Here is a 114643-nt window from a genome sequence, read left to right on the forward strand (position 1 = left end):
TTAATAAATGTTCACAGGTATTTAGGTGCAAATACATTATTGTTACCATTAACCAATTTAGATGACAGAGTGAAAAATTTTTCTCTGGAAGAAAAGAAGTATTTGGAGAAATATAAAAGAGAAATAGTAGATCCGTTTCAAGACTTTCTACTTAATCAATAACAAGACACTTATCTTCAGCTTTATTTACACACACTCTCTTATTTTTTCCTATCAGTCAAATACACTACTAGCAGACAAGATGCCCACAGTACAGTCATAAAAAAACCTTCTCCCTTATGAACCTTTCTTTCCCTTCTTCCTTCTTTCTTCCTCCTTCCTCATTAAGAACGCTGGAACCGTAAAGCATCAATTGATTGAGCAGTTAAAAATACTCCCAAAACAAGATAACTCAACAACATAATTATGCTGCTAGTATCCACAAGTCCCTGAATAATATTAGTGTAATGTGTCAGCATTGATAAATGTCTTAATGCCTCTGCTAAAGGACCACTAACATTATTTGCTACAACATCAATTACCCACAAAAATAATACTAAAGCAAAGGTAAGAATGGCAGACAAAATTGTACTATCTGTTAAAGAAGAAATAAACATTCCTAATGATAATACTGCTCCAGCTAGTAATATTAAACCACCATGTCCTAACAAAAGTAAAACTGGCGAAATAGGTGGTTCAGCAGCACCAATAGCAATAGCTTCTAACCCTAACAATGGCAATACCATAGAAATATAAAATGTTAATACAGCTAATAATTTTCCTGTTGCTACTGCCCAGTTAGTTATAGGTGAAGTTGCTAATAATTCTAAAGTGCCTCGTTTTCTTTCTTCTGCATATAAACTCATGGATAACATCGGCAGTAAAAACAAAGAAAGAGAACCCATAATACCCAAATAAGCCTTCAAAAATTCGTAGGGCGCATCGACTGGCGGTTCAGTAATTCCTAATTGGTCTCTAGTCGCAATTTGTTGAATAATTCCATCAGGTCCTAATAAAATAGCAACTAAAAAATATCCTGCCAATAACCAAAATATTCCTGTAATTGCATAAGCTAATGGTGATGCAAAATATCCTTGTAACTCTTTTCTGTAGATTGCCAAAATATTGCTAATTACTACTAGCATTACTTAATTTCCTTTTGATTTTTTTGTGGTCTGGAAGTGATATCAAATCCGGTTGAATACTTATTATATAGTTGAGAGTAGGGGAGTAGGGGAGTGGGGGAGTGGGGGAGATTAAATAGACATCTCCAATAATAAAAAATCCAATCAATTATCCCAGAGAAATTATCAATTATTTCCCTGTATGGATCTTGCATGCAACGTCCCTACTCTTTTGGAGGAGAGGTCTAATAAGATTGAATGAGCGTAAATTGGCAGTAACTTTTAATTCCCTCTCAATTTTTCAATTGCTTTTACCTCCTCCTTATGCTTACCGAAAAATTGTGGTGGAAAGCCTCCTCTTTTAAGAGGATAAAAAGAAAAAATTTTCCTTCGACTCAATCCTCTTCTTTTCAAGGATAGGTAATAATTAATAATTGTTCAACGATCACCTCAATTTTTCTTTTCTTCTTGAGCATCTTTTTCTGTCACATCTTGCCAAGGATCGGGAAGAGGATTTTGATTTTTATGAAGTTCAATATTTCGGTCATTATTCACTTTATCTATGACAGAATTTGCCGATGCTTCAATCGATGAATTTTTAGGAATATCACCTGTAGTTAACCCTAAGAAAACATCTTCTAAACTAGCACGAGTTCGGCGCAACTCGCATAAACTCAAACCATTTTTAACTATAGTATTAGCAATTTCTTTTCCTGGTTCCATATCTGGTTGAGATTTTATTTGTATTCTGAAGCGACTTTCATTATCTGACTTAACTTTTTCTAGAGATTGAACCCCCGGAACTTCAGCTAATAACTTTAATCCTGTTTCCATTGCCCGATCTTCTCCCTCAATTTCTACTTCATATCCCCACCCACTTGCTGATTTATTACTCATTTCTTCAGGACTACCTGTAGCAACAATTTCACCATAATTAATAATCGTCACTCGATTACAAGTCATACTAACTTCCGGCAAAATATGAGTAGACAAAATAATTGTATGGTCATTAGCAAGACTCTTAATCAAATTTCTCACTTCAATAATTTGTCTAGGGTCAAGACCAACAGTAGGTTCATCTAATATAATTACTTGCGGGTCATGTACCAAAGCTTGAGCAATACCAACCCTTTGTTTATAACCCTTAGAAAGTTTTCTAATTAATATTTTCCGCTTATCTAATAACCCACATCTCTTCATTGCCACCTTAACTTTAGAAGAGCGATCGCCCGCAGGAACACGTTTAATTCTTGTCACAAAAAATAAAAAACTTTCCACAGTCATTTCTGGATACAAAGGCGGAATTTCTGGTAGATAACCAATCAATTGTCGTACTGCCATAGAATCTTCATGGACATCATAACCAGCAATTTTAGCCGTGCCACTCGTAGCAGGCAAATATCCAGCTAATATCCGCATTGTTGTAGTTTTACCTGCACCATTCGGACCTAAAAATCCCAATATTTCTCCTTGTTGTACAGCAAAGGATACCTCCTTAATTGCTGAGGTTGAACCATAAATTTTGCTTAACTTCTCAACTTCAATCATTATGACCTTAAATAAGCGATTAAGTCTAAACTTTTAATGATAAACTATTAATAGGTAGATTACCTCAAATCTTGGGTAAAAATATAGCTTTGCTAACTGACTATAAATCCGATAAAATCATCATTTACTATTTTATACCAGTGAGTTTATTCTAAATTTTTCAAGACAAAACTAGCTATCAATATTGTTTGTCTTAACTTTAAAAAGCATTCCGATACGAAAAATACCGATCGCTAGTTAATAAAAAATTAGTTTAACTTTAACTTTAGGTGAAAATATCATGTTAAAAATTAAAACCATACTAGCCATATTAGCAGTAGCCACATTCCTACTACCCAGCAATCAACTATCAGTTAAGGCCAACCCAACTTCCTCAGAAAATTCTACCCCAACAGAACAGACAAAAGACACCGAACAAGCAAAAAATATATACGAACAGGCCAAACAAGAACTACCTGATGACCTTTACACACTGTATCGAATCGTTGACCGTATTGCTAGAGCAAATGGACTAGACGAAAAACCTTGGCGAATCATCATATTTCCCAAATATGAAATCAATGCCTTTGCTACAGAAGTTAATCTTATTGCGATGTACAACGGCATCCTAGACCAACTTGTAGGAGATGCCTCTGCCATAGCTTGCGTAGTTGCCCACGAAATGGCACATCATACTGAAAGGCACATAGCTTTAGCCCCAGTAGAAAAACTTGCTTTGATCGAAAAAATTGAACAAGAGGCTCAACAAGAAGTTTTAGCAGAAAAACAGGATGCTCAAGCAGAGGCAACTGGTATGTCTATCGGAGGTACTGCAGCTAGAGTATTTGGAGGCAGAGCAGGGAGAGTTGGTGGTGCTGTTTTGGGCAATGCTAGTCGTCAACGCACTAAAGCAAGCCAAGAAAAAATAAATGAAATTGTTGCTCAGAAAAAAGAAGAATTAGAACAAACTTTGGCTGAAGAAGGCCGTAAAAGAGAATTGGAAGCTGACGAAAAGGGATATTTGTATTCAGCAAAGGCAGGTTTTGAACCAGAAGGTTGTTTAAGAGCAATGAATGTTTTGCTGCAAACTCCAAGCGCTGAATTTGATACTACTCATCCCGCTGTACCTAAACGTATTGAAGCTCTAAAAGATTTAATGGTCAAATCTCCAGCAACATCTCTAGTAGAAGAGGCTAAAGCCCTTATTTCTCAAACTGAACCTTTGAGTTATGATTTTTCTAAAGATGGAGCATCTTTGAGAGTTAATTCTAGCCGTGGTGGTTCCTCTGGAGATGATATAGAACGTTTATTTGATTATTAGACATCTGGTAAAAATCAAAAAGAAAATCAATTCTTATCCATAAATTATCAATTATTTCCCTCCTGGGAGGGGTTCGGGGTTGGTTCCCTGTTGCCAGATAAGCTGTTGCCTGTTGCCTCTTTTCTGGAGATGTTTATTGACATCCTCTCTGGTCTAAAGACGCGGAGATTCCTACCGAACCTTAGTTCTTCGGCGAGTTTACGTTTTGCTAGCGCAAAGCTCCGCTAATACAGGGTGCTGCTTCCTTGGCGGTAGTCTGATGCTTCCCTCCACGTCTGTTTTGAGTCTCCGCAATTTGCAGCTCCTCCTCCGGAGGCATGTCCAAGGAGCGACTAATATATTTATTGCTGCATTTTCATCCTGGTCGTGTTTAGCTCCACAACCCAGACACTCCCATTCTCCTACTTTCAGGTCTAATTTCCCACCAGGAAAACGGCAACATGAACACACTTGGGTAGTCGCCTCCCAACAACTAATTACTCTTAGCTCACGACTGTACTTTTCTGCTTTTCCTTCTAACTAATCAGGTACGAAATTGTCTCCAGCCTAAATCACTTATGGCTCTGGACAATTTCCGGTCTCTTGGTGCGCGTTCCCTCTCTTGGTCGGCGTTCCTATGGCGAGGAGACCGTTCCCTACAATCCCGGAACGGGAACGCCGGGTTCCGACCGCTTGCGACTGGTGTCGTCGCGGGGTAGCACCGCTTCTTAATCATACCAGAAACGTTTCCTTCGGAATGCTTCGCAAACAAATCTTCCAGAATAATTGTTTGGTTTTCACGAATTATTTCAGTGGATAATTTATGTAGAAAATCGGTTCTAGTGTCTTTTAATTTGGCATGTTTGCGTAGCATGACCTAGGAAAATTTAGCCACCCTAAGTCTGGCTTTTTCGTATCTTTTAGATCCTTGAGTTTTCTTAGATAATGATTTACTGAATTTCCTATATTTTTTAATTCGTTTTTTTAATAGAGTTGTTGGGAAATAACAATTGAACAATGCTCAAAACCTTATAGAATAAGCTTTTCATGATTCTAGAACTGAAAAACGCTATAAACTTTGACCAATAACGGTTTTAGCCATTTTTTTAGCTTAATTCCCAACAACTCTAATGGTTTTGGCGCATCTACTTTTTCACCATTACTGAATGTGGCAAAAGTTTTGATTCCTAAATCTATGTCTACTGAATTTCTAAATTTTAGTAGTATTTGCGGTGGAATTTCTACGACAAAACTCAGAAAATATCTGTTAGCTGCATCTTTGATGACTGTTACTGATGATGGTTATCCTGGTAAAGGTCTTGACCAGACTACTTTGAAAAACCCTATTTTCGCTAAGTATACTTTGTCTTCATGTACTTGAAAACCTCTTAAGGTAAACCTAGCAGTTTGTCTTGACCTTCGCTTTTTGAATTTGGGAGGTTTAATCGCTTTACCTTTTCTTTTACCTAGGGACATTGCATGCAAGGTCCGTACACTAAAAAAGTTTTGGTAAGCCTGGTTTAAATCATTTAATCATTGTTGTAATGGGACTACAGAAACTTCTGACAACCATTCTCTATTTTCTGTTTTTTTTGCTTGAGTAATAAAGAGTTTTTGTAGTTCAGAGTTACTTGGTTTTTTCTCACCTAAAATATACTTTTCCTGATAGCAAGCTAGGCTATCGTTCCAGATTGTGCGGACACAACCAAATAGCTTTGCTAATCGGTGTTTTTGTCCAACTGTTGAATCAATTCGATATTTGTACCTGGCTTTAATTATTATCGTTTTCAACTAACAATGATATAGCATATTTGTGGGTATCAAATCAAATCAAAAGTCCCCCTAGAAGGGGAAGGCGTAACTACCCAGTTTTTCGGTGAAACTCGATCAGATTGTGTTTATAATAATACTTTAACGATTGCTTAAGGATTAAAAAGATACTGATGACTGCAATTCAATTTATTCAAGGTGTTGATGAAGAGGCTATACCAGAAGTACGTCTAACCCGTTCTCGTAGCGGTAATCAAGGAACAGCTACATTTATTTTTGAGAATCCTAAGGCTTTAGGCCAAGATGTTACTGAAGATATTACAGGAATGTATATGATTGATGAAGAAGGCCAAATTACCAGTCGCGAAGTTAAGGCCAAATTTATCAATGGTGAGCCGAAAGGGCTAGAGGGACTTTATGTGATGAAATCTAAAGAAGATTGGGACCGTTTTATGCGGTTCATGGAGCGTTATGCTAAAGATCATGGTTTAGAATTTAATCAGGCTTGATTTGTTCCCCAGACCAGTAAGTAACTTTTGAGTCTGGGGCTAACTGCTAAAAGTGAAGTGCCCATAAAGATATCTCTGAAAAAGGTGGTCTTATACCAATTTGATAAATGTTTGCTACAAATCGCTTGGTCATTTATTAGTTAGGTAGGACTCAGGTAGGGTAGCAGTCGAATTGGCAACGTACAAGAGTCAGAATTAATAGCTTTGATATCGTTATGTAAATCCTATATTATTTTTTAGTCCGTGTTGTCAATATTTGTTAAGACTGCCAAGGATTTAAAAGCAGTGAACCATAGGACTCATTAAATCCAAAGTGGAATTTTAAGGGTGTACCCATGACAAGGGACGTTTAGGAGAGGAGCCGTGATGAGGTGAAAGTCTCACGTCCGGTTCTGAAGACAAGCAGACTCTATAAAGGGCAACTGGAAATGGGTTTGTTTAGTTTAACTATTTGCCTAGTGCTATAATTAATCTTCATTCTGTGAAGCTCCAAAAAAACGAAAAGAATTTCCCCTTGTATCCTCAAAAAAATCATGGTACTATGTAATCATTAGTAGTTGCTCGCACCTACGCATGACTTTTTATTCAACCAATACACAACAATATTAACAGGAGTCGAAGGAAAAGGCGCAGACATATCAAAAGCTTAAAACTCAGACAACGCAAGATTTTTCCATCTTGCTTCCTCCCTCTTCCTTCTTAAAATCTAGGCCACTTTAACCCCTAGAAACATCAACAATTACTTAACTTCCTCATTAACAGGAAAACGGTCTATCAACTGCATCGCCCGATAAGCATTCCGTCGCAAAACATCAGATAAATGAGGCACATGAGGAATCTGAGAAAGAAAATCCAGAGTCCGACGTAAAATCCGGACAACATCACCCTCATCCAGACTCGTATTTTCCACCAACACCTGCCATTCCACCTCCAGTGCCCACTGTTCAACCAAACTAATCAAATCCCTCTCTAACCAAACAGGTAAACTTACCCGATACCGACGCTGCACCTGAAATAACTGATGTCGTAAACTACGCAAACCACCTAAAGCATCCTCTACCTCCATAGACAAATCATAACGCGACCAACTATCAGGTCTGCTAATCTCAGTCACCAGAGCAGCACAAGCAGCAGCCAAATGATGAGGGTCTAGTGAGTCAAGAACACCAGACATCAACGCCAAACCAAGCCACAATTCATTGTCACCTCGGATCGCTGCACAAGCTTGACCAATTTCCGTAGGCACTACCTCATGCAGACAACCAAAATACTGCAAAATTTCAATGAGATTGAGAAACTCCTGCCAGTGGCGTGCCAATTTATCTTCTAACTCAGTTTGGCGATCGCCTATTTCCATCTCCAATATTCCCATTCGTCGCCAACCCTTCAACAAAATACGAGGACTTCCCCATTCCTTCAGCGGATGTTCCTGAATCTTTACTTCCACGGTTGCTACTTTCTGCATTTGTACCAAAACTTCTGGAGCATCTATTGGTGGAGGTACCTCTGGAATTTGTTCAGATAAACTCAGATAAATTTCATCTCCTTTGCGACATTGCCCCAACCTAAAATCTATCTCAGAAGGCAACTCAATTTGTTCTACTGCCACTAAGCGGGGTACATCTGGGTGTAAACCGACAACATCCATTGCTGCTACAACATACCATCGATTATCCTTACCCAAGCACACATAGTAAGAAGACTGACCAGAACCAGGAATTTTAGCTACTAAAGCAGCGGCAATAGGTTTAGCGTCAGACCTCTTCGCAGTAGGAACGTGCTTTCCTTTTAAACTCATAATAGTTCCCGATAGAGCAAAAGACAAAGACAAAGACATCTCCTTAATGCGATTTTCATCCGCTTGCCTTTGCAAAATTTTCAGCAGTCGTTTTTCTTCTTTTACTCTTTCTCGTATCTTCTCATAATCTCTCAGCAACTGCTCTAAATTTACCAAATCATTCTGTTCATAAATCCCTAATTTATTTTGCAAAGAAGTTAACTCTGCCTGCTTTTGCTCAATCTCTATGCGTTCTGCTTCCAGGGAAAGACTAGATAAATATTGACCAAAACTACGTTCGACTAACTCCTTTGCCTCCTCCAAAGTATGAGTTTGCAGCAAATTCAGCACCATGCCATAACTAGGAGTAAACTGACTAACTAGGGGGTCAGCTCCTGAAGTTGCTAAATAAGATGCCTCCTTCGCACCCTCAAACCTAGTCTGGACAGTTAAAACGTAACCTTGAACATCCATCCCCCGTCGTCCAGCTCTACCTGCCATTTGCAGAAATTCTGATGGTTTTAGCAGTCTGTGACCTTCATCCGTACGTTTGGAGAGGCTAGAGATTACAGTAGTACGAGCTGGCATATTAATTCCAGCAGCTAAGGTTTCAGTGGCAAATACTACTTTGATTAAACCTAGCTGAAATAATTCCTCGACTAATCCTTTCCACACTGGTAACATTCCAGCATGGTGGGATGCTATACCTTTGCTTAGGGGTTCGAGTTTTTTAGAGTGAGTTAGGTCTGGGTTAGTATTGAGGAATTTTTGAATTAAATTTTGCAGTTGAATTGTTTCTGTTTCGTCCAGCAAAGTAAGATTGCTGACTTGTGCTATTTCTGCCACTGCGCGATCGCAACCTCGACGGCTAAATATGAAGTAGATAGCTGGTAACATATCCCGCTCTTTGAGTTGAGATAAAACTGCTGGCAATATTGGTTCTAATTGTTTTTCTCTTCTATCTCTACCTATATTATGTCGATTTTTAGGCTTGAGCAAGGGATTTACTCTTTTTTGGTTATTGCTCAGTAGAGGAAATAGACCTTTGCTGTTAGAAAAATTAAATTGGAGAGGTACTGGCCGAAAATCAGAGTAAATCAGTTCAGTTGGCCCATGTACTTTATTGATCCAATCTGTAAGCTGGTCGCTGTTGGCTACTGTAGCGGAGAGAGCTAATAGTTGAATTTCTGATGGACAATAAATTATTAATTCTTCCCATACTGTGCCTCGTTGGCGATCGTTCATGTAGTGGCATTCGTCCAAGACTACGGCTTCTACTTTTTCTAGAGATGTGCCTATTTCTCCTATGGGGGTGCCATAGAGCATATTGCGGAAGACTTCTGTAGTCATTACTAGGACTGATGCTTCCCTGTTAACGGAGGTATCTCCGGTGACTAACCCTACTTTGTCTGCTCCAAATTTGTCCCGGAAGTCCCGCAATTTTTGGTTTGACAGAGCTTTGAGGGGTGTGGTATAGAATACTCGTCGTCCGCGACTTAGGGCACGGTAGATGGCGTATTCTCCAATTAGAGTTTTGCCTGAGCCGGTAGGGGTACAAACAACTACGGATTTTCCAGCGTTTACGGCGACGATCGCCTCTTTCTGGAAGTTGTCTAGTTCAAATGGAAATAAGGTCTTCAGATCCAGCTCTCGGCTGTTCTGGGTTGAGTATGACACTAATGTTTATTTTCTTGACTTTATACAGGTTTTGTGATATTGCCTATTCTGTTTTTTTAATTAACGAGTAAATATTGACACTCTCACCGTTAAATCAAAGATTATAATGGGAGATTCTTGTTTCAGACTCTTAACTAGGTAACAAATCAAACAAGCTGAGTTGCACCCCCGCCAGACCGTCTCCACAAGCTTTTTTGTTAACGGTATGCCCTACCGCTATTAATCCTCTTTTTCTAATTACTTTTGCAGCAGCTACATCCCGATTCACTTGATAACCACAACTGCTACTATTATGTTTTCTATCAGACAGTTTCTTTTTCTGTATATGCCCACATAACGGACATTCTTGAGAGGTATAATTCTTGTCAACTTTGTAATAGTACTTACCTCCTTTCCAGCAAACATAAGGCAATATTTCGTTGATAAACTGACCAATTCCAGAATCCAAGGATTGTTTTCTAACAATACCTTGAGACCAAGATTTAAAATTCATATCTTCAACAAAAATATTGTCTGTAAAATCGCAAAGTTGATGAGCTAGTTTGAAATGCCAATCACGTCTAGTATTAGCTATTTTTTCATGTAGTCTAGCTATTTTATTCTGGAGTTTTAACCAGTTATTTGAACCTCTTATTTTCTTCTTAAGTCTTCTTTGCAGCAATTTCAGCTCGCGCAGTGAACTCAATAAAAATTTAGGATATTTGATTAAATTTCCAGTGGAAGTAGCTACAAAAGATTCTATTCCTGCATCAATGCCTAATGACCTTTCACCTACTGGATTATCTGGGACTGATTCTGATGAAGTAAAGGTAATCATCAGATAATAACCACTAGCTTTTTTGACTATCCTGGCTTGTTTAACCACCATTTCTTCCGGGTATGGCCTACTCTGCTTTAATTTAATCCAACCCAATTGAGGTAACTTGAATCTACCGCAACCCAGACAATTTTTCAGCATGGCAGGAAAGACAAAGCTTCTCATCCTTTTCTTAAATCTTGGAAAGCCTTTGCCTAAACTTTTCATCTCAGAAAATGCCCTGTCTAATTGTTTTAAAGTTTGTTGTAAAACCTGAGCATTTGCTGATTTTAATCTAGGATTAGTTTTCTTAGCTATTGTTAAGTTTTTTGCTTGATGATTGTAATTAGGATAAGGGGCATCAGCAGGAATAATATACTCAGAAATAATTGAACAACTACTAATTGATGATTTTCTCGAATTTAACCAGTCTTTTCGTTTTCTTAAGGCATAGTTATATACACTTTTACAGACATCAAGAATGTGATTAATTTCTGCCTCTTGATGCTGAGTTGGTTTCAGCTTGTACTGGTAAGTTAAAGTAATCAACTTTGTTATTCAACTTCTAAGTAAATACTATTTAATTATAACACAAAATATGCACAGCCTTGACAACTACTAGAAAATTAAGCAAATTAGAAGAAAATTGGGAAACTAGCCTGAAAATTGGCTCTAGAAAATCCACAAAAATTACTGAATTTTTGACTTAAAAAAAGTAGCATGACAATAGGAACTAAAACTCCAAAAATAGTAGTAGTTGGTGCTGGTTGGGCTGGTTTAGGAGCCACTCACCACCTAGCCAAAAATGGCTATGACGTTACACTCCTAGAAGCTGGCCCTTATCCCGGTGGTTTAGTCGCTGGTTGGAAAACTCCCGGAGGCCGTTCTGTAGAAGTGGGCATACATGGTTTTTGGTATCCTTACCATAACATATTTTCTCTTGTCAAGAAGCTAAACCTCGATCCATTCACTCCCTGGACTCGTTCAGCTCAATATTCTCCTGCTGGGTTAGAGGTAGAATCACCTATTTTTCAAGACTTACCACCTTTTCCAACACCTCTTGGTACTTTTATTTATACTCAATTTAAACGATTACCTTTGAGCGATCGCCTTTCTGCTCTGCCACTGCTTTATTCTGTGATAGATTTTGATAATTCGGATGAAGCTTGGCGAAGATACGACGCAGTAACAGCGAGAGAATTATTCAAACAATATGGCGTGACAAAAAGATTATATGATGATGCTTTTAATGCCATGTTATTAGTTGGTTTATTTGCTCCAGGAGAACAATGTTCGGCTGCTGCTGCATTGGGAATGTTATATTATTTTATCCTAGCTCACCAACCAGATTTTGATGTTGTTTGGTGTCGGGGTACTGTAGGAGAAATGATATTTAAACCTTGGGTAGAAAATATCGAAAATCTAGGTGGAAAAGTTCTGACAAAACGGCGAGTTACTGACTTAATTGTTGATGATAATGGCAAAGCAACAAAGGTTGTTTGTGAAGACCAAATATTTGAAGCAGATGCGGTTATTTTTGCTGTTGGTATTAGTGGGATGAAAAAGATTATGGCAGGTAGTGAAGCTCTGCAAAGTCGTCAAGAATTTAGGAATATTAATAATTTAGGTGGAGTTGATGTATTGGGAACCAGATTATGGTTCGACCGAAAAATTTCAATTCCTCGTGCTTCTAATGCTTGCTTTGGATTTGATACAACTACAGGTTGGACGTTTTTTGATTTGAATGCTTTACACGACGAATTTCGCCATGAACCAGGAACAGTTGTAGAGGTAGATTTTTATCATGCTAATCAATTTTTACCTTTGAGCGATGGGGAAATTATTAAAATGGTACAGACATATTTAGCAACTTGTATTCCAGAATTTATAGAGGCAGAAATTATCGACCAAAGTGTGGTTAGAGTTAGAGAAGCAGTCACTCACTTCTTTCCTGGAAGTTATCAATATTTACTTCCTGCTAAAACAAGTTTTGACAATATATTTATGAGTGGAGATTGGATTGCTAACCGTCACGGTTCATGGTCTCAGGAAAAAGCTTATGTAACAGGTTTAGAAGCAGCTAACTTAGTAGTAGATAAGTTTAAATTAGGACAGAAAGCTAATATTATTCCCGTGGAAAAAGATGAAGAGCATATTCAATTTGCCAGGACGATAAATAAGTCGTTCAGAGAGATAGGAAAATCAATATTTCCTAATATTTGGTTGTAATATAGCAATCACCATGCTGGTGAGGTACAAAACTCTAGGCAACAGGCAACAGGCAACAGGCAACAGTCAACAGGCAATAGGCAATAGGCAATAGGCAACAGGCAACAGGCAATAGTGAAGTAAAGACAAGAGTGTACCTCATGCTTACTGAGAAACGCTATATAGCGCTTTTCACCCCTATGAGGTACATCAACGATCCCCCTAGATCCGCGTTAAAAAGGGGGACTTCCGGTCTCCCCCCTTGTCAAGGCAGGGTCAATTTATTGACAAACTTTATTGTCACGCTTAGAAAAATTGATAGGGAGATGGGGAGTGTGGGGACCCACCCCTAACCCCTCCCTGGAGGGGAATTTGGGGAGATGGGGAGATGGGGAGATTCTTATATAGCAATGTGCGCTGGCATATTTACACATTATTTTTTGTACACCTTTTCGCTTACTGCACTTTGAGCTGGACATTGTAAATACCTGAGCGCTCATTGCTATATTTGCACAATTAAATGTATTTCATATCCATATAAATATTCTCTGAGCACAATGAATTAGCCCTGCCCTTGTCAACGGGCAGGGTCAATTTATTGTCACGCTTAGAAAAATTGATAGGGAGATGGGGAGTGTGGGGACTGTGGGGAAATTTGTATATTTGCACAATTAAATGTATTTCATATTACAGCACTTTTTAGGATAATGAGGTATAGCTTCAAAGATTTATCTTTTTTTCCCTACTCCCTACTCCCTAAAGTCCTAAAATTTTGTACCTCATCAACTCCAAAACTGCTTTAATATTCTCTGACGACAAAGAATTAGCCCTGCCATCAACGGGGGTGGTGAAAATTGTCTGGGGTTTGTAGACATGGAGTGGCCGGTTGTTGACTATCCATAAGCAATTAGACCTTCAGCATAGCTGCCTTCTTCAAAGCAGTCGAAGGAAAGGAGACCGACAGAGCAAAAGCTGAAAACTCAGACAAAGCAATATTTTTCCCTCTTCCCTCTTCCTTCTTCTCTCTTCCCTCTTCCCTTCCCTCTTATATCATGTTCGGACGGGTCAGTTATAAATAAAACAGGATTACGCATTTTAATGGAAAAACACTATATATACCATAGTGCTATAGTTTTTATCTACTATATGTAGTGCCTTTGCGTAAGCCCTGTAAAATTTAAGGACTGACAGTACCGACAGTACCAAAGAAATACTGAAATTATCAATACTATTGTGCAATATTTCATAAGCATTCCTCCTTTCTTCTCTCCTGACTCCTGAGGACTGACTCCTGAGGACTCACAACAGTTATTTATAAGTAGGGCTTGCTGATTAAATATCAAAGCATTTACAGATAAAGGTTGTAGCCTTTTTAGGGTCGAATTGCAGTGCGCCTGTTTCAGTCTAAAACACTCAAAAAGTTAGTATTTTAGGCTCATAGTGGGGCAGAAAAATCCCAAATTGACAAAACTTAGCTCCTACCTCCTCGCTCCCGATCCATTTCTCCTGTCTTCCCCTCCTGGGAGGGGGAGGGGCGAGGGGTGGGTTGTCTCCAGTATAGCTGTCTCCTACCCTCACCCATAAGACTTTTTCAGCAAACCCTAAGTATTCAACCGTTAGCGTAGCTCCCCCGGAGGGGGAACATGATATTACTTCTTCTGTCTTCCCTCTTCCCTCTTCTTTCTTCCTTCTTCCCTCTGCTATAGGACTTACGCACTGACCATAGATATAGTTCTTTGTGGGTTACGCTACCGCTAACACACCCTACCAATAGCGTTCATGCGTAAATCCTGAATTATTTCTCCCCGTTCCCTGTTCCCTGTTCCCAGATCCGGTGTTCCCTCTTTTGGAGGAGATGTCACTATATTGAGAAAGGTAAACCACAGAAAAAATCAAGAATGACCTCAACCCTAGTCCAACCAACCCTCGAATCTCTCAACGCCCCTACTATCCACCAACTACCAAATGGACTTACTATCATTGCCGAATACCTACCAGTTGAAGCAGTTAATCTCAATATTTGGCTAAACGTTGGTTCTGCAGTTGAATCCGAACCAATCAATGGTATGGCCCATTTTCTTGAGCATATAATTTTCAAAGGCACTCCCAAACTCCGTGGTGGTGAATTTGAACGCTTAGTAGAACAACAAGGTGCTGTAATGAATGCCGCCACTAGTCAAGACTACACCCATTTTTACATTACCACTGCTCCTAAAGACTTTGCCAAATTAGCACCTTTGCAGTGGGAAGTACTCCTAAATGCCAGCATTGCAGATGACCCTTTTGAAAGAGAGCGGTCTGTTGTACTAGAAGAAATTCGGCGCTCAGATGATAACCTTAACCGTCGTTGTTACCGAAAAGCGATTGAAACCGCCTTTGAAAAATTACCTTATCGTCGTCCGGTATTAGGTCCTGCTGAAGTTGTTTCTCAACTGCAACCCCAACAAATGCGCGACTTTCATCAGACTTGGTATCAACCTGGTTCTATGACTGCCACTGTAGTCGGAAATTTACCAGTAGAAGAATTAATTGATATAGTCGCCAGTTCATTTACCGAAGCACAAAACAGCAAAAATATTCCAGAAATACCTCCACTACCACCCACAAATAATTTAACCCCAGAGCAACCTTTTACAAAAATAGTTCGCCATGAAGTAGTTGATGAAGCTCTTCAACAAGCAAGGTTAATGATGCTTTGGCGAGTACCTGGGTTAACTCAATTACATGAAACTTATACCTTGGATGTGTTGGCAACTATTTTGAGTCGAGGGAAAACATCTCGCCTGGTGCGTGACTTACGAGAAGAGCGAGGTTTAGTTTATTCTATTGGTGTGAGTAATATGAGTCATCGTCATCAAGGAGTTTTCTATATATCTGCTAGGTTGCCAGAAGAAAATTTAGCCGAAGTAGAAGCAGCGATCGCTCACCACATACATACTATTCAACAAGAGTCGGTGACAGAAACAGAAATTCAACGTATTCGGACATTGGTTGCCAATAGGTTTGTTTTTGCCAATGAGACACCGAGCGATCGAGCTAATTTATATGGTTACTATCACTCAATAGTGGGAGAGTTAGCACCTGCGCTCAGTTATCCTCAACATATTCAGGCACTCGACTCGTCTGATATTCAACAGGCGGCATCAAAATATTTGTCTGTTGATGCTTATGGAGTAATAGCGTTTCGACCTAAGTAAGTGTAAAAAGTTAGGTAGTTAGGTAGGGTGCGTTAGGCAGTAATCATATTTGTGGTGAATTACTCTCTGGAAAATTTCTGCCGTAACGCACCAAGCAATCAAAATTGGCAGTAATCATATTTGTGGTGAATCACTCTCTGGAAAATTTCTGCCGTAACGCACCAAGCAATCAAAATTGGCAGTAATCATATTTGTGGTGAATCACTCTCTGGAAAATTTCTGCCGTAACGCACCGAGCAATCAAAAATGGCAGTAATCATATTTGTGGTGAATCACTCTCTGGAAAATTTCTGCCGTAATATCATATCCGGATAATTAGTGATCAGAAAACTCTCTCCTTCAACTCCAGTTCTTCTTCTTCCTTCTTCTTTCTTCCCTCCTGACTCCTGACTTCCCCTCCACGATCGGGGGAGGGGCGAGGGGTGGGTTGACTCCTGAGGACTCCGTAGTTATCATTTTCTTTGTGGGTTTAATACCCCACCGTCTACACGGTGTTCAAAATTACTTGGGGTGAGAATCCCCATGTAATTTTCCTCCTGTCTCCTGTCTCCTGTCTCCTGTCTCCTTCTTCAATTATTTATCACTGTTCAACCGGACATGATATAACGCACCAAGCAATCAAAATTGGCAGTAATCATATTTGTGTTGAATCACTCTCTGGAAAATTTCTGCCGTAACGCACCAAGCAATCAAAAGTAGTCGTCTGTTAAGATTCAATTGTTGGTCAGTGGGAGCATCTTGATCCCGTGCATGAAGGTCTAGTTGCCTGATATCAGCAAGAATCTCAGATTTTTAATCAGACTTTTATCTTAGGACTCCAAAACTTCCCGGATACACTATCCAATCTAGCTTCATCAAAACTTCATAATCCCTCTTGGCATAGCTAGACACTTCAAACCCCTATCTCATAATTAATTCCACTGATTTTAACCACTAAAAATACCATCGTCATTTTTGAAGATTTTGTAAAGTATAGTCACAAGGAGTTGCGGAAATTTCATGGGGGGGGGTAGACTAACCTTTAAGTCAATAAAAATAAGTTTTACAAGGGAATTAATTATGTTTAAACATTTTTCAATCGCTGCTGTTGGCGCTGCTATCACTACTTTTACTGCTGTTTCTGCAGCTAGTGCTGCTACTTTTGGGTTTTCTTTCAGTAATGAAAATGGTATAGTCAATGGTACTGTTGAAGGTACTATTGAATTAATTGAATCACCTGTTCGCGATGATCGTTTTTTAGCTACTTCAGTTATAGTTACCTCTAGTCCTGACTTAGGATATAATCTTCCCCTAAATATTTTTACAGATATAAACCAACCTACTGCAAATATTTTTGCTGTTGTTGGGGGGGAAATTAATGCCTTAGCCTTTTTCTCTACCAATGGGACTGAAGGGTTATTTCTTCGGCTTCTTCCTGTTATTACAGAAACTGGGTCAGAGTTTATTGGATTTGCTGGTTTAACCTCAGTAGGTACTCCTAATCTGTTTTTTGGAGTTGTAGATTTAGATGGTTCGACCCTTACCTTTACCTCTCTTTCTACAACTATCCCTGAAACTGTCCCTGAACCGGGTACAATTTTAGGATTATTAACCGTTGGTTCATTAGGTGCATTAACTCGCAAACGCGAAGCATAAACCTAAGTGCTTCAGGTGCAACTTCTCACTCTATAAAACCTAATTTAATCAGGACTTACACACTACAACGTATTTTCGTCATTGCGACCGACAGGGTTTGCGTAGCAGTCCGGAACGGAAAGCAATCTCAAATCCTAGTTTTTCCTACCTCATGGGTAAGTCCTGTTAATGATACCTACAAATATTTGATTTTAGAGAGATTCACCTGAAAGTGTTAGGTGTGTCTCTCGAATTTATTTATGCCCTGCAATATTTTCTATTTGTGGTGAATCACTCTATTGAAAATTTCTGGCGTAATATCATGTCCGGTTGAATAGTTTAATTAAAGCTCTACTACAAACAAAAACTTTTTGATTGCTCATGATCCGGACATCATATAATGCACCGAGGAGTCAAAATTCCCGGCAATTAAGCCATCAGTTACATCCGTTACTAACATGACTTTTGGAAGTCGCCACTACATCTATAGGACTAACTTGAAGACGTAATCATACAAAGATCACACCTTAATATCCGGAAAGAGTTATGTCACTTCATAAAAACTTAATAATTACCTATTCCATAGCAATACATTAGAATCTCTACTCCTAATATATTTGGTTGATTTTCACTACGAAAAACACTGTAGACATTTTTAAAGATTCGGTAAAGTAGAGCATAAGGGGGTTGCAGAATTTTCGGGGGGGGGGTAGATTAGATTTGTAGGCAATAAAAATAAATTTTCCCAGGAGATTTAATCATGTTGAAAAAATTATCAATCGCTGCTGCTGGCTCTGCAATCGCTACTTTGACTGCTGTTTCTGGTGCTAATGCTGTTAGTTTCTCAGGTTCTGGTGGTCTAGTTCCTCCTGTTGGTACTTCTGGTTTATTTGAAAGTTCCATTACTGTCACAGACGATATAACAATTGATGATATTTCTATTGATTTTAATGACCTTACTCATACATGGAGTGGTGATTTAATTGTAGATTTAACTTACGATGATGGTGCAGGAACTGTTATTACAGCAGGTGTATTTGATAGTGTTGGTGGCCCTACTGATTTGAATGGAAATTACACTTTTGCTGATGGTGGTAGTCAGTTTTCTCCTGCTCTTCCTGGAGGAATTTCTTCTCCTGATGATAGCTTCTTAGATGCTTTCGCTGGTATTAATGTAGCAGGTACTTGGACTTTAAGTATTCTCGATCAATTTGGTGGCGATAGTGGTTCTCTAGGTAGTTGGGATTTGAATGTTGAACCAGTTTCAACTCCTGAACCTGCTTCCTTGTTCGCTTTATTCGGAATAGGTGCTTTAGGTGCTACTTCCCTCAAACGTAAACAAAAAGAAAAAGTGTAGGTTCACAGGTCTAATTTTTTGCGAACCTACCTCATCAAATAAAACCTACCTAAATTATATCATCAAACATTTGTTTGTAAGGGTGAAATCTACAAGGAATTTGTACGCGAAATATGTATGGGTATCATTTACTTATGCCCATACATTACTATGAATTACAACTATAACAATCATGTCCAATAAAAATTACGATGTGGCAATTATTGGTGGTGGACCCGCAGGTAGTACCACCGGAACTTTACTCAAAAAATATAACCCTAATTTAGAAGTATTAATTTTAGAAAAAGCCAAATTTCCCCGCGACCATGTAGGAGAAAGTCAACTGCCTCAAATTAGTGCTATTCTCCAAGAAATGGGATGTTGGGATAAAGTAGAAGCAGCTAATTTTCCGATTAAAATTGGAGCTACTTATCGTTGGGGAAAAACTTCTCAACTTTGGGATTTTGATTTTCTCGCAGCAACAAAATTTCAAGATGAACCCCGTCCTGCTGAATACAAAGGACAGCGTAAACAAACAGCTTTTCAAGTCGATCGCTCTGTATATGACAATATTCTCTTAGATCATGCTCAAGATAATGGTTGTGAAGTTAGACAAGAAACAGCAGTTACTAAAGTAGATATAGAAACAGACCAAGTTAAAAATTTGCATTTAAGTAATGGAGAGCAAATTAATGCCCGTTATTATATTGACGCTTCAGGACATATCGGCGTATTGAGAAGGGTTTTAGGAGTAGAAACAACAATTCCCACAAGATTACAAAATATAGCAATTTGGGACTATTGGACAAATGCAGAATGGGCTGATGAAATTGGCGTGGGCGGTACAAGAGTCCAGGTAATGAGTTTAGCTCATGGTTGGATTTGGTTTATTCCTCTAGGTCCAACTCGTACAAGTATTGGTTTTATTTGTCCGGCTGAACATTACAAAAAACTCAAAAAACCACCAGAAGATATTTATCAAGAAGCACTCAAAAGTGAACCTCGTATTAGTGAATTAATTGCTAATGCTACTAGCAGAGGTAAGATTGAAACAACAAAAGATTGGTCTTTTCTCTCAGAAAAGTTAGTAGGAGAAAATTGGTTTTTAGCAGGAGAGTCAGCAGGTTTTGCCGACCCAATTTTAGCTGCGGGTATGACTTTAACTCATGTGAGTGCTAAAGAAGCAGCTTATACAATTTTAGAACTAGAACAACAAAAACACGACGCTACCTGGTTAAAACACCACTATGAAGATAACCAAAAGCGACGCATTAAACAACATATTCGTTTTGCAGATTATTGGTATGCTGCAAATGGTCAGTTTAGCGACTTACAGAAACATTGTCGAGATATTGCTAAAGATGCAGGATTAAAATTAACTCCTGAAGAAGCTTTTCGCTGGTTATCTCAAGGGGGTTTTACCAATGATATTTTAGGTCAAGCAGTTATTGGAGGTTTTGATCCTACTTCTATGAAACAAGTAATGCAAAGATTTGCCCAAAAAGATTCATCTTGGGAAATTAGTGGTTACAACATCTTTAAACTAAATCTTGAAGGTGCAAAACAAGAAGATTTACCTGTATATAATAACGGTCGTATTGAGAAGATAAAATCCTATGTTAAAGATGAACAAAGACTTCCCTTAACAGGTTTCTATGCTGCATTAGTGAAAATATTAGAACGTACTTCCGATATTCAACAAATATCAGCCTTATTAAAAAAATCTTTAACTTCTCAGTATTCACCTCAACACACTCAAGTTGCCTTTAACCATGCCTTACAATGTTTAGAAGTCATGGTTTCTGAAGGATGGGTAACAGCAAAAATAGACAAGAAAAAACCCAAATTACAACTTTCTACTCCTACAGAAGGAGCTTTAATTCATGCTCATTCTTAGTCATCTCAAGAGTATGTAGCAGATTCGGGATTAATGTGGTACAACCGACGGGGTAAATATTTTTTGCTTGTTCGAGACCCTACTACCTATTTTCATCAATATATGTACTTCGTGTCTTAAGTAAGTGTAAAAAGTTAGGTAGTTGGGAAGAGGGGGGAGAGGGTGGAGAGGGGGGAGAGGGTGGAGAGTAGGGGACCTAGATTCTACCTTTTTCCCCTATTCTATATTCTCGATCTCCTGAGGAGGTCCTCCTATGCCACTTTGCAAAGATACGCTCAGGGCTTCTATAGGACTAACTTGAAGACGTAATCATACAACGATCACACCTTAATATCCGGAAAGAGTTATGTCGCTTCATAAAAACTTAATAATTACCCATTCCATAGCAATACATTAGAATCTCCACTCCTAATATATTTGGGTGATTTTCACGACGAAAAACACTGTAGACATTTTTAAAGATTTGGTAAAGTAGAGCATAAGGGGGTTGTAGATTTTTCGGGGGGGGGTAGATTAGAGTTGTAAGCAAAAAAAATAAATTTTACGAGGAAATTGAATCATGTTGAAAAAGCTTTCAATTGTTAAACAACTACCAATAGCCACAGCAACAGTAGGGTTAATGATGTTTGCGGGAACTGCTCAAGCAATAACAATCTCTGTATTTGATAATAGCAGCTTTGTAGACACTACTGGCGGATTTCGCAGCGAGTCTGATACAATCCAGGCTACATTAACAAGTCTAGGTTACACAGTCACAACTTTTACAGGTATCACTGAGGCTGATTTTACAGCTGCTGGTGCTGCGGATGTGATTTTGATTCCTGAATTAGAAAGGGGAAATTTAGCTAGTGTTCTTAGTACATCTGCTAAGACAGCAATTTCTGATTATGTTTCCTCTGGTGGTGGCTTTGTTACTATGGAGACGGGAGACTTCAGAAGTAATAACTTGGTAAACGATATCTTTGGCTACTCTTTGACTGGCAGTTTCGTTGGGCTTTCACCTACATCAACAAAGAATAGCACAGCAGCTAGTGGTACAGCTTTTGCTGAGGATCCTGATTTTCTCCCATCGCCAAGTACCACATATGGGGTAAATACGAGCAGTCTATCTGAAACTGCCTTATCTATCTATGAAATTGGAACAAGGTCTACTGTATGGGTTGATAGCTTTGGTTCTGGCCGTGTTGCTGGTCTAGGATGGGATTGGTTTAATGCTGTTCCACTAGGATCGGTAGATGGTGGCTGGCCTACTGTGCTTGACAGTGCTTTGACAGAAGTGTCAGATACAGTTTCAACCCCTGAACCAGTTTCCTTATTCGCTTTATTCGGAGTAGGTGCTTTAGGCGCGACTTCCCTGAAGCGCAACCAAAAAAAAGAAGTATAGGTTCACAGGTCTAATTTCTTGCAAACCTACTTCACTTTTAAAACCCAACTACAATTATATCTTCAAATATTCGATTGTCAAAAAATACGCGTAAAAAAAAGTTAGGGAGCATCTATTGACTTTCTTTTTTTACCTATGTAGGCTAAAAATATTAGCTAATGGTTTAAAGCGATCGCTTTCTTCCCAGAAGGCGATCGCTTTCCCAAAAGCCACCCTGTGCTAACCTAAATTTGGGAACTAATATCATGTCCGCTTGAATACTTATACTTTAGTGGAAGGAAGGCAAAGGGCATCTATGCTGGAGGCAAAAGGGTTTCTTCCAATTGTGACTTAATTCTATACACGCTCCGATGCTACCGGACATGATATAACTACTACATCTATATGACTAAAGTCGTTACTACGAACGAGCAATTGTTGACACCAACGCCCCAGGTATGATAAAATTTTATCCTCACTTAAACGTATCCAAACCAATTTAATGACAACAACCAAACTTGGAGAAGAATATAAAATAGTCATTCCTCCAGAAGTACGCGATACCCTAAAATGGCAACCAGGCGATCGCCTAGAACTAAAAATCGTTGATGACACTATAGTTATAGTCCCAGAAATGAGCTATACATCGCGCCTCTTCGGCAAACATCGTCAACTATGGCAAGACGAAGATGCCATCAACTACATTCGCTCTCAAAGGGAGTGATGGCGAGATTAGAAGAACTAGAAGGAGCAAAAATAGCTCTAGACAGCGTAATTTTTATTTACGCCTTAGAAGGTAATGCACAATTTGGCGATCGCGTTATCAAAATTTTTGAGGCCATCAAACAAGGAAAGTGTCAAGCTTTTGCTTGCGATTTTGTTTTGGCAGAACTCATGGTCAAACCTTTGCGTGAGGGGCAAATTGAAATTGCCCAAGAGTATGCAACGCAGCTACCAAAATTCCCCAATCTCACCTTCCGCAGTATTACCAGGGCAACAGTAATTAGAGCAGCAAACTTAAGAGGAAGCAGTAATTTAGGTTTAGTAGATGCCTTACATCTGGCAACCGCCATAGAAGCAGGATGGACGGTTTTTCTGACCAACGATACTGCTTTACGCCATCCCAGTCCAGGTATAGATATCTGGATGCTTGCAGATATAGAAAATTAAACAAATAACAATAACTATTCCCCAAAACTTAAAACAAACTAAAATTCAAGCTAACTTGTCATAAATGTCCCATAATTTGGTCTAGTCCAGAGAATAGGATATTATAGCTCCTGATTACTATTTCCTATTATATAAACCTAATATGGAACTTAAAGACTTTCTGGGGACAGACCTTAAATACGACGTAAAAACCCTCGCCGATGATGAACACCTCACCCGCGAGATTCAGGCCATACTCATTGACCTAAATATGCTTAACCCTCCAATAGATGGCATATTTGGCCCATTAACCACAGCAGCACTTCATCGATTTCAAGTAGATCAAAAAAGTGGTGAAGCTGGATATTTAGGGGAGAAAACTATCAAAAAATTGTTCGATGCAAAAGAAGTAAATATTCCTGCATCTCTAATCATATTAAAAACGAAAAAAGACACTATCCTGAAATCAAGACCCCTTCAATCTTCTCAATTAACTGAGTCAGAAAAACATCATATTCCTGCTAATCAAGAGTTTGAACTTTTAGCTTACGCTACAGTGAGAAACCACTTCCGGATTGCCTTTCGTAACCATAAACACAACAGTTCAGGAGTTTGGTATATCCATGAAAAACACATTGAAATTTATGAAAATAATCAAATTGTGCATCCTAAGCACAAACCAAATACTATCAGAATTAAAGTTCCCTACAAACCAAAACTAGACAATTGGTATAATCCCACAGGTTTATGTAATATTACTTCAATCGCTTCCTGTTTAGAGTTTTTGCAGGCTAATCGTAGGTCTAATTATGGTCAATTTGAAGATGAACTTTATGAATATGCTTTAAGTCAAGGTTACAGTCGTCATAATCCACATCATTTAGTTAAAATTGTTAGAGATTATGGATGTCAAGATACTTTTAAAACTAATGCCACAATTGAAGAAGTTCAAGACTACCTAATAGCAGGAAATCCTGTGGCTATACATAGTTATTTTACTTCTTTTGGTCATCTGATTGTCGGTGTTGGTTTTGATAATGAAGGATTATTTATCCATGACCCCTATGGAGAATGGTTTTCTACTGGATATCGTACTGACCTAAGTGGTGCTTATTTACATTATTCTTATCGATTCATTCGGAATGTTTGTATGCCAGATGGGAGTTTCTGGGTACATTTTATTTCAAAGTAGAAGCGATCGCGACTGGAGCAATGTGAAAGATTTGCCGAGTATTTTGTTAGGAAAGCAGTCTTAATGTATTAGAGATTGCTTCCTTATCGATTGCAATGACAACTATTCAATCAAACTGGATATTATGCCCCTAATTTTAACCTTGAAAAACAACCATTGACCAAATTAAAGATTATTCAGAGTTGAGGATATTAATTAAACTTTTATTGTATCACTCCCTGGTTTGCTGGATAAATCACCAAATCTTAACTTCATCAAAATTTCATAATTGCTATTACTGTACTTATAACCTCAAAGGCTTATTTAGTAATTGATGGTAGTAATTTTAAATGCTAAAAATACTTTCTTCATTTTTAAAGATTCTGTAAAGTTTAGCCAGAAGGAGTTGCGAAAATTTCGGGGGGGGGGTAAGTTAAATGTGCTAGGCAATAAAGTTTTCCAAGGAAATTTATATTATGCTCAAGAAGTTTTCAATAGCTGCTGCTGGTGTAACAGTGATTAGCTTTCAAACTATCCCTGCTCATGCAGCACAATTCAATTTTACTTTTGATGCTATTGATGATAATAATTTAGCAGAACCTTTTGTAGGCAGTGGGGTACTCAGCTTTGACGGTGATCCTGAGGTTGGAATATATACACTAGATAGTTTGAGCAATCTTGATATGAATTTCAGCTTTGATGATGGTTCCTCTTTTGATATAGGAGATCTAAGAACAAATTTATCTCTTGCTGGAATTTCAATCTTCGATTTGGGAGCAGGTGAACTTGGTCTAGTTTTCACTGGTGATTTTAATGGCTCTATTGTTGGTGGCTCTATTGATTTTCAGAATGACTTTGATACTGTGTTGACGTTTGAACCTACAGGTTCGATAGATAATCCTATTGGTTGCTGTGGTGGTGATGGAGTTACTAACCTATATGCTAACTTATTACCTGACGGAAATTCTTTTGAAACTTCTTTCTTTGGCAGTTATACTGCTGTTTCTTCGGTAAGCACTCCTGAACCTGCTTCTTTATTAGGTTTTTTGGGAATAAGTATTTTAGGTGCGAGTTCCCTCAAGCGCAATCAAAAACAAGAAGTGTAGGTTTACAGGTCTAATTTCTGGCGAACCTACTTCACTTTTTAAACCTAACTACGTTATACCTTCAAATATTCCATTGTAAAGAGATGCACCTAAAAAAAGCTTAGGAAGTATCTCTTTACTTTTTCATCCAATATTCTGTTTAGCAAAACAATTGTCATTACTATATTACAGCGGTTTTCATTTGGGTAGACCACAGTAGGGAGGTTTCATGGAACTTCCCTATAAGGTTTTGGTTGTGACGTGAGGTTATGCACCTGAAAAGCGCTTTAAGCTAAAGTGAAATTTTAAATAATCATATCAAAGGAGGCAGTATCTGTTGAAAAAAGCATAGAAATCAGGTTTATATTAAATGCCTCACTACACTAACATCTACCTCCCATAAACCCAGTTTCTGATAACACTGCAAAGCAAGCAGATTTGATATCAGAAGTAATAAACAAGTAATAATTTTTATAGCTTACCTTTTAACTATTAGACATCTTCAGAAAAGAGGGAACACGGAACAGGAAACAGGGAAAAATAATTGATTTTATTTTTAATTTTTGGAGATGTCTATTAAAAGGATAATAAGGATTTCTTGACAGATATCCTTACATATTTAGGATTACCTATAAATTAAATATTGATTAAACCACCTTTTCTACTTTAATACTTAAATCTAACCAAGTTGACCGAGTAATAGAAGCGCTTGTAGAAATATAATCTACTCCTGTTTCGGCAACATTCCTAATAGTTTCGAGGGTAATATTTCCCGAAGCTTCAATTTTAATCCGACTATTGTTTTGCCGAATCATTTTAACTGCTTGCTCCATCACTTCAACAGACATATTGTCAAGCATAATAATATCCGCTTGATGCTCCAAAGCAGTCTCTACTTCTACTAATGTTTCTGTTTCTACTTCAATAGTTAAAGGATAAGGTATTGTTTCTTTGACTTTAGCGATCGCCTCTCCAATACCTCCAGCAGCAGCAATATGATTATCTTTAATCATCACCGCATCATCCAGACCCATCCGATGATTTTTTGCCCCACCAACTTGAGTGGCATATTTTTCTAATATTCTCAGACCAGTCGTTGTCTTCCGAGTATCAACCAGTTGCACTTCCAGATCGGCAATTTTATCGGAGTTGCTTAAATGTAATGATAATTAGACATCTACTCCACCCATAGGGAGTAGGCAACTTTGCTGTAGGCAGTAGGGAACCCACCCCTCGCCCCTCCCCCTCCCAGGAGGGGAAAGAATTGATAATTTCTTTGGGATTATAGATATTGATTTTTGATTCTTGGAGATGTATATTATACGACGGATTGTTAAATACCTTTCACAATCTAAATTTTATATCTAAATTTTATCAGTCTACTACTGGACTGACACGGAAAAATTTCGGGAGTTTGGTAGCCTCGTAACTTTAGTTCGGGGCGGAAAAACGAGCGGCGGTTTCAACCGCCGTGATCAGGGTCATTAATGTATTCCAAAATCTTAGCGGTGCTGACCTTCCCCGTAGTGTCATAAAAATAGCTGTGAGTCCNATTTATACTGGATAAACTATTAATATTTGTGTCTAATTATGACATCGAATCATAATTATACACGCATCATTCATCCAGACACGCTCATCATAGATTATAGTGCTGGCCTTCTGATGCGTTTAGGTAAATACGCCGTTGTCTAATTGGTCAGTGGAGACAGTGGCGATCGCTTTTTTAGGTAACAAAGAACAATAAGAGTTTATGCTTAGTTACTTTTATTGCGTATGTCGCAATAGGAGTTTTTACTTATAGTTGAACACTATGTAGAAAAGGAATTTTCTACATAATACTACTGACCACTAAAGCTTGGCATTTGACAAAAAGATGATCGACAATTGATTTTTTAGTCCATTTGACAGGGATGAAATGAAAAAGTTACTATATTTTTAGTTGAGAACCTCGATAAATAAATAGTAATACATTTTTAGTCATTTATTAGTAGTTAATAGTGGCTAAGAGATAGTTTTTCATCTTTGCATAGACCCCCATCGACGCGGGTCGGAGAATCGCTGAAACCCTAATCCCTTAAAATCTTACCTTTGACTTTTGACTTCTTCCTGATACTTGTGCGCTGTCCCTTTGTTCAGATATATTGAAATAGTTCTGCGACCAAAATAATAAAGGAGACTCAATGAGATTAATCATCGCATTCCTATTATCTTTTCTACTGTTGGGACAAAGTCCAGCTTTTGCCTTCTATCAAATTGATGGGGATTTCACAATAAACAATAATTGTGAAGCCTACACAAGCTTCAGAAAGAAAACTGGACCTGTCACTCTTGAAACTGGAAAGGTTTACCCAGTCTTAGGGCGAAACAAAGAAACTGGAGACTACTTTAATATCAAAGTGGATGGACAAACTAAATGGGTCAACAAGAGCTGTGGTGAATTTAATCCCGACGGACAAAGTATCAGTGAAGCAGAAGGAGACGACACAGAAATACTCACTGGTCAAAGCTGCCCTATAGAACGTTGTATAGATAAATATGTTCTTGCCATTAGTTGGCAACCTAGTTTCTGTCAAACAAAGCAAAGTAAACCAGAGTGTATTTCCCAAACAGCAGAACGCTACGATGCCACTAACTTTACTTTACATGGCTTATGGCCCGATAGAGCATCCTATTGTGGTGTGTCTTATGAAGATAAAAGTAATGATAAGCAGGGAGAATGGGATGATTTACCCCCATTGGATCTGGATGAACAAACAACTTCTGAGTTGGCAGTATTAATGCCAGGAGTAAAGTCTTATCTGCATCGTCATGAGTGGGTCAAACATGGAACTTGCGATGGACGAGATGAGGATACTTATTATGATATTTCCCTAGACTTACTTCGAGAAGTGAATGATTCTGAGGTACAGGAGTTGTTTGCGGAAAATATTGGTAAAATTATTACTCGGTCTCAGATAGACACAGCTTTTGAAAATTCTTTTGGAGAAGGAGCTGCTAAAAGTGTCAAAGTAAGATGTAGGGACGGCTTGTTTTCTGAGTTTCAAATTAAAATGCGTAGACCTCTAGTGGGAGACAAGTTAGCAGATATTTTGCTGCCGACAAAGACAGGGTTCTGCGATGATTTGCTGGTTGATGCTGCTGGGTTTTAGAAGTTGAAAGCTTTTGTTACTGGTGGCAGTGGTTTTATTGGGGCAAACTTGGTCCGGTTGTTGTTGCAGCAGGGTTATACTGTTCGATCGCTTGTTCGCCCCACAAGTTGTCTAGATAATCTCCATGGTTTGGATGTGGAGGTTGTGCTGGGTGACTTAAATGACTCCCACTTATGGGAGTTGATGGTGGGGTGTGAGGTTTTGTTTCATGTTGCTGCTCATTATTCTTTGTGGCAAAGGGATAGAGAGTTGCTTTACAGAAATAATGTGTTTGGTACGCGCAATGTTTTGGAGGCGGCACGACGAGCGAAAATTGAACGGACGGTTTATACGAGTTCTGTTGCTGCTATTGGGGTGGGGGTTTCTGGTGCGGTGGTTGATGAGGGTTATCAGTCTCCACTGGAGAAGTTGATTGGTGATTATAAAAGGTCTAAGTTTTTGGCGGAGCAGGAAGCGGTGAAGGCGGTTAATTTGGGACAAGATGTGGTAATTGTTAATCCTACTACTCCTGTTGGTGCTTGGGATATTAAACCTACTCCTACTGGTGATATTATTGTGCGATTTTTGCGTAGGCAAATGCCTGCTTATGTAAATACTGGTTTGAATATTATTGATGTTCAGGATGTAGCTTGGGGACATTTGTTAGCTTTGGAAAGGGGGAAATGTGGCGATCGCTATATTTTGGGAAATGAAAATCTGACACTTAAGGCGTTACTAGATTTATTGGAGGAAATTACGGGTTTAGCTGCTCCTAGACAAACTGTTCCTGTTTGGTTGCCTTTAACTGTGGCATGGGTTGATGAAATAATTCTGGGAAGTTTGGGGAAACTACCTTCTATTCCTGTGGATGGGGTACGAATGTCTCAACAACGAATGTATTATGATACTTCTAAAGCGGTGAATGAGTTGGGTTTACCTCAGTCTTCGATTAGAGTTGCTCTTCAGGATGCTGTTGATTGGTTTCGGGTTTATGGTTTGAAGGAGTGGGGGAGTGGGGGAGTGGGGGAGTGAGGGAGTGGGGGAGTGATATCAAATCCGGTAGCATTGGTCTTATTCAGCATTATTAAGATTGTAGGGGCGAATGGCCATTTGCCTCTACTGACGTGCTAATTATCAAAAATGTCATTGCCCCTGTGTTAATTACTTACAGCAGTTTTCTAGTTGATGAGGTACAAAGTTTTATTGCTCTAGGGAACAGGGAATAGGAAATATAAGAATAGTCCTACAAGTGTACCTTACTATCCTCAAAAGTGCTGTAATAATTGAAGTTTCACCTCACAAAAGCATTCTTTTTTCACTCAAATTCTCTAATTTTCATAACTACTAAATCTTTGTGATTTTCTCTCCTCCTGACTCCTGACTCCTGACTCCTGACTCCAAGAGACTTAACCAATCTATAACTGTTTAACAGGATTTGATATTACAACAAAATAAATAATAGTAGTAAAAATTTACCAGCAAATAATAAAGGTGTTGGTAATGGTAATTTTTTATCGCTTATATCAGGAGCGATATTATCGTTATTGGGAATAGTATCTACAATGAGAGTGATACCATGGTTACCTAAAACATATACAACTTCTCCTGTATTAACTGTAAGTTCTTGGATACATTTAGCATTCCATAAACTACCCCGATAACGAACTCTACCAAGTTGATTTGGTCGAATTATTTCATCAACTACTGCCTCTTTAGTCATGGATAACAAATATCGGTTATTTGTACTAGAAGTTTTGACAGCACAATTAAAATTATTTAACATCGATAGCTCTTCTCCTATATATAAAATTAATTGTAAGGATTACCTGTAGAAAAAATGGTAATTATTAGTTTCTCTATGACTTTTGGTTGAAAGTTTTTAGTATAATATTCTTCTGTAGTCTGTAGTCTGAGTCCGCTAAAAATTTATTTTTTACTTTTGACTTATTCAATATAGATAGTCTTCACCAAATGAAACCTCTAATTGCCAACTACTATATAATAATTGGTGTTAATTTTTTCTACATTTGAAGCTTCAGTCATCTAGGTAGTAAATCTGGAACTTTTAGTCAAAATTAGAAATTTTATAAATTCCTTGCAGAAGGAAGAAGGAAGAAGGAATAAATTTTAAGTTTTTGATATGTCGCGCCCTTTTCTTCGACTGCTATACTAGGCAATCAGAATTGATAAATTTCCAGAATGAAGAAAAAATAAATATTTTGCAGGTTAATCCTGAAAAATATAAACTTAATAGATATTATTTGTATTTTTCCGAAATATGGAGATAGTGAGCTGATATACTAGGTATTATTTTTTATATTATGTTTGGTTAAATATTTATACTTTGGTAGAAGAAAAGGAGCAAGTTTTTAACGGAGTCAGAAGTCAAAATTTAGATAGGAGAGCCTTTTTTTACCTACCACCTTCTTCAATGATATATATTAAGGAGAGAAATTAGAATATGGGAGGAAATCAATTTCGATTTAAACAGTTTACTATTCTACAAGACCAATGTGCAATGAAAGTCGGTACTGATGGTACTTTATTAGGAGCATGGGTAGATATTTCTGGAGCAGAAAAAATTTTGGATATTGGTGCTGGTACGGGCTTAATTTCTTTAATGCTGGCACAGCGTTCACGTCAGCGGTGTGGAACACTATCCCTTGCTCAAATTGATGCTGTAGAAATTGATGTTAACTCATCTATTCAAGCTAGAAAAAATGTGGAGCGATCGCCATGGTCAGATAGGATTAAAATTCATAATTATTCTATTCAGGAATATGCAGAATCTTGTCAAAAACAGTACAATTTAATAGTATCAAATCCACCTTTCTTTGAAAATGCTTCTAAGGCTGCAAAAAAAGCCAGGACAATTGCCAGACATACAGACTTTCTTTCGCAAACTGATTTATTACAAACAGCAGTTCAACTTTTGTCTGACACAGGTAAATTAGCTGTAATTTATCCGGTAGAGCAAGCTAAAAAATTTCAGATAAAAGCACGATATTTTGGATTATTTTGTCACAAAAAACTATATGTAAAATCCATGGCAGAAATTCCAACGAAGCGAATCTTGATGGAACTAAGTAAAAATCAATTACCCCCTCAAGAAAATACTCTTATTATTGAAGCTAAACAATATTTATACACCCCTGAATTTATCGCATTAATCAAAGACTTTTACCTAAAATATTAATCTCCTTCCTTCTTCCTGATTTAATATGACTGAATCACTAGAGACAGAACTATATTTAAGTTCAGAAAAAGACGAATTATTTGAAAAAAGCCCCTGGCCGAAACCTTTTACTTTTAATGCCGAAGTAGTCAAAGTTTTTGATAATATGGTATCTCGTTCGGTGCCTCTATATAGAGAAGTTGTAGCAGGTGCAGTGCATTGGACGCGGGCATATTACCAACCAAAAACACGCATTATTGATGTGGGGTGCTCCACAGGTACTTTCCTAGAATTATTGGGGCGATTTTTGAAACAGCCAGCAATTTTAGTAGGAATTGATAATTCTCAAGATATGCTGGATAAAGCTAAAGAAAAATTAGCTCAAATTCAAGATCTTCATCAGATAGAGTTAATTTGTGAAAATGCAGAAAATTACTCTTTTGAAAATAGTAGTGTGGTAGTGATGAACTACACCTTACAATTTTTATCTCTCCCTCAACGACAAAAATTATTGCAGGCAATTTATCAAGGTTTAGTTCCTGGTGGTTTGTTATTTATAAGTGAAAAAATTAGGTCTAGTTGTCCTCAGTTCCAAGAACAAATTGCCCGCCACTATGAAGCTTTTAAAGCTAAAAATGGTTATGCTCAGAATGAAATTGAACGAAAAAAAGAAGCTCTGGAAAATGTATTAGTTCCTTTGACAGAAATTCAACAATTACAAATGTTAAACGACAGTGGTTTTCAACAAGTAGAATCGCTGATTAAATTTCATAATTTCATCTCGTTTGTGGCATTAAAATAGTTGGATTAAATTAAAAAAGGGAGTAGGGGAGTGGGGGAGTAGGGGAGTGGGGGAGTAGTAAACATAAGAGTAATTAATACTAAATGGCTAATAATTATCAAAAATGCTATTCCACCTGTGTTATATCATGTCCGGTTGAATACTTATAAATAAATGACGAAGGAGTCAGGAGTCAGGAGGACCGAGTCAGGAGGGAAGAAAGAAGCAAGAAGAAAGAGGAGGAAAAGGAAAAAGAGGAGAAAGTTTTTTGATCGCTAATTATCCGGACATGATATTAATTACTTAATAATTGAAGTTCCACCTAAGAAAAGCATTCTTTTTTCACCCTTAGTAATCTATATAGATGTTGCATCCAACGTCCCTACTATTCTCTGTTCCCTGTTCCCTGTTCCCTGTTCCCTAAGCAGGAAAATCATAGCTAAATTCACCAACGCCAATTTTTCCTACTTATTTAGGCTGACTATTAAATATACAATTAAATATACAATTAATTTTATACCAATTTCATCAACTTAGGCTACACTACTTATCTTATTCTTTGTGTGAAATAATTCCCTGAAATTACTGTAGCGTCAAAGTTTTAAGCTGATAAAATCTTACTTTTAACTTTTGACTTTTGACTTTTGACTTCCGTGAAACGGTATTACTTGACTACTTACAGCGTATTTCAGGTTTATGAGGTACACTCGCAACAATTTTACAGCACTTTTTAAGATGGTGAGGTACAGTTCAATATTAATCTATATCCCCTCTTCCCTACTCCCTACTCCCTACTCCCTACTCCCTACTCCCTACTTCCAAAATGTTAATATTAGCAGAACATATCCTATTCATCAAACTGTGAGGTTTTCTGATGTTGACTCTTTATCACACCCCAATATCTCCTAATTCCCGTCGCGTCTGGGTGACATTGCTAGAAAAAGGACTTGAGTTTGAGCTGGTAGAACTTAAACTGAGTGATGGAGAACAATTTCAACCGGATTATTTGGCCATTAACCCTTTCCACCACATTCCTGCTTTGGTAGATGATGGCTTTAATGTAGTGGAATCTTTGGCAATTTTGGACTATTTAGAAGCCAAGTACCCTACTCCTAATATGTTGCCTCAAGATGTCAAAGACCTAACAATTGTGCGAATGGTACAAATGGTTAGTGTTAATGAATTATTGCCTTCCATTGATGCATTAGTACCAAGAATATTTGATTTACCAGGAGAGGATTTAGAAAAAGTTGAGAAAGCGCAACAGAAAATTGCTACAGCACTAACATTTTTTGAGAAATTATTGGGCGATCGCTCTTATTTTGGTAGTGACAATTTAACTTTAGCTGATGTTGTTGCTGGAACAATTGTTCCCTTATTCTTAGTAAGAGGTGGTATTTCCTTGGTTGAATATCCTAAAGTAAGTGCTTGGTGCGATCGCTTAATGGCACGTCCAACATGGCAAGCTTCTGAGGCCACACCAGAAGCATTTGAAAACTTCAGGTCTATTCTGGTAGCTCGAATGCAACAAAATTGAAGAAGATGTTCAACAATTAATAATTAATAATTAATAATTACCTCTCCTTGAAAAGAAGAAGATTGACGGGGAGCGTGAAATTTTTTTCTTTTTTCTCCTCTAAAGGAGAGGCTTTAAACCTCAATCATTCGGTAAGTGGTAGGTTTTAGGTATCATATAGAATCAGGTTATACAGTATATGTTTATAATTCTATCAACACTTCAATAGACTTGTCGCTTTATAACTTAAAAAACTCCCAAAAACCCTGGTATGTCAGGATTGTAGCTATTTAGGGGAAAAATGCTTAGAATTATTGCTCTGTCTAGGTTGGAGTAATTTTTTCCCTCTATTTAGCGACAACTCTAATATTAAATCAGACCATCTCCCCCACTCCCCCACTCCCCTATTCACCATCTCTGCCATATTACAAATCTCGGTGAGTAAATACCTTAGGGCGATCGCCAGAATAAGTAGCAGCAATATGACCATCACCTACAACTTGATATTTATAAGTTACTAACCCTTCTAAACCTACTGGACCTCTTGGTGGCATTTTCTGAGTACTAATTCCTACTTCAGCTCCAAAACCATAACGGAAGCCATCAGAAAACCGAGTCGAACAGTTATGGAATACTCCCGCCGCATCTATTTGAGCCAGAAATAATTCTGCGGTTTCTCTATCCTCAGTTACAATAGCATCTGTATGTCCAGAACCATAAGTATTGATGTGAGCGATCGCTGACTCTAAATTATCTACTACCTTAATTGACAATACTAAATCGCTGTATTCTGTTGCCCAGTCTACTTCTGTCGCCACCTTTACCGACGGTAAAATCTTCCGAGTAGCTGCATCACCTCGTAACTCTACCTGATGCTTTTCCATCATTGGGAAAACCTCTGTCAAAAACTTGTCAGCAATATCAGTATGAACTAACAAAGTTTCCACTGCATTACAAGCAGCAGGATACTGAGTTTTTGCATCCACAGTAACTGCAACTGCCTTTTGAATATCCGCTGACTTATCTACATAAACATGACAAATTCCTTCAGCGTGACCCAAAACAGGAATTTGAGTATTTTCCTGTACAAATTTCACAAAAGAATTAGAACCTCTGGGAATAATTAAATTGACATATTTATCTAACTTCAGTAACTCCAGAGTTTCCTCTCGCGTAGTTAACAACTGTACTGCATCAGGATTAACAGAAGTTGTTGCCAGTCCTTGACGAATTGCTGTAACTAACTCTTGACATGAATTCGTTGCTTCTTTACCTCCTTTGAGAATGACACCATTTCCTGATTTAATTGCCAAAGCTGAAATTTGAATTACAGCATCAGGACGAGCTTCAAAAACCACACCAATAACTCCCAATGGACAAGTAATACGTTTGAGAATTAATCCTTCATCTAATTCTCGATGTATTTGCACCGTACCAACTGGGTCAGCCAAAATAGAAACATTCCGTAGACCTGCGATCGCACTGTTAAGTTTGGCCTCATCCATTTTCAATCGATTATAAAGAGGTTTAGCAATGCCATTGGTTTGAGCTATCTGACAGTCAAGTTTATTTGCTGCTAGAATTTTTGGTGCTGCGGTTTCCAGTGCTTGGGCGACTGCTTCAATTGCTTGATTTTTTACTTCTGTGGATAAACCTGCCGATTTTTGTGCTGCTTGACGGGTTGTTTTGGCTATTTCAGTCAAAGAAACTTCTATAATCATCGTCTTTTTGGGATTTTTTTACGACTTATTTTATCATTATACTGCTTTGGTCTAATAATTATTAATGATCTTGTGATTGATATTAATTATTAAATTTATATCTCAAGTTTTAAATGAATTTTATTGAGCAAAAAAAAATTTGTGAGGGGATAAAAGTACAGGATATTTAATGTAAGTGTGGCACATCAATCAAAATTAATGTTTTGCTCTATACTCTAAATTAATCACACTCAATTAAAACTATTTAATCTCAACTAAAATATGCTGAATTATTTTCTATTTCAGATATTTTTTGATTATTTAAAAGCTATTTATGGAAAAAATAAGTATATATTATTTGGCATATTTTTATATTATTTTTTTCAAAAAATGTTATCAGATCAGGCTTTAAAATCAAGCAATATAAGTAAATAAAAGCCTTTTTCCCATAGCATTACATTAGTAATAGGCTGATATACGACTTACTAATTGCTAAAACATTACAATTTCTGTCCGGATGTTTATCCTTTTAGCCAGAAAGCAATCAATAGACTAATTTTATCTTCAATAACCAAAAAAATCAGGTCTCAAGCCTTCCATTTTAAGGGGATAAAAAAGAAAGAAAATTCTGCATCTTCTCGTCTCCCTATTGCAGGAGGTACTGTTAACGAAGTCAGAATTCAGAAGTCAGAAGTTATTTTTGTAACGAGGATTTGAGCAAGGAGCCAAAAATATTTGGCCTTAAAAGGCGGGGTTGCACAACCCAATTATTTTGATAACGTAGCTCCTCTTTCTGAGGCTAAATGATAACTGATATAGCGTTTTCAAATGAGATGTCAAAAAGAATTGGTTATTGACTAGCAGTAAAAAGTCCGGCAAACCTTCTTACCTTTTGCCTGTTGCCTGTTGCCTGTTGCCTAAAAGCGACCAGGTTTTTTACGCAACTCAAATGAAATTACTATAACTGAATTGACTTATGCAAATTTATAAATTTATTTCATTCAAACAACTACTCATCAAGCAAAATAACTTCTTTAATCGCTATAAAATCTCAAAAATCATAACAGTTATAATTTTTAGTCTCTTAACCTTTATTCTAATAACTAATCAAACTTTCTTAGCATTAGGTCAGACTTCAGAAACATTAGAGAATAATAATATTGAAAATGTTACTCAAGTTCCATCATTAACACCTATCAGTAATATAGTTTATAAACCAATCAAAATCGACGGCAGAGAAATTTTCAAAGTAGCAGCAGTAGCAGGACAAGAAATCCAAGGAAATAGTAATACATCTCCCCTAAATATTAGAGTTAGACTGTATGAAAATAACCTCAAACAAACAATTAAAAATTGCTTTGATGCTGATACTTTAAAATTAACTATTGAAACCCGAGAAAATCAGACTTTAGTATTTGCCTCAGATGCAGAAGAACTCAAAAATCAATTCTTAATTGCCATCACAGATTTAGATGCTCAAATTCATGGCATATCTAGAGAAGATTTAACTAATCAGATTATTGGTTTTATGAAGGATGCCTTAATTAGAGCACAGAGAGAACGACAAGCAGACTATTTATTGAGGCGACTTTTAATTTCTTTCGGAATAATATTAGTTTTGATTCTGTTGAGCTTTCTCATATCAATTTGGCAAAAGTACTGCTTAAGAAAGTACCAAAAAATCCAAAAATCTATAGAAAATTTAAAAGTATCTCGCCCACAGATAGATGAATTGAGAAATTATCAAGAATTAACTACAGCAAAAACAGAGTTAACTTTAGGGCAAAAACAACAGTTAAGATGGGAACAACAGCAAGATAAAAATTCTTTTTTTAGAAGTTTTCTGCAAGTAAGTCACTTGATTTTATGGTTAAGTGGTATTATTTGGATTTTAGGTAATTTTCCTCATAGTCGTTGGCTACAGATTTTTTTAGTTTCTCATGTCATAGTGTTCACTATTATAATTGGTACTTATTTAGCAATTAAAGGTAGTCCGGTGATGGTCAACTGGTTTGCTATAAATAGTTTTAAAAGATTAGAAAATCAAAGTTATGGTCATAGAAAAATACCACAAGCAATTACTTTTTCTCATACATTGAAAGGAATTGTGATGTTTACATTAGGTTGTATTGGTATGCTTTGGATATTTCAAAATTTCAATGTTTCTATAACTATAGTATTATTAGGTTTAGGTATTATTAGTTTCACAGTTTCTTTGGGTGGTCATAATCTAGTTAAAGATATCATCAGTGGAATTTTAATTTTGCTAGAAGATCAGTATGCAATTGGCGATTTGATTGACCTAGATTATACTATAGGTTATGTAGAAGATATGAGTTTTCGTGTCACACAATTACGTGATGTAGGAGGACGTTTAAGTTCAATTCCTAATAGCAATATTTCTATAGTTCATAATTTTACGAAAGATTGGGCAAGTATTGATTTAAGAATAAAAGTTAATTTAGATTCTAATTTAAGCCAAGCAGTACAATTAGTTAAACAAGTTGCTAATGAGTTAAAAAATGATGCAGAGTGGGGAGATAAAGTTTTAGATTCTGCCAGTGTTTTAGGTGTCAATAGTGTTTCTCAAACTGAAGTAGAATTTATGATTAGAATGAAAAGTATACCAAGAGAACAATGGAATGTAGCCCGTGAATTTTGCTACAGGTTGAAACAAATTTTTGAGTTGAAAAAGATTGCCTTTAATGCCACAATATCTTCAAAATATAGATAAGTCCCTTCAGTTTCCTGTAAAATAATACAAGTACCTAACTTTTACCCAAGAGTCAAGACAATAGAATCCTTGACAACTTTCACCAAATTAAAAATGATACTAAACAAAAAAATATCAAAATTACTGATCTTAAAAGGACTTGCCCTAATCATACCTTTGGCTGTAAATGCTGTAACATATCCTACATCTGCCCAAATTAATCCTAACCCACCCCCAAATAATCAAAACTCCTCAGGGCGCACTATGACTGTTCGCTCCGACATTCAAGAAGCAGACTCTCGAACAGGAGTTGTTACAGCTCGTGGTAATGTCCAAATTAACTATCCAGCTCGCCAAATTCAAGCCACAGCAGCTCAAGCTCAATACTTTAGTAGAGAACGTCGAATTGTCCTCAGTGGAGATGTATTTATCCTACAGGAAGGCAATACAATTCGTGGAGAAACAGTTACCTATCTCATAGATGAAGGACGCTTTATTGTTCTACCTCAGTCTCAAGGGCAAGTAGAATCTGTATATTTAGTGCCTACAGGTGAAGATGCAGATGGGGGAAGCAATGTTACTGCTCCATTCAATCCAAAACCCGCCTTTAAAAGTCCAATAAGCCCATAACTATATTATATATAATTAAAAATTATCGCATATTACAAATTAATGTGGTGTGCCTGATTTTTTGTATCTGTTCTCTGTTCCCGAAAACTCTAGAAATCTTTACACAGCAAACTACCAAACAAAATTGTTTGTATAGCAGAAGGAAAAAGTAAGAAGTTTTATTCCCAAGTTTGTAGCTATTTCATAAGTCAAATACAGTAATGGCGACTGCTATATATCTACAAAATACTCAGGTATATTTTCTTTTTCCTGTTAAGGTTTTCCGTACCTCCAAGTATTAAATGAATTTTGCACAGGTAATAATATGATTGACAATAATAATATTTTGTGTATATTGAAGCAGCCTGGAATTGGTAAGATATTTGTTGTTTCTAAAGCTTAGGAATGAGGATTTTATTATCTACATAAGTTGAATTGCTTAAGCTCCCTATTGTGTGAGTGCTTTAAAAAAATCTGGACTTTATTTAATTCTTATTCCTTAGTTAATCTTTGAGAGCTGGCTTCTAACCCAAATATGAAAATTGTTCTTGAGAATATTCATAAAAACTATGGTAAACGTGCCATAGTTAGCCGAGTTAATCTATTCATTGCCCAAGGAGAAATTGTTGGCCTACTCGGTCCTAATGGCGCAGGTAAAACCACTACATTCTATATCGCTACAGGTATAGAAAAACCCTCCCTTGGCACTGTCTTTTTAAATGAGTTAGATATCACAACTCTACCAATTCACAAGAGAGCAAAACTGGGTATTGGCTATCTAGCCCAGGAACCAAGTATTTTTCGCAACCTCAGTGTTAGAGATAATATTCTCCTGGTCTTGGAACAAACAAAAATTCCTCGTCGCCAGTGGAAAAAGTTCTTAGATTCTCTATTGTATGAGTTTCGCTTAGAAAAAGTTGCTTCTACTTTAGGTTCCCAAGTTTCCGGTGGAGAACGGAGGCGAACAGAACTAGCAAGAGCCTTGGCCTCTAGCAAAGATGGACTAAGATTTTTGTTTTTAGATGAACCATTTGCAGGAGTAGACCCAATTGCCGTTTCTGAAATTCAAAAGATTGTTGCCAAATTAAGAGAACGAAAAATGGGCATCCTTATTACCGACCATAATGTTAGAGAAACTCTAGAAATTACTGATCGAGCCTATATTATGCGCGATGGACAAATATTGGCATCTGGAACAGCAGAAGAACTTTATAATAATCCTTTAGTACGTCAGTATTATTTGGGTGATAAATTTAAGTTTTGAATTACATTCAAAAATTAATTATTAATTATTATCTATCCGTTTTGCAGGATAGGATTGGGGAAGATGATTTTTTTCTTTATTTATTCTTTAAATCAGAGGCTTTAAACCTTAATTATTCGGTAACATCAAATTTGGTAGCATTAGTATTATTCACTCTTAAGGAATAAGATGCGATAATTTTAGGAGCTAACAGCCTTTAGTCCCTATGGACGATATGACAATACAGAGAATTATATCACTCCAATTTCTCGGGAACCATAGCTGGCAGATTTGATCTAAGTAGACATCTCCACAAATCCAAAATAAAATCAATTATTATCCATAAACTGGAGAATACAAAGTTCTGTAAAAAACGGTTTGCTCTCAAGACTGAAAGTTTTACTGGGAAAGGCTTACAGCACCTACGCTCTGTGAATGGATAATTTTTAACCTTGAGTCAGTGAAACCCTTGACTAGCAATAGTTATTCCCAGAACTTTGCACTGTCTAGTCCATAAATTATCAATTATTTATTCCTGTTCCTTGTTAAACTGCGCTAATAACAAAGTTAAATCGTCATCAGTTCTACCTGTAACTTTAGGCGATCGCAAAAATTCTTCCAATTGTTTAGTCGCCTCTTGTTCATCTGTCACCACAGTCATAAACTTAAACAATGGTGCAAAAAACGGACAATGAGGCAACCCTCTTGGCATCTTCAAAGCCAGCATTTGTAACCCATCGGAAAAAATTGCTAAATGAAAAGGCTTTCCTTGCCAAATCTTGATTTGAGCAGCTTCCACACCTTGCTCTGAAATCAAAAAAGTTGTCTCATTAATATATTCTCCACTTTGAGGAGCAGTCAGCGGAAAGATATTTTCTTCACCATCTCCCACTACCGCCGCACCATCTCCAACCTGAGCAGCAATAGCAAACTCTGATGTCGCCACCACCAAAATCAAAGTTGCAGCAAACTCCCGTGCTTCAACCTTCCTCACTTGAGACTCAGCCAAAACTGCTGTTCTCGCGGCTCTCAAAGCATCAATTAATTGATACTGCCAATCAACATTATTATCTTTAGACAAAAAATGTTGTTGAGAAATAGTTTCTACTGCAGCACTGACAGCTATTTTCGCCCCTACCTCCCCAAAATTAGATGAACCAGCGCCATCAGCAACTGCTGCAACTAAAATACCTTCCGGTAAAATCTCCCAATGATTTGCATCCTGACATGGTTGTCCACGTTTTTTGTGACTCGTACCTGCCACTGACACCGATACCACTCGCCAATGACCTTGTTCTTCTGTTGACATAACCTAACTTTTGGTAACTTTCCTTATTTCATTTGTGCAAGATATTAGGTGTTCTGCTTTAGGTACTAATTGCTATAACACCTTCTTCTATAATTAACGAGCTATCAGCTTTTATCGCTCTGAGTTATTTCAGTTATCAGTTATCAGTTATCAGTTATCAGTACCTCTGCAATAACGAGGCTTGACATCAGGAATATGCTCTTTTTTTTATCCTCTTAAAAGGGGAGACTTTAAACCACAATTTTTCGGTAAAAATCCCCGGGTTCTTATCATCCAGATGGTTGAGGAGGAGTCGAAATCTCCTTTCGGTTCCGGAATTATCCGCAAACGGGGGTGTCTCAAAAAAAATCTGCTGACTGCTGAAAGCTGAAAGCTGAAAGCTGACCGCTGAGGTACTTCTTTAAACTGTTCCCCATCCAGGAGGAGGCAGGGCCACTTGTTCGTCAACTTTAGAGTGGGAAACCTGCTGCATACTGGCAGATAACCAAATAAACATTTCCCGAAAGTCAAGTCCTCTCAGTTTTAGCGGTGTTCTGAGCGCAATTTCTCCAAGCTTATCCATATTTGCCCCTTCTACACCCACTGCAAAAAAGGCAACGTGCTTGTTATCTTCTTCTTCTCTAATGCGCTCTGTTGCTTCCTTAACAACTTTTTCTGATTCACCTTGAGGTTCGCCATCAGTAATCAAAAAAATCCAAGGTCGATAGTAAGTTATGCCATTATTCCGATATTCTAACTTCCGAGCTGCAATCATATCCAGCGCTTTGTTAATAGCTGTACCCATGTAAGTTTGTCCTTGGGCTGTTAATACCGGGTTTTCAAATTGGTCTGCAGTGATAAACTCTTGCACAATTTTTATTTGGTTGTCAAAAGAAATAATTGCCACCTCTACTCGTTTTTTAGCTAAGTCATCGGTAATTAAATTATTTCTAAAAGTTTCTAACCCCTCATTCAAAGCTTGAATAGCGTTGCCTGTCATTGATGCTGAGGTATCCAATAGTAGGACACAAGGACAGCGGGGTTCAGGGTTTTCTGCAAATTCTACTGCTTCATCAAGTCTCATAGTAGTTTTTTGGCCTTATATTAACAATTTATATTTTTTATATTTGTTTTCTTTATCTCTGATTCTAGAACTATATTTCTAGTAACTTTGGATTAAATACAACTAACATTCAGATGACATAGTACACCATAAGGCATTTTCCGACTAATATGAAATACGTTAATGTTTGCTAGCAAAGATTGATGGGGAGATGGGCAGATAGGTAGATGGGGAGATAGGGAGATTAGTATATTTGCACAATTTTTTGTATTTCATATAATCAGGACTTGCGCAGTACCGCTACATATAGTGTATAATTTAGTCATTATTGCTGATATAACCACTATGATTGGTGCAGTTGCGTAAGTCCTGATAATATAACATCTAAAATGGATAGATAATCCTGGGTTGAAAGCTAGATGAATCAAAGTTTGTCCCAATTGATATTTCTATAACACTACGTCTTGTTGTTAGGACAATAAATTTGGGTTGTAGGAAAAAGAAAAATGTCCTATCAAAAAATGCCTGAGAGTCTGTCTGCAGAAGGAAATTACGTCAATGCCCTAAAAATGGCTATAACCCTTGGTAGTGAAGAATCAGGACTTAGGCAAAAACACTATATAGTGTTAAGCCTTAAGGATCTATCTGTATTGGCGATCTAAACTAGATTTCTCTTGACGATCGCCTGAACAACAAAATTCGTGAGTGTATTAAAAGTAGGGAGTGTATAATCACACCCTACCCGATCGCAATTATAAAAATTCACGTCCCATAAAAGCTTGCAAGACTTCCGGTATTTTCACACTACCATCAACCTGCTGATAATTTTCCAAAATAGCCGCCATAGTTCGTCCCACAGCTAAACCAGATCCATTCAGAGCGTGAACATACTGAGTACCTTTTTTCTTTCCTTCCTTAAACCGAATATTTGCCCGACGTGCCTGAAAATCTTTCACATTAGAACAACTAGAAATTTCTCGATATGTTCCTGATGATGGTAACCACACCTCCAAGTCATAACATTTAGCCGCAGAAAAACCTAAGTCTCCAGTACACAATTCTATAATTCGATAAGGTAATTTTAGTGCTTGTAAAATAGCTTCTGCATCTGCCACCAATTTTTGATGTTCTTCTTCAGAGCGATCAGGATGCACAATTTTTACCATTTCGACCTTATTAAATTGATGGAGTCGGATTAACCCCCTTGTATCTTTGCCATAAGCACCAGCTTCTCGACGAAAACAAGGAGTATAAGCACAATGATAAATAGGTAGTTGTTCCGCAGTCAAAATTTCATCCCGATACAAGTTCATGGTTGAAACTTCCGAAGTAGGTATTAACCATAGATCGTCTGCTTCACACTTAAAACTATCCTCAGCAAATTTTGGCAGTTGACCTGTAGCTGTCAAAGACTGACTATTTACCAATAATGGGGCCATAACTTCAACATAGCCAACTTGAGTATGGCAGTTGAGCATAAATTGAATTATGGCACGTTCTAATGCTGCTCCTGCTCCCATTAATGCCACAAAGCGACTTTGAGCAATTTTTACCCCTCGTTCAAAGTCGAGAATACCTAGTTTTTCCCCAATTTCATAGTGGGGAATAATTTTTTGATTTTGGGGAATATATTCATCGCCCCAACGTTTGACTTCGATGTTTTCTGCTTCACTTTTTCCTAAAGGTGTAGACTCACTAGGCAAATTAGGAAGAGGTAAGAGCAAGGCTTCTATTTTGGCCTTTATCTCTTTTTCCCGTGGCTCTAGTTCGCTGAGTTGGGTTTTGATTTGATTTCCCTCATCTTTGAAAGCTTGAACTTCGGCACCCTTGGGGTCACTGCCTGATTTAATTTTTTCTCCTACCTGTTTACCGATCTGATTACTGCGAGCTTGGAGTTGCGATCGCTCTGTTTCCAGTTCTCGCTGTTGCTCATCCAATTCTAGAATTGGCTGTAAGTCGTAGTCTCCACGACGGTTGAGTAATTCTTGTACAGTTTGCAGATTTTCTCGAATTTGTCTAATATCTAACACAATTTCTCCCTAAGCCCTTAATTTATCCCACTTAACAGAATATTACTTTAGCTCAACTATTGTTCAAAAAGTCAAAATTTGAAAATCAAAAGTCAAAATCATAATATCTATAATTAATCTGTCAAAGCGAATCCCCACTGTTTTTGTCCGTAGGCAGTGATGACCACAATCTTGACACCAGTATTCGTGATGTCCTTTTCTGATATTAGTGCTTCCGCACGCTGGACATTGCAATTTTCTGAAAGTTTTATCAATCTTCATCGGCAACATAAATTTTGGTGTGAGGTCGATAGTTTATAGCAGTTTTCATTAACATAGAATACAGAGATTTTGGCTTAAAGGCAGAAGGCAGAGGGCAGAAGACAGAAGCAATGCAAGTCTACCTTTGTGAAAACCGCTATAAATATTCTTCTAAAAAGCTCTCTATGTCTCCAATATAAGTGCAGTGACTATTCATGTGTCGGAGAAGATTTTTATTCTTACGTCGAACTGAATTGCCTAAATTATTAATATCAACAGCATTTTTTCTAATTTGATTTTCAATCCGACCGATATACCGAAAAACAATCCAGCTACAACCTATCACAGAAAAAATAGTAGTAACCATGCCGACCGTCACAATAGTTTCTGGAGTCATTTATTAAAGACCAGTACCAATCTGGAGATGTTCAATATTTTAGAAATTCTGGTAGTTCTGAAGCTAGGAGTCAGTTATTACTATGGTGTCGGCAATGTATTGTTTATCCTCGGCATCGCCTGACCACTCTAGTTGGTAGGGAATTGGGGACTAAATATGATGAGTTGCTGGCTAAATATTCTAGTGATGAAAGTCTAAGCAAAGTCCAAGCTATTACTAAATATTTTGATAGGCAGATTGAGGCGATAGCGCTTATTGAGAAGTCCATGGCTGAAACTCCTAATATTCCTGCACTTCTGCAAATTAAGGCAATTAAAATTGGTGCAATTCAAGCTAAAAAAAGTTTTCTTTTGGCTGCTGAATCGGGTGTAAATGTAGATTTACTGGAGGCTATAAACACAGAAAAAGCTAAGGACTTCAAAACTCTAATTCCTTTTAAAGTAATTAGCCTTGCTCTTAGAAGGTTATGGCTAATGCTTAAAAAGGCCAATTGTACTAATTGAGCGATCGCTATAGTTGTCCCAAAAGGTTTAGGAAGTAAGTAAAAAAGTTACTCCTAAACTTCTCACCTTCTAAAAATCTAGACAATCCTAGACACACTCTTCATCGGTGATGTTAAGCGAAGCCATGGGAATGCTGACTCCTGTGAGGGAACGCGCACCAAGCAGGTTGAAAAATACTCCCCACCTCCCCATCTCTTTTTAAATAGATCTCAAATGGGTTCTATAGAAACCTAAAACCTTATCAGTATAGCTACCAATCTCACCTTGATTATATTGATTTGGATCTCCTGCCATCCACCATGCTGCTGCTCGACGCACTGCTAACGACTCATCATTACCACTAGCAGCATACTGCTCTTTCAAAATATCTTCCATTACGCATCCCAAAATTTCCCTTGCTTTTGTTGTATTTGCTTCAAACTCTTTTACAGTCATTTCCTCTCCAGTGCAAAGTCTCGACCACCTGGGAATATTATCTGGCTTAATTTGCCAGTCGCTATACAATCCATCATTTTCTGTTCCTGTTTGCGGTGCCGCTAGTCGGAGTGCTTCAACTAATGCCTGAACTTGAGTATTTGATATCTGTGCTTTTGCTGGCATTACCCAAATTATTAAAACAGCAACGATCCCTAATATAAATCTCATAGTGTCTCACCTATAACCAGAAGTCAATTTGACTTTATATTATATATTAAGTTAAAGGTGTTTGTGTTATATAAGTAATACCAAATTAATAAATATTTGCTACAAATAGCTAGGATCTTTCTTAGGAGTCAACCCACCCCTAACCCCTCCTGGGAGGAGAAGTCAGGAGGACCGAGTCAGAATGAATTGCTTCAATACCATTTTTCAGGTCGCAAATCATTCTTTTCTCTTGGTGCGCTACCAGATGTGACTAGCGTCGTCGCGGGATATGACGCAAGGGAATGCTGACTCCTGTGAGGGAACACGCACCAAGCAGGTAGAAAAATGCTCCCATCCCCCCATCTCCCCATCTTTAACTATATAAATATAATATAGATAGACCTCAAATGGGTTCTATAACATCTTGCTCTAGGGAGGTTCCATAGAACTTCCCTACTTTCTCCTCGGTTCGCTGTTACCCAAAAGCTTTAATTTCTGCAACTAATTTATCAATTTCTGCCTCTTGAGTAAAATAATGAACACAAGCTCTTACACAATCTGGATCGAGAATAGTTCGTACCATCATTCCCTGCTTTTCTAAATATTCAACTAACTGTTGATGAGACTTACCATTAGTTAACTGAAAAGAAACTAATCCAGCTTCTGGCGGTGCAGTTCGCAAACAATTAATCTCAGGAATTTTCTTTAAATTTTCCCATAAATATGCACTTAATTCTTTAATTTTTTCATATCTTTCTTCAGCAGTTCCCCACTGATTATGTAGAGCGATCGCCTCCTTTAAAGCCGGAGATAAAGGATAAGCAGAAGTCGCAATTTCGTAACGTTTACCATTAGGTTGCCAAGCAATTGGTTTACCACTTTTATCTTTGATAACACTCCGCCATCCAATAAAAGTAGGGCTTAAATTTTTCCTGGCTTCAGCACTGACATAAAGTCCCCCTAAACCACCAGGACCACACCACCATTTATGACCAGTAAAAGCATAAAAATCAACTTCTGTTTCGGCTAATTTTAAAGGTAAAACCCCTACAGATTGAGCAGCATCAACTAATACTTTTACTGGAAAAGGAGAGAAACTTTGACACATTTTAACAATTTCAGTCAATGGCAAAACCTGACCTGTATTCCACAATATATGGCTAATTACTAATAATTTAGTGTTTGGGCGTAAATTATTAGCAATAACTTCTACAGGGTCTCCTTCATTTAAAGTTGCCATAATCGGGCAAGTAGAAACCTCTATTTTAAAACGTCTTTGAATCTCCTCAATTGTAGCAATCACTCCAGGATGTTCGCAGTCAGAAAGTAATATATGGTCTCCTGCTTGCCAATCAATCCCCCAAAGTGGAATGTTACAACCGACAGTAACATCTTCTGTCAGAGTAATAGTATCTGGAGAAACTCCTAACTCAGCAGCGATCGCCCTCCGGACTGAAGCTACTTGTTTTTCTACCCAAATTCCGGCTTTTCCAGAAAAAGGTCCGATATTTTGTATTTCTTGATAAGACTGATAAATTGCCTGTAAAGATGCTTCAGGCATTGGTCCTTGCCCACCATAATTAAAATAAATTTTATTAGCTAAAGCCGGAAAATTTTGTTGATAATTTGATAATTGAGAGGGATGATGATTCATATAAATATTGCAGATTATCTAATCATTTAGTGCTTTGGGATTATACCATAAATTTTTATTTAAACTTGTAATTCTTCTAAAACAGACTTAGCAATAATAAACTCATTTTCTAATTGAGTGAAAAGTGTTTCTGCTTCTGCTTTTGTTATGGTACCAGCTTTAGCCTTCTGCTCTAATATTGCAGAGATTTCAGCCAAGCGCACTACTCCTAAATTACCACTGCTACCTCTCAAAGAATGAGCGCTTTTTTTTAGTGTTTTTGTGGCAGAGTTATCGATCGCCTCTTTAATAGCTAGTAACTGCTGTGGAGTATCTTCAATAAACAAATCGATCAGGTCCGTTACCAGATCTGCTTCGCCCTCTATCTGTACTTCTTGGCGAATATTTTCAATGACCTCCACTATCACTGGAGGAGAACTAGAAGCTGTTTGTGATTGTGGTGGTGGAGATGGTAGAGAAGGAGTTTTTTCTAACTGTTGTGTTTGTAGCGCAAGAGTTTTTTTTGGCTATGATTATTTCTCCCCAATTTTCCAGTATTTCCTGTACATCTTCAATCTTAACTGGTTTACTCATATAATCATCCATACCAGTTTGCAAACAAATTTCCCGATCGCCCTCCATAGCTCCCGCCGTCATGGCCACAATAACAGGTCTGTTGTCTAACTCATTGCCATATTTGTCACAAATATGTTTTGTTGCTTCCAAACCATCCATTTCTGGCATTTGCACATCCATCAACACCAAATCATAGGGTACTTTTTCTAAAGCTATCAAAGTTTCTAATCCATCACTAACCACATCAGGGCGATAACCCATTCGTCCTAACATCGACAATGCAACTTTTTGATTCACTACATTATCTTCAGCTAGTAAAATTCTTAAAGGTAGTCGTATCGCCAGATGGCTATCAATCTTGATCTCAGCTTGATTTTTCATATTGACTACCTGATTAGCAAAAATCTGCATCAGTACTTTATATAACTGATCTGGCTTAATCGGCTTATTTAGACAAGCTTGCAAATTGCTTGTATTACCTTTGGGAGAACCTATTGAAGTTAACATAACTAATGGCAGTGTTTTCAGTTCAGGAAACTTACGAATTTCAGCAGCTAAAGTTAGACCATCCATTTCCGGCATTTGCATATCTAAAATAGCTAGATCAAACTTTTTACCTTTCTTCAGCAACTCTAAAGCTTTTGCAGCACTATCTACTTCTGTAGATATGATATCCCATTTTTTATTTTGTATTTTTAGAATCAGTCGATTAGTAGGATTATTATCAACTACTAATATTCGTTTACCATTAAGTTGAGGCTGAGGGTTTTGATAAACTTTAGGAATACTGGGAGCACTTTGAGCTAAGATTGTGAAGTGAAACGTTGAACCTACAGCAAAAGAATTTGCAGAAGCTAAATTATTTTGATTTACCAAGGGATTTCCAGCGACATTACCCCCGCTTTCTGCCCACATTTGTCCGCCCATCATTTCACACAGTTTCTTACTGATAACTAAGCCTAAACCTGTACCCCCGTATTTACGAGTAGTTGAAGAATCTACTTGAGAAAAAGGCTGAAAAAGTCGCTTTAAACCTTCTGGTGGAATACCAATACCAGTATCTCTGACAGCAAAATGGATTTGGTGGGTGGGAGATTGAGAATTGTCTGAGTTAACTTCTTCAGCAGTAACATTTATTACTACTTCTCCAGAATGAGTAAATTTAACAGCATTACTGACTAAATTGACCAGAATTTGACGCAGCCGAGTCACATCACCCATAATTCTGCAGGGAGTATAATCGTCTATAATGTAGGCTAAGTCTAATGCTTTATCTGTAGCTTGAGGCACTAGCAAATCTAGACAAGATTCTACACATTCTCGGAGGTCAAAAGCTTGGCTTTCTAACTCTAACTTATCGGCATCTATTTTTGAGAAGTCGAGAATATCATTAATAATGATTAACAAGTTATCTCCACTACTGCGAATAATTTCCACAAAGTTTCGTTGTTGGGGATTGAGATTAGTATCTAGCAGCAAACCAGTCATCCCAATTACTCCATTCATTGGGGTACGTATTTCGTGACTCATGTTGGCCATAAATTCTGATTTCAGCTTGGCTATAGATTGAGCTTCCTTTAAGGCCGCATTTAATTCCTGATTTTTTTGTTCTAATTCTGCTGCTATTTTGGTCGTTTGTTCCTGAGTTTTGACTTTTTCTTCCAGATAAACTTGAAGTTTGTTGACTGCAGGTCTAAATACAAATACTCCCTCTGATATTAGTAGTAATATCGCAACTGTTAATAATAAATTTTCGATTCGTCTAGTTTGCTGAACCTTTTGTCGAGCTTCGGCATCATATTGGAAGACAATTTGATTCATCCGTGGAAGAAAAAGGGCCTCATTTTTGAGAATGGTTTCTACAAAAGGGCTAGTATTTGCTTGTGGTGACTGTGAGTTAATGATTACTAGCAAACCCTGAGCGGCCTTAACTATTGCTTGATAATATTCGTCCATCTCCGCAAACATTTGTTTTACCGTGGGACTATTATTACTGGGTAATCCTAAGTCTGAATCACCTTTTTGTAGTCCCTCATGGGAGGTTTGGAACAACTGGACAACATTTTCGAGTTCCTGTTGACGTTGTTTTCTGACTTTTGAGTTGGAGCTAGACTGGATAGCTAATGCTGCTTTGCTAAGTTTTTGACTCAGCATTCGTTGACGACCTGCGATGTTAATTACCCGAGAACTGGTAAACTGATATTTTAGGGATCTTTCTACTAAAAATTGTTCAAATATAAATAATCCGGCTATTACGCTGAGTCCGGCAATATAAAGTACCGTCAGGCGATTAGTTGGAGATGGCTGGCGTAGCTTTTTTGACATTTTTATAGTTATTGTTGCAGTGAATTTTTTCTATATTTCACTGTTGAATAGTCAGAAATGTTTGGTCTTTATATCTCGATTTTATCTCAATTCAACAAGTGGACTAGACTAACTATATATATATATAGTTGTGCTATTTTGGATTTTTAACTTCCGCAAAGTGGTTGACTCACTAACTAAATAATTAATGTTTATAACTGACTCTCAGCTACTTTCTTATCAACGTTGTTCTAGAAAAGTATTTTTAGATACCTATGGAGATTTTACGCAACAAGATTCTCCTAATGATTTTCTGCTGAAATTAATTAAAGATAGTTCGGAATTTAGGTCGAGCATTATCAAGAATTATATTTATCAAAAGCCTGATTATCCTCGTGGAGATTTAATTGCAGGGGGAAAAGCTACAGAAGTATTAATGGCAGCAGGTATTGATGTTATTTATCAGGGAATATTAATTATTCAGCAATCTTCAATCAACTCATTCTCACAAAATCAGACTATTAATTTGGTCAGTCATCCAGTTTTATTGATTAAACAGCCTGGATATTCTCGGTTTGGTGATTGGGTTTATATTCCCACAGATATTAAGTTAAGCAAACGTCCGAAATTAGAATATCAAATAGTTGCTACTTTCCACGCTCAAATATTAGCAAGTATTCAAGGAGTTTGGCCAGAAGCTGCTTGGTTGATTCTCCGAAAGAAAGGGTTATATAAAGTTAATTTAGAAAAGCGAATTGAGCAAATGCAGGAAACTATTTCTGAGTTAATTTCAATGTTGCAAAATCGCTTAGAACCAGAAGTATTTATGACACGGCAAAAATGTAGTATTTGTACTTGGTATAGTAGTTGTCATACTGTTGCGGAAACTCAAAAACATTTATCTCTTTTGCCTGGGGTTACTCCTAATCGTTATGCTGTGTTGAAAAGTCTCGATTTGATAACTTTAGAATCCCTAAGTTCTGCTAATCCTAATGACTTAGAAGTTTATCCTGAATTTGCTGATGGAGTCGGTACACAAGTTGTGCAGCAAGCTCAATCTGTCTGGGAAAATCAAGTAATTATTAGAAATGAAAAGTTGACCGAAGAAATAGATAGTAAAACTTTACCAATTAATTATTACAAATTAACTAGGATAGTCAATGCTCCTGTTGAAATATATTTTGATATTGAAGCTCAACCAGACATTAATCTAGATTATTTACATGGTGTCTTAGTAGTTGATAAACGCACAAATACAGAAAAATTCTATGTTAATTTAGCCGAAAATCCCTTAGATGAAGAATTTATTTGGTATCAATTTTTAAACTTAGTTTGGAAATATCCTATAGCTCCAATTTATCACTTCTGTGAGTATGAAATTCAAACTGTCAAAAAATTAGCTAAACTTTATAACACTCCAGATTATCTGTGGAAACCATTGTTGAAAAGATTTGTGGATATTCATAAAGTTGTTACTCAAACTGTTATATTGCCTGTAGAAAGTTATTCCCTCAAAAATATTGCTCGTTGGTTAGGTTTTGAATGGCGGAATCCCGAAGCTAATGGCGCTCAATCTGTCTGTTGGTATGAAGAATGGTTGAAAACTGGCGATCGCTCTTTTTTAGATGCAATTATTATTTATAATCAAGACGATTGTTATGCTACTTATTATATTAAAGAATGGTTGTTAAAATTTTTAGAAGAAGGAGTCAGGAGAACCGAGTCAGGAGGACCGAGTCAGGAGTTAGATATAGGAACCGTCGGATAGACAAGGTAAAGTCTTCAGAAGGAAGAAGGAAGAAGGAAGAAGGAATAGTTCAACAATTAATTATTAATTATTATATTATTACCTCTCCTTGAAAAGAAGAGGATTGACTAATCATGAAAATTTTTTCTCTCTTGGTCGATTGGATATGGCGAGGAGACCCGTTCTTACAGACCCGCTCCGAAGATCTCCATCCCACCCTTCGGGAAGCTGCGCTAACGACCGCTTGTTTCTCTTTTAAAGGAGAGGCTTTAAACCTTAATGATTCGGTAAGAAGGAAGAAAGAAGAAGCAATTATTCATAATTAAGAAGAAGGAAGGTGAGAAAGTATTATGTTATCTATATTAATAGAAAATAATACCAAATTCAAAAAAGTTCGTTACATCTTAATTTGTGATTTATTCGTACAATAAAAAAATGATAAGTTCCATAGTAAGCATTCAGCCGTCAGCTATTAGCTATCAGCTATTGCTTTTGGTGTAGTTTCAAAGCTGTATTAGGCGTTGCTGATTCTGGGTATGATTTGATAATTTTGTATTTGGGATTTTTGATTTTGGATGGTTTGAACTACTTGTTAATATTAACTTTTCCCAGATCCGGTGTTCCCTGTTCCCTGTTCCCTATAAACCTACTTTCATACCTTAATTCAGCAATGCCCTGTATTAATCTAGTCAGAGTTAAATCTTATGACAAAATTTTTAAATTCTATATTCATTTAAACTCCTTCCTTAAAGGTAAGTTATTATTGTTGATAGCTGACAGCTAATAGCTGAATGCTTACGTTCCATAAATTATAAAAATTCAACTTTTTCCCTGTTTTTTATTATGTTTTTCGGGTGGATATCATATTTGCAAAAATACTTTTTTCGGCATTGGTGATTTTGGCTATGATTGTGCTTTAATGGCAATTGCCAAACTATTAACTGAAAAGCATTTTATATTTAGCAAAATTTAGGTTTCATAGCTTGATTAACCAACGCCATTTTTTCCTATATATTCCCTGTTACCTGTTGCCAGATGAGCTGTTGCCTAAAAGCGATAAATTTTTGGCTTTATTCAAAATTGAGATGCACCCTGTTTTTCTTTCCCTGTTCCCTGTTCCCTATCAGACTTTGATATATGAATATCTTTAAACATAGAACTTATAAATACCTAATTATCACCTTAATTACTTGTTTGATTATTACTGTAATTACAGACAGAATAATTAATTCAGCTACTAAAACAACTATTCCTCAAGTCACTTTTTTAGGAGAGGTAAACTTTCCCACAAAATTAAAATTTAAAAATACAGAAGTTGGTGGGCTTTCTGCCATAACTTACAATCCAGAAAAACAAATTTTTTACGCAATTTCTGATGACCGTAGTAGCAAAGCACCAGCTCGATTTTATACTCTGAAAATTGACCTAGAGCAAGATAAAATTTTAGAGGAAACTGTAACTTTTACAGATGTCACAACTTTATTGAATGAAACAGGTAAACCATTTCCCGCTTTGAGTATTGACTCAGAAGGAATTGCTTTTACAGGAGAGACTTTATTGGTTGCTTCTGAAGGAGATAGGAAACGTCAAATACAACCATTTATTAGAGAATTTTCTCTCACAGGTAAACAACTACAAAATTTGCCAATCCCTGAAAAATTTCTCGTAGAAACAAACAATGGAGTTAGAAATAATCTGGCTCTTGAAAGTTTAACTATTACCCCTAGTCAAAAATATCTCTTCACCGCTACAGAAAATGCTTTAGTTCAAGATGGCGAAGAACCAACTTTTAGTATGGGTAGCTACTGTCGAATTATACGGTATGATTTAGCTAAAGGTCAGCCAGAAACAGAATTTCTATACATCACAGAACCTATTGCTACTAATTCTAATAATCTAGGTGGTTTTAGTACCAATGGTTTAGTCGATTTACTTGCGTTAGATGATACTCATCTTTTAAGTTTAGAACGGTCTTTTTCCCTAGGAACAGGAAATGTAATTAAACTTTTCCAAATAGATTTATCAGATGCAGATAATATTCAAAAAATTGATGGTTTAAATAATCAAATTACTGATATTTCTCCAGTGCAAAAAAAATTACTCTTAGATTTCAGCACTCTAGAAATAGTCTTAGACAATATTGAAGGTATAACTTTTGGCCCAAAATTGGCAGACGGTCAGCGATCGCTCATCCTAGTTAGCGATAATAATTTTAACCCTCTACAAATTACTCAGATTTTGATATTTAGCACTAATCTTTGAGTTAGCAGTCAGTAGGCGAAATAAAAACTATAGTGCTACAGTATATTTAGGGTAGACTATCTGTTTAACTATTCAGTAGTGGTACTTAGACATTTTATCGTAGGAAAAATGCGTCAAATTAAGTCTAGACAAGGAAATTACGTCGATGCCTTAAAAATGGCTAGAACCCCTGGTTATTCAGGATTTATGCCTTTTTGACGTAAAAGCCTCTGCCCATCTATATTTGATCCTATTTTCTGGCTTTATTTTGTGTAAGTACCAGTAGTCAGTAGTGATGTGGAAATTTATAAAACTTACTGACCAACCATATCAAGCAGCAAAATAAAAACTATAGTGCCATAGTATATTTAGGGTAGACTACCTGTTTAACTATTCAGTAGTTAATCAGGGCTATTTCATTCTAAACTTTGCCATTTTATGTATTGACGAAACCACGTTATTTACAGCTTTAGGAAATTTATCTTTCGCTGTCTGAAAATCAATAAATTCATTGTCAAAATCTAGAATGAAATGACCCTGGTAGTTAATCGTCAGTAGTGATGTGGAAATTTATAGAACTTACTGACCAACCATATCAAGCAGCAAAATAAAAACTATAGTGCCATAGTATATTTAGGGTAGACTACCTGTTTAACTATTCAGTAGTCAGTAGTGATGTGGAAATTTATAGAACTTGCCGACCAACCATATCAAGCAGCAAAATAAAAACTATAGTGCCATAGTATATTTAGGGTAGACTACCTGTTTAACTATTCAGTAGTCATTAGTGATGTGGAAATTTATAGAACTTGCCGACCAACCATATCAAGCAGCAAAATAAAAACTATAGTGCCATAGTATATTTAGGGTAAACTACCTGTTTAACTATTCAGTAGTCAGTAGATTTACTGTTTCAGCCCTAATATCTGACCTCGGCAATTCCGTTAAAAGATTAAGTATCAAAACCTTACTATAGTCTCAGGTTTCAGCTCTTAGAACAACACAGAGAAAAAAAATTTAGAGAAATGCTTGACAAATAAAAAGAAAAACCCCATAATAGTACATGGCTTGAAAATAAGGGACTGTAGTTCAACTGGTTAGAGCACCGCCCTGTCACGGCGGAAGTTGCGGGTTCGAATCCCGTCAGTCCCGTAGAGAGACAACTTAAACCTCAGAATATACTGAACATCATACGAACAGTAACTGCTGTTTGGTGAAACTCTATATTTTATGATAAAAGTAGGGAATCAAATCAGTATCAAAATTATAGATTTTAATATCACTCTGGTAAAATTGATATCTTCTCAGATTGAGCCAGGATGTAGAAAAGAATCTAAAAACAAAAAACTAAAATAGAAATTGATATGAGTGTTAGAGTTCGTCTGGCCCCAAGTCCAACAGGAAATTTACATATCGGTACAGCCAGAACAGCTGTATTTAACTGGTTATTTGCCCAAAACCAGAAAGGAAAATTTATCCTCAGAATAGAAGATACAGATATAGAGCGATCGCGTCCAGAATATACAGAAAATATTATGGAGGGACTGGCCTGGTTAGGATTAGAATGGAATGAAGGGCCATTTTACCAGTCTCAACGGTTAGAATTATACCAAGCAGCCACTCAAAAATTACTAGATAAAGGATTAGCCTATCGCTGCTATTGTACAGAAGCAGAACTAGAGGAAATGCGGGAAGCTCAGAAAGCGAGAAAAGAAGCACCCCGCTATGACAACCGCCACCGTGACCTTACACCTAAACAACAAGCAGCTTTTGAAGCAGAAGGAAGACAGCCAGTAATTCGTTTTAAAATTGACGATGACCGAACAATTAACTGGAAGGACCTGGTTAGAGGGACAGTAACCTGGAAGGGCAGCGACTTGGGTGGAGATATGGTCATCTCCCGTGCTGCTAGTGTAAAGACAGTGGGACAACCCCTCTACAATATGGCAGTGGTAGTAGATGATATGGATATGGAAATTACCCATGTAATTCGTGGTGAAGACCATATTGCTAATACAGCTAAACAAATATTACTTTATGAAGCCCTAGAGGGAAAAGTACCAGAATTTGCTCATACACCTCTAATTCTTAATCAAGAAGGACGCAAACTGTCAAAACGGGATGGCGTAACTTCAATTTCTGATTTTAAAGAATTAGGTTTTATCCCGGAAGCACTAGCAAATTATATGTGTTTGCTTGGGTGGACGCCTCCAGACTCAACCCAAGAAATATTTACCCTGACAGAAGCAGCTCAAAACTTCACTTTTGAGAGAGTGAATAAAGCGGGAGGTAAGTTTGACTGGGATAAGTTGGATTGGATAAATAGTCAATATTTACATAATTTACCAGTAGCAGAACTGACTGATAGATTAATTCCCGTATGGCAAAAAGCAGGATATGAAGTAGACCCACAGAGCGATCGCCCTTGGTTAGAACAATTGGCCGCATTGATTGGACCTAGCTTGACTCGCCTCACAGATGCAGTAGAAATGAGTAAGTTATTCTTCTCCCCCACTGTAGAACTGGATGCAGAAGCAACTGAACAAATGCAGAAAGAAGATGCTGTAAAATCTATTAATTCTATTATTGAGGGGATAGATAGTGATGCACCTCTGCGAGTGGGTGATGCACAAAAAATTATTAAACGGGTGACTCAGGCAGTTAAAGTTAAGAAAGGCATTGTCATGCGCTCTCTAAGGGCGTCTTTAACTGGTGCCATGCAAGGACCAGATTTAATTCAGTCATGGTTACTCTTGCATCAAAGGGGTTTTGATATATTACGCTTCAAAAAAGCTATAGGTCAGCAGGTTGAAGAAAGCAAAAAAGTAGATGCTCCGGATAATAGTAATAAAGGGTTTGCTGAAATAAAAACAGCAACTTCAAAAACTTCTGTTCCACCAAAACAACAAGCTCAGAAAATAAAAGCATCAGTTACTCTTGATGGTGAGTCTCAAAGTGTTAAACCAACTATAGATCAAGCACAAGCAACAACTCCAACGGGTAAGTCTCAAGTTGTTGAACCTACTGTAGAGAAACAGAAACAAACTACGACTCCCAAAGGTGAGTCTCAAAGTGTTAAACCAACTACAGATAAAGCACAAGCAGCAACTCCGAGTGGGGAAGCTAAAACAGTAAAACCTGCTGTAGAAAAGCAAGCAACAGCAACTCCCAAAGTTCCCACAACTCCAACTACGGTAAAACCGACTGTAGACAAGCAACCAACAGCAACTCCTACAGTCCCGACAACCCAAGCGGGAGAAACTAAAGCTGTAAAACCGACTGTAGAAAAACAAACATCAACAGAAACTCCTACAGTCCCGACAACCCAAGCGGGAGAAACTAAAACGGTAAAACTTGCTGTAGAAAAGCAAGCATCAACAGAAACTCCTACAGTCCCGACAACCCAAGCGGGAGAAACTAAAACGGTAAAACCTGCTGTAGAAAAGCAAGCATCAACAGAAACAACTCTTACTACAAAACCGGAAACCGTAGAACAACAAGTTGCTGCTCAAGTTGAAACTTCAACCTTGGATGACCAAAAGTCTGTAGACACAACAACTAATGAAACCGTTGAGAGTGATCGACTACAAAAGATTAAAGAAAAATTGATTAATACTTTTGCTAACTTTCCTGATTACATTAGTCAATTCTATCAAACATATCAACGTCAGCTTAAAGTAATTGGTTCGCTGATCTTAATCATATTAATCTTCAGATTAATTCTTGGTTTCCTAGAAGTTTTAGAAGGAATTACTACTTTATCAATTAGCTTTGAGTTGATAGGTATGGGATATTCAGTATGGTTTGTTTACCGTTATTTGCTGCGGAAATCTAATCGGCAAGAATTATTAGATAAAATTCAAGGTATCAAAGCAGAAATTGTGGGCAAAAAGTCTTAAACTTCTAATAGTTTCAGATACTGAAAACAACATGGGGGAAATTAAAAATCGAAGTAAACCAGAAAAATGTTTGTTTCAAATTCCCCCAATAATTAGGGTTTGCTGAAAAAGTCTTTTTTAAAGAGTAGGGAAGTAGGGGAGTGGGGGAGTAGGGGAGTAGATAGTAGTTAGGAGGAAGGGGGAATAGAATTTAAATAGGAGGTATTCATATATATTTGTTCCTTGATTTTTATACAATTATTCTGGTTTTTATGCTAAATTTTTGAGGGTTTTAGGCTGAAAATCTGGCACTTTTTTCAACCCAAAAAGAGTTTTAGCTAATATCAATCAATGCTTTGAGATTTAATCAGCAGAGCAATAATTATTTTGTAAGCATTTCCTGTGGAATGCTGCGCAAACAGCTATTCGCGGTCAGCTCTTCCTAGATCATGCTACGCAAACAGCTTTTTAATAAATGAAGCAAGCATTTGCTTAACTTCTGCGACATTTTTAAACAAAGAATTGAAGCACAAGAACAGCAAGCTTAAATTCTCCACTAAAATTAATAAAGCTGATAGCTGATAGCTGACTGCTGAATGCTTACATTATTTTGAATTTCTTTATCCGAAAACAGCACTCTAAATGAATAAAAATAAACGAAGAAAAACAATATTATTTTTAGTAGTATTATTTTCATTAGCTGGGATACAGAAAATCAGTCCTGTTTTATCCCAAGATTTACAATTGACACCTATATTTGAAGATGTAAATCTGTATCCAAAATCTCCTCAAAACCGAATGATTATTAGAGGATTAAGTGGAGGTCCTGTATCTGCAAAAGAAACAACAGGCAGAAATGACACGGTAACTGGACCTTGCGTAGGTTTTATTGATCGAAAACCAGATCATAGATTAATTTTAAATGGTTTTTTTCAATCCCTGAAACTTGAAGTTAAAAGTAGTGAAGATACAACTTTAGTAATTAGAGGTCCTGGGGGTAGTTGGTGTAATGATGACTTTGAAGGAAAAAATCCTGGAATTATGGGTCAATGGTTTTCAGGTACTTATGAAATATGGGTAGGTTCTTACCAAAGAAATAAATATTATCCTTATGTTATTAAAATTACTAAAGAAGAAGATTGATATATTCTCTGGGGTGAAGTTGTGGAGATTTTCATTTAAAAAATAATTCTTGATTGAGCGAAAAGAACAAAAGTAAAGATAATTTCAGTATTTATTTGGTACTGTCAGTTCTTAAATTTTATTTATAATTGACTCGTCCGTTAGTGTAGCTCCCCCTCCGGGGGAATATGATATTAGTCTTCTATAAAATTACGCTTTTTTTCATCTTCAATCCACTTCTCAAAATACTTAATTTCTTTTTCTAGATATTGCTTGTGTTCCAGAAGGTCTATTGTATTAAAAATTGGCAGTAGTGATTCAAGATACTCTACGATTTTATGTGTTGCTTCAATATTCTTAGAGCTACTCAAAATATAATCTTCTGAGGAAAGTTCCTTATGATTCTTAACATAAGGTTCTATGGGAAGTTTCTTAAAATATTCAAAATTTTGATTGTACTGACAAAATAGATCGATAAATTGATAACGTCTTTCGTATGGAAATGTTGTAGTTACGCTAAACAATAATTGCAGCAAATCAATATCTGTATATCTATTTTCAATCACACTTTTTAGCAGTTGATTTTGTCTATCCTCAAAAACAACTTTCTCTTCTTCTGTTACTTCCAAAACAAATATTCTTTCCAGAATAGTATTTCTAAATCCAGAGTTAGATAATTCCTTTTCTCTCTGATAAATATGCTCAACTACTTGAGTGATTAATTCCTGGTAATTTTCATGTTTCCAAAGAAATGTATAGTTTAAATCATCTCGGAAGTTTGAGAACTTTCTTTCCTCATCGTATACCCAGTCAATATATTCAATTATGAAATATTGGTCAGCATCAAGAATGCGAATAAATATATCTTCAGAGTTAGATGAGTATCCCTTTATTTTTTGACTTGATAAATATGCTTGTTTTAGCAGATAAAGTTTTTCTTTGAATAACTCAATTAAAATATGATTGACCTGAGTGTAAGGATTAAATAAAAAATAGAAAGGATCGGGAAAATTTGTCTGTTCATTAATTTGACTCAGAATAATTTCTGTTACCTGAGCAACAACATTTTTATCTAAGTCACGATATTTGAGAAGAAAATCAAATCTTTCTGGTATTTCATCAAGTTTGCTTTCTCTATATAAGTTATAGAGTTTCTCCAAATAATCGGATGTAATTTTATCTTCAGGTAGTAAGTTGTAAAATCCAAATAACCATTTTCTTTTTGAAGCAAAATCAAATTGATTGAGCAATTCAAAAGCTTTTTCAACTCCAGAAATTTTAATTAATTTCTCAATTAATAGAAAATAATTAAGTTGAAATGGGTCGCCAAAATTGAGATAATATTTCAGTACATCTAAATAAAGCTCTGAATTTTCGCAGGAGAGAAAAATAAGTTCTGCTATTCTACCACTGGGAAATTCAGAATAGTAATGGTTTTTCTCTTTTGTTACAGCTTTTATCTCATGGCATTTAGCAAAGAAATCCTGATAATCCTTAAAATCGTAATTGGCAAAATATTTTTTGATTTGATTTTGCTTAAATTCCTTGTATTCTTTCCCGTCTAAATAGCAGTTGTTTCTCTCATTCCAATTATCTGAAAGTATCCTATACACCTCATAAGTTCCATTGAGAAATCGTTCTCTTATTTCATTATTAAATTCAATTTTACGAGACTCTAGAAAATCCAAATATTTCTGAACAATAAGACAATGATAATAATCTTGAGGATTTAAGTTATCTGTAAGAAATTTAAGCACTTCTACAGCATCTTGCTTAATAATTTCACCGACAGAAAACTTAGAATATGATTTACTATATTGATGAATTATATTGATTACTTCTTTCTCAAAAATATCAATCTGATAGAGCTGAAATATTCCCTGCCAAATTTTATTTCTTAAATCAAATAACTCCGGTGTAGGTTGTGGGGAAAATTGATGCCATAAACATAAAAATTCCCTGTTATTTTTCAGCTTAGGAGTATTAAATTGAAGATAGAGGTATTTTTCAGCAACACCAAAAAATAGTTTTGCGAATAATTCGTTTTTTCCTCCATTTACTTTTTCCAGTAGCTTATCAATAACTATCGACTGAGTAATAAATTGTGTTATGTAGGAATCACGTTCAAATCCAAACACCTCAATAAGAAGGCAAAAGACCTGTGGTAGTTCCTGTGGTTTTTTTGTCAGATATCTAAACAGCAAATCTATTGCAATTTTTTGGGAATTTTGTTCATCAGAATTACCAAATAAACTAAGTAAGTCAAGAATAGAATATGGTGGAATGTCAATATTAGAATTAGACGGAATATCTAAACTTGAAATATCTACTGACTCCTCTTCCATCTTATTAATTAAGTTTCTAGTATATGAAAGAATATTTGTCTGTTTATGTTTAACAAACCAAAAAAGTTTCATCAGTTGGATAAAACTTTTCTTATCTCCTCCTTCCTCATAAATTTTCCAAACTCGGTCTACCTCTGGACTAAGTATGTTGATAATCTCCTCACTATCAAAAGCACTTAAAACAGGATTAAGAGCATCAACAAAATTATATTGAAACTGAGGAAAGAAATTATCTAATAGAAAGGAAAAATTCAACAATTTCTCCTTTAAAAAAGTAAGATAAAACAGATATGTAGCTAGAACCTGGTCAGATATTCTGGCAATCTCATCTTCATACATATCTACTAACTCAAATTCATATAATTTACGAACTGCTTCCCAGAAAATTTCCCTGTCAATTTTGAATGCTGTTTGAATCTTTTCCATCATTTCATCCTTAGACTTATCTACTACTTGGAAAAAAGCGACTATACCAGCAACTTTCAATAAACTTTTATCCCTAAAATCTGTAATATCTTGTCTAATTGAAGAATAATATATATCGTAAATATCAGATATGTTTTTAATATCTTTGACAGTTTCTTATCCTTGTACTACTAAAGCAGCCATTATTGCCAGACGAGGATTACCTTGAACTATATCAACAATTCTTTCTATGTATAATTGATTCTGAATTTTGTATTCTTTTTTAACGAGTTGCTCAATTTGCTTATCTGTTAATGAGTCAATTTTTACTAGCTCTAAATTATTATAAGAACGCGCTACTTCTTTAATTTGCTCAACTGCATAGTCACGAACTGTAGCTATTATTTTAATTTGCTGATTTTCACGTTTATCCAGAAGAAGATTAATAAAATGCTTAAATTCTTTGACCCGATTAGCATCATCTACAAAAATTAGATAACTTCCCTCATCTGAAAAATAAACATGGATATCCTCAAAAATATCTCTTCCTTTATTAAAAACACATTGAACTTTGTACTCAGAATATTTCTCTTCAAATTTTCTACAACACTCTAAAACAAGTCGAGATTTACCTACTCCCGCTTTACCAGAAACTATAATTAGATTATTTTCCTCAAGTAGTTGTAATATTTCATTTATTTCGTCTTCTCGAAAGTAAAACTTTGTATCTAGAGGAGCAACATTTGTTCTTTCATTATAAGTAGTAATAAACTCATCAATATCAACTATTTGAAGAGTATCTACCTTAACTTCAAGATATCTTTTAGCAATACCAGAATAATTTTCGAGGTCTAAAGAAATAGAGTCAATACCATATATATCAAGCTCAACTCCATACTTCTGACATTCCTTTTTTAGAGAATTTTCTTCTTTTGTATCCAGAGTAGAATTATGGCATAAAACAATCTTTTCTATTTTTGTTATTGATATTCCAGTTTTTTCCTCATTAAAACAGTTGTGGAGGTCTGTCTCTAATTTTTTGTAAAGTTTTTGCTTCTTATCCCTTTTAGGGTTTGTTGTTGTATGCTCTCCCAAAATATACTTTCCATTTTCCAGAATAATTAAAGTATCTGGAGTTCCTTTTATTGATTTATCAGCTCCAATTACAGACCCTAATGATTTAATTTGGTGAAGCTGTTTAATTTTTTTATTAAGGTAAGCATCAGCAAGTTTTTGGAATGTAGCACCGTCTAATTCTTTAAGTTTATTTTGAATCTCATTAATTTTTGACATAGTAATTCTATACAGATAAAAATAATATATTATTTGTCAACCTAAAAGTAGCGATCGCCTCTCTCTATTCTCTCTATTTTAGCAATTAAATTTTTACTCTCAAGTGTCAAAAAGTAATATATGGACTTCCTTTTCTTATTTTTTTACTTCCCGATACAGACCCTAATGATTTAATTTACTTAACTTGTTCAATCTTTTTTGAAGGTAAACATCAGCAATTTTTTGAAACTCACCACTACTTAATTATTTGAGTTTATTTTGAAGTGTGATTAATTTTTTCAATAGTAATTTTATAGAGATAAAAATAATATCTTATTCACACACTTGAAAGTAGCGATCGCTTCTCTCTATTCTCTCTATTTTAGCAATACAGATAAAAATAATTATTCTTTCTCAACTTGAAAGTAGCGATCGCTTCTCTCTATTCTGTCTATTTTAGCAATTAAATTTTTACTCTCAAGTGCCAACTGGAGTTCATTTTCTGATTTTTTTTAGTTCCCGATACAGACCTTAATGATTTAAGCAACTTAACCTGTACAATTTTTTTTGAAGGTAAACATCAGCAAATTTTTGAAACTCACCACCACTTAATTCTTTGAGTTTATTTTGAATTTCATTAATTTTTGACATAGTAATTCTATAGAGATGAAAATAATATCTTCTTCCTCAACTTGAAAGTAGCGATCGCTTCTCTCTATTCTGTCTATTTTAGCAATTAAATTTTTACTCTCAAGTGCCAACTGGAGTTCATTTTCTGATTTTTTTTAGTTCCCGATACAGACCCTAATGATTTAAGCAACTTAACCTGTTCAATTTTTTTATAAAGGTAAACATCAGCCAATTTTTGGAACTCATCACTACTTAATTCTTTGAGTTTATTTTGAAGTGTGATTAATTTTTTCCATAGTAATTTTGTAGAGATAAAAATAATATCTTCTTACTCAACTTCAAACTAGCGATCGCTTCTCTCTATTTTAGCAATACAGATAAAAATAATTATTCTTTTTCAACTTAAAAATAGCGATCGCCCTTCTCTCCTATCTCTATTTTATCTGAAATCTAGTTATACCATTATCCCACTCTCTACTTCCATTCAACCCAGACAAAAAATGTCGGTATATCCCCAGATAATTCCCACTCTTATTCTTCCTTTCTTATTTCTCTTTTCTCCTGAATAATACGATAACTAACTATCCAGAATATTTTGTAAAAGTTTGCCCCTATAAATGTAGCTGAAAACTATAGCAGTCGAAGGAAAAGGCGTGGAAATATCAAAAGCTTAAAACTCAGACAACACAAAATTTTTTCTTCTGTCCTAGATAACTAAAGCCTTCTTCCCTCGTCTTTCTACTAACTTCAGACAATAAAAAAGAGCTAGAGATACTTACACAAATAAAACATCCCTAACTCTTAGTTTTTTCCACTTATATTTTATAAATTTATCCTTTTCTTTTGGGTTTAATAACCCATAATAACTCGCGGTTTTTACAATTGGTTGAGGTTTAAATCCCTTCCACTTTTTCCAATTTCAGTCTTTCTTTATTCTTCCTTCTTCCTTCTTCTTTCTTCCTTCTTCTCACGTTTCAGAAGCAGAAGATTGACTGAGAAAAGGAGTCAAATAAGCAACCAAAGCACCAATCAGAAAAGCTGCAACATTACGAGTCAATGGCAACCAATCTGAAGTTCTCGTCACTACTGGACCAATCCCAAAAGCAATAAACAAAATTCCCCACAATGGAGAAAATATTAACGCCCACTGCCAAGAAAAAGCTTGATCCGGTTTCCGGGGTTGAGCTGCAAAACCACAAATTACTCCACCAAGAGCTGATGTAATTAAAGTTAAAATCCATTGCTCTCTTGGTAAACCAGGGACAACGTTACAACCACCTTGACGTAAACAAGTTTTGATAGATTCTAATGATTGGATAATAGATTGGTCTTCACCTTGGTCTCGCACAAAAAATTGATTACCGTAGCGAGTTTGTAACTCTACCCAAAATGTCCGAGGTAGAAATTCATAGAGAGCGCGACCCACATTAAAGTTCAAGATATTACCACCACGGGAGTCCGCTACTAACAAAACACTCTTATTATCAAGTTCCCAAAAATCTTTAACTGCTCTACCAGGAGTACGGTCAAATTGAGTCAAAACCCTCAATTTCCAGCCAGTTTCAGTTTCAAATTGCTCTAAATCTTTAGCTAATATATCTTCTTGAATGTCCGTTAAAGTTCTTGCTAAGTCAATAATTGGTGTTTGCTCTTCCGGGAGTAACTGAGGATTATCATAAGCATTGGCAACTCGAGGAGTTAGAGCAAAAATTGATAATGTCGCGAAAACTCCTACAATTAATACAGAAATTTTTTTTAAAAAGTTTTTTTTCATCTTATCTTTAGTTTTAAACTCAAAAGTGGACAGTAAATGCTTGTATTAAAAAAGGGTTCAGAAAAATCTCATATTTCTTTACATTTATTTACTTTAACTCACATTTATATAAAATGCGCAGCCAATGTTAATATTGTTGAAACTTTTGACTGAATAATACTGACTATTGGTAATACAAATAAGAATATAATTATGTATTAAAGATCACTATTTCTATTTTTTATTAAAATAATATGGGTCTAAAACCCAGCCTTTTAAGGGGAAATATTTTTGTAGAGTTGCTCAAATCCCCGTTATAAAAATAACTTCTGATTTCTGACTTCTGACTTCTGACTTCTGACTTCGTTAAGCTCACCTACTTAACATTAGAGTTAAGTAGGGCTTGCTGATTAAATATCAAAGCATTGACTGATATTGGTTTTAGCATTTTTTTGTCTAAAAAAATGCCAGCTTTTCAGCCTAAAGAGCTGCATAAAGCTAGTATTTTGGGACGATTATGGCAGAACAATCTGGGGACAATTTTTCCGACTACCTCCTCTATAATTCCCATTTCTCCTGTCTCCTGTCTCCTGTCTCCTGTCTCCTGTCTCCTAGCCCTACTAAAAGATTTATTCAGCAAACCCTAAGTAGCAGAAGTCTAAATTTAACTCAACCAACTTGCGGCCAAAGCAATTGCTAAAGCATCAGCAGCATCATCTGGTTTAGGAATCTCATCTAAATCTAATTCTCTTGCTACTGCTTGTTGCACATCAGACTTATCTGCATTGCCATAACTTGTTAGTGCTTTTTTAATTTGTGCAGGCGTAAACTCTATTAATGGAATTCCATGTTGGGCTAATACTAACATTAAAATTCCTCTAGCTTGAGCAACTAAAATTGTACTGCTCATGCGATAAAAAAATAGTTTCTCTGTAGCTGCTAAGTCTGGTTTAAAGGTATTAAATATCGTATGTAAATCTTCATAAATTGTGATTAAACGCTCGCCCATTTCTTGTTTTTTTGTAGTTTTAATCACCCCAAAATCAACCAGAGAAGTAGAGTCTATCTTGTCTGTTTTTGAATTATAAATACACTTAATTAACCCAAATCCTAATACTGCCAAACCCGGGTCTAATCCAAGAATTAATTTTTCCAATTTTAGACTTTTGATTCTTATAGTAAATTTGCTGGTTGTAGGGAATCTGATAAAATTATAAGCTCTTATCAAATATTACTTTTTGTCAGTTTTTCCGCTGTATAAGGAACACCAAAATTCCGAACATGAGTAGTAGTTTTAAAAGGAAGATGTCCGTAAGGGGCTGAAATTTTATATCCAATATTTTTATATCTATTATCCTTATCACCCCACCCTACTTGCTTGATAAAAATGTCAGCGATGTAGCTGCCGCTAGGCTCCGCCAACGCGACATCAAAAATCCCTGGTTTACCTCCTAATTTTATCCAAATCTGTTTTTGAATGCTAAATCCAAATTTGCCGTTACTATAGTTAATCCACAATTGATTAATTTTATTTAAGTCTTTACAGGGGATATTTTTGATATCTTCTCAATCAAATCGATACTGTTTTTCTCGCCCTACTAATGAAAGTAATATTCTTAGTGTTTCTTCGTCTGCTTCTTTAAATTTATCAGATGACAAGAAGTTTTCCAAAGCTGTGTAATCTATTTGTTTATCTATTGGAGGACGAGAAGTTATCCAAAAATTTATATTGGGGGATAAAGATACAAATTACAACAACAAATATGAATATACCAGTTCCTATCAATAATCCATTAGCTTCTCCTGTATAAAAATTTTTAACATAATTTTGAGAAATAGGTTTTGCACCTGGAATATGTAAGGTAGAAATTTGAGATATAATTGCTTGAAAAACCTGAGACATTTGAGAAATAATACTCTGAGGTCAAAGCTGAAGTAATCTCAACCATTCTTTCACGGTTTGCAGGCGGTCTTCATGTCAAATTTCTATTCCTTTTATAATGGCATAATTGACGCGATCGCTGATTTTTTTATTAATTTGTTTTGGTTCTACTAATAGGTAATAGCTCATATTTAGCTTGTTTTCCCGTCAGTTTAAAAACCAATTTTTATAGCCATTTACTGCGAAGTTGCTGTCAGTAAATGGCTATAAAAAGCATTAATAGCCATAGCCATATTTTAACAACTAAATTTTCGTTTTGTCAGCAGGACTATGCTGAAGGCTAATATGAAATCCGGTTAAACAGTTCTCATTACAACCGAAGAGAAGCAATCTTGCCCCACATGAGATTGCTTCCTTCCACTCCGTTCCAGTCGTAATGACGAATACAGTGACTAATTACCAGGATTCTATATAACTGCTAATCGCTCTATCAAAAGATTTAATATTTTTAATTTTCTGAAAAATTACCCATAATTTAATCAAGATAGGAGAAGCACTGATACAAGTTTTTCATAATTGTTAAATAGCTAATTTTTCACCTCAAAAAAATCGCTTTTATCAATCTGCTTCTCCCTCAAAAATTCAACTACAATTAACGAAGATTAATTCTTAAATTATCCTTCTACCTCTGCTAATCCAAAGACTCGATTAAAAACCTTCTTTACCTTATCACCCGAATCAATACTTTCCAATGGATCTTTTCGTAGTCGATGTCGTAAACACATTGTAATCACACGACCAATATCTTCCACCGTCACTTCTGTCTTACCCTCAAAAGCAGCTAAAGCTTTTGCTGCACGGTTAGTTACAATATCTCCCCGTAAACCATCCACATCTAACTCAGAGCAAACTTGAGAAATTTTCACTCGTAAATCATAATCAACTTCCACTGATTTCAGCTTTTGTTGAGCTTCTACAAGCTTATCCTGTAATTCTTCCTGTTGTGTTTGGTAATTTAATAAAAATTCTTGAGAATTTTGGTCAAAAGCTGAACGTTGCTCAACAATTTGAACTCGTAATGAAGGGTCTTTAACAGTCCTAATTTCGGCGTGCATTCCAAATCTGTCCAGTAATTGAGGCCGTAATTCCCCTTCTTCTGGATTTCCCGAACCCACAAGCACAAAACGAGCCGGATGACGAATAGAAATACCCTCCCTTTCTACAGTATTCCACCCGCTTGCTGCTGAGTCAAGCAAGACATCAACTAAGTGGTCATCTAAAAGATTAACCTCATCAACATATAAAATGCCACGATTTGCCTTAGCTAATAATCCAGGTTCAAAAGCTTTTACCCCTTCTGATAAAGCCTTTTCAATATCAATAGTACCACAGACCCGGTCCTCAGTAGCCCCTAATGGTAAGTCCACCATTTGGACTTTTCTTTTCACTGTGGCAATTTCTTGCTGTTGTGCCAATCTATCTTGCACAGAATCGCTCATTAGATCGGGGTCTTGAGGATCGCTGTTGAAAGGATCGTCTAGAACAATGTCAATTTCTGGGAGCAGATCGGCTAAAGCACGGATAGTAGTAGATTTACCTGTGCCACGATCGCCCATAATCATTACACCCCCAATTTTGGGGTCAATTACGTTTAATAGCAAGGCCAGTTTCATTTCTTCCTGGCCGACAATTGCAGTGAAGGGAAAAACAGCCCGAATTTTTGGAACGGCTGGTTTAACAGATGTATTTGCCGTATTATTGGCTTGAGCGGTTGGACTCACAGTAGACTCTAAATTCTGATTACTAATTTTTATTTTGGCACATCGGCGGACAATTAGAATTTCTTTATGTAAGGGAATAGGGAATAGGGAATAGGGAACAGGGAACATAGAGAAGACAAATGTCTGTGCCGTGTTTGCGTAGCACTATAGAACCCGTTTGGTATCTTCATAAATATCAAGTTTTTTTAGTCTTCAGTCAGGAGACAGGAGACAGGAGACAGGAGACAGGAGACAGGAGACAGGAGGGAAGATGTGGGGAGAGATAATACAAAAAATTCAACACTCCTTCTTCAGGTTTTCGGTCAAAATTGATGTGCGAAAAGACTTGATTACCATAATTATATAGATTTCAAATGGGTTCTATAAATAAAATAGTAGTATCTCAATTTAGAGGAAACCTTTGAAGAAAGTATCAGGTATTAGGTGCTAGGAGAAATAATTAATTTACTGGAAGGTATCGAACTGTTTAGGTAAATAAAATGCTCTAAAATACCTATGTTTACTCCTACTATCTAGGTATTGATATAAATTATGACAAGCCAAAGTTCGACTCCTGTAATTGTTAATGGTGCTGCGGGCAAGATGGGCCGTGAAGTAATAAAAGCTGTAGCAAATGCTAGTGACATGACTCTTTTTGGTGCCATAGACCGCCAACCTGAGTATCTTGGTCAAGATGCTGGCGAATTGTGTGGTTGTGGAGAACTAGAAGTGCCAGTGATTGATGATTTACAGGGGATGTTAGTCATGGCCGCCCAGGAAAAACAACCAGCAGTGATGGTTGATTTTACTCACCCAGATAGTGTTTATGAAAATGTTCGTTCTGCTATTGCTTATGGTGTTAGACCAGTGGTAGGAACTACAGGTCTTAGTCCAGAACAAATTCAGGACTTAGCAGAATTTGCAGAAAAAGCCAGTATTGGTACACTGATAATTCCTAATTTCTCTATTGGTATGGTTTTGCTCCAACAAGCAGCGATCGCCGCTTCCCAGCATTTCGATCATGTAGAAATTATTGAGTTACACCACAATCAAAAAGCTGATGCTCCTAGTGGTACTGCAATTAAAACTGCAGAAATGTTATCGGAGCTAGGAAAAACTTACAATGTACCTAATGTTCAAGAAACAGAAAAAATAGAAGGGGCCAGAGGTTGTTTAGCAGAGGAAGGAATTAGGATTCATAGTGTACGCTTACCTGGTTTAATTGCTCATCAAGAGGTAATATTCGGTGGGCCTGGTCAAATTTATACTTTACGACACGATACAACAGATAGGTCTTGCTATATGCCTGGAGTTTTATTAGCCATTCGTAAAATTCAATCTTTAACCAAACTAATCTATGGCTTAGAAAAGCTGCTTTAAACTAAGAACTACTGCGTCTACGTCTACTTTGGCGAGAACGAGTTGAAATATCGTATTCTAAAACTGCACCTATGCCAAACAAAATTGCAGTAAATACAAAGAATACCTCTAATAAACCCCCACTTTCATAATCTCCTTGAGCGCGTGAATCTGACCACTTAAAATACATATCAGCAATATAAAGAGAAAATGTAGCAGCAGCAATCATGCGCCAAGACTGAGAAAAACGTCCACCCCAAAAAGCTAGAAGTAAAGCAGTAGCAATAATTAGTAAAAATACATCAGCAATGATATAAAACAAGTTTATGCTATAAGCAAATGGTTCTAACTTATCATCTATACTTATTACCCAAGGAGGAGCCAAATTGGCCGATACTTCTTCTATATCTAACTCTTCTAAGACTGAAGTATCTGGACTAGGTGATAGACCAAAAAATGAAGGTTCAGCGACCCAAATAGCTAAAGCAATTCCTGCCACTGCTACTCCAGCTAAAACTCCCCACTGCCAAAATTCTAGATTTAGTCGTTTGGAAGTGACAGCCAAAGTCATACCCCAACCAATGAACAAGTAAGAAAAAATGTAGAAAATATCTGCTAGTGAAACATCGGGGTCTAGTTCCCAAAGTAGTTCCCAACAACCAAAAACCACACCAGCAATAAAGTAAAATAATAATCCTAGACCAATGCCCATCCATACATTGCGCCCACTAACCATTTGAGGACTTTGCCAATTTCTAAAGCAAACTATAGAAGCTAATAAGTAAGCTCCCAGTTCAAATATGTAAGTACCAACAGAGTACCAAAAAGGTAATTCTTCACCTGGTAAAGGCACACTAAACAGGAGAAAAAATAATAGGGCAAGTACACCCCAAATAAGACCAGTAATTACAATACTCTGGGCTGAGAATAAAGACTTAGTAAGGGTAGATGATTTTTCTGAAGTGCTGCTCATAGGAATATTCTCATCAAGCTTAACTTTGAACACATATTTTCTCTCCATTTTTCACCATTTTTAGTCTTTTTTTGAGATTTATCAAAGGTATTAAGGAGATAAAAATAGACTTACTTTATTTTTTTGACCGATCGATATTAAAGAAATAGACTTTTTTCATCAATCAAATTTAAATTAATGAATTTAACCTAGTCTTAATCAAGATTGGACAAAAAAAATATTGATAGACTATTTGATTTTAAATGCTGTTTAAACATATAAATACAATCTGATGCCAAACTTATTATGTAGCAACATTTTATTTAATTTAGAGCGACCAATATCAATTTTTAACCTAACTCCAGAAGTGATACTGGCAAACTTTTTAAATTACTTTATTGCCCATTGTTTACCTTCAGGAAATTGATTCAGCCAAGCCATAAACTGAGTTTTATCAGCACTAGACATAGATTCTAAGATTTCATCAATACCTTCAGCAAAATTGGAATTACCAAAATATTCTTCACCTAAATGATGGACTTCTTGCAGTAAAGTATATAGATGAACTTCCCGCCAGGAAGGTAGTGGTAATTTTTTCACAGGATCGACAGTTAACAAAGCTTTAGTTGCATCAGGAGAATCAGTGTTAGGAAAGTTTCTTTTCTGAAGAAGTTTGGTAAAATCCTTGTGAAAAGACTTTGCCTGTCGATTACCTAATAAATCTTCTATATCAAAGTAAAGAGCTTGCACTAGCAGTAAACAACCCTGAATAAAGGAAGGAGTAATGGTGTCCTCATCTTTTGAGTCTTCATTACTAAGTTGCTCTAAGCGGATTTTTCCCCAAACACTATATCGATCGGGTTCCTCTAGTAAAACACAAGCTTTACCACGATTATCTGTTAAATCCCGCCAGAAGGATCTAGCTTCTTCAGCTTGCTCGGCCTTAAAAAGACTGATTAAGCGAAAACTTTGCCCTTGATAACTAAGAATAGGGATCTGTTGATCCTTTTTTGGGTGTTGAATACTTGTAATTTCAACATCTTGCCTTTTCAGAATAAACATGACACTTTACATTCGACTCCCATAATCACCTGGGGTACTATTGGTGTAATTGTAATCTGTTTTATATTTGCTAACATTTGTTTACAAATACTTCCTGTTTCTAGCTAGAAGTATCGGCACCACCTAGTCCACAGGGTTTAACTGTCACACCTGACCACCAATCAAAAACACGATCTGACAAAGATAGAAATTTTTTTCCCTAGTTAGAATAGGTTTTATCAGCTTTCAAAGCATTTAGTAGATTCTTACCAATAATTTAATTAATCAATCCTCTGACATAGATTTAATTTTATATATATAATAACTATGATTTTCTATAAAAATACTACAGGTATTTTAGTAAGCACAACTTTAAGCTATACTTGGCACGGATACAACTTGTGATTTTTCAATCTATAAATGGTAGTGGTAAATAAGTAATAATTTTTACAGCTTACCTCCTGACTATGACAAGGATCTACTAATAAATATCCTTACATATTTATCACTACCCTATAAATAATATAACTCCCTCAAGCAAAAGCTAAAATTGTGGACTTATAAAGTATAGATATATTAAGTTAGTATGAGAGACTTACCATACTTTATCGGTAGTGTAATGTTTAAGAATTATCTCACCCCTTCCCTGATTACCGTGTGTGAAATTTTTCCATCACCAGACATAGTATATTTTTACAGATTTTCTCTTATACGATTACAATACTGGATTTACAAGTTTTCAAGTATCTTGCTCCTAAATATATTAATAACTGTCTAGATCAAATTTCTGGGAAATAAGGCCATAATTCATCTGAAACTGCTCTACTGAAATTTTTATGTGGGCTTCTTCGAGAACAAGCTATAGGTATTTTTACCTCAATGGACTACATATATAATAAATTCTACTCTCAGCACGAGTGTATTCTGCCCGATCCTCATAATCAAAATACTAGCGATCGCCGGATTTAGTATTTCTAGTCCATTTACTCTCAAGACACTTGTACTTAATTAATCTAAATATCAAAGATCGACTTGCGTATTTGGAGATTTGCCAAGTAGAATAATAAAGAGTAACCTCAATCTCATAGTTTAAAATTGGGTGCGTAACTCAGTTGGATAGAGTAGCGACCTTCTAAGTCGCGAGCCGCAGGTTCGAATCCTGCCGCACCCGTAGATACTGAATTTAAAAAATTCCTAGATACAGCAAGTGTTTTAGGCTTTCTCTAAAAATGATCAAACATAATTTTCATCCTACATTCCGCACTTGAAAGCGTAGTATAAAGGGCTAGTAGTCAGTAGTCATTATTTAGTAGTCATTAGTTAGTAGTCAGTAGGGAATGATGGTGGCTAATTATCTGGCTCCATCAAGTATTTCTGCTTAATTTATTTAATTTAATTTGGCTTTTGTCTGAGTTAAATAATGATTTATAGACTATAAATACTGAGCAACCCACTGATGTTTGTGGTACTTTATTATATGAAAAATTGATGTGCGGAATCTGAGTTTTATTTAAATCATTTATCATTTTTTATTAATCTTCGGTGGAGGGTAGTAGGGAATAGGGAATTGGGAATAACTACTATTTAACCCCTTGACTATTGGGTTTAATACTTCACACTTCACCTGGAGTACGCTAATTGTCATAGATATTTAATGCCCATAATAATTACCCAGATTTCTATGATTAGTTTCATGATAATTTTTGCTCGTCAAAACTCTAGGAGAAGCTCTAAATATTGAGATGAAACAAATTATGTAGATATGAGAATTTAAGCAGCAGTGCTATATTGCAGTTCAAAGTTTGCTTAGGACATTCTCAAATTCTTATACCAACCGTGAAAAAAAATGTTACGAATAATAAGTGCGATAGAATTAAGTTCCGCTGAGACGAACAAAAGATTTTAGAGGAGATGTCCCTTTGACGAAAAAGATAATTTATATCATGTCCGGATAATTAGTTATAAAAAAATTTTCTCCTTTTTCTCCTCTTCCTTCTTCTTCCCTGCTGATATCAAATCCGTTTAATTGGACATAAAAAAAATCTTCAATCGCCATAACTACGTTTATCTTTGTAATTCTTTCTCCTCCTGACTCCTGACTTCCCCTCCCCTCCTGGGAGGGGGAGGGGCGAGGGGTGGGTTGACTCCTGAGGACTCCTAACTTAACCATTCTATGGCTGTTTAACCGGATTTGATATGACTCGGTCCTCCTGTACGTCGCCAATCCGGCGGCTTCCCCACCTGACTCCTAATAAATAGCCTAGTTATTTGTAGCAAACATTTATCAAATTAATACTATACCTCAATCATAGAAATAATTTGGCTTTTGACCTTTCATATTAGACTTTTGGTTTATACTATAGAACTGTGCTCAAGCACTAATTTCATATAAACTGTGCATTGATTCATACCACTAGGAGAACATCGTAAACAAAAATGGAAATAGGTCAGAAAGTAAAAGTAAAAGGTATCAAACAACAACCTATACCACCCGCAAATATAATTGACCAACTGAAGAAAAATCCAATTGGTACAATAAAAGAATTCAAAATGGTAGACGGTAGTGGAATCGGCTTTTGGGTCGAATTTGAAGAAAACATAGGTACTTGGTTTTTTGAAGAGGAATTAATACCTATCTCTTAACAGATGCTATAGCAGAAGGAAGAAGGCAGAAGGCAGAAGGCAGAAGGCAGAAGGCAGAAGGCAGAAGGAAAAATCTGGCATTGTCTGAGTTTTCAGCTTTTGATATGTCCTCTTCTTTCCTTCGACTGCTATAAAATTAGAGAATTAGGGATAATACCAATATAGGAGAAAAAAGTATTACTTATAATATAAACTCCTATCATAAGTTACTTATCCCTATTAGAGCGGGAGCAAGATGCTCCCACTATCTATACCATGACAATGCACTAATACCAAACATTGTAGGGTGGACAGATATGAAAGATATCCAGCCATAAATCCCTACAGCTACAAATTTTAGTTAACTTGAGGTTCCGAAGCTTTCAATTCACAAACCATTCCAGAACAAGCGGGGTCTTGAGGTCCCATCTCTGGCAACTCACTAGCTAACACATAACCATTCATCAGCTCGGAAAAATTATCGGACTTGCGACGACGCAATACATCCTCTTGCATTTTTTCATATTCCTCCTGAGATATGCGTTCAAATGGCAACCGGGGGAAAGGTGCATCAAACCGCGCTAACAACGCTGAGGAAATATAACCCTCGTCATCACGAATTGCTTCATAAATACGTTTGCCAAGAGGTTCAATTTCTGCTTCCGTTAATAAAATGGTGCTACTGCTGTTATGAGTTGTCCAATGTTGTTGTACTCCCATGTAAAAGTCAAACATCGCAGTAGCGCTGAACTTCTCAATGGTAATCTCTTCAACCCCAGGTAAATCTATCCAAGATACCTGTACTGGAATTTCTACTAACCATTCTTTAGCCCGATCGTCAAAAGGATCGTTCAGTAAATTTCCATTTTCATCTTTGCTTGACTGCCCTGGAATTACAGAATAACCATAGTCAAGACAAGCTAATGCTACGGGGTCATTTTTGGCAAAAGTAATGCGTCGCACCCACCGCAACCCAAAAGGTGGATGCCAACCGGGAGCAGCGTTTGTTAACAGAGACTTAGTGCCACTAGGTTGAACTGTTGTACAACGGTTTGGACGTTTAAGGTTGTGGCGATCGCAATAATCCCACACTACCTGATGTACTATTTCGCGCCAACGGGTCAAATATTCTGCTTCCTTTTGTTTAAACTCTAGACCTTGAATAGTTGCGGGACGACCTGCTTGCCACCAATGCAACCATTCAATGCCAAAAGCTTTTACAAAAAAGTCAAATAAACCAGTAAAAGAAACACCTACAATAGGGTCTAATTCTCGACTAGAATTATAGCGAGGTTCGAGGAATTTATGGTTTAGTAAAGTTGCCACAGAAAGGGCGCCAGCAGTAAAAGCTTCCTCCTGTTCTTTATGGTTATTTGGGTCAATTTGATTCAGATGAATTTCTGACAAGTTGCAGTGGAAGTTAGAGCCAATTATTTCTCCACAATTGTGAGTTAAACAACCATTAGCAATGAAAGAATTAGTTAAAGGAACGTGCAAATCATAAACAACTTCTTCTCCAAATTCTTCAACTTTTTTCACCTTTGAAGTAAACTTAGAATTAATAGTTGACTCACAATAATTAGGCAATGGTTTTTTTAACCATTTTTCAGCTTTAATATTCTTACTTGGCGATAGTGGAAAGCCGATTAATTCTTGAAATAAATTGAAGTTAAAAGTAGAGATAAATAATCCATAACTGCCTCGATCTAAGCTAATTTTCTCAGTTCCATCAACAGTTGTATAAGGAACACCTCTGTAACCTTCTTTCCTAATTAATCTAACTGTACTAATAATTCCTAAATTAGATAGAATCAATTGAATTTGTTGGAGTAGTTTTTCCGAAACCATGGCTAATTTAATTCTTATGGAATCTTTATCTACTGTGCCATCTGCACTAAAAATTCCTTGTAAAAAGCCAATTAAAACTTCCTGAGATTGACTCAGAAAATTATTAGGAAGTTCTTCTTTTCCGACTATATCTAAATCGGCAAAAAACTTTTCTAATTTAGGAGATTGAGTTCGGAATTCATAGACTCCTTTATGCAGTGTAGTTACATATTCTCTTCCTGTAATTGATGCAACCGCTTTGCCTACAATATTGTTGGCAGTTTCATACTCATCTTGGTTAAAAACAAACCCTTTAGCAAAGTGGTCTTGCTTCCTTCCATGACCATTACTACGAGCTTTTATCCTAACATTATATCCATCTCCATACCACCAACCAAGCATTTGAGCTTGAGCAACAGAAATAGTACCTTTGCCAAAATAACCTGCTCCTCTCTGAACATAAATATTGTCATCATTAGTTAAATCTTGAGTGCTAACCCAACCTCGACTGGTAAAATGTTGATGGTCTGCTGTACATCGCATTTGCATTCCATTAGTCAGCATAATTTTGTAGGTAGTTTTAACTCCCGTCGCAAAAGCGATCGCATCCGTTAACTTCACACCAGATAAACCGACAGAACGCAAATCCACCAATGCTTTAAACTGTTTACCTACCAAATCCTGAATCGGAATTAACCCTTGGTCTGTAGAAACTAAAGTATCCCCAGAATGGCAAGGATTTAACCCTAATCTTGCTAACCGATGTTCCAGTTCATCATTACTAATATTTGGATAGTGTTCTTGAAACCATTTTTTAGCATTATTTTCTCCATAAGCGTTAATAAAATCACTCTTTATTTCTGGGGTTGAAAGTAGATCGCGATTAGCACGAGCAACTGCTTCACCTGCCCACTGAATAGCACCTTCACCAGAATAAAACTGTTTTCTCACTGCCTCAACACATTCTTCTAATGTTGGTTTGTGATGGAAAACATGGGTGTGATTTGCCATTCGCAGAGCATCTCTTTCTGGATCAATTCCCCAGTTACCGTTTTCATCTTGTCGCCAGAGATTATCCTTCGCTACAGCAAACAGGCGATCGCTACTATTGCCCTGCCTCATTCCGGCACTGTTCGCTACTAAAATTCCCTGACAAACAAATTCATGGATACTGGCAACTTCAATATCATAAGTTGATGCTTCTGTCACATCCATCTCAACTTTTTTCACTTTTACCGGAATCAAATCTGTAGCATCGGCGATAAAGTTCTTGACAGTGCGAACCATCATCTGCTTGCGATTATTCCAATCAAAAGTATTCACTGAAGGTTGAGCCATTTCCCAGGGAAACCCGTGATCGTGGAAAAATTTAGGGCGATTACGTTTTTGCACTGGAAACTGAGTAGAGTAAGTCATCATTACTTTTTCTACTGCTTCAAAAGCACTCTCTCCTACAGTTACTAACTCACCTTCCCACTTTCCAGTTCGCTTGCGCACCGAACCACACAATCTCGTGGTGATTCCTAAAGATGCGTATAATGCTTGCACCTGTTGCAGAAAATCTTGGTAAACAGAAGCTACCAGTACGCCCTGAGAATGACAACCATCTGCGTCTGCTAAACCAGCTAAATAAGCTTGACGAATTTCTGTTGTTCCCATCAGAATACAGTCAGGAATCGTAATAGAAGTAAATGACTGTTTAAACTGTGAAAGATATTTATTCAGAATGCTGCTATTTAACTGAAGTTCATAAGCTTTGGTTTTACATTGTTCTGGGGTTCTCAGTGTATGTGTTTCCAAACCAAATTCTTGAGCAACATTAATCAGTCGTTCCAGAATTTCCGGACTATCCTGGGGAACCCAAAACCTGACTTGCCATCCATCTGAAGCAACCGATCCATCTCCATGCAAATATCCCAGAAAATAAGCAACCTCATTGGTAAGAGCAGGTACTGTTATTGCTTTAGCACCATGGGAGGTTACACCTTTTAACTCAGGGAGTTCGGTGGGAGTACCAGGTATTGCTTGAGGCACAAAAATCAAGCGATCGCCCTCTTGCAAGTCTTTAGCTTTTATCATTTTATAGTTACCATACAAATCTTGCAGCACGGCAACTTTATGATCGGCAGTACATTCAAAATATCCGTCTTCTGTTTGAATGCGACATAAAGACTGAGTACCCTGGTTGAAAAAATTTGTCACAGGGTAAAATCCTTTGCTGGTTAAGACGCGATCGCCTATCCGAATTTTTTCAATGGGTACTAACCCTGATGCTGTATGTACTAAAGCACCTTCAGGTAAACAGCGGCGAATATTTCCGGCGACAATTGTGACTGCTGCTTCGTCAATTAGCAGGCAACACTCCACAGAATTTAATTGCCGCCCAATTGCTTGATTTAAAATATTCCCACAACGTTGATACAAGTCTGGCAATTTCACCGGGTTGGCAACACCACCAAATCCTTTTAACTGTTCTCCCGCAGGTCTAACATCGCTCAAATCAATAATGACTTTGACTTCACCGGAAAATCGTTCATCGGTTGACAATTCTAACAAAGCTTGATATGAACCTACCCAACCTTGACGACTGTCTCCAACATAAATTTCTACCTGGTCTCCATCAAATTTTAGTTCTGTCAACTCCCGACGTAATTCAGCAGGAGTAGAACCAATTTCACCCCGCAATATCAGATTTAAGTGATTTCTAATTGGTGGCAGTTGATTTATATAATCTCCTTCTAATACTGCTCCAGTACCGCAACCCATCATTGCTAAGTCCATTAATAGACCAAAGGCACGCCAGTCCATTATATTTGTGGACGAACAATTGTAGGCCCCCGAAAAATTTTGTGGTTGTGTAATCCATTCTGTGCCACCGACCCACAACCAACGGCCAGAGGACATGGCTTTTAGTTGACTTTGCATCCGATACAGTAAGTCCGTTTCTTCCGGGGTAAGTTGACCTAATTTTCTCAGGCCATTAATTGTGCGATCGCATACTTCGACCCAAGTCTCACGGCCATTTTCTGTTTTACGGCTATAAGTTCGATAAAATACTGGATTAGCAGTGGGAGCTGTTTCTGGGAACTCCCTATGATCTACTTTTTCTAGTTCTCGTACCATAGTTAAATAGAAAATAGAATTTTTTGGAAATAAGCAACAAATTACGAGTGTAGCGATTTTTTATATATAGCGTCAAATTTTTGACAAATTTACCAAATTACTCTATATTTTGCGTTTTTTGTTTTTAGAGGTGGAATTAGAATTGAACTAGAGTTTAACTAGAGTTAAAAGTACGAGTAAAACACTATAAAAAAACTGTTTGCCTGGCATGACCCAGGAAATACTTACCTGTAATAACTGAATCCTTACCAAGATATTAAACAAGGTACTGTATATGTTTGAGAAAATCTTTTCTTTTAAGAATAAGTATAAAGTCAGTATGACAATTTTTATATTTATTCTTTCCCTGATTATTATTCTCACTTTTAATTCAGAAAAAACTGTCTCTCAAGACATAAATCTAACTGTCTCAGAGAAAGTGATGAAAATGGAAGAAAGGCTAAAAAAAGAATTTGAGGCTTATTTTGATCGAGATTTTTCTAAAGTTTCAAAAACTGGTGATGATATTGCTAAAAAATTGTTAGAAATTAGCCAAACAAGTAATATAAAACCAGCCGTATTTTGGGCGATACCCGAACCAGAATATTTACATTTAGTCTTTATTTATCCTGGAAAAAAACCTCTAGTTAAAGACCTTGATTTTATCAAATACGAAACCCTGATTCAAGCAGTTAAATTATTTCAAAATGAAATCACTAATCCTCAGCTGCTTTTTGCAGACTTTTACTTAAATCAGGCTCAACAACTCTATGAATGGATTATTAAACCCTTTGCAGCAAATCTCCAAGCAGAAAAAATAGACACAATATTGTTTTGTTTAGGAAAAGGTTTGCGTACTCTACCAATAGCCGCATTACACGATGGAAAAAAATTTTTAGTAGAAAAATATAGTCTGGCAATTATTCCTGCATTTAATTTAATTGATTCTAATTATACTCCCATTCAAAAAGCTAGAATTTTAGCCATGGGGGCATCAGAATTTCAGACACAAAAGTCTTTACCAGCAGTTCCAGTTGAACTCTCAACAATTGTTGATGAAAACCTGACAGAAAGTATCTCACCTCAAAATATTTCTCAAGGTTGGCCTGGAAAATTATTTCTCAATCAGGAATTCACTTTAGAAAACTTAAAAAATCAACTTTCCTCTCAATTTTTTAATATTATTCACTTAGCAACTCATGCAAAATTTCAGCCTGGAAAACCTGAAAATTCTTACATTCAATTTTGGGATACTCAACTCCATTTAGACAAAGTAAAAGAGATTGCTTGGAACACTCCTCCGGCTGAATTATTAGTCTTAAGTGCTTGTAAAACTGCCGTTGGAGATCGAGATGTGGAGTTAGGTTTTGCTGGATTAGCTTTAGAAGCAGGAGTTCAGTCTGTATTAGCAAGTTTGTGGTACGTTAATGATATTGGAACTTTAGCCTTAATGAGTGAATTTTATGAACAGTTAAAAACAGCACCAAGTAAAGCTGAAGCAATTAGACAAACTCAAATTAAAATGATTCAAGGAGATGTATTGCTCAGGAATGAAAGATTGAAGTTTTCTAGAGGTGAAATATCTTTACCTGAGAGTTTACAAGGATTGGGAGAAATTAACTTTTCTCATCCTTTCTATTGGTCAGGATTTACTCTTGTTAGCAGTCCTTGGTAATAATTAATAGGGAATAGGGAGGGAATAGGGAGGTAATAGGGAGAATATAAATAAAGATATGTGTACCTCATTAGTCTGAGAAGCGCTATATTGATTTTAGGTGTTGTGAATCAAGCTATTAAATCTAAAGTTGTCAAATATAAAATGCTTTTAAATAATGAATTAATTATCAACTAATAAATAATTATCCATTGTTCATTATCCATTAATAAAGGATGTTAAAAAAGTGAGTTTGATTATTTCTGATGAAATCATAAAAGCTAGTAGGTTGTCAGAGGATGAACTGTTAATTGAGATTGTTTTGTTGCTCTTTCAGCAGGAAGAAATTAGCTTGGGAAGATCAGCACAATTATTAAATATGTCGCAGATTCGTTTTCAAAAGTTGATGGCAGAGCGTGGTATCGCAATTCATTATAATGTGGCATAATTGCAGAAAGATATTCAACATTTGAAGGCTAAGGGGTGGTTATGATTGTTTTCAACAATTAATAATTAATAATTATAGCGTACCTCATAATCAACTTAAAATCTCCCTTTTCAACCCCTTTAAAATAGCCAAAACTGTCACTAAATCATCCCCTCGTCTTAAGCTAAACTCATCAGACAAAGCATACTCAAACTGCTCTCCTTTTACCAACTTTAAAAAGATAAAATTACTGCCATTAGTCACCAGTCCAAACAAAGACTTATCTGCATGATCACTTCCCAACATATAAGCTAAACATTGAGGAATACCCACCTCTAAAGAAAACCCTGATCGCTTAGACTCAATAACCAAAACCCAGAAGCGGTCTTGTAAGACCAAAACATAAATTCTACCCCGAAGAATTAACCCTTTATCTCTCTCTTCAATCTCTATAGAACTCTCCGCAGTAGTATAAAAAGGAGGTAAAAAAACCCGCTAAATCTAATAAAGGAGACACTACCACCATTTTAACCATATCTTCTACCATGGGACGCATCGCTAAATTAAAATAATTATTTTTAACCCGATGCAATTGTTGTTTTTCCCTTTGATTAATCTCTGGTAAATTATCTTGCCATTCCCTAAAAAAAGCAGGATTTTCACTCAATTTAAAATTAAATTTATCTATCAAATCATAAAGCGTAACTCGTTCTGCTTGTATTGTTTCTGTCATAATACCAGTTTGATAAATCTTTGCTACAAATATTTAGGTTACTGCTATTGAGTCAGGAGACAGGAGTCAAGAGTCGTATGGGGATAGGTTTGATACCATTTTTTATGTAGTAATTTATATCATGTTCCCCCCGAGGGGGAGCTACGCTAACGGATAATCAGTTATAAATAAAATTTAAGGACTGATAGTACCGACAGTACCAAAGAAATACTGAAATTATCAATACTATTCCTCCAATATTTCCTCCTGACTCCTGACTCCTGACTCCTGACTCCTGACTCCTGACTCCTGACTCCTGACTCCTTAAATCACTTCAGATTTTCCAATTTAATCCTTGGGTCTACAGCTTTCAACAATAAATCAGCCAATAAATTACCAATAATTAACATCAAAGCACCCATCATTAAACTTGCCATAACTAAATATAAATCCTGATTTCTTACTGCCTCTAAAATCAAAGTTCCTAAACCAGGCCAATTAAAGAAATATTCAGCAATAAACGAACCACCTAATAAACTGGCAAATTCAAATCCCAATAATGTGATTAAAGGGTTAATGGCATTTCTCAAGGCATGAACATAAATTACTCGATTCTCCGGAAGACCTTTAGCTCTTGCCGTTTGAATATAATTTTGTCGCAAAACATCTAATAATTGCCCCCGCATTAACCTCTGTAAACCAGCAAAACTGGTAATGCTTAAAGCAACAGTTGGCAAAATTATATGCCAACCCATATCTAAAATTTTACCCACAAAAGATAGCTCATCATAATCGATACTTTGCATTCCTCCCACTGGTAATAAAGGAGAAAGATTTTGAGCTAAAAATAATAATAATAGAGCAGTAATAAAACTAGGAAAACCTTGACCAGTGTAACTAATTAATTGGAGAAAACGGTCTAAAAAACGGTTTTGATTAACTCCAGCAATAATACCAAGAGGAATAGCGATCGCCCAGGTCATTATTAAGGAAGAAATTGACAAAACTAAAGTAGCTGGTATTCGCTCCAATAATAGATCGGCCACTGGTTGTTGAAAGACAAAACTCCTACCAAAATTGCCACTGGTAATAATTTGTGTTAGCCAACGTAAATATTGTTCTAAAGGCGACTTATCTAAACCAAACTGTTGCTCAAGTTGTTTAATAGTATCTTGAGAAATTTGAGGATTTTGACTTAAAGTATCTATATAACTACCTGGAGCTAACTGAATTATGGCAAAACACAGAGCAGATGCGAGAAATAAAGTCAAAATTGCTTGTAATAATCTCTTTAAAACATAAGCAAAAGTTTCACTGGCAATTAATTGTTTTAGTTTGCTATACTTCAATTTTTTATCCATTAACTTGCGGAAGAAAGAAGGAACAAGGAAGAAGGAAGAAAGCTTTAGTTATCTGAGGAAAAAGGGGTTTATATTCGGATAATTACTGATAATAAAGTTTTTGTTTGTAGTTGGGCTTTAGCCCTTACAATAGTTATAGTAGACTCCCTCCACTAAGTGTGAGGTACACCCCGAAGCTGGCAAGATGCCTACTGTTAAAGGCAAAATCTAACGTTGCCTGAATTTTACAGCGCTTTTGCTAAATAACTAAAACCTCACTGCCAATGCTATATTGCTTGTATTTTATAGTCAATTAACGGAAATTATACTTAGCTTCTGACTTCTAATTTTCAATTAATATTCGATCAAACTAACAATTGGCACTTCAGGCAACTTCTGACGCCCACCCAAGTCTTTTAACTCAATCACAAAGCCAAACCCTACTAAATTACAACTTGCTTTTTCAATTAATTGAGCTGTAGCTGCTGCCGTACCACCTGTAGCTAATAAATCATCAATTACTAAAACCCTACTGCCTGCTGCCATGGCATCTTGGTGCATTTCCAACGTATCTTGGCCATACTCTAAATCGTAAGTAACTGAATATACTGCTGCTGGTAATTTTCCCGGTTTGCGGACTGGTACAAAACCTACATTCAACTTATAAGCTAAGGGGACACCAAAAATAAAACCCCGGGATTCTATACCCACTATATAGTTTGGTTGAAATTCTAAGCATTTTTCTGCCAAAATGTCAATAGTATAATGTAAACTTTCTGGGTCACTGAGAAGGGTCGTAATATCTCGGAATAAAATTCCTGATTTGGGAAAATTAGGAATTTCGCGAATTAAATTTTTTAGGTCCATAGATTTTAGTCAAAAGTTATAAGATTTAGATAAATTCAAAAAAATTCCTCAGTGGGAAAAGTATATCTCTAAATGTAGACCGGAGTTTCTATTGACATTAATGATGCTGTTTAGACTGATTACAAAATCTATAATTGGGTGTTATTCTTGATAGTAATTAATATTATTTAGTTATATTGACATTTTTACCAAAATATTATAACGAAGTATTGAATATTGGCAATAAATAAAGTAATGGAATTGAACACTGCCCCCATTCCGTCCACACCATTAATATTGAAGAATTTACCAGATATACCTCTCCCCGATAATGGGTGTCCTCGTAGAACTAAAACCCAAATTGATTTAATTCTTTTGGCAGTTGAAGCTTTGCAACTTGGAGGAGCAGAAGTTATGCTCAAAGTTGTCAAAGACCTAGATCTACAAGGGATTATTCCAAATCGGGTTTCTTTGTGGCGACTGCGTAGTACAAATCCCCTACGTCTGAATAGTCAACGTCGTCCCTTGACATTGAATGAGGCCAAAGCTTTAGTGATTATTACTGGTCATTTGGCTAAACGTTTAACTGTTCCGATTCGGAAACTTTTGTTTGACTACCAGCAGTTAAATCAAAAACAGTTACCAATAGAAAATCATTTACAATTATCTTTTTATTTAGAACAGTTTAGAGCACATTTTCGCAGTCGTATGAACCCCAGGCGGTCTGGTGTAATGGCCTACAATTCAGAGGAAAAGTTAAATCAACTAGGATTAGAGTTATTGGGTAAATTATTATTCTGTACTGGTACAACGGGTATGCAAAGGTTTTGGATTAGTCTGTTTGATGGGGAAGTAAGTTAAAAGGGAGAACAGGCAACAGGCAACAGGCAAAAGGGAGAAATATAAGAATTGATTTGATTTTTGATTTTTGGAGATGTCTATTAACTTGAGAAAGTGAGTTAGTAGTTCTGGAGAGACCCCAAAATGTCAGGCACAATTGATTAAATGTGGTAAGGTCTACCGTTAATACTTGTGGACAATATACTGCCGATGGCTTTGGATAAAGCAGTAGGGAAGTTAATTAAAATATCTGTATAGCAGAAGAAAGAAGGAAAAGGCTTGCTTTGTCTGAGCTTTGAACTTTTATATGTCCTAACCTTTCCTTCGACTGCCATACAATAAAAATGTCACTTTTTGCGAGCTATAGCGTTTTCAAATGAGATGTCTAAACAAGAGTTGGTTATTTACTATAGTCATTCCAGTTAAGATTGAGACAAAGGTTTCTTGCCTTGAAAGAGTTTCAGCTGAAAAAGTGTTTCAGTCTTATTCAGAATGACTATAACAGTAAAAAATCCGGCAAACCTTCTTAACCTGTTGCCAGATGAGCTGTTGCCTGTTACCTAAAAGCGACCAAGTTTTTTTTACGCAACTCAAATGAAATTACTATATTGTATTAGTTTTAATTTTATGGAGCAGAAGTGCAATGACGATTCAACGTCAGTACAGCTTGCCTAACTGTAAGTTGATTTTGCAAGGTTTGAGTGAAACTGGAAGTCCTAATTTAAGTCAAGGGCAGGTATTATCTATTTTGACCAATGCTGAATGTCAGATTCAAGGCCAAGAGCCATCATTAACTGGGGGACGAGATTTTTTTGAAAGCTTGGTCAGACAAGTCAGTAGTTATGCCCAAGAATTTCTCAGTGGAATATCTTTGCCTAGACACCAAAGTGATAGTCAAGAATTGGTGCATTTACAAAGAATAGATACTAATCTACACAGATTGACAGTTTTTGAGGGCAATGTTCAAGATCAAAAACTTGGAATAATTGTTGATTTAAACACAGTCCAACTATTTGATTTGGTTGAGGCGGTGGACCAGTTTTTTGCTGATTCTTTGACTTTACCTGGTTTCTCTCTGGCAGTAAGACCCGTGTCTCGAAAAGATGCAAAATTAGGAGAACCTGTAGCTCAGAAAGTTATACCTGCTGCTGTGGGAATGTCTGGTTTGGCATTAGCTAGTCTGGCCTTATTCTTTGTCCCTATTCCAGAAGTACAACGTCCTAAAGATCCTCAACCACAGTCAAATGAAAGTATTAATAATTTAGAGGCATCTCCTAACAGTACTTCAGAACCTGGTTTTAATCCTACCCCCACACCTGAAGGTTTGGACTCATCACCGAATGCTACTATTAATTCATCAGATGAAGTGGATGGGGTAGATACTTCTGAACAGACGCTGACTCAAGAAAATTCAGAGACATCTTTGAGTGCCAGTTCCAAAATTACTGACCAAGCAGAGATTGAACGATTAGAGAATTTACTCTCTGAAAAAATTAATAATGCTTGGACAATAGGAGTCAACGAAGCTTTGATTTATCGTGTCACAGTAGCTTCAGATGGTTCTATAATTGGCTATAAGCCCATAAATCCAGCAGCTGCTGATGAGGTAGATAAAATTCCTCTGCCAGATTTGCTAAATAAGCAAGCATTAGGTGAGGAGAATAATCAATCTATAGTTGAGTTTAAGGTATTGTTTCAAGAAAATGGTTTATTGGAAGTAGAGCCTTGGTAACTGAAGAAGGCAGAAGGCAGAAGGTAGAAGGCAGAAGGTATCTACTCTACCCCCTTTAATGAAGTCAGAATTCAGAAGTCAGAAGTCAGAAGTTATTTTTGTAACGGGGATTTGAGCAACCCTCCAAAAATATTTCGCCATTTCCCGGCGGGGTTGCGCGACCCATATTATTTTAATAAGAAACTTCTGAAAATTTTGTGGGGAGCAGGGGAGCAGGGAGCAGGGGAGAAGGGAGCAGGGGAGAAGGGAGCAGGGGAGAAGAGAGAAAGAAAAAATTTGGCTAAGTAAAACTACTTAAGTTTTCAAAAAAATTTACTTTTCAATACATGATTTTTGAGGAAAAAGCCTCTCAAACATGAACACATAACTTGTTTATTTTGTCAAGCAAGTTATGTGTGAAGAAAGATGTTTATAAAGCATAGGACTTTCCTACGGAATGCTGCGCAAACAGGCACAGGTACTGATAACTGATAACTGAAATGATAGTGAGGTATTCAACCCACAAAAGACAAAGATAAAGTTATACTCCGGTATTATGTCTTATGTCTCAAATTCAGTTTTTGAGGTAGTATCAAATCAGAATAATCAACGAATGGGAAAACCGTGAGTAAATCTTCTCCCGACCGGACTCCTAATACTAGGTCTCCGGGAATGGTTTTGTTAATACTATCCTTAATATTTCGATTTTTGCTGCTGATGGTAACTAGCGGTTTTTCCTGGGTTTTGGGAATGGCGATCGCTTTTCAATATCCTTCTACTTCCCAAGATATACCCATCTCAGAAAAATTACTCCGTGGTGCTAGAAGTATAGTATCTCAGAAAAAGTTACCTCCATCCTCAAGGTCTACTCCCGCATCTACCCCAGAAATTATTACGCCTCAAGTTGAACTGACTGAGGTACAAAAACAGGAACTACAAACAGAGCTTCAAAAGTTACAAACACAGTTAAATAGTTTAATTGGTCGTACCAGGAATTTAGAAAATCAACTGGGTGTGAGAAAATTAGATGGAAATTTAGAGGCAAGATTGGACTTAATAGCTCAACAGTTAGCTTTGCCTATATCTGATCGTCAGAATCAAGAAGTAATAAGTAAGCCTTCTCAGCCAGTTTTTAGTGAAAAGACAATGATGGTTACTCTTCCTAGTGATGTTTTGTTTGAGTCTGGTAGTAATACAATTCGTTCTGAGGGAAGGTCAATTTTAGATAATTTAATTGGTGAATTGAAAAATTATCCAGAAATGACAATTAGTGTTTCTGGTCATACTGATAATCGAGGTAAAGTCAAGGTCAATCAGGAAAAATCATTTTTGCAAGCAGAAAGAGTAGCAGAATATTTCTCAAAAAATATGGGCGATCGCTACCGTTTTTTGGTTATTGGTTATGGAGAATCTAGTCCTATAGTAGAAAATAATTCTCAAACTAATCGGCAACGTAATCGTCGGATTGAGGTGAAAATTCATAAAAGATAAGGAAGAAGGAAGAGGGAAGAGGGAAGAGGATTAACGAAGTCAGAAGTCAGAAGTCAGAAGTCAGAAGTTATTTTTTTAACGGGGATTTAACAAAAATATTTCGTCTTAAAAGGCGAGTTTTTAGACCCAATTATTTTGATAAAGAATTGATAATTTGGCGTTGGTGATTTTGGCTATGATTGTGCTTTAATGGCAGTTGCCTAACTATTAACTTAAAAGCATTTTATATTTGCAAAATTTAGGTTTCATAGCTTGATTAACCAACGCCTAATGGATAAAAATTGCTTTTATTTTCAGAAGGAAGAGGGAAGAGGAAAAAATCTGGCTTGTCTTACTTTTAAGCTTTTTTCTTCCTTGTCTTCATTATCTAGTCACAACCAGAAAATAAAAAATCTACCAAAGTTAGTATTTTAGGTGCATACATAATTGGGCAGAAAAATCATTCTTAAAATTCTTACTCCTACCTCCTCTAAATTCCCCTAACTCCTGTCTCCTGTCTCCTGTCTCCTGTCTCCTGTCTCCTGTCTCCTGTCCATGTTTTCCAGCTTTAGCAAGCAGCAGTATTGTCTGATTCAGTATTATCAACTTCAAAGCGATCAGCATTAGGTAACTCTCTCTCTACTCGCCGTAACTCTGGAGTACGATAGGCGACTAATACTGCCCCAATATTCAATAGACCCATTAATACAAATAATAAAGCCATTCCCCGGCCATCTCCAACTCCAATAATTCTTCCTACGCTACTTGCTAAAATTCCATTTTCACTCATCAATGGCTTAAATATAAACTCCACTAAAGGCGCTGCACTTAAATGAGTAATTACTAATAAAGACTTTTCCATCATATTCTGCAAAGCAAAAACTCGTCCTTGTAAATCTTGAGGTACTTTTTGTTGCCAAATAGTATGATTCAAACTAACAATAACTGCCCTGGAAAATAAATAGCCAAAACCACCAATTGCAGCTAATACTACAGCAGTTTTAAATCCTCCTAAACATAAACATAATCCCTGAATAAATGCAAAGATTAAAATTCCCTCTATTCGACGCTTAGTACCTCCCCATAAACTTACTGCGACACTACCTAGTAACATTCCAATGCCACTAACAGACATTACTATTCCTAACTCTTTTTCAGAGGCAAAACTTAATACCATTGGCAAGAATAAAACTTGCAATACTCCGGCACTTAGATAAATAACACCAAAGAATATAGTTAACTTCCGTAAACCAGAACGTATTACTATATAATTCCAACCTGAAATAACTTCCTGCCATAACTCTTCAATACTTACTCTACGTCTGGTAATTTTCTTTTCTCTTCTAGGGAATTTTATACTCAACAGAGTCAGCAACCCAAACAGATAAGTACCAAAGTCTACTAATAATACTCCGTGAAGATGGATTTTAATAATTAACAATCCCGCTATACTAGGACCTAGTATTCTTGCTGTTGCTATTGCACCTTGTACCATGCCATTTGCGCGACTCAGGTGTTGCACTGGTACAAGTTGAGGGATGGCAGAGGTATAAGCTGGCCATTGAAAAGCGTTACAGACGGAACTAATACCTACTGCTATATAGATATGCCAAACTTGCAGTTGCCCGGAGAAGACCAATAACATTATTGCAAATGCTGTTACTCCAGTGATTGAGTCACTGATAATCATTACCCTACGACGACTCCAGCGGTCTACCATTGCACCAGCAAATGGTGAAATTAAGAGACTAGGTAGATGAATGAATAAGGATAACAGAGCATAATGGGTAATCGAACCTGTTGTTTGATAAACCCAAACTGCTAGAGCGAATTCACTCAGACTAGAACCGAACAGGGAAACAATTTGTCCCAACCATATAAATAAGAATGTTTGCATAACCTTGAGTTGCTAGAGGAATGAAAATAGAATGGAATAGCATTGATTTGGTAGACTTTTTAATACTTAATTATAACTTTAACAGACTAAAGCGATTGAATTAAGTATGTATTAATTTGTCGATTTTTTTTAATGATTGCTACAGCTATTAAAAATTTCATTTTTACCCGATAAATTAATTTTCTGCTAGCTATTCAAGTACACTTACCTAATTAAGTTAATAACTAAAATTCTTTGGTTTATGAGGTTTTTTAATTAATAGCATCTCTTAGTATCTCTATTTACTTTAACTGGATATTTTTTAACTAGCTTAAAGATTATATTGTCTTAATCTTTTTATCAGTAAGTTTTATCAAGAATTTTCTGTAATACTATTATTCAAAGGAATCCAAGAACTATTGTTGGAAAAGGCACAAAAAAATATAGAAAATTCTATAGAGCTTTCAGGATATAATTTTGAGAAAAACAATCAGAATGTTATTTAAGTTAATTCATACATACAAAGTTGACTTTTGGGAAAAAACTGGGGAAAATTTTCAAGTAAATTTAGATTATGGTGAGGTTGAAGACTATTATCTGTAGTTCATATCAAATTTTAAGTAGTTTATGCTTGAGATTTTCCTCGATTCCATATGTCTATAATTAGGGTAGTTATACCAATTTTGTAAATATTTACTACAAATACAGCGTCGATTTGGTTAGTGATATATACCTGTTTTTCTTATTTTTCAGTATGAGAATTGCTATAAATAGCAAAAGCAAATTAATTGTATATTTGATAGTTAACTTAAGAGCTGATTTGTAAACTGAGTTAAAACTCCTTTCTAGCATGGGTTTGCCGAAAATTATGTCCTGGGGGCTTAGGTAGTGTCAAACCCTTACACTGTAAAGCATTTATCCTCTTAATATTTACTTTATAAATCAGCTCTAAATAAGTAGGAAAAATAATTTTTAGATTGACATCTCTAGCACAAAAGTATATTTTATTCCCTATTCCCTATTCCCTATTCCATGTTTCCTGTTCCCGACTAACAAATGTTATAGTCATTTAACTTTAGATTGAGACAAAGCTTTCTTGCTATGAAGGAGTTTCAGGCGAAAAAACGTCTCATTTTTAAGTTAAACTACTATAAATTAATTTTGCACAGGTACTTATCTTGGTAGTCCTGCTCGTGTAATGGTATACAGCAAAAAGGAATACCAGGTACGGGAGCAAGATGCTCCCACTGCTTTTATCCTTGAGTAAAATAATTACAATAGACTACTAATACAATGCACCACCACCAAATTAAAGAAGCAAAAGTTGATAGCTGATATGCTTCGTTACTAATTTTTATCTTTTTCCTTTAGGGTTTAATACTCTGCACCTCATAAGTGATGTTTACAATTGGTCGGGGTTTTATTCCCCATCCACTTTTTCCTTTTTTCTTCTTCCTTCTTCCTCCTTACTTTTTCCTTCTTCAAGAGACCTGAGTAATTTGCTCTTGCCAAATTTTAACTAGGTTAGCTACTGCATTATCCCAACTATATTTAACAACAGATTCTTTGGCATTAATACCCATTTGAATTCGTAAATTACTATCTTCTATTAATAGCTTCAATTTCTCACAAAAATTTTCCTGATTTCTGGGTGTAAATAATAAACCATTCCATCCATCTTGAATATTTTCTACGACTCCTCCTGCTTGAGGAGCAACTACTGGAATACCTGCGGCAAAAGCTTCTAATACAGTTAAACCTCTGGTTTCTTTTTCTGAAGCTGTGACATGAAAATCGCTATTTTTCAGAATATTAGGTATATTCTCTGGAGGTACTCTACCTAATAAATATACATTTTTTGTCAGTTTAGTTAATCTATTTGATATTTCATCGCGCATCGGACCATCACCAACAATTATTATAGCAATATTTTCTATATTTACTAATTGCTGAAGTTTGACAAAAGCATCTAAGGTAAATTGCCAACCTTTATCTTCAGTTAATCTGCCTAAAAATACTATTTTTACTTTGTTGGTTAAATTAGGAATTTGATAATTTGATTCCCAAAAATTAGCTGTTTTTATAGCTGACTGAAATTTTTCTACGTCAAAACCATGAAAATTGGTATACTTAACATTCTTGATACCCATATTCACAATTTTTTCATAGGTAACAATACTAGAAACCAAGGTTAAATCATATTGATTGTAAATAGAGACAAAACTTTTTTCAAAGATTAATTTCAACATCAAGTTAATCCCTTTTGGCAAAGGTAAAAAATCTTCAAAATAGTCTAAAAAGTTAGTTCTGAAAGTACAAACACAGGGAATATTATTTTGTCGAGAAAATTGGATGCCAGCTAAACGAAAAAAAGCAAAAAATAATCTTTCTGGTTCATCTACATGAATAATTTCCGGCTGAAATTTGTCTAATTCTCGGCGGACTATTTGGTAAGTATTAAACCCCACATTTCTCTCAAAATCTAGGAATGGTGTACTCGGTAAATTAATGATTTGAACTCCAGGAAAAATATTACCCGTATAATCTTTCCAATTAGGATACAAATGAGCAAGGGGACTATAGTCTGGGCAAAATAATAAAACTTGATGTCCGAATTGACTTAGTTTTTGGACTCGGTAAAAACCACTGACAGTTACTCCATCTAATACAGGTAAAAATCCAGAGGCAATAATAGCAATTTTCATAAATAAAGGAAGAAGTAAGAAGGAAGAAGGAAGAAGGAAGAAGAAAGAAGGCAAGAAATCTAAGTCTTAAGCTAAGGAATTATTAATATACTATAGAAGGGCGATCGCATTATTGTTTCTGATTCAATTTGGCTTGAAAAATTGCCTCAATTTCTTCTTTTTCCATTTCTGATGCTGGAGGATACTTAAAATTTTCCGTTTTCCGACTCATTAATAGTTCTAATGCTTGGCTAAATTTTTTTTCATCATTACGATTTTCTGAAAGATATTGACAAAGTTCTCTATTACTCATTTGTGAAAGTGATTTGTTCATATTTCAAAATCTTCTTGAGAGTAGGGAGTAGGGAGTAGGGAATAGGTTTTCAACCGAAAAATATATTCTCGCTGAATATAATCAATCGTTAAAAATATTACTGAACCTTACTTATTACTTAATAACTGAAGTCTTGAGGAAGTATCACATTATTTTTAGTAATTGATATTATTTTTAGTCTTTTATTGTAACGAAATAAATTGATGGGATTATAAAGATTAGATAGCAACTGACAAATAAAAATTGCAGTTTCTTTTTGTTTTTTTGTTGGCAAAAATTAACTCCTTATCAGAATTTGAAATTTGACTGACAGTTTGTTCAACTAAATTCTTACTTTTAACTTTTAAAATTTGACTTTTGAAATTTGACTTTTGACTTCCCTGAAAAGATTTATTACTGTTGAGTCATTGCTATTATCCGTTCAACTGTAAAATCTGAAATACTGTCTAGGGTAGGCAGTATGTCATTTCCGGCAAAGACCATTGGTAGTTCTTGGTTCTCCCAAACCCAGATTCGCTGTCGCTGAATGTCTATTAACCAAGCAAGTTGAGTCCTGTTGCTCAAACAGTGCAGAATTTTGTTCTGTAAGTCCAAAGTGCTTTGGTCTGGAGAACGTATTTCTATTAACCAGTCTGGCGCTCCTTGTAGTGGGCTATCTTCATCCGAAAGGCGATCGCTTTTAACAACCACAATATCCGGTACGGGGGATAAGGGGGGAATGATGCAGCGGAGTTCCTGAATAGCTTCATAAGCTTGGGTTTTATTGTTAATGGCATTTACAAGGTTGCGCTGGAGACGGGAATGAAACAGGGTTGGCATGGGTTTTTGTTGAGCTTTTCCATGGATAAATTCCCAAGCAGGAGAAGCTTCTATATTAGGTTGTTGGAGAAAAGCCTCAAAGGAGGTAGTAATACTTGTTGATAGTGGCATAATTAAGTTATCCGCAAAAGCATACATTGGATGTGCTATTTACTGATAGAATATGGGTTAGTTTGTTGGGTTTATTTGCCTCTACCCAACCTACAAATAGCACTTTTTGAATACAGAATTAATTACTCTTTTCTTCAAAAATATATTCTAAATTTTTTTTCTTTTATGTTATGTTTCTGATGATAATCCAATTTATTAAGAAGAGGTAATTATTAATTGTGGAAGTATTTCACATTTTCAATAATTCATAGCGATCGCTATGCCAGATAGGTGCTAATATACCTCGTCATGAGAACCAAAATTAAGCAACAAAATAGCTTCTTCTTAATCTTCAGAATTTTCAATAAATTCAAATACCTTGAATAACTTATAGTCCATGTTGTTGTTTTGCAGTAATTGAATGAGCGAATTGCCTGTGCGCCTGTACATGGCCTGTTCAGTTTGATTGTCCACGAGCTGTAGCCAAGTTACAAGCACTTGTTCAGGATTCTGGATGTTCAAAGCAGTATTATTCCAGGGAGGTGAGTTTTCAGCGGCCATCACGACTGTGGTCATACACTCAGGCATACTGTGTTCGCCGCTAACCACCATGTCTGCGACAACAAATGCCATAACATCCATGGCTTCAGACAGGGTAATACTACCCTCTTGGAACAGAACGGAGGCTGTTTTGAGGTAAAGGAAGGTACTGTTAGAACGCCCTCCCACAAAACGATTGGGGTTGTGCTCTTGGGAATCGTAGAACCAGTTGCCATTTTGGATATTGACGTTGGCGGCAGGATTTATGAGGTTACTGTATTGTACTGGGTTACGGTTGGGGTGATTGGCCTCTGTAAATATAATGTCGCCACCGAGTCGCCGATAACGAGCGACGGAAATACCCCAGTTGAGGTCTTCAATGTTCAGACGATTGCGGGACGGCCCTAAGGAATGCTGAAGGCTTAGGTGATTTGGCCCATTAATCCCATTGGGGTTGTTGGCATAACGATCGCGTAGCGTGTTGACGGTATTGTCATCAAGGGGTACGGCAGGTCCTCGGTTACGAGCATGAGCATTGTAGGCTCCATATCGTACTCCCAGTGAGTCTTCTGCTACAGTGACGGCATTATAGTAAATGCGGGTTTCAAGTCTTCCACTCCATGCGGCTACATCATAAGCGTTGCCAAGCTGTCCATTGCCAAGCATAGGCTGGAAGTCTAACTTATCAACAATTAGACACACAAGTACGAGCGATCGCTGCCCACCTCTAATTATTCATTAGTCCAGGAGACCAAATATTAGTTGAGTTGTTTATCCCTACACTACTAGGTCATTTCAGTTATCAGTTATCAGTACCTCTGGCTGTTTGCCCAGCATGACCTAGGAAAGTAAAGTGAATTGAAATATTGAACTTGATTTTTTTCATCCCGTTAAAAGGGGAGACTTGAGACCTTATTTTTTGGTCAAGAATGGTTTGATTTCTTCTTATCGGTGGGTGGTGCGTTACATTTCATTAACACACTCTACAAGATCGGCGATCGCACTCTAACTTAATTGTTGAATCAAAAATGATGTAATCGTTATTTTTTGAAGATAAAGTTTGAATTATCAATCTCAGCTTCTTTGATAGAAAATTTAAAAGATTGTCATCAACTCCTGACAAAAAGTCGCCAAAAATCCCTAAACTCCTCAACAGAGTTTCAATGGTTTCACCCTTGTTGCCCCATCCTGTGATAGGATAATTCAAGGAAAAATCCAAGGGAGTGTTATTGCCTAATCAAATTTTAACGCCCGAAACACTTATAATTCCATTGTTTAAATGAGCGATCGCCTCATATTCATTTAACCATGATGAACTAATTTTTCTCAGCCCCTCTAACAAGGGTTTGACCTATTTACAACTATGTGGTAATAAAGAAAAACTTACTAATACAATACTCTAATTATTAATCTGCTGAAAAAATCCTCAAATGGCTAAATACTCAACAATACTAGATATCCTAAACCATCGCTCCCAAAATCTACCTAATCAAATTGCTTATACATTTTTGCCAGATGGAGAAACTGAATCTGGAAGCTTAACCTATCAACAATTAAACACACAAGTACGAGCGATCGCTGCTCACCTCCAATCAATCATCATCCCAGGAGACCGAATATTAGTAGTTTATCCGTACATCGCCGGACTAGAATTTATCGCCAGTTTCTTTGGTTGTATCTGTGCAGGAGCGATCGCCGTTACCAGTAACCCACCCCTCAACAACGACGCTATAGTCAAACTCCAAGAAAGAGTCGAATCTTCCCAACCAAAAGCCATTCTCACCACAAAATCTTTTTTACGCGAAATTCAAGAAAAATTAGTCAAAAATCCAGACTTAGCTCCTAAACTCAAGCATTTACCATGGATAGCCACAGATAAAATTGATTTTTCTGAAGCACCCCATTGGATAGAACCAAAAATAGACCCAGACACCCTCGCCTTTTTCCAATACACCTCCGGTTCCACAGGCAAACCAAAAGGAGTAATGGTCACTCACCGCAACGTATTGCATAACTCAGAAATTATTTATCAGTCATTTGAACATACCCCAGAAAGTCAGGGCGTAATATGGCTACCCATGTTCCACGATATGGGATTAATTGGTGGAGTAATACAACCTTTATATGGAGGTTTTCCCGTCACCCTCATGTCACCCGTGGCTTTAATTCAAAAACCCATACGTTGGTTAAAAGCTATTTCTCAATACAAAGCAACAACCAGTGGAGGACCCAACTTTGCTTATGACTTAGTTTCTCGGCAAGTAACGCCAAAACAACTAAAAAGTTTAGATTTAAGTAGTTGGAGTGTCGCATTTTCTGGAGCTGAACCCGTGCGAGCTGCAACTTTAGAAAGATTTGCCGAGACTTTTGCCCCTTGTGGGTTTCGCCCAGAAGCTTTTTATCCTTGCTATGGAATGGCAGAGACTACATTATTTATCAGTGGCGCAACAAAAACAAAACCTCCAGTTATTAAATATGTAGATGCCGAAGCTTTAGCAGAAAACCGAGTTGTGGTTGGTGGTGAAAAAAGTAGAGCTGTGGTTAGTTGTGGTTTTGCTTGGTTGGGTGATGAAATTATGATTGTTGACCCAGAATCTTTAGTTCCACGTCCAGATGGTGAAGTTGGGGAAATTTGGGTATCTGGCGCTGGTGTAGGTAGGGGTTATTGGAATCAGTCAGAAGAGACGGAGCAAACTTTTAATGCTTTTTTGGCAGATAAAGGACCTTTTTTACGGACGGGAGATTTAGGATTTTTACAAGATGGGGAATTATTTATTACTGGTCGGATTAAAGATGTAATGATTTTGTGGGGTAGGTATCGTTATCCTCAAGATATTGAGCTAACAGTGGAAAAATGTCATCCCGCTTTACGGTCTAGTTGTGGAGCAGCTTTTTCTATAGAAGCAGAAGATGATGAGCGGTTGATAATTGCTCAAGAGGTAGAACGCAGTTATTTACGGAAGTTGAATGTTGAGGAAGTAGTTGGAGCAATTCGTCAGGCAGTTGCTGAGGAACATACGGTGGAAGTTTATGCTATTAATCTGCTAAAGACTGGTAGTATTCCTAAGACTACCAGTGGTAAGATTCAGCGTCGAGTTTGTCGCAGTCAATTTTTGGAAGGTTCCCTAAATGTAGTAGGTCAATGGCAACTTCAGACTGAAAAGGGTAGTGTATCGGAATTAGCTGGTAATTATATAGATAGCCAAAATTCTTAGGGGGTAAATGATAGCATCTTTCTGGTAGCAGGCAATAGTCAAATCTTTCTAAATTCTCTTCCCTCCTCATTCCTGTAGGGGCGAATGGCCATTCGCCCCTAGGACATCTAATTACACCGATGCTACCGGATTTGATATAATAAGCTGTTTAGGATTTCAACTATATAGTCAAAATATTCAAAGGCAACAGCTCCAGAAGGCAAAAGGGAATATATAGCAGAGGGCAGAAGGCAGAAAAAATCTTGCGTTGTCTGAGTTTTAAGCTTTTGATATGTCAAAAATGGCGACTGCTATAAAATCTAAATCATTCTTAAGTTTATGTAAAAATATCTTGTATCTTGTTAATTTATTGAGAGTCTTTATTATTAAAGATTTATTCATTCCAGAATGAAAATGTGAGGAGAGTTCAAGATGAAATCTATCAATGTATTATGTGGCACTCTAATTAGTGCAATTATCGGTAGTGGAGTAACCCCGGCATTTGCCGCATACTTTCAAACAAATCTTGTATCAAATAATCCGGACTTTGAGCCTCATATCCTTGACCCTCTAGTCGTCAATGCTTGGGATTTAGCCATCCGTCCCGCCGGATTTGGGGGACACTTTTGGGTAACTAATACTGATTCTGGGACTGTAACTACCTATGTCGGAGATGTTGGTGGAACACCTTTATTTCAAGACGACCTGAAATTTGTGACTATTCCCACATCCCCCAATGCACCAGAAGGAAGCGCAGGTGCTCCGACTGGGCAGTTTTTTAGTCCACACCCATCAGATTTCGAGGTAACAATGTTTCTCGATCCGGACGATCCTGATTTAGGAACAATTACTGGCCCAGGACGATTTTTCGCAGTGGAAGAGGGTGGAACACTTTCCGCTTGGACAGAAGTACCTACAGACGATGGTATACTCAGACCTGTTGAATATTTGGTAGTGGTAGATAATTCAGAATTTGCAGACCAAAATACTGACGATAATCCAGATAACGATAACTTTGCCATCTACAAAGGTATGGCAGGAACAACTTTACCAGAGGATAATCTTCTATTTGCTGCTGATTTCAGTATAAAGTCCCCAGGGATAGATGTTTGGGATAAAGACTTTAATGACATTACATCTAATTTCTTATTTGAGAATCCTTTTGGTGAAGAGTATGCCCCCTTCAATATCCAAAATCTAGATGGTAATCTTTACGTTGCCTATGCAAAACTAAGTGATGAGCCTGGTGAAGAGCAAGCAAAGGTAGGTTTAGGGCGACTAGCTGAGTATGATATTGAAGGTAACTTGCTGAATATATGGGGGCAAGACACCGATGACCCTAATGAAAATGCACTGAATGCTCCTTGGGGTTTAGCGATCGCTCCAGATGATTTTGGCGAATTTAGTAATGCTTTATTGGTCGGTAACTTCGGTGACGGCAGAATTGTCGGTTATGATCGTACAACTCGCGAAGAAATTGGTTTCTTAATGGATGAATCTGGTAATCCTATTGAAATAGAAGGTCTCTGGGGACTAATTTTTGGTAATGGTGCTAGTTTGGGCGAGACAAATCATCTCTACTTTGCAGCAGGTCCTAATGATGAAGCTGATGGTTTGTTTGGCTCTTTACAAGTAGCACAGAACAAATCTACTCCCGAACCGACAGTCAGTATTTTAGGTTTACTTGGAGTTGCAGGTTTAACATTAGCGCGCAAGGGTCGTCGTGGTTAAGGTCGACTTCAAGTTGTTGTTTTTACGGCTATGAGTTGAGAAAAACAGGACTTACACATTTTTTAGCTGGATAATTTTGTAGGGTGAGCAAGTGTTACTTTATCGATCACGGGTCTATATTGCTCAATGTTTGCCACCCTACTAGGGTATCTAGCTTTAGAATTTGGATAAAGCAATTGCTAAGAAGACAGTAAATTCAATATTATCGGCCTGCATTTACTCATAATTTTGGTCTAGACGCGCTACTACTATGGCTGAATAGTAGAATTGATATTATCCCAATGCAACCAGGTTTGGTCTCAGAGGAACTTCGACACAGTTTTATCTTTTTCTTTCGGGTTTAATACCCCGCCGTCTACAGGGTGTTTACAATTGGTTAGGGTTTGAGTCTCCATCCACTTTTTTCTTCTTCAAGATAATAATAGTTGATATTAATGGTAAACAGCATATCAACCTTCTAAAATTCCCACCATAATCTGTAATAACTCCGTCAAGTCTGCTGGAACTCGATATATATTTGTATCTTGTATGACTCGTTTTTGTTGAGTATCCAAAACAGCAAATTGCCAAATATTACCCATTGATACTGCACCATATAACAAAGAATAGTTGGCAAATTCTGCTTTTTCTACAGCAATTAATTCCACTGCTAATTGTGTGAAACCTCTTTGTAAATCAGCATTTTTTGCTTCAATAACTAGAAACTGAGTTTTGGTCTGGAGAAAATAATCTAATTCACCTTTCAACTGTTCGTTAATTTTTAAAGAATACCCCACTTTGATTTTGACTTGGGTATAGTGAATTAATTCCATCAAAACTGGAGTAATGAGAAACTCCCGTCTAGCCATTTCGCTAGTTAAACTGACATAGGTTGACACTCCACGCACCTATTGGCGAGTGGATTTTGGTTCATCGAGACTACTTGCTTTGAGCGAATCACTTCCATCAAAGTAGAGGTATTCTCTCCCCAAACTTTAGCTCCGGTGTGCCCCACCTTACTTAATCCTTTTTTCAAGATATTGATTGCTGCATTTTCGTCTCTATCCAACACACAACCACAGGAACAAGAATGAGTTCTAGTTGATAGAGATTTTGTGACAATTTCACCGCATTGAGAACAGTTTTGAGATGTATATTGGGGTCGTACAGCAATAGTGATTTTTCCAAATTTCATCCCAAAATACTCTATCCATTCTCTAAATTGGTACCATGCAGCATCATTAATACTTTTAGCCAAACAATGATTTTTAACTAAGTTCTTAATTCTTAAATCCTCATAAGCTATCACATCAATTTTATTATAAGTAATTATCCGAACATGATATTAGGTGACTGTAATAAAATTTTATAAAAATGATATTACAAATAGTATAATACTAGATGAAATACTTACTTAAGTAATTAATAATTGGCAATAGATAGACATCTTCAATCATCAAAAATCAAATCAATTATTGCACTATATAATACATGAAAATTTTCCCCCGACTCCCGACCCCCTATTTTCTGGAAATGATATTACAAATAGTATGATACTAGATGAAATACTTACTTAAATAATTAATAATTGGCAATAGATAGACATCTTCAATCATCAAAAATCAAATCAATTATTGCACTATATAATACATGAAAATTTTCCCCCGACTCCCGACTCCCGACTCCCTCTTTTCTGGAAATGTCTAATAGTTTAACTGACAACTGCGTATGTAGATAGTATTGCGGTCGTAAGACAGTTGAGTGGTATATACTAAAAATCATCTTCAAATACTATCTAAATTTATGAATGTTAACATTAAATCCTTAAAAATGCGATTCTATGGAGCTAAAGACATAGACAACCTAGCTCAATTGAGTAGATTGTCCGAGCAAGAACGTCTAGCAATGAAAGCTGTCGCCCAAGTTTTGCCCTTCCGAACCAACAATTATATAGTGGAGCAATTAATTGATTGGGATAATATTCCTGACGATCCAATTTTCCGGTTGACTTTTCCTCATCAAGAAATGCTAGATTCACAAGACTGTAATCGTATGATTCAGCTTTTAACAGAAAATGCTCCTAAAGCTGTTTTAAAAGAGACAGCTAATGAAATTCGTCGGCAACTCAATCCTCATCCGGCAGGACAAAAAGAGTACAATGTTCCCACCCTCAATGGCGAACCTGTCCCCGGAATTCAGCACAAATATCGAGAAACAGTCTTAATTTTTCCGACAGCGGGGCAAACTTGCCATGCTTACTGTACTTTCTGCTTTCGCTGGCCTCAATTTGTAGGACTTGATGACTTAAAATTTGCCACCCGTGAATCAGGAATCTTTTAACAATATCTACAACAGCATCAAGAAGTCAGCGATGTCTTGCTTACAGGGGGCGATCCGATGACCATGAAAGCATGGCAACTTGCTCTATATATTGAACCTCTACTAGAACCAGAGTTTGACCACATCCAAACAATTCGTATTGGCACAAAATCCATTTCCTACTGGCCTTATCGTTATGTTACTGATGAAGATGCTGATAATACGTTGCGTTTGTTTGAAAAGATAGTCCAACGAGGCAAACATTTGGCAATAATGGCTCACTACGAACATTGGAAGGAGTTGGATACCCCAGTTGCTCAAGCAGCAATTCGACGCATTAGAGCTACGGGGGCACAAATTCGTACCCAAGCACCTTTAGTACGCCACATCAATGATTCGGCAGAGACTTGGGCGAAAATGTGGCAAATGCAGGTGAGTTTGGGTTGTATTCCTTACTATATGTTTGTGGAGCGACAAACAGGCGCAAAGGACTATTTTGAAATTCCTTTGGTGCGGGGTTGGAAAATTTACCGAGAGGCGATACAACAAGTTTCGGGTTTGGGACGAACAGCAAGAGGGCCAGTAATGTCAGCTTTGCCTGGAAAAGTAGCTATTGATGGTGTTTCTGAAATTGCTGGAGAAAAGGTTTTTGTTTTGTCGTTTTTGCAAGCTCGTGAACCTGACTGGTGCAAGCGACCATTCTTTGCTCATTTCGATGCAGATGCTACTTGGTTGAATGACCTCAAACCTGCTTTTGGCAAAAATAAATTTTTCTACGAGAGTGAGCTTGAAGAAGTTTTAACTAGAAAGGCGCTGAAAGCCTAGTTTAGAAAAACGAACCGGCGTGCAAATTATACGCACGAGTAGTATCAAATCCGCGCTTCATTGATGTATAGCGCTGTGCGCAGGCAACAGGCAACAGGCAACAGCTCCGGAAGGGGGAATAAATTGCCGATAATATAAGATTTTTAGCTATTTGGCCACTCCTGCAATTTGTAAATATACCAGCGCTCATTGCTATAATTAGGGCTTGGTGATTAAATCTCAAAGCATTGACTGATATTGGTCTTAGGCAAATTATGTCTTTAAAAAGTATGAGCTTTTCGGTAGCTTAGGTTAAAAAAGTGAGGATTTTCACCGAAGCAAAAGCCGAAAAATCACTCTGACAAAACTTAGCTCCTACCTCCTCGCTCATTCCCATTTCTCCTGTCTCCTGTCTCCTGTCTCCTGTCTCCTGTCTCCTACCCCAGCAAAAAGACTTTCCATACGCAAACCCTAATTAGGGCTTACCGATCTAATATCAAAGCATTGACTGATATTGGTATTGGCCTTTTTAGGGTCGAATTGCAGTGCGCCTGTTTAAGTCTAAAACGCTGGCGATCGAGCAAGTAGTGCGAGTATTACCCCTGGAGGGGAATTTGTCTTTTTTTACCGAATATTTAACGACTGCTTCCCACTGTATTTGGAGGTGATGTCAAAGTTAACGGCACATTTTGACCTGACTACTCTTAAGTTACTGTGGTATGTAGCAGAAGACAATGGACATGGTTTATTGCTTTCTGTGGATAAATATCCTGGGAAATAAATTTATTGTTTTCTTAGTAGTCCTACTTGCATAATCGTAAGCAACAAGGGATTCCTAAAACGGGAGCAAGATGCTCCCACTACCGTGCCTCGTAACAAAAATAATGACAATGCACCACCACCGTTTTCTTTACTCTCCCACAACTTTTTTCATATAATTCCCCCATAACTGAGCCGCTTGTCCGCTACTGCTATAAGTAGGAGAATTATCATCATTTCCTAACCAAATACCTGTAACCATACTTTTGTTAGGAATATAACCAACAAACCATAAATCTACTCCTCGATTAGTTGTACCCGTTTTACCAGCTTCATCTAATCCTACATAAGCTCCACGACCAGTACCATATTGCACTACTCCTTGGAGCATTTGAGTCATGGTATCTGCTATTTGTGGTTGTAAAATCTGGCGGTTAGCTTGAATATCTCCTTGAGGGTTTTCACAGTTTGGGTCTGAATTATAGGAATAAATACAACGACAAGTGTAGATATTATCGCGATCGCTACAGTCGCTACTATCAATAATCTTTCTAATAGTATGAGGACGGTTTCCTACTCCACGATTAGCGATCGCTCCATAAGCACCAGTCATTTCTAATACATTAACTTCATTTTGACCCAAAATTAATCCTGGTATAGTATCTAACTTAGATTTAATCCCTAAACGCTTTGCCATCCTGACTACATTACCTAAACCCACTTGTTGAGCAACTCGCAAAGCTACCACATTTTCAGAAAGTGCTATTCCAGTGTACATATTTGTATTGCCGCCACTGCGTTGACAACCTCCGTAAGTTTGACCCATCCATCTCAGAGAATTACAAGAATATAATCTTGTTGGTGGTATCCCTCTTTCCAAAGCAGCAGCGTAGGCAAAAACTTTAAAAGTAGATCCTGGTTGACGTTGTGCTTGAGTTGCCCGGTTAAACTGACTCTGCTGATAATCTGCACCTCCAGTCAAGGCGATGACTTCTCCATTTGTAGAGTCTATTGTGACTACCGCACCTTGAGAAAAATTAGCATAAGAACCAGCATTATTAATTGCATCTTTTAAACTTATTTCTGCCTTAGTTTGAATTTCAGGATTTAAAGCTGTTTGAACAATAAAATTTCCCTCTCTAGCTAAGTCTTCTCCTAATAACTCTTCCAGTTCGCTAAATACATAACTATAATAATAGGGTGCTATTGTACTTTGGAGAATTTCTATAGCTTTTGGATTAATTTCTACCCGCGATCGCCTAGCTCTATCTGCTTCTTGTTGGTCGATCATGCCCAAAGTGAGCATTCGATAAATTACTCCATCTCTTTTTTCTATAGCTAATTGATAATTTTCTACAGGATTAAAAGTATTGGGTGCTGGTAAAATTCCTACTAATGTTGCTGCTTCTGATAAAGTTAAATCTTGAGCGCTTTTACCAAAATAAAATCTAGAGGCATCTTCAAATCCGTATAAATCTAACCCCAAATAAACCTTATTCAGATAATTTAATAATACATCGTTTTTACTATAAAAAGCCTCTATTTTAAAAGATACTATTGCCTCTCGTACTTTTCTGCCCAGAGAATCTTCTGTACCTACATAGTCACGAAAGACACTTCTTGCTAATTGTTGAGTTACTGTACTTCCGCCTTGGCTTATACCATCTGCTCTCAAATTTGTCAATACTGCTCTAGTAATTCCGATGGGGTCTACGCCGAAATGCCAATAAAAGCGACTATCCTCAGAAGCAATAACTGCATCAGGTAAATATTTAGAGAATTTAGATATGCGTCCTAATTCATAATGAGCGTTTCTGTAAGCTGGACGTAGAGGAGTTTGTCGATCACGAGCATAAACAACTACTGGGCCAGTAATTGGATTAGGTAAAGGGTCTACCTGAAATTTTGTCCATTCCAATAAAATAATTAAACTGATTAAAGCGGTTAATCCAGAAATGCCAAATATACCGTAACGGAATCCTTGAATGTACCAAGCAGGAGGGTCTACATATCGAAGTTTAACAGTATCAGCTAATGCTGGTGGTCCTAAAGTTAGAACATCGCCGTGACGTAAGGGAAGACGAGAAATCTTTTTTTTCCCATTGTAGAGACCATTAGCAGAATTCTCATCTTTAACTACATAAGGAGCGTTAGATTTATTAGTATTTTTGGAGACAGACAGATGAATTTTACTAATCAGGGGATTACGAATTACAATATCACAAGCTTGGGAAGAACGACCTAGTAAATAGCGATCGCCCAAAAGAGGATATTTTTTAGCTGGAGTATTCTCTGTTTCCTGTATCCAGAGTTCGGGTAATTTAGCATTAGGTCTCAGTGCTAGTCGGGAAAAGTTGACATTGGCATGAATAGTTTTAACTACTTGGGTAATATTGCCCAAGAGAGTTTGAGAGTTACGAGGAGGTCGTGAATAATTCATAACTGGAGGGAACAGGGAACAGAGAGTTAACGAAGTCAAAAGTCAAAAGTTATTTTTGTAACAGGAGGCTTAAATCTCCCTCCAAAAATATTTCGCTTTAAAAGGCAGGGTATTATACAAATTTAAAAAAAGAATGCTTTGAAGAAGGAGACAGGAGACAGGAGACAGGAGACAGGAGGAAAATTACTTGGGATTCTAACCCCAAGTAATTTTGAACACCGTGTAGACGGTGGGGTATTAAACCCACAAAGAAAATGATAAAAAGGTAGACCTCTATCGAATATACTTAAAAATAGCTATTCCAGTTCATTTTAGATAGCTATTTATATTGTTTTTCCCTTTTTTTCAAGATTTCAACCTTCTTCCTTCTTTCCTCTTCCTTTTTTCGTACGGACGTTGCATCAGGGCGTCCCTACCATTTGTAACAAACATTTATCAAATTGGTATTATGCCCAATTATTTTGATAAAAAAGCGTTTACTGGCAATGCTGCGCAAACAGAAGTTCAGCAGTCAGCTTTGCGCGTATGCGGAGCATTCTGGAACGGAAAGGGTATAAGCAACCCAAACTTTTTCTGACAGACTGCTCCGTAAACAGATACCATTATCTATAGCACTACATTTTTAGGCTGAAGCACTGAAGCGCGCTCTAACTAATAGCCAGTTAACCCAATTTTTCAGTAATTTGCTTGAGAATTAATTGACATCCCAAGCTACAACATAATATAAACTGTAACTTAAGGATGTCTACAACATACTTATTTAATTTTACTGGCGAATATCACAAATTAATGTTGATTATACCACACTTCTAACCTAATCCAGCATCAGTCACTGCCCCTAAACTACTAGAAGATACTAACTTCGCATATTTTGCTAATACACCTCTGGTATACCGGGGTGCTGGAGGTTGCCATGCTTGGCGACGCTGTTGTAGTTCCTCCTCTGAAATATTCAACTGTAACAAACGCTGGTGAGCATCAATAGTAATCATATCCCCTTCTTGAATCAGAGCGATCGCGCCACCTACTGCTGCTTCTGGAGCTACATGACCAACTACCATACCGTAAGTACCACCAGAAAACCTACCATCAGTAATCAACCCTACTTTATCTCCTAAACCAGCACCAATAATAGCCGAAGTTGGTGCTAACATTTCTCGCATTCCTGGCCCACCTTTCGGTCCTTCGTAACGGACGACAATAATATCTCCTGCTTGAATTTTTCCTGCTAATATTGCTTCTAAGCAAGCTTCTTCTGACTCAAATACTCTTGCTGGACCTGTTATTTCTGGGTTCTTGACTCCTGTAATTTTAGCAACTGCTCCCTCAGTTGCCAGATTTCCTTTTAAAATAGCTAAATGTCCTTGAGCATACATCGGATTATTCCAAGGGCGAATTACATCTTGATTGGAGGGTGGTTCCGAAGGTACGTCTGCTAACTGTTCTCCAATAGTTTTACCTGTTATGGTTAAAGCATCTGGGTAGAGTAGGTCATGTTCGAGGAGCATTTTCATGACTAGAGGAATACCACCCGCTTGATGCAAATTTGTTGTAACGTATCGACCGCTTGGTTTGAGGTCGCACAATACAGGGACTCTTGCTCGAATAGTTTCAAAATCATCAATGGATAATTCTACATTAGCAGCATGAGCAATGGCTAATAAATGTAGAACTGCATTAGTGGAACCCCCAACTGCAGTAATTACCGAAATTGCGTTTTCTATAGCCTTGCGGGTAATTATTTGACGAGGTAAAATTTGTTTGCGGATAGCCTCTACTAGAATTTTGGCAGACTCCTCAGTACTATCAGCTTTTTCTGCATCTTCGGCCGCCATAGTTGATGAATACATCAGACTCATACCCATTGCTTCAAAAGCGGAAGACATAGTATTTGCAGTGAACATTCCTCCACAAGACCCAGCACCTGGACAAGCTCTACGTTCAATTTCACTGAGCTGCTGTTCGTCAATTTTTCCAGCACTGTATTTTCCTACTGCTTCAAAAGCACTAACTACGGTTAAGTCTTCACCATTATAGTTACCTGGTTTGATAGTACCACCATAGACAAATATCGCAGGAATATTCATTCGAGCGATCGCTATCATTGCTCCAGGCATATTTTTATCACACCCACCGATGGCTAAAAGTCCGTCCATTGCCTGGCCATTACAAACTGTTTCGATGGAGTCGGCAATAACATCCCTAGAAACGAGAGAATATTTCATTCCCTCAGTACCCATAGAAATACCATCACTAATGGTAATTGTGCCAAATATCTGTGGCATTGCCCCTGCTTGTTTGGTTCCTGCAACAGCTCGCATGGCCAAATCATTGATGCCCATATTACAGGGGGTAATAGTGCTATAAGCGTTAGCTACTGCGACGATCGGTTTAGTAAAGTCTGAATCTTCAAAACCTACAGCTCTGAGCATAGCTCGGTTAGGAGAACGTTGTACTCCTTTTGTGATTAATTGGCTTCTGACATTCTCTGGCATAGTATTTTTTTTGTTGTACTTATGTTCTTAATTTTCTCAGAAGATCAGCGTGGTTTTTGAGATATTTACAATAAGATTACTAAATTTAAGCCCTTAATTTGGTGTCTGTAATTTGATCTTTTCCCTTATGGGTTTAATACCCCACTGTCTAAAGGGTGCAAATGCGGTTGCTGAGGGACTAATCCCCATAGACCACATTCTTCTGAATCCCGACTCCTAGCTACTTCTTCAACGGAATATAGTAGGAAAGCGAAAAGTTTTACAGAAAAAGCTGCTTAATAAGTTAATTAGGTATATGTAGGGTTTCTCTTTTGCTTTTGTAAATTAGTAATGTCCTAGTTTAAATATAAAATGTAAAATAGAAAATAGTTTGAGGCGGTGCAAATGGAGGCGGAAGAAATTCTAAAACAGTATGCAGAAGGGGAAAGAAATTTTAAAGGTATTACCCTAGTAGGGGTAGATTTAAGGGGAGCTGATTTAAGTAATAGTAACTTTACTAGGGCAAACTTCCGTAATATAAAACTTATGGGTGCTAACCTATGTGGAGTTAATCTCAGAGAAGTGTATTTAGGGGATGCTGATCTTAATGGGGCTAATTTGAGTGAAGCTAATTTGATTGGAGCGAGTCTGGTGAAAACTGACTTAAATAACGCTGATTTGAGTGAGGCTAATTTACGGGGTTCTAATTCTAGGGAAGCTAATTTCAGTCAAGCTAATTTAAGAGGTGCTAACCTGACGGAAGCTAATTTCAGTCAGGCTAATTTAACGGCAGCTAATTTAACTGCAGCTACAATGATTCGCGTTAATTTGATCAGAGCTATTTTAAATGGCTCAAGTTTAGAGTCTGCGAATTTAACAAATGCCTTGATGAATGAGTCAATTTTAGAAGAGGCCAATCTAAGTAATGGCATTCTCAGTGGGGCAATGTTAAGTAGGGCTAATCTGAGTGAAGCTGAATTGAGCAAATCTACTACTATTGGAGCTACTCTGAGTGAAGCTAATTTAAGTGGAGCGAAATTACGAACTGCTAATGTTAGTTGGACTACTTTTCGAGGAGCTAATATGAGTGGAGCTAATTTATTTCGGGCTAATTTAAGTTGGTCAAATCTGACGGGAGCAATATTAATTAAAGCTGTATTGATTGATGCAAAGCTAAATAAAACTAATCTACGAGATGCAGATATGAGGGGAGCAATTATGCCTGATGGTACAACTTGTCCTTAAAAGAGATTATTGTTGCTGATACCGTTTCACGGAAGTTATAAGTCAAAAGTCAAAAGTCAAAAGTCAAAAGTCAAAAGTAAGATTTTATAGAGCTGCAACACTTTGATGCTACATTAATAATTAATAATTAATAATTAATAATTAATAATTACCTCTTCTTTTCAAGAAGAGGATTGATTCAGTATAATTTATACTTAATTACCAAAGTCAGCTATAAAGTCTATATTCATTTAAACTTCCTTATCAGAGCTGATAGCTGACAGCTAATAGCTGTTTGCGCAGCATTCCGTAGGAAATGCTTACTTTAAAGGTGCGAAACTATTTGTGATAGACCTAAAGTGAATTGGTATTAATATTATAATTTTAAGATTTTTTTATTAAATTATATATATGTTTTATTTGACAGATAATAATGATATTAAAAAATGTATTCAACAATTAGCTACTGCTAATATACTTTGGATTGATACAGAGGTTGCTGATTATAATACTCGTAAACCTAGATTGTCTTTAATTCAAGTATTGGCTGAATCTCAAGATTTGATAGGCGATCGCGTTTATATTTTGGATGTTTTAGATAATCTTGATTTAACTAATTTTTTTATCGATAAAATTATGGTTGAGCCTAACATTGAGAAGGTATTTCATAATGCTAGGTTTGATATTAAATTCTTGGGTAAAAATGAGGCTAAAAATATTACTTGCACTTGGGAAATAGCAAAAAAATTACCTTATTATATTTTGCCTGTTCCTAATTTTAAACTGAAGACATTAGTGGAAAATTTAACTGATTTTAAAAATATAGATAAAGAAATACAAGGTAGTGATTGGGGACAGCGTCCGCTGACAGAAAAACAGTTAGAATATGCAAAAATGGACTCGGTTTATTTAGCTCAAGTACATTTAGCTTTGTTCGAATTAATGAAACAAAATAATTCTGAACCTACTGCTGAAAATTTAGATGAACTAAGTCAAAGATATCAAGATATTTTACATGAATGGAAATTGTTAGATTCAGAAATTGCTCATATACTTGAGCGGATAAAATTAGCTATGCAGGTACAGAATATTTCTGAAACTTCAACTTTTAAATTATCAGCTACAGAACGAGTTACTCAAAAAGTTAATTTTGCTGAGTTGGCAGCGATCGTACAAGACCGGGAAATAGATTTAGATTTTCCGATTACTGTCACTCAAAAACTACAAAAAGATTTTGGAGATATTATTAATGAAATTTCGGTAAATAAAGAGAAAACTTCTAGCTGGAAATTGACTGTTAAAAATTTGTCCGATATTAACTAGCCTATCAGCTTAAGTTAAAATTCCCATTTAAATTGCATTTCTATGTTGCTGATTATGGGTATGATTTAATAATTTTGTATTTGGGATTTTTGATTTTGGATAGTTTGAACCACTTGTTAATATTAACTATTCCCTATTTCCTATTCCCTATAAATCTAAGCTGACTGCTGAGTGCTGATTGCTGATTGCTTTTTAATCAGCCATATTAGTCAGAAAAATTAAAATAATTAAAAATAATTTGATTTGATAAATCTGTAGACTAAATAACTCTTTTATCCTACTCTTAAATTAATAGCAAAGCTGCTAAATATTGATAGTTTAAATATCAATAACTAAATACATATTATTGAGGAAAAGTCAAGATGATGCAAGCTAAAGATATTATGACCACAGAGGTTGAAAAAATTCGTGGTTCGGCGACAGTAGCTGATGCTGTGAAGAAAATGAACGATCTCTGTCTGCGTGCTCTAATTGTAGAACGCCGTCACGAGCAAGATGCTTATGGTATTATCACAGAGGCAGATATTGTTTATAAGGTTGCTGCTTACGGCAAAGACCCTAAACAAGTGCGAGTTTATGAAATTATGACTAAACCTTGCATTGTTGTTAATCCCGATTTAGGTGTAGAATATGTAGCGAGATTATTTGCTAATACAGGTATACATCGAGCACCTGTAATTAAGGATACGTTACTTGGTATTATTTCAATTACAGATATTTTAAGCAAAAGCGATTTTGTGGAGAAACCAAAATCTGTACTGCTTGAAAGGAGAATAGAAGCAGCTATTGAAGAAGCAAGAAGTATTTGTGCGGAAAAAGGTGTGACTTCTAAAGAATGTGCAGCAGCTTGGGATATTGTAGAAGAGTTACAAGCTGAAGCTGCTCATCAAAAGGCAGAAAGACTGGAAAAAACTGCTTTCGATATCTATTGCGAGGATAACCCAGAAGCTGCTGAAGCACGAAATTACGATGTTTAGGGTTTGCGCTCAAAAGTCTTTTAGTAGGGGTAGGAGACAGGAGACAACCCACCCCTCGCCCCTCCCCCTCCCAGGAGGGGAATACAGGAGACAACCCACCCCTCGCCCCTCCCAGGAGGGGAGAAATGGGAATGAGCAAGGAGCTAGGAGTAAGAATTGTCCTAAGATTGTTCTGCCCAAATCTTGACCAAAATCCGCTCATTTTTTAACCGTTACCACTTAAAACCTCGCACTTTTTGATACTTAAAAAAGCACTTACCTTTATCTATAAAGACTTTTAGATTTAATCAGCAAGTCCTATTTAGTTTCAACTTTTTCGCGATCGATGTTAGCAGGGAACAAGCAACAGTGGGAAAACATTTCCCTGTCTAAGGTCGATCGTCATTTCAGTTATCAGTTATATCAAATCCGGTAGCATCGGAGTAATTAAACCTGAATTTTCGGCCACCAATGGTACTGGGTTATAGCCTTGATTGCAAATTGCTGTGTTAAAAGAACTTGACAACGCTCAAACAGAATTTCTTCTAACTCACTGGCACACAGATGTTTATAGAATGTTCCTATATTGCGTTGAAATACAGTATGATATTCTCGGTATTCATTGCTTTTACTTAAAAAGTCAGAGGTTGCATATATGCTTTGTGTAGGTGCTTGAGAGATACCCGCAGCAATATTCTCAAAATGTTTCAGGAGAGAGGTTACACGAGGCCCTTTAAGCAAAGTAGCTCTGATTTTATCATAGTCAAATACTTTCATATTTAAAAAATACCAGTCGAATCCTATCTATGATCCCTGCCACTATACCACAAAGGGGGTTGGGGGGTTAGATTTTTTTCACCCATAGTTCTAGACTAAACGTGCTAGTAGTTTGGGTTATAAATATATAGGGTTTGCGCTCAAAAGTCTTATGGGTAAGGGTAGGAGACAGGAGACAGGAGACAACCCACCCCTAACCCCTCCCAACCCACCCCTAACCCCTCCCAGGAGGGGAGGGGAAGACAGGAGGAACGGGGAATGAGCGAGGAGGTAGGATTCATTAATTGATAATGGATAATGGATAATTACCTCGGATTTTAACCGTTACGGAATTGAATATAAGGAAATATCCTAGCAATTTTTTCCCCTTAAAAGGG

At 36.7% G+C, this 114643-nt stretch carries 89 protein-coding genes, 2 tRNA genes and 4 pseudogenes (1 of these 95 running past the window's edge); 47 read left to right on the plus strand and 48 right to left on the minus strand.

Annotated features, from left to right (window positions below; all coding sequences use genetic code 11):
- Window positions 1–162: the 3' portion of a hypothetical protein gene (locus F6K06_RS01400; protein ID WP_124144456.1), read on the plus strand. 48 nt of this gene lie to the left of the window's left edge; the window shows 162 of its 210 coding nt (coding positions 49–210); the start codon falls outside the window, past its left edge; the stop codon is at window positions 160–162.
- Between the two features lie 161 nt (window positions 163–323).
- On the opposite strand, the gene F6K06_RS01405 is transcribed toward F6K06_RS01400, so the two are convergent.
- Window positions 324–1124, minus strand: a complete 801-nt coding sequence (locus tag F6K06_RS01405) for an ABC transporter permease (RefSeq protein ID WP_124144457.1) — start codon at window positions 1122–1124, stop codon at window positions 324–326.
- Window positions 1125–1553: 429 nt separating this feature from the next.
- Entirely contained in the window at window positions 1554–2651 is a 1098-nt protein-coding gene (locus F6K06_RS01410) for an ABC transporter ATP-binding protein (RefSeq protein ID WP_124144458.1), read from the minus strand.
- A 280-nt stretch (window positions 2652–2931) separates the two neighbouring features.
- Here F6K06_RS01410 and F6K06_RS01415 point away from each other — a divergent pair, with 280 nt between their 5' ends.
- The gene (locus F6K06_RS01415; RefSeq protein WP_124144459.1) at window positions 2932–3951 is read left to right on the plus strand and encodes a M48 family metallopeptidase; all 1020 of its coding nucleotides are present in this window, start codon (window positions 2932–2934) and stop codon (window positions 3949–3951) included.
- Window positions 3952–4149: 198 nt separating this feature from the next.
- Here F6K06_RS01415 and F6K06_RS01420 read toward each other — a convergent pair.
- Together F6K06_RS01420 and F6K06_RS33685 are read right to left on the minus strand one after the other, a co-directional pair.
- Window positions 4150–4458, minus strand: a pseudogene (locus F6K06_RS01420) (zinc ribbon domain-containing protein); the annotation flags it as partial.
- A gap of 16 nt (window positions 4459–4474) precedes the next feature.
- A complete protein-coding gene (locus tag F6K06_RS33685; RefSeq protein ID WP_287289085.1) occupies window positions 4475–4804 on the minus strand; it encodes a transposase in 330 nt (109 codons plus the stop codon).
- A 204-nt stretch (window positions 4805–5008) separates the two neighbouring features.
- Between F6K06_RS33685 and F6K06_RS33690 the strand changes: the two genes are divergently transcribed.
- Window positions 5009–5311, plus strand: coding sequence for a hypothetical protein (locus tag F6K06_RS33690; RefSeq protein ID WP_124143046.1), 303 nt, complete (start codon window positions 5009–5011; stop codon window positions 5309–5311).
- A 152-nt stretch (window positions 5312–5463) separates the two neighbouring features.
- Here F6K06_RS33690 and F6K06_RS33695 read toward each other — a convergent pair whose 3' ends face one another.
- Complete coding sequence (locus F6K06_RS33695) at window positions 5464–5721, minus strand: helix-turn-helix domain-containing protein (protein WP_124143045.1); 258 nt, start codon at window positions 5719–5721, stop codon at window positions 5464–5466.
- Window positions 5722–5873: 152 nt separating this feature from the next.
- Between F6K06_RS33695 and psb28 the strand changes: the two genes are divergently transcribed.
- The gene (gene psb28, locus F6K06_RS01430; protein ID WP_124143044.1) at window positions 5874–6209 is read left to right on the plus strand and encodes a photosystem II reaction center protein Psb28; all 336 of its coding nucleotides are present in this window, start codon (window positions 5874–5876) and stop codon (window positions 6207–6209) included.
- Window positions 6210–6948: 739 nt separating this feature from the next.
- Here the strand turns inward: psb28 and F6K06_RS01435 are convergent.
- Together F6K06_RS01435 and F6K06_RS01440 are read right to left on the minus strand one after the other, a co-directional pair.
- A complete protein-coding gene (locus tag F6K06_RS01435; RefSeq protein ID WP_287242289.1) occupies window positions 6949–9663 on the minus strand; it encodes an RNA helicase in 2715 nt (904 codons plus the stop codon).
- A gap of 130 nt (window positions 9664–9793) precedes the next feature.
- The gene (locus tag F6K06_RS01440) at window positions 9794–11008 is read right to left on the minus strand and encodes a transposase (protein ID WP_287242286.1); all 1215 of its coding nucleotides are present in this window, start codon (window positions 11006–11008) and stop codon (window positions 9794–9796) included.
- 171 nt (window positions 11009–11179) lie between these two features.
- On the opposite strand from F6K06_RS01440, the gene F6K06_RS01445 reads away from it, so the two are divergent.
- The 6 genes from F6K06_RS01445 (at window position 11180) to F6K06_RS01470 (ending at window position 22095) form a co-directional block, all read left to right on the plus strand.
- A complete protein-coding gene (locus F6K06_RS01445) occupies window positions 11180–12688 on the plus strand; it encodes an FAD-dependent oxidoreductase (protein ID WP_124143041.1) in 1509 nt (502 codons plus the stop codon).
- A 1877-nt stretch (window positions 12689–14565) separates the two neighbouring features.
- Window positions 14566–15864, plus strand: coding sequence for a pitrilysin family protein (locus tag F6K06_RS01450; protein WP_124143040.1), 1299 nt, complete (start codon window positions 14566–14568; stop codon window positions 15862–15864).
- 1059 nt (window positions 15865–16923) lie between these two features.
- Window positions 16924–17499, plus strand: a complete 576-nt coding sequence (locus F6K06_RS01455) for a PEP-CTERM sorting domain-containing protein (protein WP_287242283.1) — start codon at window positions 16924–16926, stop codon at window positions 17497–17499.
- A gap of 739 nt (window positions 17500–18238) precedes the next feature.
- Window positions 18239–18835 (plus strand): proprotein convertase P-domain-containing protein, encoded by a 597-nt coding sequence (locus F6K06_RS01460; protein ID WP_287242281.1) that lies wholly within the window; start codon window positions 18239–18241, stop codon window positions 18833–18835.
- 172 nt (window positions 18836–19007) lie between these two features.
- Complete coding sequence (locus tag F6K06_RS01465) at window positions 19008–20711, plus strand: NAD(P)/FAD-dependent oxidoreductase (RefSeq protein WP_287242279.1); 1704 nt, start codon at window positions 19008–19010, stop codon at window positions 20709–20711.
- A 559-nt stretch (window positions 20712–21270) separates the two neighbouring features.
- Window positions 21271–22095: a PEP-CTERM sorting domain-containing protein gene (locus F6K06_RS01470; RefSeq protein ID WP_287242277.1), complete on the plus strand. Its 825-nt coding sequence runs from the start codon at window positions 21271–21273 to the stop codon at window positions 22093–22095.
- A gap of 336 nt (window positions 22096–22431) precedes the next feature.
- On the opposite strand, the gene F6K06_RS01475 is transcribed toward F6K06_RS01470, so the two are convergent.
- Window positions 22432–22572: a hypothetical protein gene (locus F6K06_RS01475; RefSeq protein WP_287242274.1), complete on the minus strand. Its 141-nt coding sequence runs from the start codon at window positions 22570–22572 to the stop codon at window positions 22432–22434.
- A 4-nt stretch (window positions 22573–22576) separates the two neighbouring features.
- On the opposite strand from F6K06_RS01475, the gene F6K06_RS01480 reads away from it, so the two are divergent.
- From F6K06_RS01480 to F6K06_RS01495, 4 genes are all read left to right on the plus strand, one after another.
- On the plus strand, window positions 22577–22798 hold the full coding sequence (locus F6K06_RS01480) for an AbrB/MazE/SpoVT family DNA-binding domain-containing protein (protein ID WP_287242272.1): 222 nt from the start codon (window positions 22577–22579) through the stop codon (window positions 22796–22798).
- Entirely contained in the window at window positions 22750–23244 is a 495-nt protein-coding gene (locus F6K06_RS01485; protein WP_287287498.1) for a type II toxin-antitoxin system VapC family toxin, read from the plus strand. Before F6K06_RS01480 ends, F6K06_RS01485 begins: the two co-directional genes overlap by 49 nt.
- 142 nt (window positions 23245–23386) lie before the next feature.
- Entirely contained in the window at window positions 23387–24415 is a 1029-nt protein-coding gene (locus F6K06_RS01490) for a C39 family peptidase (RefSeq protein ID WP_124143037.1), read from the plus strand.
- Between the two features lie 455 nt (window positions 24416–24870).
- Window positions 24871–25500 carry a PEP-CTERM sorting domain-containing protein gene (locus F6K06_RS01495; protein ID WP_287242268.1) on the plus strand — a complete coding sequence of 210 codons (630 nt, stop codon included), beginning with the start codon at window positions 24871–24873 and terminating at the stop codon, window positions 25498–25500.
- 626 nt (window positions 25501–26126) lie between these two features.
- Here F6K06_RS01495 and nadC read toward each other — a convergent pair.
- Window positions 26127–26624: pseudogene (nadC, locus tag F6K06_RS01500) on the minus strand (carboxylating nicotinate-nucleotide diphosphorylase); the annotation flags it as partial.
- A gap of 317 nt (window positions 26625–26941) precedes the next feature.
- A pseudogene (locus tag F6K06_RS34485) lies at window positions 26942–27028 on the minus strand (IS200/IS605 family transposase); the annotation flags it as partial.
- Between the two features lie 634 nt (window positions 27029–27662).
- Between F6K06_RS34485 and F6K06_RS01505 the strand changes: the two are divergent.
- Window positions 27663–28631 carry a ribonuclease T2 gene (locus F6K06_RS01505; protein ID WP_124145163.1) on the plus strand — a complete coding sequence of 323 codons (969 nt, stop codon included), beginning with the start codon at window positions 27663–27665 and terminating at the stop codon, window positions 28629–28631.
- Between the two features lie 3 nt (window positions 28632–28634).
- The gene (hpnA, locus tag F6K06_RS01510) at window positions 28635–29642 is read left to right on the plus strand and encodes a hopanoid-associated sugar epimerase (RefSeq protein ID WP_124145164.1); all 1008 of its coding nucleotides are present in this window, start codon (window positions 28635–28637) and stop codon (window positions 29640–29642) included.
- 409 nt (window positions 29643–30051) lie between these two features.
- On the opposite strand, the gene F6K06_RS01515 is transcribed toward hpnA, so the two are convergent.
- The gene (locus F6K06_RS01515) at window positions 30052–30393 is read right to left on the minus strand and encodes an NfeD family protein (RefSeq protein WP_161564539.1); all 342 of its coding nucleotides are present in this window, start codon (window positions 30391–30393) and stop codon (window positions 30052–30054) included.
- 678 nt (window positions 30394–31071) lie between these two features.
- Between F6K06_RS01515 and F6K06_RS01520 the strand changes: the two genes are divergently transcribed.
- From F6K06_RS01520 to F6K06_RS01530, 3 genes are all read left to right on the plus strand, one after another.
- A complete protein-coding gene (locus tag F6K06_RS01520) occupies window positions 31072–31806 on the plus strand; it encodes a tRNA1(Val) (adenine(37)-N6)-methyltransferase (protein WP_124145165.1) in 735 nt (244 codons plus the stop codon).
- Window positions 31807–31831: 25 nt separating this feature from the next.
- Window positions 31832–32587, plus strand: a complete 756-nt coding sequence (cmoA, locus tag F6K06_RS01525; protein ID WP_124145166.1) for a carboxy-S-adenosyl-L-methionine synthase CmoA — start codon at window positions 31832–31834, stop codon at window positions 32585–32587.
- An 853-nt stretch (window positions 32588–33440) separates the two neighbouring features.
- Window positions 33441–34103, plus strand: a complete 663-nt coding sequence (locus F6K06_RS01530) for a glutathione S-transferase family protein (protein WP_124145167.1) — start codon at window positions 33441–33443, stop codon at window positions 34101–34103.
- Window positions 34104–34507: 404 nt separating this feature from the next.
- Here the strand turns inward: F6K06_RS01530 and F6K06_RS01535 are convergent, their stop codons facing one another.
- Window positions 34508–35803 (minus strand): glutamate-5-semialdehyde dehydrogenase, encoded by a 1296-nt coding sequence (locus tag F6K06_RS01535; RefSeq protein WP_124154694.1) that lies wholly within the window; start codon window positions 35801–35803, stop codon window positions 34508–34510.
- Between the two features lie 955 nt (window positions 35804–36758).
- On the opposite strand from F6K06_RS01535, the gene F6K06_RS01540 reads away from it, so the two are divergent.
- From F6K06_RS01540 to lptB, 3 genes are all read left to right on the plus strand, one after another.
- Window positions 36759–38516 carry a mechanosensitive ion channel family protein gene (locus tag F6K06_RS01540; protein WP_287239723.1) on the plus strand — a complete coding sequence of 586 codons (1758 nt, stop codon included), beginning with the start codon at window positions 36759–36761 and terminating at the stop codon, window positions 38514–38516.
- A gap of 93 nt (window positions 38517–38609) precedes the next feature.
- A complete protein-coding gene (locus F6K06_RS01545) occupies window positions 38610–39125 on the plus strand; it encodes an LptA/OstA family protein (protein ID WP_124145170.1) in 516 nt (171 codons plus the stop codon).
- 514 nt (window positions 39126–39639) lie between these two features.
- Window positions 39640–40368 carry an LPS export ABC transporter ATP-binding protein gene (gene lptB, locus F6K06_RS01550; RefSeq protein ID WP_124145171.1) on the plus strand — a complete coding sequence of 243 codons (729 nt, stop codon included), beginning with the start codon at window positions 39640–39642 and terminating at the stop codon, window positions 40366–40368.
- A 508-nt stretch (window positions 40369–40876) separates the two neighbouring features.
- On the opposite strand, the gene F6K06_RS01555 is transcribed toward lptB, so the two are convergent.
- The 3 genes from F6K06_RS01555 to serS form a co-directional block, all read right to left on the minus strand.
- Window positions 40877–41656 carry a PP2C family serine/threonine-protein phosphatase gene (locus tag F6K06_RS01555; RefSeq protein ID WP_124145172.1) on the minus strand — a complete coding sequence of 260 codons (780 nt, stop codon included), beginning with the start codon at window positions 41654–41656 and terminating at the stop codon, window positions 40877–40879.
- Window positions 41657–42056: 400 nt separating this feature from the next.
- Window positions 42057–42719, minus strand: coding sequence for a VWA domain-containing protein (locus F6K06_RS01560; RefSeq protein WP_124145173.1), 663 nt, complete (start codon window positions 42717–42719; stop codon window positions 42057–42059).
- A 731-nt stretch (window positions 42720–43450) separates the two neighbouring features.
- Entirely contained in the window at window positions 43451–44728 is a 1278-nt protein-coding gene (gene serS / locus F6K06_RS01565; protein WP_287239729.1) for a serine--tRNA ligase, read from the minus strand.
- A gap of 159 nt (window positions 44729–44887) precedes the next feature.
- On the opposite strand from serS, the gene F6K06_RS01570 reads away from it, so the two are divergent.
- Window positions 44888–45028: a hypothetical protein gene (locus F6K06_RS01570; RefSeq protein ID WP_161564540.1), complete on the plus strand. Its 141-nt coding sequence runs from the start codon at window positions 44888–44890 to the stop codon at window positions 45026–45028.
- A gap of 97 nt (window positions 45029–45125) precedes the next feature.
- Here the strand turns inward: F6K06_RS01570 and F6K06_RS01575 are convergent, their stop codons facing one another.
- Window positions 45126–45365: a hypothetical protein gene (locus F6K06_RS01575; protein WP_124145175.1), complete on the minus strand. Its 240-nt coding sequence runs from the start codon at window positions 45363–45365 to the stop codon at window positions 45126–45128.
- A gap of 143 nt (window positions 45366–45508) precedes the next feature.
- On the opposite strand from F6K06_RS01575, the gene F6K06_RS01580 reads away from it, so the two are divergent.
- Window positions 45509–45868, plus strand: coding sequence for a hypothetical protein (locus F6K06_RS01580; RefSeq protein ID WP_124145176.1), 360 nt, complete (start codon window positions 45509–45511; stop codon window positions 45866–45868).
- 198 nt (window positions 45869–46066) lie between these two features.
- On the opposite strand, the gene F6K06_RS01585 is transcribed toward F6K06_RS01580, so the two are convergent.
- The 4 genes from F6K06_RS01585 to F6K06_RS01600 all read right to left on the minus strand — a co-directional run bounded on the left by F6K06_RS01585 (window position 46067) and on the right by F6K06_RS01600 (window position 51026).
- On the minus strand, window positions 46067–46513 hold the full coding sequence (locus F6K06_RS01585) for a hypothetical protein (RefSeq protein WP_124145177.1): 447 nt from the start codon (window positions 46511–46513) through the stop codon (window positions 46067–46069).
- Between the two features lie 454 nt (window positions 46514–46967).
- The gene (locus F6K06_RS01590) at window positions 46968–48146 is read right to left on the minus strand and encodes an aminotransferase class V-fold PLP-dependent enzyme (RefSeq protein ID WP_124145178.1); all 1179 of its coding nucleotides are present in this window, start codon (window positions 48144–48146) and stop codon (window positions 46968–46970) included.
- 59 nt (window positions 48147–48205) lie between these two features.
- Entirely contained in the window at window positions 48206–48547 is a 342-nt protein-coding gene (locus tag F6K06_RS01595) for an Hpt domain-containing protein (protein WP_161564983.1), read from the minus strand.
- Between the two features lie 16 nt (window positions 48548–48563).
- Window positions 48564–51026 carry a response regulator gene (locus tag F6K06_RS01600; protein ID WP_124145180.1) on the minus strand — a complete coding sequence of 821 codons (2463 nt, stop codon included), beginning with the start codon at window positions 51024–51026 and terminating at the stop codon, window positions 48564–48566.
- A 187-nt stretch (window positions 51027–51213) separates the two neighbouring features.
- Here F6K06_RS01600 and F6K06_RS01605 point away from each other — a divergent pair, with 187 nt between their 5' ends.
- The 5 genes from F6K06_RS01605 to F6K06_RS01630 all read left to right on the plus strand — a co-directional run bounded on the left by F6K06_RS01605 (window position 51214) and on the right by F6K06_RS01630 (window position 60014).
- A complete protein-coding gene (locus F6K06_RS01605) occupies window positions 51214–52773 on the plus strand; it encodes a TM0106 family RecB-like putative nuclease (RefSeq protein ID WP_124145181.1) in 1560 nt (519 codons plus the stop codon).
- 1116 nt (window positions 52774–53889) lie between these two features.
- Complete coding sequence (locus F6K06_RS01610; protein ID WP_287239738.1) at window positions 53890–55014, plus strand: esterase-like activity of phytase family protein; 1125 nt, start codon at window positions 53890–53892, stop codon at window positions 55012–55014.
- 1057 nt (window positions 55015–56071) lie between these two features.
- Window positions 56072–56145: transfer RNA gene (locus F6K06_RS01615), tRNA-Asp, on the plus strand.
- Window positions 56146–56357: 212 nt separating this feature from the next.
- Window positions 56358–58892 (plus strand): glutamate--tRNA ligase, encoded by a 2535-nt coding sequence (gene gltX / locus F6K06_RS34490; protein WP_375340267.1) that lies wholly within the window; start codon window positions 56358–56360, stop codon window positions 58890–58892.
- A 621-nt stretch (window positions 58893–59513) separates the two neighbouring features.
- Window positions 59514–60014 carry a hypothetical protein gene (locus F6K06_RS01630; protein ID WP_124145184.1) on the plus strand — a complete coding sequence of 167 codons (501 nt, stop codon included), beginning with the start codon at window positions 59514–59516 and terminating at the stop codon, window positions 60012–60014.
- A 173-nt stretch (window positions 60015–60187) separates the two neighbouring features.
- On the opposite strand, the gene F6K06_RS01635 is transcribed toward F6K06_RS01630, so the two are convergent.
- The 8 genes and pseudogenes from F6K06_RS01635 to bchI form a co-directional block, all read right to left on the minus strand.
- Window positions 60188–62824, minus strand: coding sequence for a hypothetical protein (locus tag F6K06_RS01635; RefSeq protein ID WP_124145185.1), 2637 nt, complete (start codon window positions 62822–62824; stop codon window positions 60188–60190).
- Between the two features lie 96 nt (window positions 62825–62920).
- Complete coding sequence (locus tag F6K06_RS01640) at window positions 62921–64036, minus strand: AAA family ATPase (RefSeq protein ID WP_124145186.1); 1116 nt, start codon at window positions 64034–64036, stop codon at window positions 62921–62923.
- Between the two features lie 587 nt (window positions 64037–64623).
- Entirely contained in the window at window positions 64624–64776 is a 153-nt protein-coding gene (locus F6K06_RS01645; protein WP_161565025.1) for a hypothetical protein, read from the minus strand.
- An 836-nt stretch (window positions 64777–65612) separates the two neighbouring features.
- The gene (locus tag F6K06_RS01650; RefSeq protein ID WP_124145187.1) at window positions 65613–66419 is read right to left on the minus strand and encodes a TPM domain-containing protein; all 807 of its coding nucleotides are present in this window, start codon (window positions 66417–66419) and stop codon (window positions 65613–65615) included.
- A gap of 454 nt (window positions 66420–66873) precedes the next feature.
- The gene (locus F6K06_RS01655; protein ID WP_161564542.1) at window positions 66874–67038 is read right to left on the minus strand and encodes a hypothetical protein; all 165 of its coding nucleotides are present in this window, start codon (window positions 67036–67038) and stop codon (window positions 66874–66876) included.
- 24 nt (window positions 67039–67062) lie between these two features.
- A complete protein-coding gene (ruvC, locus tag F6K06_RS01660) occupies window positions 67063–67554 on the minus strand; it encodes a crossover junction endodeoxyribonuclease RuvC (protein WP_124145188.1) in 492 nt (163 codons plus the stop codon).
- A 68-nt stretch (window positions 67555–67622) separates the two neighbouring features.
- Window positions 67623–68126: pseudogene (locus F6K06_RS01665) on the minus strand (GUN4 domain-containing protein).
- Between the two features lie 828 nt (window positions 68127–68954).
- Complete coding sequence (gene bchI / locus F6K06_RS01670) at window positions 68955–70061, minus strand: magnesium chelatase ATPase subunit I (RefSeq protein ID WP_287239745.1); 1107 nt, start codon at window positions 70059–70061, stop codon at window positions 68955–68957.
- Window positions 70062–70180: 119 nt separating this feature from the next.
- Here bchI and F6K06_RS01675 point away from each other — a divergent pair, with 119 nt between their 5' ends.
- Together F6K06_RS01675 and dapB are read left to right on the plus strand one after the other, a co-directional pair.
- Entirely contained in the window at window positions 70181–70327 is a 147-nt protein-coding gene (locus F6K06_RS01675; protein ID WP_287239748.1) for a hypothetical protein, read from the plus strand.
- Window positions 70328–70592: 265 nt separating this feature from the next.
- On the plus strand, window positions 70593–71420 hold the full coding sequence (dapB, locus tag F6K06_RS01680) for a 4-hydroxy-tetrahydrodipicolinate reductase (protein ID WP_287239751.1): 828 nt from the start codon (window positions 70593–70595) through the stop codon (window positions 71418–71420).
- A 1-nt stretch (window position 71421) separates the two neighbouring features.
- Here dapB and F6K06_RS01685 read toward each other — a convergent pair whose 3' ends face one another.
- Together F6K06_RS01685 and F6K06_RS01690 are read right to left on the minus strand one after the other, a co-directional pair.
- Complete coding sequence (locus F6K06_RS01685; protein WP_287239818.1) at window positions 71422–72372, minus strand: hypothetical protein; 951 nt, start codon at window positions 72370–72372, stop codon at window positions 71422–71424.
- 369 nt (window positions 72373–72741) lie between these two features.
- Window positions 72742–73413: an Npun_F0813 family protein gene (locus F6K06_RS01690; RefSeq protein WP_124145192.1), complete on the minus strand. Its 672-nt coding sequence runs from the start codon at window positions 73411–73413 to the stop codon at window positions 72742–72744.
- 1076 nt (window positions 73414–74489) lie between these two features.
- Here F6K06_RS01690 and F6K06_RS01695 point away from each other — a divergent pair.
- Window positions 74490–74563: transfer RNA gene (locus tag F6K06_RS01695), tRNA-Arg, on the plus strand.
- A 765-nt stretch (window positions 74564–75328) separates the two neighbouring features.
- On the opposite strand, the gene F6K06_RS01700 is transcribed toward F6K06_RS01695, so the two are convergent.
- Window positions 75329–75562, minus strand: coding sequence for a hypothetical protein (locus tag F6K06_RS01700; protein ID WP_287239756.1), 234 nt, complete (start codon window positions 75560–75562; stop codon window positions 75329–75331).
- Window positions 75563–75828: 266 nt separating this feature from the next.
- Here F6K06_RS01700 and F6K06_RS01705 point away from each other — a divergent pair, with 266 nt between their 5' ends.
- Window positions 75829–76035 carry a DUF2862 domain-containing protein gene (locus tag F6K06_RS01705; RefSeq protein WP_124145194.1) on the plus strand — a complete coding sequence of 69 codons (207 nt, stop codon included), beginning with the start codon at window positions 75829–75831 and terminating at the stop codon, window positions 76033–76035.
- A 336-nt stretch (window positions 76036–76371) separates the two neighbouring features.
- On the opposite strand, the gene nrdJ is transcribed toward F6K06_RS01705, so the two are convergent.
- Window positions 76372–80964, minus strand: a complete 4593-nt coding sequence (nrdJ, locus tag F6K06_RS01710; RefSeq protein WP_287239760.1) for a ribonucleoside-triphosphate reductase, adenosylcobalamin-dependent — start codon at window positions 80962–80964, stop codon at window positions 76372–76374.
- Between the two features lie 319 nt (window positions 80965–81283).
- On the opposite strand from nrdJ, the gene F6K06_RS01715 reads away from it, so the two are divergent.
- Window positions 81284–82618, plus strand: a complete 1335-nt coding sequence (locus tag F6K06_RS01715; RefSeq protein ID WP_240041548.1) for a CHAT domain-containing protein — start codon at window positions 81284–81286, stop codon at window positions 82616–82618.
- 226 nt (window positions 82619–82844) lie between these two features.
- Window positions 82845–83045, plus strand: a complete 201-nt coding sequence (locus tag F6K06_RS01720) for a UPF0175 family protein (RefSeq protein ID WP_124145196.1) — start codon at window positions 82845–82847, stop codon at window positions 83043–83045.
- Between the two features lie 90 nt (window positions 83046–83135).
- On the opposite strand, the gene F6K06_RS33700 is transcribed toward F6K06_RS01720, so the two are convergent.
- The 4 genes from F6K06_RS33700 to F6K06_RS01735 form a co-directional block, all read right to left on the minus strand.
- Window positions 83136–83423: a hypothetical protein gene (locus F6K06_RS33700; RefSeq protein ID WP_338043189.1), complete on the minus strand. Its 288-nt coding sequence runs from the start codon at window positions 83421–83423 to the stop codon at window positions 83136–83138.
- A gap of 43 nt (window positions 83424–83466) precedes the next feature.
- The gene (locus F6K06_RS33705) at window positions 83467–83757 is read right to left on the minus strand and encodes a hypothetical protein (protein ID WP_287286689.1); all 291 of its coding nucleotides are present in this window, start codon (window positions 83755–83757) and stop codon (window positions 83467–83469) included.
- Window positions 83758–84065: 308 nt separating this feature from the next.
- Window positions 84066–85097, minus strand: coding sequence for an ABC transporter permease (locus F6K06_RS01730; protein WP_124145197.1), 1032 nt, complete (start codon window positions 85095–85097; stop codon window positions 84066–84068).
- Window positions 85098–85430: 333 nt separating this feature from the next.
- The gene (locus F6K06_RS01735) at window positions 85431–85943 is read right to left on the minus strand and encodes an adenine phosphoribosyltransferase (protein ID WP_124145198.1); all 513 of its coding nucleotides are present in this window, start codon (window positions 85941–85943) and stop codon (window positions 85431–85433) included.
- 234 nt (window positions 85944–86177) lie between these two features.
- Here F6K06_RS01735 and F6K06_RS01740 point away from each other — a divergent pair, with 234 nt between their 5' ends.
- The 3 genes from F6K06_RS01740 to F6K06_RS01750 all read left to right on the plus strand — a co-directional run bounded on the left by F6K06_RS01740 (window position 86178) and on the right by F6K06_RS01750 (window position 89964).
- The gene (locus F6K06_RS01740) at window positions 86178–86783 is read left to right on the plus strand and encodes a DUF3038 domain-containing protein (protein ID WP_124145227.1); all 606 of its coding nucleotides are present in this window, start codon (window positions 86178–86180) and stop codon (window positions 86781–86783) included.
- A gap of 622 nt (window positions 86784–87405) precedes the next feature.
- Window positions 87406–88494 (plus strand): DUF4335 domain-containing protein, encoded by a 1089-nt coding sequence (locus F6K06_RS01745; RefSeq protein WP_124145199.1) that lies wholly within the window; start codon window positions 87406–87408, stop codon window positions 88492–88494.
- 603 nt (window positions 88495–89097) lie between these two features.
- Window positions 89098–89964, plus strand: a complete 867-nt coding sequence (locus F6K06_RS01750; protein WP_240038964.1) for an OmpA family protein — start codon at window positions 89098–89100, stop codon at window positions 89962–89964.
- A 402-nt stretch (window positions 89965–90366) separates the two neighbouring features.
- On the opposite strand, the gene F6K06_RS01755 is transcribed toward F6K06_RS01750, so the two are convergent.
- Complete coding sequence (locus F6K06_RS01755) at window positions 90367–90567, minus strand: hypothetical protein (RefSeq protein WP_124145200.1); 201 nt, start codon at window positions 90565–90567, stop codon at window positions 90367–90369.
- Window positions 90512–91840: an MFS transporter gene (locus F6K06_RS01760; protein ID WP_287239765.1), complete on the minus strand. Its 1329-nt coding sequence runs from the start codon at window positions 91838–91840 to the stop codon at window positions 90512–90514. The genes F6K06_RS01755 and F6K06_RS01760 overlap by 56 nt, the downstream gene beginning before the upstream one ends.
- A gap of 456 nt (window positions 91841–92296) precedes the next feature.
- On the opposite strand from F6K06_RS01760, the gene F6K06_RS01765 reads away from it, so the two are divergent.
- Entirely contained in the window at window positions 92297–92422 is a 126-nt protein-coding gene (locus F6K06_RS01765; RefSeq protein ID WP_287272947.1) for a hypothetical protein, read from the plus strand.
- Between the two features lie 878 nt (window positions 92423–93300).
- Here the strand turns inward: F6K06_RS01765 and F6K06_RS01770 are convergent.
- The 5 genes from F6K06_RS01770 to F6K06_RS01785 form a co-directional block, all read right to left on the minus strand.
- Window positions 93301–94524, minus strand: a complete 1224-nt coding sequence (locus tag F6K06_RS01770) for a glycosyltransferase (protein WP_287239767.1) — start codon at window positions 94522–94524, stop codon at window positions 93301–93303.
- A 109-nt stretch (window positions 94525–94633) separates the two neighbouring features.
- A complete protein-coding gene (locus F6K06_RS01775; RefSeq protein WP_287239769.1) occupies window positions 94634–94837 on the minus strand; it encodes a DUF6887 family protein in 204 nt (67 codons plus the stop codon).
- Between the two features lie 118 nt (window positions 94838–94955).
- Complete coding sequence (locus tag F6K06_RS34495) at window positions 94956–95111, minus strand: hypothetical protein (protein ID WP_375339656.1); 156 nt, start codon at window positions 95109–95111, stop codon at window positions 94956–94958.
- A 119-nt stretch (window positions 95112–95230) separates the two neighbouring features.
- A complete protein-coding gene (locus F6K06_RS01780; RefSeq protein WP_287239772.1) occupies window positions 95231–95767 on the minus strand; it encodes a Uma2 family endonuclease in 537 nt (178 codons plus the stop codon).
- 324 nt (window positions 95768–96091) lie between these two features.
- Window positions 96092–96952 carry a hypothetical protein gene (locus tag F6K06_RS01785; RefSeq protein WP_287239775.1) on the minus strand — a complete coding sequence of 287 codons (861 nt, stop codon included), beginning with the start codon at window positions 96950–96952 and terminating at the stop codon, window positions 96092–96094.
- Window positions 96953–97716: 764 nt separating this feature from the next.
- Here F6K06_RS01785 and F6K06_RS01790 point away from each other — a divergent pair.
- Window positions 97717–99501, plus strand: coding sequence for a fatty acyl-AMP ligase (locus F6K06_RS01790; protein ID WP_287239777.1), 1785 nt, complete (start codon window positions 97717–97719; stop codon window positions 99499–99501).
- Window positions 99502–99912: 411 nt separating this feature from the next.
- On the plus strand, window positions 99913–101211 hold the full coding sequence (locus F6K06_RS01795; protein WP_124145206.1) for a TIGR03118 family protein: 1299 nt from the start codon (window positions 99913–99915) through the stop codon (window positions 101209–101211).
- Between the two features lie 449 nt (window positions 101212–101660).
- Here the strand turns inward: F6K06_RS01795 and F6K06_RS01800 are convergent, their stop codons facing one another.
- Both F6K06_RS01800 and F6K06_RS01805 read right to left on the minus strand, forming a co-directional pair.
- A complete protein-coding gene (locus tag F6K06_RS01800; RefSeq protein WP_287239781.1) occupies window positions 101661–102089 on the minus strand; it encodes a hypothetical protein in 429 nt (142 codons plus the stop codon).
- Window positions 102068–102523 carry a transposase gene (locus F6K06_RS01805; RefSeq protein ID WP_287239821.1) on the minus strand — a complete coding sequence of 152 codons (456 nt, stop codon included), beginning with the start codon at window positions 102521–102523 and terminating at the stop codon, window positions 102068–102070. The genes F6K06_RS01800 and F6K06_RS01805 overlap by 22 nt, the downstream gene beginning before the upstream one ends.
- A gap of 470 nt (window positions 102524–102993) precedes the next feature.
- On the opposite strand from F6K06_RS01805, the gene F6K06_RS01810 reads away from it, so the two are divergent.
- Window positions 102994–103530 carry a hypothetical protein gene (locus tag F6K06_RS01810; protein WP_287239784.1) on the plus strand — a complete coding sequence of 179 codons (537 nt, stop codon included), beginning with the start codon at window positions 102994–102996 and terminating at the stop codon, window positions 103528–103530.
- A gap of 57 nt (window positions 103531–103587) precedes the next feature.
- On the plus strand, window positions 103588–104334 hold the full coding sequence (locus tag F6K06_RS01815; protein WP_287239787.1) for a hypothetical protein: 747 nt from the start codon (window positions 103588–103590) through the stop codon (window positions 104332–104334).
- Window positions 104335–105223: 889 nt separating this feature from the next.
- Here the strand turns inward: F6K06_RS01815 and F6K06_RS01820 are convergent.
- The gene (locus tag F6K06_RS01820; protein ID WP_287239789.1) at window positions 105224–107512 is read right to left on the minus strand and encodes a transglycosylase domain-containing protein; all 2289 of its coding nucleotides are present in this window, start codon (window positions 107510–107512) and stop codon (window positions 105224–105226) included.
- A gap of 809 nt (window positions 107513–108321) precedes the next feature.
- Window positions 108322–110007, minus strand: coding sequence for a dihydroxy-acid dehydratase (gene ilvD, locus F6K06_RS01825; protein ID WP_287239792.1), 1686 nt, complete (start codon window positions 110005–110007; stop codon window positions 108322–108324).
- 384 nt (window positions 110008–110391) lie between these two features.
- On the opposite strand from ilvD, the gene F6K06_RS01830 reads away from it, so the two are divergent.
- The 4 genes from F6K06_RS01830 (at window position 110392) to F6K06_RS01845 (ending at window position 113697) form a co-directional block, all read left to right on the plus strand.
- The gene (locus tag F6K06_RS01830) at window positions 110392–111231 is read left to right on the plus strand and encodes a pentapeptide repeat-containing protein (protein ID WP_124145209.1); all 840 of its coding nucleotides are present in this window, start codon (window positions 110392–110394) and stop codon (window positions 111229–111231) included.
- Between the two features lie 390 nt (window positions 111232–111621).
- A complete protein-coding gene (locus tag F6K06_RS01835) occupies window positions 111622–112533 on the plus strand; it encodes a ribonuclease D (protein WP_287239795.1) in 912 nt (303 codons plus the stop codon).
- Window positions 112534–112895: 362 nt separating this feature from the next.
- A complete protein-coding gene (locus tag F6K06_RS01840; protein WP_124145211.1) occupies window positions 112896–113510 on the plus strand; it encodes a CP12 domain-containing protein in 615 nt (204 codons plus the stop codon).
- Window positions 113503–113697 (plus strand): hypothetical protein, encoded by a 195-nt coding sequence (locus F6K06_RS01845; protein ID WP_124145212.1) that lies wholly within the window; start codon window positions 113503–113505, stop codon window positions 113695–113697. The genes F6K06_RS01840 and F6K06_RS01845 overlap by 8 nt, the downstream gene beginning before the upstream one ends.
- Window positions 113698–113936: 239 nt before the next feature.
- Here the strand turns inward: F6K06_RS01845 and F6K06_RS01850 are convergent, their stop codons facing one another.
- Window positions 113937–114266, minus strand: a complete 330-nt coding sequence (locus F6K06_RS01850) for a hypothetical protein (protein WP_287239799.1) — start codon at window positions 114264–114266, stop codon at window positions 113937–113939.
- Between the last annotated feature and the right edge of the window lie 377 nt (window positions 114267–114643).

The sequence above is a fragment of the Okeania sp. SIO1H4 genome (assembly GCF_010672695.1).
Classification (GTDB): domain Bacteria; phylum Cyanobacteriota; class Cyanobacteriia; order Cyanobacteriales; family Microcoleaceae; genus Okeania; species Okeania hirsuta.

What these genes read in the sequence shown, in the direction of transcription:
- F6K06_RS01405 (WP_124144457.1), bottom strand. Translation starts at nt 1,124, where the DNA reads ATGCTAGTAGTAATTAGCAATATTTTGGCAATCTACAGAAAAGAGTTA.
- F6K06_RS01410 (WP_124144458.1), bottom strand. Translation starts at nt 2,651, where the DNA reads ATGATTGAAGTTGAGAAGTTAAGCAAAATTTATGGTTCAACCTCAGCA.
- F6K06_RS01415 (WP_124144459.1), top strand. Translation starts at nt 2,932, where the DNA reads ATGTTAAAAATTAAAACCATACTAGCCATATTAGCAGTAGCCACATTC.
- F6K06_RS33685 (WP_287289085.1), bottom strand. Translation starts at nt 4,804, where the DNA reads ATGCTACGCAAACATGCCAAATTAAAAGACACTAGAACCGATTTTCTA.
- psb28 (WP_124143044.1), top strand. Translation starts at nt 5,874, where the DNA reads ATGACTGCAATTCAATTTATTCAAGGTGTTGATGAAGAGGCTATACCA.
- F6K06_RS01445 (WP_124143041.1), top strand. Translation starts at nt 11,180, where the DNA reads ATGACAATAGGAACTAAAACTCCAAAAATAGTAGTAGTTGGTGCTGGT.
- F6K06_RS01450 (WP_124143040.1), top strand. Translation starts at nt 14,566, where the DNA reads ATGACCTCAACCCTAGTCCAACCAACCCTCGAATCTCTCAACGCCCCT.
- F6K06_RS01455 (WP_287242283.1), top strand. Translation starts at nt 16,924, where the DNA reads ATGTTTAAACATTTTTCAATCGCTGCTGTTGGCGCTGCTATCACTACT.
- F6K06_RS01460 (WP_287242281.1), top strand. Translation starts at nt 18,239, where the DNA reads ATGTTGAAAAAATTATCAATCGCTGCTGCTGGCTCTGCAATCGCTACT.
- F6K06_RS01465 (WP_287242279.1), top strand. Translation starts at nt 19,008, where the DNA reads ATGTCCAATAAAAATTACGATGTGGCAATTATTGGTGGTGGACCCGCA.
- F6K06_RS01470 (WP_287242277.1), top strand. Translation starts at nt 21,271, where the DNA reads ATGTTGAAAAAGCTTTCAATTGTTAAACAACTACCAATAGCCACAGCA.
- F6K06_RS01480 (WP_287242272.1), top strand. Translation starts at nt 22,577, where the DNA reads ATGACAACAACCAAACTTGGAGAAGAATATAAAATAGTCATTCCTCCA.
- F6K06_RS01485 (WP_287287498.1), top strand. Translation starts at nt 22,750, where the DNA reads ATGGCAAGACGAAGATGCCATCAACTACATTCGCTCTCAAAGGGAGTG.
- F6K06_RS01490 (WP_124143037.1), top strand. Translation starts at nt 23,387, where the DNA reads ATGGAACTTAAAGACTTTCTGGGGACAGACCTTAAATACGACGTAAAA.
- F6K06_RS01495 (WP_287242268.1), top strand. Translation starts at nt 24,871, where the DNA reads ATGCTCAAGAAGTTTTCAATAGCTGCTGCTGGTGTAACAGTGATTAGC.
- F6K06_RS01505 (WP_124145163.1), top strand. Translation starts at nt 27,663, where the DNA reads ATGAGATTAATCATCGCATTCCTATTATCTTTTCTACTGTTGGGACAA.
- F6K06_RS01515 (WP_161564539.1), bottom strand. Translation starts at nt 30,393, where the DNA reads ATGTTAAATAATTTTAATTGTGCTGTCAAAACTTCTAGTACAAATAAC.
- F6K06_RS01520 (WP_124145165.1), top strand. Translation starts at nt 31,072, where the DNA reads ATGGGAGGAAATCAATTTCGATTTAAACAGTTTACTATTCTACAAGAC.
- cmoA (WP_124145166.1), top strand. Translation starts at nt 31,832, where the DNA reads ATGACTGAATCACTAGAGACAGAACTATATTTAAGTTCAGAAAAAGAC.
- F6K06_RS01530 (WP_124145167.1), top strand. Translation starts at nt 33,441, where the DNA reads ATGTTGACTCTTTATCACACCCCAATATCTCCTAATTCCCGTCGCGTC.
- F6K06_RS01535 (WP_124154694.1), bottom strand. Translation starts at nt 35,803, where the DNA reads ATGATTATAGAAGTTTCTTTGACTGAAATAGCCAAAACAACCCGTCAA.
- F6K06_RS01540 (WP_287239723.1), top strand. Translation starts at nt 36,759, where the DNA reads ATGCAAATTTATAAATTTATTTCATTCAAACAACTACTCATCAAGCAA.
- F6K06_RS01545 (WP_124145170.1), top strand. Translation starts at nt 38,610, where the DNA reads ATGATACTAAACAAAAAAATATCAAAATTACTGATCTTAAAAGGACTT.
- lptB (WP_124145171.1), top strand. Translation starts at nt 39,640, where the DNA reads ATGAAAATTGTTCTTGAGAATATTCATAAAAACTATGGTAAACGTGCC.
- F6K06_RS01555 (WP_124145172.1), bottom strand. Translation starts at nt 41,656, where the DNA reads ATGTCAACAGAAGAACAAGGTCATTGGCGAGTGGTATCGGTGTCAGTG.
- F6K06_RS01560 (WP_124145173.1), bottom strand. Translation starts at nt 42,719, where the DNA reads ATGAGACTTGATGAAGCAGTAGAATTTGCAGAAAACCCTGAACCCCGC.
- F6K06_RS01570 (WP_161564540.1), top strand. Translation starts at nt 44,888, where the DNA reads ATGACCACAATCTTGACACCAGTATTCGTGATGTCCTTTTCTGATATT.
- F6K06_RS01575 (WP_124145175.1), bottom strand. Translation starts at nt 45,365, where the DNA reads ATGACTCCAGAAACTATTGTGACGGTCGGCATGGTTACTACTATTTTT.
- F6K06_RS01585 (WP_124145177.1), bottom strand. Translation starts at nt 46,513, where the DNA reads ATGAGATTTATATTAGGGATCGTTGCTGTTTTAATAATTTGGGTAATG.
- F6K06_RS01590 (WP_124145178.1), bottom strand. Translation starts at nt 48,146, where the DNA reads ATGAATCATCATCCCTCTCAATTATCAAATTATCAACAAAATTTTCCG.
- F6K06_RS01600 (WP_124145180.1), bottom strand. Translation starts at nt 51,026, where the DNA reads ATGTCAAAAAAGCTACGCCAGCCATCTCCAACTAATCGCCTGACGGTA.
- F6K06_RS01605 (WP_124145181.1), top strand. Translation starts at nt 51,214, where the DNA reads ATGTTTATAACTGACTCTCAGCTACTTTCTTATCAACGTTGTTCTAGA.
- F6K06_RS01610 (WP_287239738.1), top strand. Translation starts at nt 53,890, where the DNA reads ATGAATATCTTTAAACATAGAACTTATAAATACCTAATTATCACCTTA.
- gltX (WP_375340267.1), top strand. Translation starts at nt 56,358, where the DNA reads ATGAGTGTTAGAGTTCGTCTGGCCCCAAGTCCAACAGGAAATTTACAT.
- F6K06_RS01630 (WP_124145184.1), top strand. Translation starts at nt 59,514, where the DNA reads ATGAATAAAAATAAACGAAGAAAAACAATATTATTTTTAGTAGTATTA.
- F6K06_RS01640 (WP_124145186.1), bottom strand. Translation starts at nt 64,036, where the DNA reads ATGTCAAAAATTAATGAGATTCAAAATAAACTTAAAGAATTAGACGGT.
- F6K06_RS01650 (WP_124145187.1), bottom strand. Translation starts at nt 66,419, where the DNA reads ATGAAAAAAAACTTTTTAAAAAAAATTTCTGTATTAATTGTAGGAGTT.
- F6K06_RS01675 (WP_287239748.1), top strand. Translation starts at nt 70,181, where the DNA reads ATGTCTGTGCCGTGTTTGCGTAGCACTATAGAACCCGTTTGGTATCTT.
- dapB (WP_287239751.1), top strand. Translation starts at nt 70,593, where the DNA reads ATGACAAGCCAAAGTTCGACTCCTGTAATTGTTAATGGTGCTGCGGGC.
- F6K06_RS01685 (WP_287239818.1), bottom strand. Translation starts at nt 72,372, where the DNA reads ATGAGCAGCACTTCAGAAAAATCATCTACCCTTACTAAGTCTTTATTC.
- F6K06_RS01690 (WP_124145192.1), bottom strand. Translation starts at nt 73,413, where the DNA reads ATGTTTATTCTGAAAAGGCAAGATGTTGAAATTACAAGTATTCAACAC.
- F6K06_RS01700 (WP_287239756.1), bottom strand. Translation starts at nt 75,562, where the DNA reads ATGGTTAAGTTAGGAGTCCTCAGGAGTCAACCCACCCCTCGCCCCTCC.
- F6K06_RS01705 (WP_124145194.1), top strand. Translation starts at nt 75,829, where the DNA reads ATGGAAATAGGTCAGAAAGTAAAAGTAAAAGGTATCAAACAACAACCT.
- nrdJ (WP_287239760.1), bottom strand. Translation starts at nt 80,964, where the DNA reads ATGGTACGAGAACTAGAAAAAGTAGATCATAGGGAGTTCCCAGAAACA.
- F6K06_RS01715 (WP_240041548.1), top strand. Translation starts at nt 81,284, where the DNA reads ATGACAATTTTTATATTTATTCTTTCCCTGATTATTATTCTCACTTTT.
- F6K06_RS33705 (WP_287286689.1), bottom strand. Translation starts at nt 83,757, where the DNA reads ATGACAGAAACAATACAAGCAGAACGAGTTACGCTTTATGATTTGATA.
- F6K06_RS01730 (WP_124145197.1), bottom strand. Translation starts at nt 85,097, where the DNA reads ATGGATAAAAAATTGAAGTATAGCAAACTAAAACAATTAATTGCCAGT.
- F6K06_RS01735 (WP_124145198.1), bottom strand. Translation starts at nt 85,943, where the DNA reads ATGGACCTAAAAAATTTAATTCGCGAAATTCCTAATTTTCCCAAATCA.
- F6K06_RS01740 (WP_124145227.1), top strand. Translation starts at nt 86,178, where the DNA reads ATGGAATTGAACACTGCCCCCATTCCGTCCACACCATTAATATTGAAG.
- F6K06_RS01745 (WP_124145199.1), top strand. Translation starts at nt 87,406, where the DNA reads ATGACGATTCAACGTCAGTACAGCTTGCCTAACTGTAAGTTGATTTTG.
- F6K06_RS01755 (WP_124145200.1), bottom strand. Translation starts at nt 90,567, where the DNA reads ATGCTGATCGCTTTGAAGTTGATAATACTGAATCAGACAATACTGCTG.
- F6K06_RS01760 (WP_287239765.1), bottom strand. Translation starts at nt 91,840, where the DNA reads ATGCAAACATTCTTATTTATATGGTTGGGACAAATTGTTTCCCTGTTC.
- F6K06_RS01770 (WP_287239767.1), bottom strand. Translation starts at nt 94,524, where the DNA reads ATGAAAATTGCTATTATTGCCTCTGGATTTTTACCTGTATTAGATGGA.
- F6K06_RS01775 (WP_287239769.1), bottom strand. Translation starts at nt 94,837, where the DNA reads ATGAACAAATCACTTTCACAAATGAGTAATAGAGAACTTTGTCAATAT.
- F6K06_RS01780 (WP_287239772.1), bottom strand. Translation starts at nt 95,767, where the DNA reads ATGCCACTATCAACAAGTATTACTACCTCCTTTGAGGCTTTTCTCCAA.
- F6K06_RS01785 (WP_287239775.1), bottom strand. Translation starts at nt 96,952, where the DNA reads ATGCTTGGCAATGGACAGCTTGGCAACGCTTATGATGTAGCCGCATGG.
- F6K06_RS01790 (WP_287239777.1), top strand. Translation starts at nt 97,717, where the DNA reads ATGGCTAAATACTCAACAATACTAGATATCCTAAACCATCGCTCCCAA.
- F6K06_RS01795 (WP_124145206.1), top strand. Translation starts at nt 99,913, where the DNA reads ATGAAATCTATCAATGTATTATGTGGCACTCTAATTAGTGCAATTATC.
- F6K06_RS01810 (WP_287239784.1), top strand. Translation starts at nt 102,994, where the DNA reads ATGAATGTTAACATTAAATCCTTAAAAATGCGATTCTATGGAGCTAAA.
- F6K06_RS01815 (WP_287239787.1), top strand. Translation starts at nt 103,588, where the DNA reads ATGACCATGAAAGCATGGCAACTTGCTCTATATATTGAACCTCTACTA.
- F6K06_RS01820 (WP_287239789.1), bottom strand. Translation starts at nt 107,512, where the DNA reads ATGAATTATTCACGACCTCCTCGTAACTCTCAAACTCTCTTGGGCAAT.
- ilvD (WP_287239792.1), bottom strand. Translation starts at nt 110,007, where the DNA reads ATGCCAGAGAATGTCAGAAGCCAATTAATCACAAAAGGAGTACAACGT.
- F6K06_RS01830 (WP_124145209.1), top strand. Translation starts at nt 110,392, where the DNA reads ATGGAGGCGGAAGAAATTCTAAAACAGTATGCAGAAGGGGAAAGAAAT.
- F6K06_RS01835 (WP_287239795.1), top strand. Translation starts at nt 111,622, where the DNA reads ATGTTTTATTTGACAGATAATAATGATATTAAAAAATGTATTCAACAA.
- F6K06_RS01840 (WP_124145211.1), top strand. Translation starts at nt 112,896, where the DNA reads ATGATGCAAGCTAAAGATATTATGACCACAGAGGTTGAAAAAATTCGT.
- F6K06_RS01845 (WP_124145212.1), top strand. Translation starts at nt 113,503, where the DNA reads ATGTTTAGGGTTTGCGCTCAAAAGTCTTTTAGTAGGGGTAGGAGACAG.
- F6K06_RS01850 (WP_287239799.1), bottom strand. Translation starts at nt 114,266, where the DNA reads ATGAAAGTATTTGACTATGATAAAATCAGAGCTACTTTGCTTAAAGGG.